The following is a 115343-nucleotide window of genomic DNA, read 5'->3' on the forward strand; positions in this document are numbered from 1 at the left end:
CCCGCGAAGAAGGGGTGAATACCCGCGCGAAGCAAAGGAAAACCCGCGAAGAAGGGGTGAATACCCGCGCGAAGCAAAGGAAAACCCGCGAAGAAGGGGTGAATACCCGCGCGAAGCAAAGGAAAACCCGCGAAGAAGAGGCGAATACGCGCGCTGCAAAGGGATCCCCGCGAAGAAGAGGCGAAAACCCGCGCTGCAAAGGGATACCCGCGAAGCAGGGGTGAATACCCGCGCGCGGCATAGAAATACCCGCGAAGCAGGGGTGAATACCCGCGCGCGGCATAGAAATACCCGCGAAGCAGGGGTAAATACCCGCGAAGCAGGGGTAAATACCCGCGCGCGGCATAGAAAACCCGCGCGAAGCAAAGGAATACCCACGAAGACCATGAGAAGAACCACGAAAGGTGCAAACGCCATATATCCTTTAATGGAAAATTGTATCGGAAACGCTCATAACCAACAATTAATAATTGAAATTGCACTAAATCTTGTAATCTATTGTGACAAAGCGTAGCGAATATTACAGGAATGTTACAAAAAACCCTAATAACCATTATTTAATACCCATAATTTAGCGCTGATATACCACGAAACGTTGGTATATCAGTGTTTTTTTGCGTTTTAAAAACCGTTACACAATTGAAAAGTTAAAATAGCATCTTTTGTGATAGTCTATTTATAGGCAAAAAAGTTCTGAGAGGGGATACCGAATATATGAAAAAGAAATGGTTATTACCGATTTTTGCATCTTTCATGTTATTTACAACAACTCAAATAGATAATGCTGAAGCAGCTACACCAACCGATGTTACTGATACAGCTTCAAAATATTTAGGTGTTCCATATTTATATGGAGGTACAACTACAAAAGGGCTGGATTGCTCAGGATATACATCTAAAGTCTTTGCAGATTTAGGTATTCAACTAAACCGTACATCAGGCTCACAATATCAACAAGGTACTGCGGTTGCAAAGGATGATCTTCAAGTTGGAGATTTACTATTCTTCAATACTAGTGGTAGTGGTGTCTCACATGTAGCTATTTACATAGGTGACGGGAAAATGATTCACTCACAAACAGGTAAAGGTGTTAGTTACTCAAATGTAAATGATCCATATTATTGGGGTTCTCGTTACGTTGGTGCTAAACGCGTAGCAACATTTGATAGTGAACAAGCAGAAGCTGTTAAAGAAGAAGTAAAGGAAGCTGCTATTGATTTTACAGTTTACGCTTCTCGTGCTGAAGTGGCAGAGCAAATTGCTAAAGCGCTTAACTTGGATACATCCGATAAAAATACGAAATTTACAGACGTAAAACCCACATATGCACATGCTGGTGCGGTTGCTGCTGTATCGAAGTTAGGTATCTTTGATGGTGATGGTAGTGGCAAATTTAACCCATCTTCACCGATAACACGTGCTCAAATCGCGAAAGTATTAGTACATGCCTTCGGATTACAGCAACAGGGCGATGTTGTAACATTTGCTGATGCTCCTGCAAATCATTGGGCAAATGAATTTATTTCAATTCTAGCTTCAAATGGTATTACAGAAGGTAAAGGAAATGGTAACTTTGGTTACGACGAAATGCTAAAAATTTCTCAGCTTCAAACATTTATTGAACGTGCACAAAAATTACAATAATAATTAAATTCCGTGTTACTTTGACAAGGGCTACGTTTAAAGTAATACATTGCAAGGAAGTTCTTTTAAATAATGTATAAAATGAGGAGAGCTTGCATTTGCAGGCTCTCTTCTTTTTATGAAATACCAAAAATAGGGGTGGTGTCTAAAAATAGTATAATAGTTACATTCGTCTGATAGTTTTGTCTGTGAAATTTTGCTAAAATGAACACGAGAACAGGAAGGGAGGAAATAAGACAGTGAACTTCAAAAAAATCAGTCTTATATTATGCGTCTTATTCATTTCAGCTTCTATGTTTACAATACATAGTGCCCAAGCAAGTGGTGGGTTTGTAGATGTTCCTAAAGATCATGAAGCTTATGAAGAGATTAATTATTTAGTTAGTTTAGGTGTTATTAAAGGATATACGGAAAATGGCCAAACGTATTATAAACCTTATAATAACGTAACGCGTGGACAAGTTGCCAAAATGGTTGTTGTTGCATCAGGTAACAAGCCACTAGTTGTCAATAAATCAAGCTTCTCAGATGTAGAAGTCGGCACAGAGCTTTCAGGCTATGTAGAACGCGCTATACAGCTTGGCCTTTTTAAAACAAATATTCAAGGCCAATTCCTACCGAACAAGCCTTTAACTCGTGATGAAATGAGTTATGTATTAACGAAAGCGTTTAAACTTGATACAAGTGAATATGAAAATATCGATTCTCCTTTTGTGGACGTAGGCATTACTAATCCGTACGTTACATACGTGAATACGATTTACTATAATGGTATTACAAAGGGAAGCGGTCATAATTATAACCCGAATAGCCAAATGACACGTGCACAGTTTGCGTTATTTGTAGCGCGTGCGAAAAGTGAAAAGTATCGTTTAGAGCTACCAGTAAAAGGTGTAGCTGTACCTGATACATCACAAGTCATTGGGTTAGTTTCTGTAACAACGGACGGATTAAATATTCGTAAATCTAAAGATTCTTCATCTACTGCTAATGTTGTAGGTACAGTGAACAAAGGTGGGAAACTATCAGTCTATGCTGTTGAAGGAGACTGGTTAAAGGTTACTTATAAAGGTGCATTTGCTTATATTTATAAAACATATGCACAGTTTTTAGATGCAGACAGTAACGCATTAGGGAATGTCCAAAAGCAAGTTACTGCTACACAAAATCTAAATCTTTACGCAAAACCAACCTCTTCCTCAAAAGTTATTACAACAATTAATAGCAAAACAAAATTACCAGTTTATAAGACGGCAAGCGGTTACCATCTAACTGTAGTAAACGGTATACCAGGCTATGTCGTGGCGAATAGTACAGAGGATGTTGAAGTAGAAAAACCTACTACTCCTGATCCTACGCCAACACCAGATCCAGACCCAACTCCACCAACAGTTTCTGGTGATTTATTAGGTCGAGTGACGGTTGACAATTTAAATATCCGCAAAGAAGCTAACTCTACTTCTGCGGTAGTAGGTAAGCTGAAAAAGGGCGAATATATTCAAGTAAACAGTATTAACGGTTATTGGGCACAAGTTACTTATCAAGGTCAAAAAGGGTATGTCCATAAATCATACTTAAAGCTACTAAATCAAAGTGGTAATCCGTTGAAAGATCGAATTATCATTCTTGATCCAGGTCATGGTGGTAAGGACCCTGGAACTGTTGTAGGTTCTAATTCCGAAAAAGCTATCACATTAAAGGTCGGCACAATTGTGAAGCAAAAGCTAGAGGCTGCAGGTGCGAAGGTATATATGACTCGTACAGGGGATACGTATCCTTCACTACAAGATCGCGTTGACTTTACAAATGCTAATTACGGTGAAATATTCGTAAGTATCCATGTTAACTCAGCAGCAAATACTTCTGCACAAGGTACTGAAACATATTATGCAATTTCAACGGGTGATATGTATCAAGAGGACATAGATCTTGCGACATTTGTAAATAATCAAATCGTTAATAACTTAAATATGAAAAATCGTGGTGTTAAAGAAGAACAATACTATGTAATTCGCAACACGATTATTCCAGCCATCTTAGTTGAGCTAGGCTTCCTAACAAATGGCGAAGACCGCGGTAAAATGACGGATGACAAATATGCTGAGTTATTTGCTGATTCTATCTACAAAGGGATTTCACAATACTACGCAAAGAAATAAAAAAATGGGCTACATTGTTCAAATTGAACGATGTAGCCTTTTTTGTTTGATAAGAATTCGTTTATCGCTCCAACTGATTTAGTACTTTGCGTTTTAAATATTATTCTTATCATAGAGCGAGAGTTGATTGGAGTCGGAACGGAAATCAATCGCACGTTTTGGTGATAATTTATAATAGTTACATTTATTTGATAGTTTTACCTGTTAAATTCTGTTAAAATCGATATTAGAACAAGAAAGGAGGAAATATGACATTGTATCTTAAAAAAATCAGTCTTATATTATGCGTCTTATTCGTTTCAGCTTCTATCTTTACAATACATAGTGCACAAGCAAGTGGCGGTTTTGTAGATGTTACTAATCAAGATGACGCATATGAAGAGATCAATTATTTAGTGAATTTAGGTGTTATTAAAGGGTATACAGAAAAAGGAAAAACGTTTTATAAACCTAACAACATAGTAACGCGTGGACAAGTTGCTAAAATGGTTGTTGTTGCATCAGGCAACAAACCACTCGTTGTTAATAAATCAAGCTTCTCGGATGTAGCAGACGGCACAGAGCTTTCTGGTTATGTAGAACGCGCTGTACAACTTGGCTTCTTTAAAACAAATACAAAGGGTCAATTCTTACCAAACAAACCTTTAACTCGTGATGAAATGAGTTATGTATTAACAAAAGCGTTTAAACTCGATACAAGTGAGCATGAAAATATCGATTCTCCTTTTGTAGACATAGGTATAACTCATCCGTACGCTACATACGTGAATACGATTTACTACAATGGTATTACAAAGGGAAGTAATCAAAAATATAATCCAAATGAACAAGTAACACGTAAACAGTTTGCGTTATTTATAGCCCGTGCTAAAAATGAAAAATATCGCTTAGATATACCTGTTAAAAGTGTAGCTGCACCCGATTCATCACAAGTCATTGCCTTAGTTTCTATAACAACTGACGGATTAAATATTCGTAAATCTAAAGATTCTTCATCTACTGCTAATGTAGTAGGTAAAGTGAACAAAGGTGGAAAACTATCAGTCTATGCAGTTGAAGGAGACTGGTTAAAAGTTTCCTATAAAGATACATTTGCTTATATTTATAAAACATATGCGCAGTTTTTAGATACTGATGGTAATGCATTAGGAAATGTTCAAAAGCAAGTAACTACAACACAAAATCTAAAGCTTTACGTAAAACCAACCTCTTCATCAAAGGTTATTTCGACTGTAGCTAGTAAAGTGAATTTACCTGTTTATAAGACGGAAAGTGGCTACTACTTAACTGTAGTGAATGGTGTACCAGGGTATATCGAAGCGACTAGTGCAGAGGATGTTGAAGTAGAACAACCTTCTACTCCAGATCCAACACCAACACCAACACCAACACCAACACCAACACCAACTCCAACTCCACCTACAGTTTCTGGGGATCTATTAGGTCGAGTGACAGTTGACAATTTAAATATCCGCCAAGAAGCTAACTCTACTTCTACGGCAGTAAGTAAGCTGAAAAAGGGCGAATATGTTCAAGTAAACAGTATTAACGGTTATTGGGCTCAAGTTACCTATCAAGGTCAAAAAGGGTATGTCCATAAATCTTACTTAAAGCTATTAAATCAAAATGGTAATCCGTTAAAAGATCGAATTATCATTATTGATCCTGGTCATGGCGGCAGTGACCCTGGAACTTCTTTCGATACGATTAAAGAAAAAGACATTACATTAAAGGTTGGTACTCTTGTTAAGGAAAAACTGGAGGTTGCAGGTGCAAAGGTATTGATGCCTCGTACAGGGGATACGTTTCCTACACCACAAGATCGTGTAGACTTTACACATGCTAATTACGGTGAAATATTCGTAAGTATTCATGTAAACTCAGCAGAGAATACTAATGCAAAAGGTACCGAAACATACTTCGCTCAAACATCGGGTGATATGTATAAAGAAGACATTGATCTGGCGACATTTGTAAACAATCAAATTGTTAAAAATGTAAATATGAATAATCGTAATGTTAGAGAAGCAAAATACATTGTAGTTGCTAATACGAATATTCCAGCCATTTTAGTCGAGCTAGGCTTCCTCACAAATAGTGAAGACCGCGCTAAACTGACAGATGATCAATATATTGAGTTATATGCTGAATCTATCTACAATGGGATCTTGGAATATTACTCAAAGCAATAATAATGAAGAGCTACATTGTTCAAAAGTGAACGATGTAGCTCTTTTTGTTTGATTTGTATTATTAAAAGGAACTTTATCAGTGAATCGAGCCCACTTAGCGGCGCAAATCACGAGTTTAGCGGCGAATAGAGCCCATTTAGCGGCGCAAATCACGGGTATACCGGCGATATTCACAAGTTTATCAGCGATGAATGAAAATTTACCTTCTATTAAAGCATCATTCCAGTCATCGCGCTAAAACTTCACCTTAGTTATTTTGAGTTTGTATAAAGCGTTCTATTAACGAATTGAGCAAAGTTTTGACGTGTCACTGTACCATTTGGTTTAAACGTATTATCGGCATAGCCTGTAGTAATGCCAAGTGCATATAAAGCTTGGACATCTTTGTAATATGCATGAGATGTTGGCACATCTGAGAAAGTATTATTTGTGTAGCCCTGTAGCTTGAAGCCGTTGACAAGTGCTCGTGCCATGGCAGCGCGAGTCATTGGCTGATGAGCATTGATTTTGTCATTCTCTAATACAATAATGCCGTAGCGTAAGCCTGTTGCTAAAACGGCATAGCCATAATCACCTGTTTTGATGTCACTCGCATTTAAAGTAGCTGAGCTTGATGCTGGAATTCCTAATGCTCGCAATATCATTTCTGTTGCTTGCAGGCGAGTCAATGTACCCTGTGGATTAAATTTTCCATTAGTTCCTTTAACAATACCTAGCGCATATAAGTTTTTTATATCATAATAGGCACCATTCGATGAAGATACATCTGAGAAGAATGGAGCGGCAGCAATGGTTGCTTTGTTGGAACCTTTTGTGCGTGTGAGCGTTTTAATTTCTGCAATCGTTGCAAATTTTTCATCAGCATTTTTGCGATCATCACGCCCCTCTATAAAGGATGTACGTATCGTATATGTTCCGGCAGCTAAATCACCAGGCATAAAAATCTGATATTTTTCCGAATGGGTACTAATATCTTTTTGATCGGCATTATCTGTTGTGGAATCAGCAGCAAGTCCTGGAATGTAACGTTCATGGTCTTTACCAACAACTTTATCGTTTGCGTCTAGAATTTCTACTTTCAATGTACCGCGTGCAGGCACATTACCATTGTTTTTAACCGTTACAGTGGAGTAGAAAACAAATTTACCAGACGGTGCTACATAACTTTGTACCCCGTCAGAGTAAAGCGAAAGGTTATAACGGCGGGGCACATAGCCATTATGATTTTCGGCTACCCAATTTAAAGCATGCTTCATAAATACTTGTGCATCTTGGTCATCATTAGTTGTTGAATAGGCAGCACCATTTTCATTATCTTGCCAATCCGCTTTATCATTAATATTTATATAATCATAGATTTTGAATCCAATTTGAACAACTCTGCCTTTACCGTATTCGATCGCATGGGCAGCGCCAAATTCATTTTTTTTCATTGTTTTAGGCTTGTCTGTGTAATTGTAATCCGAGAAATATAAAATAGGTGTTGCAGATCCACCTTCCCAAGGCTTAATGATTTCGACCCATTCACGATCTGTTTTTGTTAGAGTAAGTTTGCTTTTGCCAAGTTCTTTTGTTGTATTTTGAATAATTGGATGAACAGTGTTGATATTGCTTATTGTAGAGTTTCCTAACACAATATCGTCAATAAAACGAGAATTGAAGACTTCAGTTAAATTGTCCCACTCCATTACCCAAGAATCGACATCATAGATTAATGGAGAGAGATCCATTTGTCCTGGTTTAGGGAATTTTGTTAATTCATTACGGGCTGTCTGGAAGGCAAAAATCGCACCACCACCATTTCGAACGTACATTTTGACATTTTCGCGTTGCTGATGATTCATCATGACAGTATAGGCAAAGACGATTGCATCATATTGACTTAGATTTTCTAAATTATTTAAGTCGCTCTCATAAATTTTTTCAACTTGGAAGCCTTGTTGCTGATAGAGGAGAAAAGCTTTTAGTTCCTTATTATATGTGGAGCTATAGTCAACCTTTTCAGAAACAAGTTGGCCATTAAACGTTCCACTAGGGTGTGTAGTATTGGCGTATTTTTCACTACTTTCAGAGAAAACGACACCGATTTTCTGAGCAGCTTTAGCTTGTGTTGGTGCTAAAAAAGCTATAAGCATAAAAAAGCTTGCTACGAGCATTGAAATGAATAATTTCTTCATTAAATCCACATCCTAAATTTGTATTTTTCATCAACTACGCAATTGCGTCCTGATTTTGAAATGTGCTTGAACTGTGAAATTCGCACTACTTATTTAGCATACATCTAAATAATGGATAAATCATTAAAAATTGGTTCTTATCTGAGATTTTAGGCTTTTTCTGAAAGAGATTGTCGATTGATGTGAGGATACAATCGTGTGCCCAGCGCGAGAGGAGACAAACATTAGGAAAATTAACTCAGAATAAAATGGGTATTAACTCGTAATTTAGGGAATGAGAGAAATCATTGTATAATTTTATATAAAATCAAGTCATTCCTTTCTATAAGTCTACCTGTATTTATGATATAATAACTCTTGTTTTGCTTAGTAAATAAAAGAATAAACAATTATGATTCGCGATAGAGGAGGGCAATCACATCTTCTGAGATGTATGACATTTATGAATAAATTGAAACAAACTTTTGCAAAGGTCAACAAGATTGATACGTTTTCGCCGTACTTCTTTTTACCTTTTATATTAATGCTCTATTTCTTTACAAGTCTTTTCGATTTCCATCGATTTGAATTATTTAATTTACGTGTATCAATTTGGCCAGCGGTATTTTTAGCAGTAATATGCTACTACATCGGTGTGTACATTATTGATAAGTTACAATGGACAATCCCATCATTTGGTTTATCCTTCTTAGGGAAATATGTTGTTCATTTTATTGTATTTTTAACTATACTTGGTGTAGTTTCATATGTACTAATGATGATTTCCGGTGGTGGATTAGGAATTTCTGATGAATCTAATCGACGTAACCTTAATCCAAAATTAAACTTCTTTGCCCAATTATTATGGTTTGGCGTTTTACTTTTATTATCATATAAAATGATTTTAGAAAAAAACATGACATGGAAAAAAACATTAATCTACGGTTCCATTTATGCTGCTGTAATGTTCTTATTCCTATTGATGGGATACCGTACACCATTAATTATTATGTTATTTACTGGTATTATCATTTTCCATTACGTTGTAAAACGAGTGAAATTAACATGGTTCCTTACAGCTCTGTTTGTTATCGGAGTAGCATTCTCAATGTTTGGCTTCCTTCGTGTTATATCAGAGGATACAACGAAGGAATTTAATAGCCGTGAACAACCAGATGTAGAATTAACTGAATCAGAAAAAGAAAAACTGTTAACAGTAGAGCAGAAGGTTAATTTAACACCAAAATGGATTCGTTCAATAAATGGTGAGAGTGTAACCGGCCATATTGTTTTAAGTAAAATTATTGAATATACGCAAGAGGAAGGCTACTTAAATGGAGAGCTCCATGCTGGTATCTTCAGTACAATTTTACCGGGTGAACAAGTATCACCACGTATGAAAGTAACAGAAGTTGTAAACTCTCTAAGCGAAGCTGAAGGTAAATATATTACACGTCCAAACAGAACAACAACACCAACATTTATCGGTCAATTATTCTTAGATGGTGGTTATCTGCTTGTTGCGATTGGCTTCTTCTTATATGGTGTATTAATCTCATTAATTTACAATAAAGTGAAGCAAGGCGGTATTCGTAGCTTCCATTCAGTTGCTTATGCATTTGTCATTACCGTATTTACAGTGACTATGCATACTGGTTTACTTGATTTAATCTTTATTTTAATGCTCGGCTTTGTCATATTTGCGTCATCGATTATAAAAACGGATAATAAAAAGCTTTCATATTAACATTAAAAGAGATGTCTCATCTGAGGCATCTCTTTTTTCATTAGGTTTCTATCTGTCAGTCCGCTGGTTCAATCCGTCGTTTCGGCACTTCTTTCCGTCGTTCCGGCTCATCTTTCCGTCGCTGACTTTTCCATCCGTCGTTCCGGGGTTTCTTTCCGTCGCTATGACGTTTCCATCCGTCGTTCCGGGTCTTCTTTCCGTCGCTGACTTTTCCATCCCTCGTTTCGGCTCAACAATCCGTCGCTGACTTTCCATCCGTCGTTCCGGGGTTTCTTTCCGTCGCTGACTCTTCCATCTGTCGTTCCAGCTCATCAATCCGTCGCTGACTTTTCCATCCGTCGTTCAGACTCTTCTTTCCGTTGCTTCGACCTTCTGCTTTCCCTTTGCCGTCGCTACGTTTTGCCAAAGAGTCATACCTTATTTAATATGACACCATAATTTCATTGCCATAATAGAACAACAAAAAAGTCGCCCTAACATTATAGGACGACTTCTTTTTTTATTTTACTGTATTGATCACTTGTACATAGTCTTTGCTAACGAAAGCCTGTCCTGTATACAATCTATCAGAAAGGATCTCATACCAGCCGTTTGTAGCAGAGCTTGTTATGATAACGGGCATACCACTTCGTGCATATGTGAATATTGGGCCATTGCTAGTAGATGCGCCTGTACGGACATTTAAGCCTTGTGTTGTTGTTAGACCGATTGTGTATGGATTATTGGCATCCTTAAAGCCTAACGCCTTTTCAGCACGGTAATAGTGTCCGGCAATTTTTGCACCCCAGAATGGATCAGAAGCGTATTTTACGTTAAAGCCAATAGCTTTTGAACCAACTACTGCACCATTTGCAAAGTTTTTACCAGGTGAACCCCCTGGAGTAATGTAGTTTGGCTGTAGGAATTTATCAACAAGCTCATTGATATTGTCAGCTATACTATCAAACTTTTTGTTTAGTGGGTTCGTATCATATACGTACAAACCAAATAGGTTATTTAAGTTTTGTGCGTGTTCACTCATACCATAAGCACTTTCATGCTGAGCAAGTGACAACACAAGCATTGCGTTAATTTGGGATTTAGCTTCCACATCTTTTAATGTTTTCCCTAAACCTATTAATTTACTTTTCTTTGTAGCATCTTTATAGAGGGTGATTCCTGTACTCTCAACCTCTGCTAGCTTATTCATAATATAAGCATCAATTTCTTCTGCTGTATATTGTGTTTGGGCACGGGCAGGTAAAAACTGATAGTAGTTATAGGCCTCACCTTTAGAGGAGCCATTACCATTTGTGAAATAAATACCGTTCCAGCTATAGTATTTCTCGCCAGGTTTCATGAATGATGGAGCTTTTCCGTAAACATAGCTAGAAGAATACTTATTTGTATTGTAATCGTAGAGTGTGTGTTTAATTTCGCCATTTTCATTTGAATAGTAAGAACGACCTTTGCTCATTGAAAATGGAATTAATGTAACATCGGCGTGTTTTAAGTAGCCAACTTGACCAGCTAATCGAACTTTTACTTGTGTTGCATCACTACTGATGTATTCCATTTCTGTATTACCTGCAACAGCAATCGCGTCATTAATCGTTTCAGATTTTAGTGCCACATATTTATTTGTAACAACGTAGCCTGAAGACATTTTCACAATTTTATCACTTTGGACAATAACCTGTGTGTTTTTTGTCAAAGCTTTTTCAGCAGCTTCAAAGGTAGAGAATCCTTGGTTACCAACTAATGTGCCGTTTGAAATTTCCTTAATAGCATATTGAGAGGAGCCAGTATTTGTATCGCCACCGTTAGTATCGCCACCGTTAGTGTTACCACCGTTAGTATCGCCACCGTTAGTATCGCCACCGTTAGTGTTACCACCGTTAGTGTTACCACCGTTAGTATTACCACCGTTAGTGTTACCACCGTTTGAATTACTATCGTTTGAGTTACCGCTGTTTGAATTACCACCGTTCGAATTACCAGTATTTGAATCACCAGCAAGTGTCATTAAGCGGTGAACAAACGTAGCGGCTTGTCCAATAGTTGCATTTTTGGTAGGCATAAATTTACCTTCAGAGCCTTGAATGATTCCTAGTTGCGCACCTATAGCTACTGCTTGGCGGTAGTCTTTAATAATAGATGCATTATCCTTAAAGGTAATAGTAGGAGTACCTTTAGGAATTTTTAAATAATCAATAGCTCTTTCTAGCATAACCGCCATATGCTGTCTTGAAATAGCGGCATTAGGCTTAAATGAACCATCACCGTAGCCTGTAATAATCCCGGCTGAAGCAGCAAGTTTAATATCCTTTGCATGGACATATGTATTTGGGACATCTTTGAAGACTATGTCGCTTGTTGCTTCAAGATTCATAGACTTAGCTAAATAAGAAGCAAACTCTCCGCGTGTCACATTGTCATTTGGACGATAACTTCCTTTTGCATCTTTTACTAATGCATTTTTGGAAATTAAATAACGCAGACCTTTTTCATGCGAATGCCCTGTTAGTTCATCAGCAGATGCTAGTTGGGGTTGCCAAAAGAGCATGCCGATTACTGTCATTAGCAAAGCAATGATTGATAGTTTTTTCATATTTTACCCTCCTAGAACTTCTACATCATTTTAACAAAGTTATAGGGTCACGATAAGGGTCAAATGTTAGAAAAATCATAAAATGAGACTATATAAATAGTTTTCTTGACGATTAATATAAAACTGGAAAATAGCTTAAATGTTCCATAGCTATTTTGGCATATTTTTGCTAATCTTATAGAAGTAAAACATGTGAGGGGAGAGTGAGAGCTCTATATTATTAAGGAGCGCAAAAAAATGAAAAAAATAGCGAAAAATTTACTAGTTTTAGTTGTATTATTGGCAATGGTTATTAGTCCGTTAAATGCTTATGCAGCCCAAACGGTCAAGAAGGATTATCCACTATCGAAAGGTGTGCAGTATAAACAATATACATACAGCAGTACCAATACAAACTCTATTAATCATCTTGCTATTAATGTAGATGACACGACAGAAGTACAATTAGGTATGCCCGCGAATGTCAATGGTCGAGAATCGACAGTAGCAAATGCAAATCGTAATTCGCGTGAGGGGAATCGTGTAGTCGGTGCTATTAATGCAAGTTTCTTCGATATGTCTGCAGGTTTCCCGTTATTTTTACTAGCTAAAAATAATGTTATTTTAAACGGTGGTGCTGTTTCAAACGGCTCCGGTGAATATATGAATGTCCCTACAGCTTTCGGGGTTGCAGCAGATGGCAGTGGTGTCATTGATTATTTTGATTTTAATGTAACACTTTCTCACAATGGTACAGACTATAAAATGTCAGGAATGAATCGTGCACGTAATATATATGAAGCGATTGTTTACACACCACAATTTTATAGTAAAACAACAAATACAAATGAATATGGCTTTGAAATCGTAGTAGATACAGGAGCTCCGATTACTGAAAACAAATTTGGTCAAACATTAACAGGTAAGGTTACACAAATTACACCATATGGATCGAAAGAAAAAATATCCATTCCTTCAACTGGCTTTGTCGTTTCTTTACAAGGTGGAGATTGGCACAGTAAGCTAAGCCAAATTGCACTTGGAGATGAGTTAAGTGTTAACTTCTCGATTGATAAGCTTTGGCAGGATGCAAAATTTATCTTAGCAAGTGGTCCGTATTTAGTAAAAGATAATAAGCCTTACATTATGATGAGCTCATCTAGCGTTCGTGCAAAAGAGGTAACATCACGTACTGTTGTAGCGACAAGTAATAATGGAAAAACAGTACACTTTATTACGGTTGATGGAAAACAGAAACATAGCGCAGGTATGAATATGGTTCAGCTTGCGAACTATTTAGTGTCGCTTGGTGTCGAACAAGCAATTAACTTAGATGGTGGCGGCTCAACAACGATGGGTATTCGAAATTACGGTAATAATAATGTCGTATTAGCGAATCTACCATCTAATGCAGGTAATGCGCAACGTCTTGTGTCCGCAACATTACAAGCTGTTAGTACTGCACCAACTGGCAAAGGAAAATATATTGATTATACAAATAGTACAAACTATGCAACTCTTTTAACAGGTGCTTCGTCTAGTATAGCAGTAAAATATGTTTTAGATGAAAACTATAATACGCTTCCACTAGATGGTCATTTATCGCTAACATCTGAGAATAATACTTTAAAAGTTAACGGCATGAACTATACTGCAACGACAGCTGGCGATGATCGCATTTTCATCAACCACGATGGAACACCTGTTGAATCGTTCCAAGTGAAAGTAGTAGATGCTCCAGCAGCAATGAACATTGCACCAAAATCAAAAACAGTGGGCGCCGGTGAAACGGTCAAATTTACTATGGATGCAAAGGATGAGGGTGGTAAACCTCTAGTTTACAATCCTTCACAAGTTAAATGGTCTGTAGAAGGTAATATCGGTACCATTACTAGTGATGGTAAATTTACAGCTCAAAACCCAGGTGCTACTGGTAAAGTAGTAGCGACTTTAGGAAAAAAACGTGAAGTGGCTACGGTGACTGTAGCAAAAGCTGCGCTGTTTAAAGATATTCCAAGTAATTATGTGTACTATAAAGAAATTGAGTATTTAACAAAAAATAATATCATTACAGGTCAAGCAGATGGCACATTTAGACCAAATGACAAGCTTACACGTGCACATGCAGCAGTTATTATTAGTCGTGCACTTGGTTTAAATACATCAAACGTAAAAAATCCAGGCTTCAAGGATATTCCTGCGAATCACGTTTATTATAAACAAATCGCTGCTGTAGTTGAGTCTGGCATTATGAGTGGTAAAGGCGACAATACCTTTGATCCAAATGGTACTTTAACTCGTGCACAAATGGCAAAGGTTGTAGCATTAGCTTATAATCTAAAAGGAACAAGCAGCATTAACTTTAAAGATGTTTCGAAGGATCATTGGGCATACACATTTGTTCAGCAGTTAGCTGCAAATAAAATAACAACTGGCTATGGTGATAACACCTTTAAGCCAAATGATGCGATTAGTCGCGCTCATTTTGGATTATTCCTTTATAGAGCAATCCAACAATAATAGTAGTTCTTAAAGAAAGACTTAGCATTTGAAAAATAGCAAACTAGTAATTTTCCTAGTTTGCTATTTTTCTCTTTCATTAAAATGAGTGAAGCGGCTCATCGGACGCCCCCAGGAAGCTTTGCTCTGTGCGAAAGCGAAGCGGCAGCGATAAAAGCGCTCAGTCGGAACGGGGATCAACTCTATGTTATGGTGATGAGTTTTTTTTACCATATTATAAATCTACTAGCGATATATGAAGCTCACCTTTTCTTACTATTTTTAAAAAGAAAGAAAATGTGCAATTGTGGTATAATCTCAGTATTAAAAAGTAAAAGGATGTTTTTTAATGAAAATAGGCATTGTGGGGAATTACGGCAATGATAATAATGGTGATGAATCAATATTATTCGGCATTCTTCAACAAGTAAAACAAACATTTTCGGTAACTAGTGATGACATTACCGTTTTTAGTAATAACACACAACAAACATCCGAACGCTATGGGGTACATAGCTATCCATTGTATTACAGAAAGAGTAATTTATTTAAAACGTTTATCCATACTTATAAAAACAATAAACAATTTGTATCCACATTTGACCTCCTCATCATTGGTGGTGGTGGTATTTTAATGGATTTTTATAAACGTGAGGCTCACCTGTATGGTGCGTATGCAATGATGGCAAAACAAAGTAATGTTCCCTACATTATTTACGGATGTGGCGCAGGACCACTGGATACGATTTCTGGAAAAATTAGTATTCGTGCAATGTGTCGTTATGCAGCAAGTATCTCTGTACGTGATCCCCAGTCTAAAAAGCTTTTGCAAAGTATTGGGGTGAAAAAACCAATAGAAATTATAGGCGATCCTGCATTTACATTAAAAGGGGATCGTCAACATTACGCCGAAAAACCAGTCAAAATAGGTGTATCAGCGGTTCCGTACTATAATGCAAACTATTGGCCAGAGGGAAATGTTGAAAAATATGATGCGTACGTTACAGGCATGGCGAAAAATCTAGATGAGGTAATTTCTAAGCATAATGTCAAAATTACATTTTTTGCAACGAAGTATCCGCAAGACGTCACTGTGACAAAGGATATTCAGAAAAAAATGCAACAACGTGCACATACTGAAATTATTGATGAAAATTTGGTGCCGGAGCGATTACTTGATGTGACTGAGGAGCAGGATATTATTATCGGTACTCGTCTACACTCGCTTATTTTGGCAACCAATTCGGAAACTCCTATTATTGCGGTATCCTATCATACAAAAGTACAGGATTTTATGTCCTTTGTGGGCGCATCAGATCGTTGCTTACAAATGCAGGATATAGAGGATGATGAGAAGGCTCTATCCACATTAGTTGGCAAACTAAGTAGTAATTGGGAGCAGTCGATTGCGGAAACGAAACAAATTGCTACCCATATTCATAAAGAGGCCATGCGTGGTCAGGAATTAATGAAAAAGGCAGTGACACGTCTATGAAAAAAATACTCGTCATTAGTAATATGTATCCAACATCTGATCATTTATCATTCGGTATTTTTGTGAAAAATCAAGTCACTGCACTTGAAAAAGCAGGACTAGACGTAGATATATCTGTTAATACTAATCCGGCAACAGGTAAGAAAAACACCATTATGAAATATACAAAATGGGGTTTATCGACATTTGTGAAAGGTTTAAAAAACAGAAAGTCTATTGATGTCACACATGCACATTATGTGTTTCCATCTGGTATGCTGTCGCTACTTTTAAAGAAGATGTTTGGTATACCATTTATCGTTACAGCTCATGGCGGCGATATTGAGCGCATGGCGAAGAAGAACACAAGAATTCGCAATTGGACAGCGAGTATTTTACGTGAAAGTGAACACGTTATCGCAGTAGGTCCTGTCTTAGCTCAACAAATAGAACAAGATTTTGGGATTGAAAAAGGTAAAATCTCTGTCGTTAGCATGGGTGTGAATCGTGAGGTTTTCACAAAAGGAAATCAAGCAGCAGTGTACAAAGAACTGCAATTAGCTTATGAGCCATTCAGATTTTTATTTGTAGGAAATGTTATTAAACAAAAAGGCGTTGAGGAGCTGTTACAAGCTTTCCAAATGCTAAAAACAAAAGTATCTCGTCCTATTGAGTTAAATATTGTAGGTTCTAGAAGAGACCAAGCATTTTTCCAATCCTTGCAACCATTAATCAGTGAAGACGTCAAATTTATAGATCCACTAAAACAACAAGAACTAGTGAAGTGGTTCCAAGCAAGTGATGTCTTTGTATTACCATCCCATTTAGAAGGGTTTGGATTAGTAGCATTAGAGGCATTAGCGACAGATACACCGGTTATTGCTTCAAATGTAGGTGGACTTGTATCTTTGCTTGGAGAAGGCGCAGGGCATTTAGTGGAGCCCGAAAATGCTATGGTTTTATCTGAGGAGATGCTGCGTGCAGTGAACACGCCAAAAGAACAATATATGAATCGTGAAGCGGTCGACAAAGTATTAGCCATTCACGATGAAAAAAATATAACAGATCGCTGTATAGCGATTTACAAGTCGGCCATTGAAGGTAGGGATGGCCTATGAATAAGTTTATAAAAATAGTTGGGGCAGTTGCGATTATTAATGTCGTTGCCCGTGTCTTCGGATTTTTACGTGAGATGATTATTGGATACCAATATGGTAGTAGCCATGTTGCTGATAGTATCTTCACAGCTTACACAATTCCAAATTTTTTATATCTAGTCGTAGGTGGTGCATTTACTACAGCTGTTATCTCAATTTATAATCGGGAAACAACGGATCGTGCGTTATTTGTTAAACAGTCATTTACAATTGTCTTGTTAACGGTTTCAATAATGACAATTTTAATGTTAGCGTTCACTAATCCGATTATGGAGCTTTTTAACCAAAGTAAAGATCCAAAAAATTTTAGTCAAGGTGATTTAGATTTAGCTAAAAATCTATATTATTGGATGATGCCTTCGTCAATCTTACTCGTATTATCCTCTTGGTATAGTGGGTTGCTAAACGTCAATCAAAAATTCCATTTGTCTAGCTTTGCCATTTTAATTTACAATGCAATCTTTTTATTAATTGCTGTAGGTTTATCTAAAATTCCCGCTATCGGTCCAATGGGATATGGAATTAGCGCATTAGTAAGTGCGGTAATAATGGTATACTTCTTAATTATCGGGTATCGTAAAATGGATTCGTTTAAGGTTGGTTTTTCATTTGAACGTAATATTGCATCAAAGCAATTGTGGGTAATGATTTTACCTATAATGCTCGGTGGCGCTACCATTCAACTTTATGCATTATTACAGCGTGTTTTTGCAGGGATGTTATCTGAAGGGGCAGTAGCTGCTGTAAATTACGCCTCAAGGCTTATGCAATTCCCTCAAGCAATTTTAATTACAGCAGTAACGACAGTTATCTTTCCAATTTTGAGTCAAAAAGAAGCAGAGAATGACCTTGCTTCCATTAAAAGCTTATACTCAAAAGGGCTACATTATCTTTTGTTGTTACTTTATCCTGTAACCATCTACTCATATTTTTACGCAGAGAATCTTGTGCAGGTTGTTTATCAACGTGGTAATTTTGATGCAGCTTCAACTGCAATTACAACACCTGTGCTGGCAATTTTTTGTTTATCGATGTATTTTTTAGCTGCAAACGGGTATATAACGCGCTTTTACTATGCAAAGGGTGACTCAATGGCACCTGTTATCTTTAGCGTAATAAATGTATTTGTTGTTAACATTGCCGTTATTATGCTACTTGTCGATAAGTATGGAGCAGAAGCGATTGCATGGGGTACTTTAGTGAGTTCTGTAACAAACTTTATTATGCTGATTATTTATGCGGCCTCTAAATATGACTTAAAAATGGGGATCTTCAGCAAGGAGCTTCAATTTTTCAGATCAGTTCCACCTATGATTATTATCACGATTGTTTTGTATCTTTCAAGCAAGTTCTTAGTATTTGACAACAGATGGATAACTTTCATTGTAGGCCTTGTTATTTTTAGTGCAGTGGTTGTTGGCTCGTACTTATTATTTGGAGTGAAGGAAGTAAAAGAATTTAGTGATAAACTAAAAAAGAAATTTTTAAAATAATATAGAAAAAAGTGGGTATCTTAGGAATAATTTGATACCTGCTTTTTTTTACGTCACCTGAAATAAAACTTAGATTCGTTGGACACTATAAGTACTTTTGGTAAAAAAATTGTCATTATTATAATATTTAATAGTAAAAAAATAGGAGCTGTATTATAATTGATTTTATTCAGCGAATATGGATTTTTTGGCGTTACTTTGTAATGCTTGAAGGGATATGTTTACTACAAAAAAAGATAAGGTGGGAAGTATGGCAAGAGGTAGGAAAGTTAATTCAAATGGTGAACGAAGCAAACAACTATTGCTTGAAAAGGCTTTGGAGCTATTTTCTGAAAAAGGGTATCATGATACTAAAATTAGTGACATTGTAAAAGCTGCTAATGTAACACAGCCAACTTTTTATTTATATTTTGAAAGTAAGGACTCTCTGTACAACGATCTGAATAAACGATTTCAACTCGGATTTGATGAAATTATGCGTAAACAATCAGAAGAAGTTGAAAAGGGAGTAGACGGTTTTGTTAGAGTACTAGAGCAAAAAATACATATGTTATTTGTTTACATAATCGAAAATCAGAAATTAACAAAAATTGGATTATTCGAATCTGAGCAGTCAATTTTAGTTAAATCTCAGCTTACACAGCAGCTTACTCACCTTATACATCGCTATGATTGTGCTCATGTCTTACAATCATCTTGTACAGATATTAACATAATTGTAGATAGTTTTGTAGGATCCTTGGAACGTCTAATATTAACAAATTTACTTGAACAAAAAAAACTGCCATGCGAGCTAGCGAGCGACTTAGTTCATTTATACTTTTTAAGAGAAGTAACAACATATATTTCACAGGCCGAATAAAGGGCTTGGTTAGTTATAAATAAAAAAATTCCTCTCACCACTACTTAATGGTGAGAGGAATTTTTTATTTCTTAGCTGTAATATGAAGATAAACGCCTTTTTGAAGCTTATTGCCTGTTTCTTTTTGAATAGATGGATGAACAAGAAGCATATACTCTTGCCCACTTTTTAACGGCTCTGATGGGGTAACAAGTAATGAATGACCATCAACTTTTGTAGTAATTGGTACCTCGTTACCACCTAAAGCGACAAGCTGTACACTGCCTTCAGCAATCGGCGAAGGGAGTGCTTGTGAGAAATTTACAGTAAATGTTTTAGAGATTGGTACATTTTTCAAGCTTGCAAGTTCTTTATAATTTGTATATTGTGCTTTAAGTGCATCATAATGCGCCTGGAAAATAGGAGCAGTCTTTGTTGGAATGTTTGGTTTTACCCCAACTTCATTAATTGTTTTCCCTAAAGGACCTGTGAAATTACCGATAGTAAGTTTTAAATAGCTACCATCATGTAATTCGAAAAAGCCCTGCATACAGCCTTTTCCATACGTAGTTTCTCCATATAAAATAGCAGATTGCTGGTCTTGTAATGTTGCTGCTAACATTTCAGAGGCGCTAGCACTATAACGGTTTACGAGAATACGTGTATCAGCTGGGAATTTTTCGTTTTGAAGGGCTGCACGTACTTTATATGAGGCGTGTGCTTCTTGCAGTAAATAAGCAATTTTTGCTTTAGGGAATAGCCCTGCAATCTCCTCAGCTGTTGTCACATAACCGCCACCATTGTTTTGCAAATCAAGTATAAATGAGGTTGCACCACGCTGTTTTAATTGAATAAGCGCTTCTTTCACTAGCTTTGCACCGTCTTCTGAGAAGGATGACATAGCAATATATCCAACATTCCCAAATAGTAATCCAGATTCTACATTCGGTAATGTGAATTTTTTACGTGTAATGGTTGTAGTAGAAGTTTTACCATTTGCATGTTGGAGTGTCACTTCTACTTTAGTATCTTCATCACCAATTAATAAGGATGAGGCTTCTTGTGTAGAGCTTCCTGCTAGGGATTGCCCGTTAATGGCAATAATAGTGTCTCCGGCAACTACACCAGCATCAGAGGCACCGCTATTCTCAAACACTTGTAAAATATGAATGCCATCTTCATGTTCTTCGATAATTACACCAATTCCAATTGTTGATAGTTCGATGCTATTGATAAATTCCTCAAATTCCTTTTTCGTAAAATATGTAGAATAAGGGTCTAGCATATCAATGATTTCAGGAATTGTATTAGCCTTTTGCAAATTTCCATGGATAGTTCCAACATAATTTTCCTCAATAATTCCCTTGATTTCCTTTACAAGCTGTTGTTCATTGCTTGCAGCAGAAGCGTTTGTAAATGGAAAGATGAAGAAGCTTAGAACGAATACGAAAGACCACAATACTTTTTTCATAGGGCACACCTCTTTCTAATTATTTTTTATTATACATGAATTTCCATATAACCGTGAATAGGAAAAGAAGGGTATTTACAACAAAAAAAGAATCTGCTAGCCTTTTTGATAAAAGTAAGTTAATGCAAGATTCATAGACAGTCGTCTAAAGAGCTTGAGGCTTACTAGCAAAAAACAAGCAGATTCTACTTAGATTAAATTTCATATTTTTATTAGCTTATGAATGATAAATCCGATAAGCGCACCGATTATTGCAGGTACAAGCCATGCCAGACTTTGTTCGTATAATGGTAAAGATTTTAAAATGTTCACATATGGTGCAATATTGATGTCCATTTGTTTTAAACCATCATTCAGACTAACAAAGAATGTAGGAATTAATGCAAAAATGTAAACAATTTTTCCACCTTTAAAGAAGTTATCGAAAAGCGACAGAACCATTAACACCATCGCTAGCGGATAAATGATTAATAATACAGGTAGTGATGCACTAATAATTGTTTTAAGGCCTACGTTTGTTATTGCTGCACTGAAAATTGTGAAAATTACTAAAAACGTTTTATACGAAACTTTAGGAAATAGCTTATTGAAAAATTGAGCATTGGCAGTCAGTAAACCTACAGCAGTAGATATACACGCTAGTAAAATTGTGGCAGATAATATGATACTTCCAAGTTTACCAAAAAGAGCTTCAGCCGACTTCGCAATAATAGCACCACCATTATCAAAAGTACCGATTGCATCAATACTAGTGTTACCAATTTGTCCAAGTGAGATGTAAACAAATGATAAGCCAAGAGCGGCAACAATTCCCGCGAAAATTGTCGTTTTGACTTGTTTTTTAGTATCTGACATACCCATGTCGCGCAATGCTTGCAAAATAACGATTCCGAAAACGAGTGCACTGAGCACATCCATTGTTAAGTAGCCTTGAACAAAGCCTTCAGTCAACGGTGAATTAGTATATTTTCCTATAGCTGCCCCTGGTTCACCCATTGGAGAAATAAAGCTTTTAACTGCTAGTAGTAAAATAACGGCCAATAGTGCAGGCGTTAAAATTTTCCCTACGCGATCAACAAGCTTTGAAGGGTTAATAGCCAAGAATAGTATAAAGGCAAAAAATAGTATAGAAGTAATGAAAAGCGGTGCCCAATGATCTGCTGCTGCCTCTGGGAGAAATGGGGCAATCCCAATTTCAAAGGATACAGAACCTGTACGCGGCACTGCAAAAAATGGTCCAATCGCTAAATAAACGATTGATGTAAAAATGACACCAAAGGTAGGGCTGACACGATTTGCAAGTAATTGTAGATCGCCACCTGCTTTCGCAATAGCAACTATTGCTAATAGCGGTAATCCTACACCCGTTATTAAGAAACCAATCATTGCTGTCGTTATATGTTCACCAGCTTGTTGACCTAATAATGGGGGGAAGATAATATTTCCGGCGCCTAAAAACAAGGCAAATAATAGTAAACCTACTGCTAAATTTTCTTTGATGAAAAGCAAAATGTTTTTCATAAAAATTAAAACTCCTTTAAGATTGAAAAGATAAAACTTTCTAAAAATTTTAAATACAGAAGTGTATGTTATCATATGAATACTAATCTTGCAATTAATATTCTCTTACAATTTGTCAGAATCTGTCGGAATCAGCAAGATTCATAAATTGTTTGAAAAATAGTCAGTTTTTCCGATATATGATTTTTAGAATATCTAGTATGATAGACACACAAGGAAATATTTTAGCACGAACGGAGGCAAATTGGTATGAAAAAAACAAAAAAATTAAGAATCCTAGCTTTAAGCACTATTGCTACTTCTTTTTTAGCATTACAGACCGCAGAAGCAGCTACATATACCGTACAAAAAGGAGATACTTTAACTAAAATCGCTCAAAACCATAAAGTAACAATACAAGACATAAAAAGTTGGAACAAGTTAACAAATGATATGATTTATGTCGCGCAAAAACTTGAAGTTACAAAACTAGCTACTAATGATGCGGTAAAACCTTCAAATCCATCAACAACAAAACCGACAACACCATCAAAGCCGACAACTACATCCTATACAGTAGTGAAAGGCGATACATTATCCAAAATTGCTAAGGAATATAATGTGACAATAAAGGATATTAAAGACTGGAATGGACTTACGACAGACTCCATTTATATTGGACAGGTGTTAAAATTATCTCCAGTAGCTTCAATACCTGAGAGTGAAACAGTACATAATAACGGATCTTCAGATGCGGGAACATCATCCGTAACGCCTAAGGACCCTACAACTAATGGACAAGCTGTTTATAAGAAAACAGTAGAAGTAGCTAATTCATTAGTAGGAACACCATATGTCTACGGTGGTAACACATCTGAAGGTCTAGACTGTAGTGGCCTTATTTACTATGCCTTTAATCAAGGTGGTTTAAAAATTGGCAGAGACAGTAGCGAAGGATATTTCTCCGGAAATACAACACAAGTTAAAACTCCGATAGCAGGAGATTTAGTATTTTTCCAAAATACGTATAAAGATGGAATATCTCACATGGGTATTTATATTGGCAATAATAAATTTATCCATGCAGGGTCAGACGGTGTTGAAATTTCGGACGTTACATACTCTTACTGGTCTACAAGATTAGTAGCTTATAAACGATTCGACGCAATAAAATAAAGTAAAGGCGATTTTTGCATATACGCAGAAATCGCTTTTTTCATGGAGTTAGATAAAATCGCTCTGTTGAAGTCGACAGTTTTGCTATAAAAAATGTGGCATCGCTGATAAAAGTGTCAGAATCGCTGATAAAACACCGAACATCGCTGATAAAGGTGTCAGAATCGCTGATAAACCAACGAACATCGCTGATAAAAGCCTTAGAATCGCTGATAAACCAACGAACATCGCTGATAAAAGTATCGAAAAGCTGGTAGAACAACGAACAACGCCAGTAAAAGTGCCGGAATCGCCGGTAAAAAACCGACATCGCTGATAAAGGTGTCAGAATCGCTGATAAAAGTCTTAGAATCGCTGATAAACCAACGAACATCGCTGATAAAGGTGTCAGAATCGCTGATAAAACACCAAACATCGCTGATAAACGGTTTTCTTTCTATTAAAAGAAGGGTTTTTAAACACTTTATTGTGTTACACGTGCTGTCCAACGAGTAAGATCGGCATCTTTAGCGTCAACAAGTTCTGCAGGGAAGATAAATGTCCATGGCTTTGTTGAGTTTGGTTGTACAGTTAATATTGGATCCATTTTAAATGAACCGTTAGCAACTTGTTTGCCTGTTGCATCAATAATTTCTAGTGGTAATTGTTCTAGATTAATAGCTTTATTATGTCCGTTACGAATGAAGATAGACACATTTAAATTACCATTGTCAGCAAGTTTCGCTTGTAGGCCAGTGAAGTTTACTTCTGTTTCACCTAACTTAGGTAAAGTTTTTACGATTTTTGCAAGTTCTTCTTTTTGTGCTTCAGGCAGTTGTTTTTCCCATGATGGGTCCAATTCTAATTGGTGACCACGAAGGGAAACGAGGTTGAATGCGATTTTCCAGCCATCTTCTGGTACTTCATCGACTTTGATCGTCGATTTTTCAAAATCAAATACCCATGGACGAGCACTTTCTGCTGGAATTGTGCCAAGTGCTGCAAAATCGAATTTTTTAGATGCTACAAGCTCGTCATTTTTATCCATAATGAAAAGCTCGATTTCACCTAGCTCAATTGCTTGAGGTAATGATGAACGGAAAAATGCACGTACTTGCCATTTTTTAGAACGCTTATCTTCTTCGATACTAATAGAAGAAAGTGATAATTGATTTGGCTTCAATGGTTCTAGCTCGTTAGCAAGGAAATTAAAAATGTACTTTTGCTCTTGTGGAACATCCCATTCTGGATGGAATGATAGCTTAGTCTCGACATCACGATTATCGCTATTATTCGTAGTAACACTTCCTAATAAGTCTTTAGAGTCAATTGTGTTTTCTTGTACAACCTTGTCTGATTTTTTAAAGAATGAGAATAAGCCCATTATTGTACCTCCATTTGTGCTTCAATCATTTTCATGAAGCCTGTAATTTCTATAATAATAGAACGACGCAATTCTTGGAAATTTTTACCGAATAATTCAAGACCTTCACGTTGGTAAATTCGCATCGGGTCTTCTTGTTGGTAATGGCGTAAGCCGATTCCTTCTTTTAAGTGTGCCATGTTTTCTAAATGTTTCACCCAGCCACTATCTAGGTAGCTTAGCATTACTTGTGGAATAATTGCTAATACTTCTTCGTTTTCAGCAAATTTGCCCATACGATCAAGTAGCTCTTGTTCAGAAGGCTGAATATCAGCTAAAATTTGTTTTACTTTGCCCACTTCACGGTCAATTGTGACAGGAGTCATGAATAGTGAGTTGAGAGAACTCTCCATTTGATCGTAATCCCATTCCACTGAAGGGAGATCATCTGAAGCAGCTTCGCGAACAGCGAAATCAACCGCTTCACTTAGCATTTTTTTCAGCTCACCCATTAAATCTTCACCAGTTAAAATTTTATCACGTAGACCGTAAATAACTGTACGCTGGTCATTGATAACATCATCTAATTTTAAGTTGTATTCACGCATACCGTATTGAGAGCCTTCAACAATACGTTGTGTACGGTTAATAAGTTCTTGAGCCTCTTTATTTTGGATAATGCCTTTTTCATCGACAACCATTTTTTCAGAGAATTTTTCAACCTCTTCTTTTGCATAACGGCGGAACATATCATCTTCAATAGAGAGAATGAAGCGGCTTTCACCTACGTCACCTTGGCGACCTGAACGACCGCGCAGCTGGTTATCTACACGGCGGCTTTCATGCTTTTCAGTACCGATGACATATAAGCCTCCGAGCGCGTGAACTGCTTCTTCTAGCACAATATCTGTACCGCGGCCAGCCATATTTGTTGCGACAGTAATACGACCTTTCTGACCAGCTTGTGAAATCAGCTCAACTTCTTGCTCAACTGTTTTAGCGTTCAGCAATTGGAATTTTAAGCCTTCTTTCTTTAAGTGTTCGGCAACTGTTTCAGATTGCAGTATTGACGTTGTTCCAATTAAGACAGGTTGTCCCTTTTCGTGACGACGTTTAGCTTCAGCTGCTACGTACTTATATTTATCTTCTTGTTTGTTGAAAATAATATCAGGCTGATCGACACGTTGACGTGTGCGGTTTGTTGGAATTTGAATAACTTCCATGCCGTACACTTCGCGAATTTCTTTTTCCTGTGTTTTCGCCGTACCCGTCATCCCGGAAAGCTTCGGATACATACGGAAATAGTTCTGAATGGTAATCTGAGCCTGTGCTTTGTTTTCTTCAGTAATCGTTACGCCTTCTTTTGCTTCTATCGCTTGATGTAAGCCATCAGATAGCGAACGACCTTCTAAAATACGACCTGTGAACATATCGACAAGCTCGATTTTGTCATCTTTTACGATGTAATCAACATCACGCTTGAACATCACATGGGCACGAACTGCTTGGATAACGTAATGGTAAAGTGTTTGGTGTTCAAGATCATATAGATTGTCAACATTGAAGGCAGCCTCAACCTTTTCAATGCCTTTATCTGTTAAAGAAGTAGCTTTTGTTTCATCATCAAAATCGTAATCTTCTTCTTCTTTAAAACGTTTAGCTAGCATAGAAGAAATGCGATGTAGTTCATCATTCGCACCCATTTTCCCAGCGATAATAAGTGGTGTTTTTGCCTCATCAATAAGTACACTATCGACTTCATCGATAATGGCGAAATGATAAGGACGCTGTACTTTATCTGCCAAGCTATGTGCCATGTTGTCACGTAAGTAGTCAAATCCGAATTCAGTACCTACACCATATGTTATATCTGCGTTATAGGCTTCTTTTTTTGCATCCGGCTCCATCATTGGTATATTTAAACCAACTGTTAGGCCAAGGAAACGATGGATTTGACCGACAAGCTCGTAGTCACGCTTAGCTAGATAGTCATTAACCGTAATGACGTGAACACCGTTACCTTCTAATGCGCGTACATAGGAAGGAAGGGAAGCGACAAGCGTTTTACCTTCACCTGTAGGCATTTCTGCAATATTGCCTTCAGTTAAAACAAGACCACCGATAAGCTGTACATCAAAATGACGCATACCTAATACACGTTTTGAGGCTTCGCGTACTACAGCAAATGCGTCTGGGATGATAGATGTAATTGGTTCACCTTGTTCTAAACGATCCTTGAAAATAAAAGTCATTTCTTTTAATTCATCATCTGACTTATTGACATAGTTTTCTTCAAGACTATTAATCTGTTCTACTATTTTATAGTAGCGTTTTAATTGACGAGCACTAGTTTGCTCATTGTTGCGTTTAAAAATTGAGAACATGAAATTTACGCTCCTTTTAAGTTGTCTAAATGCTAGACACTACATTATTTTATCAAATTTTACGAATGGTGACTACATTTGACATGAAGCATTCTTCCAAATTGAAAAAGAGGAAAAATATTTGTGAAATAGTGGAAAATAAATAGAAAAAGTATATTTCGGCGCCTGTTCGTGCTATAATCAATTTGGATTTAAATGTAGATTATTTTTTGAGGAGGAGAGACATGCTCTACGTGTCTTTAATAGCAGCATTCGTTGCTTCAATATTGTTAACTCCACTAGTTAAACGATTAGCGTTCAAAATAGGTGCAGTCGATGCACCAAACTATCGAAAAGTACATGCACGAATTATGCCAAGACTTGGCGGATTGGCGATCTTCCTTTCTTTTTTAATAGCTGTAGCTATATTTCAGCCGATTTTGATAATCAATGAAAATGGTAGTAATTTTTTACTTGCAATTATTATTGGTGCTTGCATTATCGTAGCAACAGGTGTCGTAGATGACATGCGTGAAATTTCCGCAAAGGCCAAATTAGTTGGCCAGCTTATTGCGGCACTTATCGTTATTTTTGTAGGTGGCATTCAAATTGATATGATTACCTTGCCATTTGTAGGTGAATTAAATTTTGGATTCCTAAGTATTCCTTTAACAATTCTTTGGATTGTTGGGATTACCAATGCCATTAATTTAATCGATGGCTTAGATGGTTTAGCGGCAGGCGTTTCAACGATTGCCCTCATTACTTTAGCTATCATGGCAATTATTATGGGCAATATGTTCGTGTTAGCAATCGCTGCCATTTTAGCAGCAGCAACATTTGGATTTTTATTTTACAATTTCCACCCAGCGAAAATCTTCATGGGTGATACAGGGGCCTTATTCCTTGGCTTCATGATATCAGTGCTCGCATTGCTTGGATTTAAAAATGTTACGGTCGTTGCATTAATTGTCCCAATTATTATACTAGGTGTGCCAATTTCTGATACATTCTTTGCGATTGTCCGTCGTGTACGGATGAAGAAAAAATGGTCTGATCCAGATAAATCACATTTGCATCACCGTTTACTGGATATGGGCTTCACACATCGCCAAACAGTACTCATTATTTATGGGATTGCCATCATGTTTGGATTAGCAGCCATCATTTTCTCTATGGCAAAAGTATGGGGTGCGATTTTACTCGTAGCTGTCATATTAACTGCAATTGAAGTTTTGGTTGAAGTCATCGGACTCGCGGGTAAAAACTACAAACCACTATTGAATTTTGTGCGGATATTTAATAAATAAAACGTTAAAGCAATCATCCATTTTCATGTATGATTGCTTTTTTTGTATCCCGCTTCATGTAGTTTACTTTGGAAGTATAGAGGAAAGTGAACGTGTTCAGGGTAACATAATTGAAAGAAGTTCGGGGCTACGTGAAAAAACTCGGGTAGAGTGGAGAATCGCTTGGTCAAGGTGAAAGAGTACTCAGGAAGACCGGGAAACTGCTCGGGTAGGGTCGGAAAGTGATCAGGTAGACCGGAAAACTGCTCGGGTAGGGCCGGAAAGTGATCAGGAAGACCGGAAAACTGCTCGGGTACAGTGGAAAATCGCTCAGGTAGACCCTAGAATTGCTCGAATAACATGGTGAAAAGTTCAAATCTATTTGTGTCCCAGACAGTAATTTCCTCGCTAAAAAAACATCACAAAATCATGCCATACAAAAAGCCTTTCCACAAATTTATTTAAAAGTGGAAAGGCTTTTATAGTTACTGAGAGTTATTGTTATTTGTTGTATCATCGCCAACAGCGTTAGCTTTATTAGAATTGTTATTCGTTAAGCTACTAGATGCTTTATTAGTGCCAAGGTGGTTTTTGAGCGTTTCAGATATTTCATCAACCGATTCTTGTTTTAATTTATAGTAGTAAACACCAGTAGACATATCGTCTGCACCATCTAATGTTAAAGAATCAATACGTGGCATCCCTTGTGATAAATAGGATAGGAATGATTTCATTTCACTAAATGTCATATTTGTCTTCATGTTATCACCAAGTGCTTTAATGACATCATCGTATTTTGAAATGGATTCTACAGAAGAAACTTTATTGATAATCGCCGTTAAAATCTCTTGTTGACGCTTGCCGCGTTCAATATCATTGTCTTGCTTACGTGTTCTTGCTAGTGCAAGTGCCTGACTTCCGTTTAAATGCTGCATACCAGGTTCTAAGTTGATGGCATTGCGATCGAATTCGTCTTTTTCGTGTAATTTATACGGCACTTCAGCTTCGATTCCACCTAATGCATCAACAACGTCAATAAACGCATTAAAGTTCATACGAACATAATAATCAATCGGCACATCTAATAGTTTTTCTACTGTATCAATTGTTGAAAGTGTTCCACCATAGGCATGTGCATGAGTAATTTTATCCTTATGTCCTACAGAAGGAATATATACATAAGAATCTCGAGGGATACTCAACATTTTAATTGTTTTTGTTTTATTGTTTAATGTTGCTAAGATTAGTGCGTCGGAACGTGAGTGTTCAGAGCCTTGCCCGCGATTTTCACTATCATCAACACCGACAAATAGGATTGAAACATTATCATGTACTGGTTCTACTTTCTCATCACGAAGTGCAGAAATGTCTCGACCTTTTAATTCTTCATGTGCTGAGTCTGCTGCATGCTTAACTTGCTTCGTAATATAAACACCATAAGCCGTTGCGCAAATTAGTAAACTAGCAACAAGAAGAAGGGAAACTTTTATAATTAGGGAAGCTTTTGAAGACCTCTTTTTGCTTTTTTTAGTTCTATTATTCATATTTGATATATTCTCCTCTGAATTTTGGGAATAATAATGCGATTAAACTATACTTTAGTCATGTACCTTTAAAATATGAGTAAATGATAAAATAGCTCAATATTAAAATTATACTATGGATATTTAGCTTTCGACAATTAAAACTATTTATTTCACAACAAATTCAATAAATTGAACATTCTCCAAAGTAATGTTTGCTTGTCCGTTTGTCATTTCCGTTACCCAGTTTCGGAAATGTTCTTCTTCCTCTTTTAATACAGATACAATAATTTCGACGCCTTCCAAATAGCGAATTTCTTCTAATGTATACGAAGAACCTCGAATTTCATTTTCTACTTTACCAAGCCATGTGTAATCAATGGCAATATTCATAATATGATGAAGCTTGCGTTCAACTACTTGGGCAGCGAGTAAACCTTCTGTTGTCGCTTTTCCATACGCACGAATAAGACCGCCACCGCCAAGCTTAATGCCACCGAAGTAGCGTGTGACGACAACGACCGTATCCTTTAATCCTTGTTTTTTTAGAACCTCTAACATAGGGACGCCAGCTGTACCACTAGGTTCCCCGTCATCATTTGCTTTTTGAATATGATCATGCTCTCCAATTATATAGGCTGAACAATTGTGTGTCGCATTATGATGCATTTTTTTTATGCGTTCAATAAAAGAAATTGCATCCTCTTCCGTTTCTGCACGTTCTATATAAGTAAGAAAGCGAGATTTAGAAATAACAATTTCGCTTTCTCCATATCCTTTTGCTGTTAGATAGTTTTCTCTCATCAGTTTCAATCTCCTTTTAAGTAGAGTTCTATTCTATAATTTTCATAAAGAAAAAGCATTAAATTTTAACATGGTGATGATATAATAGGTGTAGACTATGGAATATATGAAATTGGTCTATTAAAATGGTAAGTAATCATAAGACATTAGACTGGGGAGTATACTATGTTTTCAAATGATACCTTCGATTTAAAGTCGCTTGATGGCATATTTAATCGAATGTTAGAAACAATCATGAGCTCAAAAGATGATATCTTTATTATAAGTGAACAAAGCCGAAGAAGCTTCGAAGATATGAAAATAGAGCTAGAAATTGTTCGAAAACAAGTTTCAATTGTTATTGATGAAGGCGATGCTTTAGAAAAAAGTACACAGCTTGCTAAGCAAAGACTTGTGTTAGTGAGTAAAGCTTTTGATAATTATACCGAAGAACAAGTTAGAGATGCATATGAAACTGCACATGATTTTCAATTGAAGCTCTCCGTTATTAGAACACAAGAAAAGCAGCTACGTGATAAAAGAGATGATCTAGAGAGAAGATTAAGAGCATTACTCGATACGATTGAACGTGCAGATCATATTGTCAATCAAGTAAATGTCGTTTTGAATTACTTAACTTCAGATTTAAAAAATGTTGGTTTAGCACTTGAACAAGCAAAAATGAAACAAGATTTTGGTATACGTATTATTGCAGCACAAGAAGAGGAGCGTAAACGTCTATCTAGGGAAATTCATGATGGACCTGCTCAGATGCTAGCAAATGTACTAATGCGCACTGATTTAATAGACAGAACGTATCGTGAAAAAGGCATTGAATATGCTTTGGCTGAAATTGTTGATTTAAAGAAAACGGTGCGTAATGCATTATCAGAGGTGCGACGTATAATCTATGACTTAAGACCAATGGCACTTGATGATTTGGGAATTGTTCCGACATTAAAAAAATACTTATCGACAGTGACTGAATATAATCCTGGAGTTGAAGTTCATTTCCAATCGAGAAGCACTGAAAAGCGCATACCATCAAACTATGAAGTATCTATTTTCCGATTAGTGCAGGAATGTGTAACAAATGCCATGAAACACGGTAAATGTAAGGATATCTGGGTTAAACTTGAGTGGTTGAGCGATGCCGTAAATATTGTTGTAAAGGACGATGGTATCGGTTTCGATCCGGAGGTAGTTAAAGACCATTCCTTTGGGATTTTAGGTATGAAAGAACGTATCGAAATTTTGGATGGGACAATCTCAATTACAAGTGAGATAAATCGAGGGACGACGGTATTATTTAAAATTCCGTTAAAAGTATAGTAAAACGATTGTTGGAGAAATTTAGGGGGTAAAGACAAATGACGAAGATTATAATTGTAGACGATCACCAGCTATTCCGCGAAGGAGTAAAACGTATTTTAGACTTTGAAGATACGTTTGATGTGGTAGCAGAAGGTGATGATGGTACAGATGTGGTTTCTTTATATGCTGAAAATCAACCAGATGTTGTATTAATGGACATTAATATGCCGGGGAAAAATGGAGTAGAGGCAACGGCAGATTTAATTAATGAATTCCCAGATGCGAAGGTTATTATGTTATCAATCCATGATGATGAAACATACGTAACACACGCGCTAAAATCAGGATCACTTGGCTATATGCTAAAAGAGATGGATGCTGACGAAATCGTTGAGGCCATTAAAGTAGTTGCGAATGGCGGATCTTATCTACATCCAAAAGTAACAAAAAATTTAGTAGCGGAATTCCGTCGTCTTTCTGAGCATGAAAATAAAGGTAACTTCCATCAAACAGAAATTCGTCGCCCATTCCATTTACTAACAAAACGTGAATGTGAAGTATTACAATTATTAACAGATGGACAATCTAACCGTACAATTGGTGAGACACTGTTCATTTCTGAAAAAACTGTTAAAAACCACGTTTCAAGCATTTTACAAAAAATGAATGTAAACGACCGTACACAAGCTGTTGTTACAGCCATCAAAAATGGCTGGGTTGAAGTACGCTAATAGCACATTGAATTTAAAGCTGTTTTTAAAGGCTACTATATTATTTAGTAGTTTTTAAAGCAGTTTTTTTGTGAAAATAAACTGCAGCAATTGTGGCGGAATCATAGCTGCATACCTATTCACTCCGTCCCACCCCTGTGTGTGACGAATCTTTATAAAGTGTAACAATTTATACATAGTGATCACATAAATAGTGCAACATTTTAAAACCATGGGCGTCATAAGGAAGATGTAACGCCTAAATGTTGAAAATGCACAACAAAATTCCTACAACGGGATTTATATGCTACAATATGCGCGGGAGGTTTTTTGATGTTAAAGAAAAGTTTTCTAGCAGTTTTTACCTTATTAATGTTAACTACATTAGTGTTAACTGCCTGTGGTAATAAAAAAGATGATGAAATGAGTGCTGAAGAAAGACAAAAAATCATTGATAATGGAACCGTCGGGTTTGAAATGAATGGTGGGAAAATAACAAAGGCAGAAAATATCCCTGCTGAAGAAAACAAAGCGATATTAGCAGCCTTTAATGAATATATTGCAGCTCTCAATTCAAAAGAAATTGATCGTTATATGCAAACACTCTCAAAGAATCCAAAAGGTTTCAATTATGAAGGAGAAAAGAACTACATTACAGAAGTATTTAAACAGTCAGACGTTAAACGAGATGCTAAAGATACTACGATTATAAAATATAGCGAAAATGAAGCACAGGTCTATTCAAATATAACATCGCATTTTGTACAAACTACAACAAATGTAAAGCATGAAAGTGTAGGACAACAAGTTACAGTGTTCGTCAAAGAAGATGGACAATGGAAGGTCACTAGCGTCTTTTATACTGGAGATGACACGAAAGCAAGTACTGGCAAATAAAATGAGGATATCTTCATTCAAGCTCATCGCTAAGAGTTGAGGTTGGGCGATTTTCGGAGGATTAGCGTCAAAGTAAAGACACTAGTGCGAGCAAGGTAGAGGAACGAAGCGAAAAGCATTACGCCAAACGGCCCTATTTGGAACGGAAATGAACCCATATGGTGATGAGCCTTCATTCACTATAAGAAGGACTAATTGGATGAAGATTAACCTCTGTCGAATTTAGTTTTGCTAAGAGAAGTATACATAGAAAATGAATGTGAAATGGATGCTAAATTTAATAATTTAGCAGATGTCTAGAGTGATGAAAGAGTACTTATTCTTATTCAGCATTCGGACAAGATTACGCAATGTCGTAATTCATTTCACATTCATTTCTTTTTATCTTAATAGATACCTACTGAAATAGGGGAACTCAGTCTAAGAACGCCACGTCTTGTGGCATTACCGAAATGACCGACATCGTGTTGGCCCTCATGCAGGCCTGAGAGCAATTCAAAATCCGGACAACATTTTTAATCTGTAGCGAAAGCAAAGTTACAGCAACAATTGCGCCGAGGCGCAATTGATTGTAAACTATGTAGAATAGGAGAGTGGACATGGATGAGGACAGCAATCGTAACAGATAGTACTGCATATATTTCAGCTGAGGAACGAGCACGCTTAAACATTCATATGATTCCGTTAAGTGTAAATATCTCAGGGCAATTATTTGCAGAAGAAGTAGATATCACGGCATCTGAATTTTATGATAAAGTACGCGGGGCAAAAGAATTTCCAAAAACAACGCAGCCCCCAATTGGCGAATTTGTCGCTCTCTTTGAAGAGCTGGCAAAAGAGTATGATGAGGTAATATCTATTCATTTATCAAGTGGCATCAGTGGAACATATCAAGGTGCAATTCAAGCAGGCGAAATGGTGGAAGGCATTGATATGTACGCTTTTGATAGTGAAATATCCTGTGCGGTGCAGGGTTTTTACGCTCTGCGAGCAGCTGAAATGGCGGCTCAGGGCTTTTCTGCAAAAGAAATTCTCGCAACATTGGCGGACATGAAGCAGACAATCCGTGCTTACTTCATTGTAGACGACTTAGGGCACTTACAACGTGGGGGACGTCTGTCTTCAGCAGCGGCATTAATTGGCGGCTTATTACAAGTAAAGCCGGTACTACATTTTGTGGACAAGGTCATTGTACCTTTTGAAAAAATTCGTACGCGTAAAAAAGCATTAAAGCGTGCGGAGGAGCTACTAGCTGAGGATGTTCAAAAGTATGAAGCACTGGACGCTGTCGTGATCCACGGCAATTGCCAGGCTGAAGCAGAAGAATGGCTAGCACAACTAGCAGCAACTTACCCGAACGTTAACTTTACATTGAGCTATTTCGGTCCCGTAATTGGCACACACTTAGGTGAAGGCTCAATGGGGCTAGGCTGGACAAAAAAATAATCTTAAGTGAGACGGTCTCTACAGCGAAGTGTAGAGGCTGTTTTTTTATTTTTGGGCATACCGTTTTGTCGGGTGAAGCGGTGGATCGCCGGTAATTCTTTAACATCGCTGATAAAAGTAAGAGAATCGCTGATAAACCCGCCAACATCGCTGATAAAAGATCAAAAATCGCTGATAAACTCACGAAAATCGCTGATAAAAATCACCCACATGAAAGGAGCAAAGCAATGAAATACAAAGGTTGGTTATTGCCACCTGCATTACGAGATTTTCATGAAGGACGTATTTGGTTAAAGGAGCACGCCCCATTTTCAACAGTAGATATCGAGAAATCAATCAATCACAAATACTTGCTTATAATAGAAGGAATTCAAAAAGAGCCACATCTAAAATGCAATCGTTGCCATAATATTGATACCCAGCAATTTACAATATTTGATTGTTCAAGGTGCCAGCAGCAATGTATATATTGTAGACATTGCTTGAATATGGGGAGGGTGAGTAGCTGTACGCAATTGATAATCTGGACAGGCCCTCGCCCAATTAGAACAAGAAAGCATTCACTCGAATGGGCAGGGCAATTTACAATGCTTCAACAGCGGGCAGCAAATGAAATGCTAGAAAGTGTGAAAGCTAAACGGTCTCATCTTATCCATGCAGTATGTGGAGCAGGAAAAACAGAGCTGCTTTTTCCGACTGTACATTATGCGTTAGAGCAGGGCTTACGGGTATGTATCGCTACGCCTCGTACAGATGTAGTACTAGAGTTATATCCACGCTTTCAAAATGTTTTCCCGCAAACGATAATCCATGCTTTATATGGTGGATCACCAAAGCAGGAGGGTTACGCACAGCTTGTGTTGGCTACAACTCATCAGCTTTATCGTTTTGAACGGGCGTTTGATGTCATGATTGTTGATGAGGCTGATGCATTTCCGTATACATTTGACGAAACCTTACAAAATGCTGTGCAAAAGGCAAAAACAGAAAACGCACCAATATTGTTGGTCACAGCTACACCTTCGCATAAATTACTTACTCAGTATCAAAATAAAAGCTATTCATTTATCCCGAAGCGCTATCATAATCGTCCATTACCAGTCCCTCGATTTAATTCCCTATGGGGCTATGAAAAAAGCTTAAAACGAGGAAAGATCCCACGAAAGCTAAAACAATGGACAGAGGAGCGCCTTGCACGCAAAGAGCCTTTTCTATTATTTTTCCCGAAAGTAGAGTTAATGAAAATAGCAACGCCTCTTTTCCAGTTATTAAATGCAAGCATTATGGCGGTACATGCCGAAGATCCAGAGCGTAAAGAAAAAGTGCTTAAACTACGTCATGAAGAAGTTCCGGGTTTATTGACAACAACTATTTTAGAAAGAGGAATTACGATAAAGAATGTCCAGGTTGCAGTTATTGGAGCAGAATCAACAATTTTTACTTCAAGTGCACTTATACAAATCGCTGGGCGGGTTGGAAGAAATGCTGATTTTGCAGATGGAGACGTCGTATTTTTTCATCATGGCGTTACAGCTGAAATGGATGATGCACGTACAAAAATTCAATATTATAATAAGAAAGGATTTCCTCAATGAATAAAATTGAAACACTTTGCTTATTATGCGCACAGCCACTGCAATCAGTAATTTTATGGAAAATACTTTTAACAAAACAATTTCAACCAACCATCTGTGATAGGTGTTCAGTTCGATTTGAACTTTCCCAAACAACAACTGCACTTTATCAATATAACGATGCGATGAAGGATTATTTGCATCAATATAAATTTCTTCAGGATGTCGCTCTCGCGAAAGTATTTCGGCAGGAACTACATGCGCGATTCAAACATGAAAAAGCAACCATAATACCAATTCCTATGCACCCCCTCAAACAAAGGGAACGTACCTTTTCGCATATGGAGGAACTATTAAAGGCTGCTAATATTCCTTTTATACAACTTTTAGAAAAGACAACGGCAGAAACACAAAGCTCCAAAAATAGAGAGCAACGAATCCAAGCAACACCCCTTTTCCGTCTGATGACTGAAGCACATGTAGAGCATAAAGAATATCTTCTTTTTGACGATATAAAAACTACAGGAACGACTTTAAGGCATGCTACTGAGGCTTTATTAAATGCAGGTGCCAAAAATGTCAAAAGCTTCACACTAATTAATGGATGAAAATGCTAAAGCATTGTGTATAATAGATTACGTGTAAATAAGATTCGTATTTAGCAGTTATATGTAAGAGGAGGAATAGTAGATGGCTGAGGTTCGTAATTGTCCGAAATGTAATGAGTTTTTTAATTATATAGGGGTCAGAGAAGTATGTCATAAATGTGCTCAATCTGAAGAAGAGTTATATCAAATCGTTTATCGCTTTCTACGTAAACGTGAAAACCGTGCTGCGACAGTAGAACGTATTGTTGAAGCAACTGGAGCTGAAGAGGAGCTATTATATAGATGGGTACGCAAGGGGCGCTTGCAGCCTGCGATGTTCCCTAATCTTGGATATCCATGTGACAACTGTGGTCATCTAACGACAAAAGGCAAACTTTGTACAAAATGTCAGGATGAATTGAAGTCGGATTTACGTACATTTGAAGCAGCGAAGGAGTTCCGTGACAGTGTGGCAGAACGTGATCGTGTAACATATCACGCAGAACGAAAACGCTAACTTCTTTAAGCGAGTGTCCAAACACAAAGCCGATTCAGGACGCAATTATGCCGAGGCATAATTGATAGGTTTAAAGTGTGTTAATTTTAAACAAAATTAGCACACTTTTTTATATTTGAAAACTTAACATTATGTGAGACAATCCGAAATAATAGTAAGAAAGCTTTTTAGTTAGGGGGGATTAAATGAAAATTACATCTTATGGGGTTAATGCAGTGAACGCCTATAAAAATCAGGTGCGCAATGTAAAATCAGGTGCTAACAAGGCATCCTTCGCAGATAAAATCGAAATTTCAAAGACTGCACAGGAGATGCAAGGAGTATCAACATACAGCACAGAGCGTGCAGAACGCGTAAAACAATTAAAAGAAGATATCGCTTCTGGTGAATACAAAGTGAACGCTCGCAAAGTTGCAGAAGATATGCTGAAATATTATCGTTTCTAAGGAATATCAGAAAGGGTGCTTAGCAAAATGTCTACAGAAGCGATCTGTTCTACATTAACAAAGCTAGAAAGAATGCATAAAAGCTTACTTGAAATAGCCATTAAAAAAACAGAAATCATTACAGTTGGGAATATCGAAGCACTGGACCAAATGCTCAAGGATGAGCAGGCGCATGTAGCGGCCATCGATAAGCTCGAGCAACAGCGTCAGAAACAGGTAACGGACTACCTTGAAGCAAAAGGATTTGCTTCAACTGACAAAACAACTGTCGCTGATGTCATCGAGGCTGCTGAACAACAGACTGAAAAAGACACGCTTTCAGCAGTGCGCAATCGATTATTGCAAATCATCAATGACTTAAAAAACCAAAACGATTTAAATCAAAAGCTAGTGTTCCAATCATTACAATTTGTCAACTTAACATTGGACGCTTTACAACCTCGTCCTGAGCAAATCAACTATTCTGGTAAGGAAGTTCGAGGTACAAATACAATGGCAAAAAAATCATATTTTGATTCTCAAGCATAAATTGCTGTAAAACGGTTCTAAGGGAGGAAAAAGAATGCGCTCAACATTTATGGGCTTAGAAGCTAGTAAAAGTGGTTTATTTACACAACAAACAGCTTTATACACAACAGGACATAATATTTCCAATGCAAATACATTAGGGTTCACTCGCCAACGGGCAAATATGCAAGCGACTCCTGGTTTTCCAAGTGCAGGCTTAAATCAGCCTACCTATCCAGGACATCTTGGAACAGGGGTAGAAGTAAGCTCGATTCAACGCCTCCGCGATCAATTTACCGATCGACAATATCGTCAAGAAACGAATAAGTTGGGTTATTGGGATTCAAAGGCAAAATCGATTTCGCAGATGGAAGATATCATGTCAGAGCCTTCAGAGTTTGGTATTAACCAATCATTTACAGATTTTTGGAAGTCAATGGAGGACGTTATTGACAATCCAAAAGATACAGCTGCACGTCAAGTATTAATTTCAAAAGGAATTGCAACTGCTGAGTCATTTAAATATATGGATAGACAGCTAAAACAGATCCAAGGTAATATCGGGAATGAAATTAATGTTTCGACGGATAAAGTGAATTCAATTCTTAAACAAATTGCAGCCCTTAATAAACAAATTCAAGAAGTTGAGCCTAATGGTTATGTGCCAAATGATTTATATGATGCACGTGATGTATTAGTAGATCAGTTAAATGAATATATTCCTGTAACTGTTTCAATGCAAAAATCAGGTGGTTTAGCAAAAGCTGTAGCTGAAGGTTCAATGACGATTACATATGTATCAGCGGATGGTACTCCTATTAAATTAGTGGATGGTGGACAATATGCTGCAATTGCAACTATGGACACAAACAATCAGCGCATTGATGGTGATGTAGATGATCAAGCAACAGGGGGCTATGATAACTTTAAAGAAATTAAAATTGCTGCTGTTGGCGAACCACCAGGGGATCCAGCGAATGGAATTGCAATTGATTACAGTCAAATGGAACCTGGTAAAGGTACATTACGTGCATTAATTGACGCATATGGACATAGCGGTGGACAAGGTACTTATCCAGAAATGCTTGCTAATTTAGATAATCTAGCAAATGAATTTATAACAAAATTTAATGAAGTTCATAGTAAAGGTTTTGGTTTAGATGATAGTACAGGTCAAAACTTTTTCTCTGGAACGACTGCACGTGATTTTAACGTAGTAATTACTGATCCGAAGAAGGTAGCGGTATCTGATACGGCGGGTGAGGAAGGTAATAACTTAAACATGCGCAAGTTAGCAGCGCTACAATTACAGGCTCAAGATAACTTAAAGAAAGGCACATTCCAAAACTATTATAAATCGTTAGTAGGGGATTTAGCAGTAAAGGGACAAGAAGCTGAGCGTCATGCATTTAACTTTGAAACAAGTCATTTGGAAATTTCTAAGCGTCGTGATTCAATGAATTCCGTTTCCTTAGATGAAGAGATGACGAATATGATTACATTCCAGCAAGCATACAATGCCAATGCACGTATGATTACAGTGGTAGATGAAACATTAGATAAAATCATCAATGGTATGGGGAGAGTAGGGCTATAATAGCCACTTAACTGAAAGGAGATAAATTTATGCGCGTTACACAATCAATGCTATCGAGTAATATGCTACGCAATTTAAATACAAGCTATAGTAAAATGTCTAAATATCAAAATATGTTGGACTCAGGTAGTGTAATTACAAGACCATCTGATGACCCAGTTGTAGCGGTAAAGGGAATGGGCTATCGTATAGATCTTGATAAAAACCAACAATACCAACGAAATCTACGTGAAGCAAATACATGGCTAGATACAACAGACGAAGCGCTTGATCAAGTAGGAGGAGCATTAAAACGTGTAAAGGAGCTTATTGTACAAGCTGCTAACGATACAAATACCGCTGATGATCGTCAAAAGATCAATGCGGAAATGCAACAAATTAAAGGGCAATTGCGTGATATCGCCAATACAAAAGTGGGCGAAAACTATATCTTTTCAGGCACGCATACAAATCAGCCGCTTTATACTGATGTAACAGGACCGCAAAACCCAGGAATTACTACTGGAGGACAGAAGCCGATTGAAATCAACGTATTTGATGGTATCTCAATGAATATTAATACTCCGGGTGCAGATTTGTTTGGGAAAATTGATGGATTTATGACTGAAGTAACAACACTTTTACAAAGTGGTGCAACAGGTGAGAAGATTAGCGATGCACTTGGTTTAGAAGTAACAAATGGTACTAAGAAAATTCCTGGTTTAGATAGTATTTATGAAAATACATTGACTTTAAGAGCAGATGTTGGAGCTCGTCAAAATCGTGTAGAGATGATGGAAAATCGACTAAGTCTTCAAGAAGTTAATGTAACAAAACAACTATCTAAAAATGAAGACACAGACTATGCTAAGACGATTACAGATATGGTTACACAGGAATCTATACACCAAGCCGCTCTATCTGTAGGAGCAAAGATCATTCAGCAAACTTTAGTAGATTTTATCCGATAAAATCTACTAAGGTTCTGCCCCGAAAGCGAAGCGTCAGGGGCAAACGCGAAGCGAAAGGTTCTGCCTCGAAAGCGAAGCGTCAAGGGCAAACTTTATAATGAATAACAGAGCGTTTGGACAATATGTTCAGACGCTTTTCTTGAAAGGAGAATTGTAAATGAGACTTCCACAAATTCAAATACAGACAACTGATGCAAAAATAGAACTTGAAATTACCAAGCCACAACAGCATATTGAACAGCCGAGAGCTACTCAATCTATTGAACAACCAGCAGCTATCTTAGAGATTCATACAACCAGAGGCGTTTTACAAATCGACTCTTCTCAAGCAAGACGAGATATAGGAATGATAGGTCCTTTGGAATCAAGTGCAAACTACGCTGAAGAAGGTAGACAAGGGGCACTTGACGGGATGGCACGTAGAGCAAGTGAAGGACGTCAATTAATGGAGAATGCAGGTAAAGGACAAGGACGTGCGACTATTCAAAATATCACAAAACAAAACCATGGTCCTCATCGTGTGCCATTCAATATCAAATTTGTACCTTCAGTAGGCTCTGTTAAAATCGATTACACACCAGGTACTACAGACATCAATATTGAGAAAAGAGCCCCAATTATTGACGTAAAGGTGAACAAACCTATTCACGACTACACACCTGGTAAAGTAACTAGTACAATGGTACAAAGACCAGATGTTAACATCGACGTCGTCATTTAAAGGAGCGCATGAAAGAATGAAAATAGCTACTAAATTTTTAGGTGAAATCGAAATTGTAGAACAAGATATCCTTACATTTGAGCAAGGTTTATTAGGTTTGGAAGATTACAAAAAGTTTGTGTTACTACCTATAGATGCAAACCTTCCATTATTATTACTCCAATCAGTTGATCAAATAGAAATAGGCTTTATAATAGCCTATCCATTTGCCTTCAAAAAAGATTATAGCTTTGATATTAGTGACGAGGATCGTGAACAACTACAAATTGAAAAAGAAGAGAATGTTCTTACATACACTATCGTTACGATGAAGGAAACATTGCAGGATTCTACTATTAATTTGCTAGCACCTATAATTATTAACATGGATAAAAAACTAGGTAAACAAATTGTCCTCCAAGATAATAAGTCCTATCCACTACGCTACCCAATGCAAACATTGGAAGGAAGTGCGGAATAATGCTAGTGCTCTCACGTAAAAAAGATGAATCTATTATGATAGGTGATCAAATAGAAATTAAAATATTAGCAGTGGATGGCGAACAAATTAAAATCGGCATTGTTGCACCAAAAACAGTGAAAGTACATCGCTCCGAAGTTTTTGAAGCTATCCAAGCACAAAATAAGGAAGCTTTATCAGCCTCATCAAGCTTCTTAGAACAGCTAAAGAAAAAATAAAGACTATGTGTTTTAGTTTTAATTTTAAACAAGTAATCAATTACATAAAAAAATTAAAAAATTTTTTAAAAAACTATTAAACATTTCCAACTACTAACGATATATATAGTGTAGGACGCAGGAAGTACATACATACTACCTAATCCGAAATTCCACACGGATGTGGAATAACAAAACAAACATTCAAGGAGGAATTCCAAATGAGAATTCAACACAACATTTCAGCTTTAAACACACACCGTAACCTTGCTTTCAACAACACAGAGGCTTCTAAAAACCTTGAGAAGTTATCTTCAGGTTACAAAATCAACCGTGCTGGCGATGACGCTGCTGGTTTAGCAATTTCTGAGAAAATGCGCGGACAAATCCGTGGTCTTGATATGGCGACTAAAAACTCTCAAGACTCAATCTCTTTAATCCAAACAGCTGAGGGTGCACTAAACGAAACACATGCAATCCTACAACGTATGCGTGAATTAGCAGTACAATCTCGTAACGATACAAACGATGAAGCAACATTTGACCGTTCTAATTTAAATGATGAGCTTACTCAATTAAAAGCAGAAATTACACGTATTGCTGGCCAAACAGAGTTTAACAATAAGAACTTATTAAATGGTAGCTTATCTGGTGCTGGTAAAGGATTAGTATTCCAAGTTGGAGCCAACAAAGGTCAAACAGTAAGCTTACAAATTGCCAATATGGATGCAAAAGCATTAAAAGTAGATGGCGTTAAAATTGACACTGGAAAAGCTGCATCAGATGCAATTGCAACAATCAATACTGCTATAAATGAAGTATCGAAGACACGCTCTGGTCTAGGTGCAATGCAAAACCGTTTAGAACATACAATCAATAACTTAGGTGCAGCTTCAGAAAACTTGACAGCAGCTGAATCACGTATTCGCGATACAGATATGGCGAAAGAAATGATGGGCTTCACAAAGAATAACATCTTAATGCAAGCAGCACAATCGATGCTAGCACAAGCAAACCAACAGCCACAAGGTGTACTTCAGTTATTACGTTAATTTGAAGTAATTGAGACTTATCTCAAGAATCATAAAGATGGATTCTTTGAGATAAGTCTTTTTTATTAAGGTATCTAAAAGAAATATAAAAAAGACCTAACTTACACTAGAGGTGAAAAAGGATAATGTTTGAATTAGAATATGAAAATACAAAGAGTAATTTACCTACTCTAAAAGTTAATAATGTTTACTTACATAGTAAGTATAACCCAGTGCGAGAAGCAGAAACATATATATTAAAAAATTTCAAACCTGCACGTTTACAAATATTAATAGGTTATGGAAATGGATATATATTTGAAGCACTCAAAAGCAAAATATCAACAGATGATAAAATTTTAGTCATTGAACCAATAGATGCTATAAAAAATTTAAATATTGATATACACTATACTACCCAAGATGAATTGAAAAAATATTTTGATAAAAATATAACTGTAGTAGATCGAATTAATATGATCGTTTCAAATAATTATGATGTAGTTGTTCCCCAACAAGTAATGGAAATTTTAGAAGTGTTAAATGAAAAAATAAAAAGCAATCAAATTATTGAAAACACATTAAAAAGATTTTCGTTATCTTGGGATGAAAATTATGTGAAAAGTTTAAAGTATGGTAGAGTAGATTATTCAATTGAAAAACTTATAAATAAATATAATCAGCCAGTAGTAGTTGCTTCAAGTGGCCCATCTTTAATGAAACAACTCCCTTTATTAAAGGAATTTAAAGATAAAATTATTATTATTGCATCTGGATCGACAATTAATTCATTATTAGCACATGATATAGAGCCAGATTATGTTGTATCTATAGATGGAGTTAAAGAGAATTTTAACCATTATAAAAACATAAAAGAGAATAATATTACTTTAATTTATTGTCCATTGAATTATTTTGCAATTCGAGAAAAATTTCAAAAAGCGTACTACTTTATTCAATATGCTGAACATCAGATAATAGATCACTATTCAAAATATACAGGGGATAATATAGGGATTTTACAAGGTGGAGGTTCAGTCGCGAACGCAGCATTAAATCTTGCATTTTTTATGACTGATGCTCCAGTTGCATTAATAGGACAGGATTTGGCGTATACAGGAGGTTACTCACATTCTACACATAACTTAAATAATAAAAAATTGGATGAAGAGTCCATGAATAAAGAAATTATAAAAAGAGAAGGGTATTATGGTGATGAAGTATTAACCAATTTTGCTTTTCTTCAAATGAAAGATAGCTTTAACAGTATTATACAAAATTATCAAGTGAAAGATAGAGTATATAACTGTACTGAAGGTGGGTTAAAGATCGAAGAAATAAACCAGCTTTCGTTCTACGAATTTTTAAAAAAATATACAAATACTCAAATCGAACGCGAAGAAGAGAGATGTCAAATTAAGTATTCTATGGATAAGTTGTCTTCTTTATTAAACGAAGATATATTAAATATAAAAGAGTTAATAGCATTACTAGAACAATCGATCAAAACTTTATATAAAGATAAATCTAGTAAAAGGTATAGTGAAAAAGTATTGAAAAAATTGGTGAAAATGGATAATAAAACAGAAGTGTTAATAAAAAAACTAGGATTAGAAAGGGCTTTTAGTTTTATTAATCTTAATGCTGTTAAATACTATGCTGTTGATGAAAAAGAAAATGAAGAAGTTCAATTCCAAAAATCGTTCAAACAAAGTAGCTATTTATATGAAGAAATGTTAGAAGCTACGAAACGAACATTATTTTATTATGAAGAAGAAGTAAAGGAGTTAAGCAAATGAATAAAGAAAACATGGAATTAATGGAAAGCTATAATAACTATTTGTCAAAATTACAACCTGGAGTTATAGCTGTTATTAAAAGCATTCGTAATGAGAACTTTAATAAAGCAGTGGACAATCTATTAAATTTAGTAGAAGGGCTAACTTGGTTAGCAGCAGTCAATAATCATTTGCAAAATTTGGGTCTAGTAAAGTCAATTGATATAAACAAATTGAATGAAATCAATCAAGAATTGGTAAATTCTATTACAGATAAAGATTCGTACTTATGTGCTGATATTTTGGAATATGGATTATTAGACTTTTTATTAGAAATAGAAGAAAAGGTCACAGATAGTAATTAAGATAAATATATATTATTTTAGATTAAAAAGGATAGTATGAAAATGAGGGTAAGACTGAAATGAGACTTATCTTAATACTCGAATATTTAACGGAATATAAAAGAAAAGAAGGAGAATGTGAAAATACGTGTTGTGCTTGGTGGATGTAAGTTACAGTAGATAAAAATACTTGTAAAAATTACCGTTAAAATCCGTAAAAATATTAGCAGTGTCAACAATCATATTTATAGAGAGAGTGAATAAGATTATGAACTATATTTCTATTGGTAATCGTAAAATTGGGTATGATTTCCCCCCTGTGGTCATTGCTGAAATTGGAATTAACCATGAAGGCTCTTTAGAAGTAGCAAAAAAAATGGTGGATGCAGCATGTGAGGCAGGAGCAGAAATTATTAAGCACCAAACTCACATTATAGAAGACGAGATGAGTAAAGAAGCAAAACATATAATCCCAGGAAATGCTGATGTATCAATATATGAAATAATGGAACGTTGTGCTTTAAATGAAGAAGATGAGGTGGAATTAAAAAATTATGTTGAGGAAAAAGGAATGATTTTTATTAGTACACCTTTTTCTCGAGCAGCAGCAGATCGTCTTGAAAAAATGGGAGTGATTGGTTACAAAATTGGTTCTGGTGAATGTAATAATTATCCTCTAATTGAACATATTGCCTCATTTAGAAAGCCAATCATTGTATCAACAGGAATGAATGATATTGAAAGTATACATAGAACAGTAAAAATATTAGAAAGTAATAATGTACCATATGCTCTTTTACACTGTACAAATGTTTACCCAACTCCACCTGAATTAGTTAGATTAGGTGGAATGCAACAACTTCAAAAGGAATTTCCAAATGCTGTTATAGGTTTATCAGATCACACTCTTAATAATAATGCATGCTTGGCTGCTACTGCTTTAGGTGCATGTATACTAGAGAGACATTTTACTGATAGTAAGGACAGATCTGGTCCAGATATCGAATGTTCAATGGCACCGAATGAACTAAGGGATTTAATTAGTGGAAGCAAGGAAATTGCTAAAATGCGTGGAGGGACAAAGGTAGCGATACCAGAGGAAAAAGTCACAATTGATTTTGCATTTGCTACCGTTGTTTCTACTAAACCGATAGTAAAAGGTGAACGGTTTACAAAGGATAATATATGGGTGAAAAGACCTGGAACTGGTGAAATTAAAGCGGAAAAATATGGTGAGATAATTGGAAAAGTAGCTACGATAGATATTTCAGAAGATACTCATATTGATTGGAGTATGATTGAATGAAAAGAATTGTCTTTCTAACAGGTACTCGTGCTGATTATGGGAAAATAAAAGCCTTAATGCAAGCTCTGGAAAAAAATAGTATGTTTGAATTGCAAGTTTTTGTAACAGGTATGCATATGCTTTCTAAATATGGCTCTACTTATAAGGAAATTGTAAAGGATGGATTTCCTCATATATATCAATTTGTAAATACCCGTGATAATCAAAGCATGGATATAACTTTAAGTAACACAATAATAGGGTTTAGTAATTATATAGAGGAATTTAAACCTGATTTAATTGTTGTACATGGTGATCGAGTTGAAGCATTAGCTGGAGCGATAGTTGGAGCTTTTAATAACATTCGAGTAGCGCATATAGAAGGTGGCGAAATATCTGGAACAATTGATGAATCAATTCGTCATGCTATTACAAAATTCGCTCATTTCCATTTTGTGGCAAATGAACAGGCCGCCAAGCATGTGTTTCAATTGGGTGAAAATCCAAATACTATATTTGAGGTAGGGTCTCCAGATGTTGATGTAATGCATGCCGATAACTTGCCTTCAATTATATTAGCGAAGTCACGATATGAAATTAATTTTGAAAAGTATCATATAGTAATGTTTCATCCTGTTACAACTGAAATGGAGTCTATCCAAATACAAGCTGAGGAATTAGTATCGGCTATAAAAAAATGTAAAGATAATTTTATAGTAATTTATCCGAATAATGATGAAGGAAGTAGCAAGATATTTGATGCATATGAAAAATTAAAGGATTGTAATTATGTGAAAATTTTCCCTTCTATTCGATTTGAGTATTTTTTAACACTGTTAAAAAATGCTGAAAGTATTATAGGAAACTCAAGTGCAGGTATTCGAGAAGCAGGAGTTTTTGCAACACCTGCAATTGATATTGGTAATCGACAAAAAGGGCGATATTCTTTAAGTACAATGCCACATATTGTACATGTTGAAGCTAAATCTGAGAAAATTATAGAGGCAATAAATATTGTAAGAAATATGAAACTCGATCCACAATCATTATTTGGGGACGGAAAAAGTGTGGAAAAAATTATGCGAACGCTAAGCGATTACAGATTATGGGAAACATCTGTTCAAAAGCAATTTATCCCCATTATAGAGGTGTAAAATGTATAAGGGAAAGACAGTTCTAGGTATTATTCCTGCTAGAGGAGGAAGTAAAGGTATACCTTACAAAAATATACTAGAAATAATAGATAAACCTTTAATTGCCTATACGATAGAAAGTGCATTAGCATCAAAGTATTTGGATGAGGTTATAGTGTCGACAGATTGCAAAAAAATTGCTGAAGTAAGTATCCGGTATGGTGCTAAAATTCCTTTTTTGAGACCAAAGCATTTAGCTACCGATAAAGCAAAAACTATTGATGCGATCTTACATACAATAAATAAATTAGAAGAAAACTTTGATTATATTGTGCTTTTACAGCCGACGCAACCTCTACGAAAAACAAGGCATATTGATGAAGCTATAGAAATAATAATTGATAATTCGTATAAAAGTCTATTAAGTGTTACAAAAGTTAATGAACATCCGATATTAATGAGAACAATTGAAGAAGACAATAAACTAGTACCTATAATTAATGTAAACAGTACTGTTCGTCGTCAAGATTTTAAAGATGTATTTATTGTGGATGGCTCAATTTATATTAATGATTCAAAGACTTTGTCTCCCACGACTAGTTTAAATGATAATGAATATGCTTATGTAATGGATGAGATAGTAATAGATATTGACGATTATAGTGATGTTCAAAAACTCAAAGAAATTTTAAAAAAGGAAAATAATAAAAAAAAGTGATCAATTATTAAAAGGAGTAGGATCTGAAAATATATTGATGGGAAAATTTCTATAATCTTACCATGAAAACAGATTTAATATAATATGTTAGGATTCTGGTTGAATCCAAAGATCCTGAAATGCAGATATTTAGCTACTTGCTTGAATGTATTAACTATGAATAGATTATCACTATATTCTAAGAATAGACTGTAATAAATTTGATAAGGAAAGTATGTGTTGGAATGGAATTATTGGTAATTGGTATTGATGCAGTATCTCCTAATTTAGTTTTCGAAAACTTAGATGATTATCCAAATATTAGGGATTTGGTTAGCGATGGAGTATCAGGTGAGTATAATGGATATGTTTATGGTTATGGTTCACATGATAATTGGATTAGTATGTATACTGGTGTTTCACCACATACACATAAAGTCATCAAAGGAAGATATTCGGTGACTGAAGAATACCCTATGCCAAAACATTACGAAAAGTTTTCCCCTCTTTGGAAAATACTTAATGAAAATGGATATAAAGTTGGATTTTGGAAAGGTCTTGCAACAACTCCTCCTGTAGAAATAGATGGGTATATGGTTAGTGGAGAACCATTATTAGAAAAAGTTAATGAATTACCTGATTATGCTAGTATATTACCAGTAGTTTGTTCTAAAGATAAATTTATTAAAGATGACTTCTTTGGAGACTTAACAAATTTCCCTAGTCCGAAGACACCTGAAAGATTTGGAGAAACATGGGGAAGTATAGAGGAGAATCCTGAGAAATTAGAAGAGTTATTAATTGATGGATACTTTAAAGAAGGATTAGAGTATCATAAAAAAACATTAGAGCAGGCATATATTAATATTGAAAGAGTTTATAAAAAGAAAGAAGTAGATGTATTTTGGTTCTATAATTCTGTATTTGATTATGTTGGACACTTTCAGACTCATGATAAAGATGGAACATTAATGCGAGAATGTATTAAACATGTAGATATTTTCATTGGGAAAATGAAAAATTTAATGAAACCCAAAAATATTATTTTTTTATCAGATCATGGACAAAAAGCTATAGTGGATTTTTTCCCTAATTGCTCCATTGATACAAGAAAACGAGCATTTGGATTAAGTGATAATTGTATTTTTAGTAAAAATCATATTGTAATGAAAGGAAGAAATCCTGGTTTATTGACGGGGTTACATTCACTTAAAGCTACAGCTATTTTTAAAGGAGAAAATATTAAGAAAAATGAATCATTAGCTGAAATGAGAACTTTAGATATTTATCCTACAATTTTAGATATTTTAGGGATAGAAATTCCAAAGGAAAAAGAAGGATATATTCTCCCGATTGTTAAAAATGGTAATGAAAAAAATATTTCTTATAAGTTTCCTAATGAAATAAAGAAAAGAATAGTATTACTATTGCAAACTTGTGAAGTAAGTGTATTTAATTCATTTATCAATGAATATTCAATAAAAAATAGATTCAACGAAATTCATGTTATGATTTTGCCAGAATATAAAGAAGTTTTTAAAATAAATAAACAAGTAAAAAAGGTCCTCTTATTAGGCGAGGAAATTAATAAAAACAATTATGATGAGATATTAATAGCATATAATGATAATCAAAATAAGGAGAAAAAAATTCTCCCTATAAAAATGAAAGATGAATAATAATAAAGAAAATTAGCAATGGTATGATTTGTAGAAAATAGTTAGGAGTTAGTTATTAAATGTATAAAAATGAAGCTTATTGGAATGATTTTTATTCTGAAAATAAGGAATTAAGAAATGCATCTAAGTTTTGTCAAAGTAACTATCTTTCGATTTATAATCCAGAAGATTATTTGGTGTTAGAATTAGGGTGTGGTAATGGAGCAGATAGTTTTTTCTTTGCAAATAAGGGATTTGAAGTCATCGCTGTGGATGGTTCTAATACTGCAATCACAAATAACAAAGCATTGTCTAATAACTTTGTGAATTTCATATGGGAAAATCTTAGTGATGAAAAAGCAGTGAAGAATTTGTTTTCTTTCGTAAATGAGAAAGCGATTCAAGATAAAAAAAAGGTATTAATTTATACTCGTTTTTTCTTACATGCTATTCCTGATGAAGTAGAGGATTTATTATTTTCTACAATTATTAATGAATTAAAAGTACCTTTTAATTTCGTCAGTGAGTTTAGAGTAAAGGAAGATAAAGATTTATATAAAATTTATGACAACCATTATAGAAGATATGTTGACACAAATAAGTTAATAAAAAAAATTATTCAAATTGGATATGAAATAGTTAAATTTGAGAAAAGTAGAGGGTTGTCACCATATAAAAATGAAGATCCATTTATTGCAAGATTTACTCTGCAAAAATATGAAGGTTAATTTATTAGGAAGTTAATGGGAATGAAAAAATACTAAAAGTTGAAAATTTCATGAAGACTATTAAAAGGCGGAGAAGATACATGATTGCTTTAGGTTCAATGGAAGATTTTCAAAAGCTTCCCGTAAAAATAGAATTATGTAATACAAAATGTTTTTTAGTGCGTGTAGATGATGAATATAAACTGCTTTCTTCAATTTGCCCGCATCAATCAGGTGAAATAAAATTATTAGATGATGAGCACTGCTTTAAATGTGAAGTGCATCATTGGACGTTTGATCTAAATGGAAAATCAAAAAATATAAAGTCAATGCAAATGCTGGAATATCCAGTAATAGTTCAGGATGGACAATTATATGTAGACTTACATATTCATAATACAAGTGAAAAGGTTCAAAGAAAAACAAATAAATTACCAATTATCAAGCTACATGCACATGCATGTATAGAAGTGAAATTAGATGATTTTACACTAATTTGTGATCCATGGATAGAAGGAAATGCTTTTTTAGGCGCATGGATACATTATCCAGAACCGATTGTGAAAGTAACTGATCTACAGCCAAATGCAATTTGGATTTCTCACGAACATTCTGATCATTTTCATGAACCAACATTAAAAAAATTTGATAAAACAATTCCAGTATATGTCCCTCATTTCCCTAATTGTAGAATGGAACAAAAGTTAGAGGAGTTAGGATTTGAAAACATTATTTCAGTTCGCTTTGGAGAGCCAGTACAACTTGCAGAGCATTTTAAAATTACTACATATGAACCAGCAAGCCTTTGGAATGATGCACTTGTTTTAATCGAAGCTGGAGATTTTCGAATTTTAAATTTAAATGATACGGGTATTAATCGAACAATTGCAAAGGAAATTGGTACAGTAGATATGGTTGCTTCTAGCTTCTCACCAGGTGCTTCTGGCTACCCGTTAACATGGTCACATTTGAGTGATGAAGAAAAACGAACAAAAATGAAAAGTGCCAAAATCGGTATATTAAAAATGATTGAGCAGAGTATAGAAATATATAAAGCAAAGTATTTTTTGCCATTCGCTAGTTATTTTTCATTATGGTATAAGGAGCATTTGAAATATATTGATTTACTTGAAAAAAACACAGTGCTGAATGTGTGCGATTACTTTGAAAATTCTGATGTGAAAGTAATTGATTTGTTGCCTGGTGATGAATGGCATATCGCGTCTAATCAGCTTGTTAAGCAACAAAGGGATGCAAAAATTTTTGATAAACAGTATATATTAAATTATATTAAGTCACAAGATTTTTCATATGCTTTTAATGAGGTAGCACCTATTGCAACCGAAGTAACACATGAGATGATGGAAAAATACTTTTTAAATCTTAATAATATACCTGAAATGATTTTTTGCGAGGATGTCACGGTACAGGTGAATGCATACGGAGCTAAGATAAAAACAGTTTGTTTTGAGGTGAAAAGCGGTCATCTCAGTATTGTAGAGAAGTTAGAACAGCCAAATATTACATTTAATGTGCCGGAGCATATTTTACATTATGTTATTGCCGAAAATGAATCTTGGGATGAACCAATTATTGGTTATTGGTGTAATTTTAGTAGAAGTCCAGACGTGTATCATGCTGATTTTTGGCGATTACTACAAGCTCCCTACTATAAAAAGCAAGTAGATATGACATCAGATTCTAATTCATACAATATTACATTAGAAAGTAATGTAGCAAGTTTACTTGAAGTATACGGAGAAGAGGCAGAGAGAATTTTAGGACGTTATGGTCTTTATTGTATAGCATGTCTGTATGCGCCTTATGAAAATATTAAAAATGCAGCTCAAATTCATGGATTATCTGAAGAAAAGCAACAAAGATTAGTGAAGGAGTTAAATCGTTGTTTAGTAGAGTAATGAATGGATGAATGATGATAGAATATCAAAACAGTAATTCTGTAGTTGTTGTGGGATTGCTGTTTTTTTATTGAAACTAAAAACATTATTTTTACAATTCAATACAAACTAACCTAGAATTTTATTTTTTCTATCCGATATTATTAATAATGGTATTTGTATTAGATTCAAGGAGGATGAAAATATGCGTATTTCAGGAAATGCAGATTTAGGTGTAACAACTTTTAATAAATCAATTTCTCCAAACATACAAGCTGTAGAACAAGTGGTGAAGCAAGGAAGCGATACTACAATGAAAAGTGCTACACCTGATATCGAACAAATGCAGCAACTAAACAATGATGAGGAAGTAAAAGTAAAGGTACAAGAAGTTGTTGAAAAAATGAATAAAATGTTCGAAGTGAATAATAGTGCTGCAAAGTTTAAGTACCATGAAGGCTTAAAGACCTACTATGTAACCGTAGTTAATCGTGACACAGAAGAGGTAATTAAAGAGATTCCGCCAAAAAAGCTACTAGATGCTTTTTATGAAATGCAAAAGTTATTTGGGATGATTGTAGACGAAAAAATATAAGTATACTTAGGAGGAAGAAGATATGGTAACGCGAATTGGCGGTTTAGCCTCAGGAATGGATATTGATGCATTAGTAAATAAATTAATGACTGCTGAAAGATCACCGTTAAATAAGTTATTACAAAATAAACAAAGATACGAATGGCAGCGTGATGCATATCGTGATGTAAATAAAAAGTTAAAAGCATTTGATACTTATATAGCAGATAATTTTGTAGTAAAAAACTTAAATTCAAAAACTGCTTCTAGCTCAAATTCAGACCTAGTGTCAGCTGTTGCCACAAGTAAAGCAGGTGGTACGCTTTCAATAGAAGGTGTTTCACAATTAGCTGAGGCTGCTCGTATTACAGGTGGACAAATTAATGCTACTGGTTCAACGCAAATGAGCAAGTTAGCTAGTGGTCCAATTACATTAAAAGCTCCTAATGGTAAAGAGATAGAAATCGATATTACACCTGATATGACAGTTAATGATTTTGTAGAGCAAGTAAATAAAAAGAATGCTGGTGTAACGGCAGTATTTGAAAATGGACGATTCTCCTTCACAGCTAAAGATACTGGTAAAGGAAAAATTGAAATAACTGGGAATGTAGCAGATATGAATATCTCTGGCCAAGACATGTCCAAGGAGGGTAAAAATGCTATTTTCCAAATAAATGGTATCGCAACAGAACGTTCATCAAATACCTTCTCATTTAATGGATATAATATTACATTAAAATCTAAATTTAATGAATCAACAACCCAAATTGGATTTAATGAGGCTGCTCAGGAAAATTTAACAAATGCAAAGACAAACTTAGAGGATCTATATAATAAACTTGCGACTAAATATCGTGTAACTTTTAATATTGGTGATAATTATGATACGCAATTTAACGCAATTATGAATGAAATTGAAACAGAGACTACAAGTCGTCAGGCAAAGGTAGATAGTGCTAAGTCAGCGTTGGATACTTCTAGAAATGTACCAAGTGCGGCAGTTCAAGCATTATCTGATGATGCGAAAAAATTTATTAATTCATTAAGCGAAAAGCAAAAAGTTGCACTAGCAGCGAAGGATTTCTCGAAGGATAGTTTAGAGGACTTAGGCTTAACACAGGAGCAAATGGATACATTCCAAGCTTTATCTAAAGATGATAAAGCTGCAATTGATGCATTAAGTAAAGAGGAGTTAACGCAAACAGCAGGAAAAGTGTACGATGCTTTATCGGCTGATACGAAAAAAGCTTTATTAAGCAGTAAATCGTTAGCAGAATTAAAGGCTGATACAACACTCTCTCAAGCAGATCAAGATATTCTCGCTCATTTGACAGAGGAGGATTATAAGGCAATTAAGGATGTTGGTACAAAGACGGGGGAATTAGCTTTAGCTAATACTGAATTGGCTGATGCTAACAGTGATAAAGCAAATTTAACTGGAATGAAAAACACGTATGATGATGCAAAGAACACGGTTGATAATGCTGCTCAACCACCAGCAGATACTGTAACAACTACCCCTGTTAAATTAACATCTACTACAAACGTAGATGAAATGATGGATAAAATTAAAGAATTTGTAAATACGTACAACGGTTTGATTAAAGATTTTAAAGATCAAACAACTCAAACAAAGTATCGTGACTATGCACCTTTAACACCAGAGCAAAAAGAATCTATGAAAGAAAATGAAATTAAGCTTTGGGAAGAAAAAGCAAAGAGTGGTTTACTTCGTAGCGATTCACTTCTTCGTAACGGACTTTCTAAAATGCGCTCGCTCGTTTATGAACCAGTTCCAGGGCTTGAAGACTCGAAGTTCAACACTTTATTCAGCATTGGAATTACGACAACGAAAAATTACAATGATGGTGGTACGTTAGAAATCGACGAGAAAAAATTGCGTAAAGCGTTAGAGGAAGATCCAGATGCAGTAGCGAACCTATTTAGAAACGATAGTGGTAAAGAAAAAGATGTTACAAAAGATGGTAAAGTTGTTGATACACGCGGCTATCTTGCAAATCTGCGTAGCTCAATGAAAGAGTTTGAAGTCTCGATTGAGCAAAAAGCTGGTCGTTCCTCAATGACAGACTCTCAGTATACACTAGGAAAAAATCTACGAGATGTAGATACACGCATTTCTACATGGCAAGACAAGCTGAAAAACGTAGAAGCACGTTATTGGAAACAATTCACAGCAATGGAGCAAGCAATCAATAAAGCAAACCAGCAATCTAGTCAGTTAATGAAAGGATAACGTTTTTGTGATGTTTCTAATTAGCAAAGTAGGAGAATATTATGCAACTAATAGATCAACTATTACAGGTATCAGCTAATTTCTTTAAGCTTTTAAGCGATATTCCAAATGGTGAAGAGCGTGATGAATACATTGACAAAATTAATAGGATGTTGGACAAGCGTGGAACTATTATTGAAGGTTTGGCTCAAGAAGGCTTTCAATTCGACGAACAGAATCGCATTCATCAAACGTTACTTGAATTAGATAATGGGATAAAGGAACGAATGGCTGCTGTCATGAGCGCCGTAAAGCAAGATATGGCAAACCTACAAAAAACGAAAAAAAGTGAAGGACAATACTTCAATCCATATTCGAATGTTCGTGTGATGGATGGCATGTATTATGACAAAAAGAATTAATAATTACCTATTAGCTTTTCTTCGTAAAATGGTTTAAACTAGTAAAAAAGTAACCTTTCAAAGGAGTTGTCCTTTATTGGCAGCAAATTTAACAGCACAAAATGCATATAAACAAAATAGTGTTACCACTGCTTCCCCTGGCGAGCTTACTTTAATGCTTTATAATGGATGTTTAAAGTTCTTGCATAAAGCAAAACATGCGATTCAAGAAAAAAATGTCGAGGAAAAAAATACAAATCTAATAAAAGCTCAGGCGATTATTAGTGAGCTTATGGCGACATTAAATATGGATATCGAAATATCAAAAAATATGTTTGCTCTCTATGAATATATGAATCGTCATTTAGTCGAGGCAAATATTCAAAATGATATCGCTATTATTGAAGAAGTTGAGGGATTAGTGACGGAATTCCGTGATACATGGAAGGAAGTTATTCGCATCAATCGACAGCAACAATTCGGTCAGGGAAACACTGGACAAATTTAGACAAAATAAGAGGCCATCTATGATGGTCTCTTTTCTTTGCGAGATAAATGAGACATGCCATTTATATCATACAAAAGGGCACCATTTAAATAGTTAAAAAATAGGTCTTTAATCGGTGGGATATGTTACTTATTCCCTCTAGATGAAAAACATTCATCGTGTCATAATCAACTAAATAGATGTTTAGAATAGTATTGGGGTGGGTAGATGAAATTTAAACGCCAAGAAGGCTTTCGATTTAAATTCGATGAGCCTGTTAAAATGACTTTTGCAATATATGAGGATGGTAGAGTCAATCAATCACAAACGGCAATGGCTGTCTTGCTTGATATTAGTCCACGAGGTATAAAGATGTTTACTGAAGTGGATTTAGGTGTCAATCCTCCTCCTTTGGATTTACGCTTTGTTCTTGATACAAGAGAGGTACGAGCTTATGGTGAAATCATTTGGAGTCGTTCTTTTGGCAATGGCAAGCAGTATGGCGTAAATTTCAATGATCAAGAAGCCGTTGAAGATTTGATTGTTGAAGAGTTGAAATTGCGCCGAAGAAAAGAAGCTGATGAGGCAAAACTAAATAACATTCATTTATAAAGTGAAACATTCATCAGTGGGGGATTTTGTTCATCCCTGTTTTCGCTGATACTGCCCATTTAATGAGGAAAAAATTTTTTTGTGAAAAAAAGAATTATTTTAGAGGAATTTCGCACACTTGTGTAGAAATATAAAGTATAGCAGTTATAAAGGAGGAGTTTACATGTTAAACTTTAACATTCGTGGTGAAAATATTGAGGTAACTCCAGCTATTCGAGAGTATGTTGAGAACAAAATCGAGAAAGTTGAGCGCTATTTTAACGAAGATGTTAACGCCAACGCTAACGTAAATTTAAAGGTTTATAATGACAAGCAAACTAAAGTGGAAGTTACAATTCCAATGAAGAACTTAACTCTTCGTGCAGAAGAGCGTCATAATGATATGTATGCTGCGATTGACTTAATTGTTGATAAATTAGAACGTCAAATTCGTAAGCATAAAACAAAAGTAAACCGTAAATTCCGTGAGCGCGAAGGTACTGGCCTTTATTTTGCTACCTCTCAAGCAGCAGCTGATGCAGTAACAGAGGAAGAAGAATATTCAATTGTTCGTACAAAGCAATTTGATTTAAAACCGATGGATCAAGAAGAAGCTGTCTTACAAATGAATATGCTAGGACATGATTTCTATATCTTTACAGATGCAGAATCAAACGGCACAAATATTGTCTACAAACGCAAAGACGGTAAATACGGCTTAATTGAAACAACTTAACATTTTAGATAGTGAAAAGAACTCTCGCATTTGCGAGGGTTCTTTTATGATGTAGAAATCAGAAAAAAATTAGGAAGTGTTTTAAATGAAACGAGAAGTATTATTCCCGGAATATTACAAAAAATTTTCTTGTATAGGTGCAGCTTGTGAAGATACTTGTTGTGCAGGGTGGAATGTGAATGTAGATAAAGCGACATTCCAAAAATACCGTAATATTAGGAAGTCTGAATTAAAAGAAGAGTTAAAACAAAATATAACTCGTGAGCGCTCAAATCCTTCAGATTATAGTTATGGAAAAATCAAAATGGACGAAAAAAATAGATGTACAATGTTGACGGAAGATGGTTGGTGTAAAATCCATGCGGAGCTAGGTGAAGAGTATTTATGTCATACTTGTTCAGTATATCCAAGAGCCTATAATGCAGTTGAATCACGGATAGAGAAAAGTTTGACAATCTCTTGTCCAGAGGCTGCACGATTAATTTTACTCGATGAAGAAGGTATAGGATTTATAATTGATGAAGAGCAGTTTAATACAAGTGGATTGATTATCGGAAATGTACCATCAAATGAGCAAAAATATTTTTGGGATTTACGATTATTTACAATCGACATTTTGCAAAATCGAAAGCAATACTTGGAAGATCGATTGATTGTTTTGGGGATGTTTATTCATAAATTATGTGAAATACCAAAGGAAGAGTGGTCAACTCAATTACAGCCATTGATGCATCGTTATAAGAATATTTTAGAGGATAATGGCCAAATAGAATTAGTAAAGAATTTACCACAGAATCTTGCCTTTCAAATGAATATGGCAAAAGATCTTATAAAATATAGATTAACAGGTGGAGTTTCAAGCCAACGATATTTAGAATGTTTAAATGATATGCAAATGGCCTTGAATTTGAACGATAAATCGAATATTGATGAATCAAAAGAATTATATAAAAAACATTACGATAATTATTATTCACCGTTTATGAAAAATCATGAATACATACTTGAGAACTATACAGTGAACTATGTGTTTAGAAATTTATTCCCTTCTAATCAGCCTAATATGTTTGAAAGTTATGTGATGCTAATATTAAATATTTCAATGATTAAGTTACATTTAATAGGTATGGCAGGACAACATAAAGAGTTAACAATTGAACAGGTTATAAAATTAATTCAATCTTATTCCAAAACAATTGAGCACCATTCTGATTATCTTCAAAATGTTCGTAAGATGCTTCAAGAGAGTGGATACTCAACGATGGCTCACATGATTGTATTATTAAAAAGTTAATTTTTGTTAGAATGATTTTCTGATTTTTGAGAAGGTCATTCTTTTTAGGTATGACAATTTGCACCATGTCTATACACAATGGTAAAATGAAAGTTGAGACTATATAGGAAGTGAAAAAATTCATGGTAAACCTATTAAATAAATTATTTGATTTCAATAAACGTGAACTAAAAAAATTAGAAAAAATCGCTGACCAGGTTGAGGGATTCGCTTCTCAAATGGAACAGCTTTCAGATGATCAATTACAAGCGAAAACAGAAGAGTTTAAAAAACGTTATGCCGACGGAGAGCATTTAGATTCGATTCGTGCGGAAGCTTTTGCCGTTTGTCGAGAAGGGTCAAAGCGTGTGTTAGAGATGTACCCATTCCGTGTACAAATTATGGGTGCTGCGGCATTAGATGAAGGTAATATTGCGGAAATGAAAACCGGTGAAGGTAAAACGTTAACGGCTACGATGGCTGTTTACTTAAATGCCATTACTTGTAAAGGCGTACATGTTGTGACAGTCAACGAGTACTTAGCGAGTCGTGATGCTGAGGAAATGGGGCATTTGTATAATTTCTTAGGCTTAACGGTTGGTTTAAACTTAAACAGCCTGTCAAAAGAAGAAAAACGTGCAGCTTATGAAGCTGATATAACGTATAGTACAAACAATGAGCTAGGCTTTGACTATTTACGTGACAATATGGTGCTATATAAAGAGGAACGTGTACAACGTCCGCTACATTATGCGGTAATCGATGAGGTTGACTCGATTTTAATTGATGAAGCGCGTACGCCATTAATTATTTCGGGTCAGGCTGGGAAATCAGCGCAGCTTTATAAACAGTCTAATGCGTTTGTTCGTATGTTAAGTTCAGAAACGGATTACACATATGAAGAGTCGACAAAAGGTGTTACGTTAACAGATGCTGGTGTTGAAAAAGCAGAGAAAGCATTTGGCATTGATAACCTATTTGATTTAACACATGTGCGTTTAAACCATGCGATTAACCAATCGTTAAAGGCGCATGTAAGTATGCATAATGATGTTGATTATGTTGTACAAGAGGGCGAAATCATTATCGTTGACGGCTTTACAGGTCGTTTAATGAAAGGTCGCCGCTACTCAGATGGACTCCATCAGGCAATCGAGGCTAAAGAGGGCGTAGAGATTCAAAATGAATCGATGACGATGGCGACAATTACGTTCCAAAACTACTTCCGTATGTATCAAAAGCTTTCAGGTATGACAGGTACAGCGAAAACAGAGGAAGAGGAATTCCGTAATATTTATAATATGAGTGTTGTGGCGATTCCTACGAATAAGCCAATCGCTCGTGATGACCGTCCAGACTTAATTTTTGCTTCGATGGAAGGGAAATATAAAGCGGTGGCGGCAGATATAGCAGAGCGCCATAAAGCTGGACAACCAGTTCTTGTTGGTACTGTTGCAATTGAAACATCTGAAATTATTTCGAATTTATTGGATAAACATAAAATCCCACATAACGTATTAAACGCGAAAAACCATGAGCGTGAAGCTGAAATTATTGCGAATGCTGGTATGCAGGGTGCAGTAACAATCGCTACGAACATGGCTGGTCGTGGTACGGACATTAAACCTGGAGAAGGTGTAATGGAGCTTGGTGGTTTAGCTGTAATTGGTACGGAGCGTCATGAATCTCGTCGTATCGATAATCAGCTACGTGGTCGTTCTGGTCGTCAAGGGAACCCAGGGATTACTCAATTCTATCTGTCACTAGAAGATGAATTAATGCGTCGTTTTGGCTCTGATAATATGAAGAACATGATGATGAAATTAGGGATGGATGATTCACAGCCACTACAATCTAAAGTTGTTTCAAGAGCAGTAGAATCAGCTCAAAAACGTGTTGAAGGAAATAACTTCGATGCCCGTAAACGTTTATTACAATATGATGATGTTTTACGTCAGCAACGTGAGATTATTTATAAAGAGCGTTACGACGTATTAGAAACAGACAATATGCGTATGCTTGTCGAGTCTATGATTCAAGAAACGATCGACAACGTTGTCGCATTATATACGCAAGGTGAACAAAAAGATTGGCACTTAAAAGCAATCGATGACTATGTCGCAGCAAACCTATTAGATGAAGGCGTTCTGAAGGTGGAAGATTTCCAAGGTAAATCTGTAGAAGAGATTAATCAGCTAATTTCTAACGCTGTCCAAGCACGTTATGATGAAAAAGAAGAACAGCTTACACCAGATCGTATGCGTGAATTTGAAAAGGTTATCTTATTACGTTCAATTGATACGAAGTGGATTGATCATATCGATGCTATGGATCAGCTACGTCAAGGTATCCATCTTCGAGCATATGGTCAAAATGACCCGCTTCGTGAGTATCAACAAGAAGGCTTTGCTATGTTTGAGGATATGGTCGCTTCCATTCGCGAAGATGTAGCAAAATATGCGATGAAGGCAGAAATCCATAATAATTTAGAGCGTGAAGAAGTTGCAAAAGGTCAAGCTGTGAATCCTAAAGAGGATGGCGGTTCAGCTCCAAAAAAGCAACCTGTCCGTAAGGCTGAAAATGTAGGACGTAATGATTTATGTCCATGTGGAAGCGGTAAGAAATTTAAAAACTGCCATGGTGCAGCTCAATAAGTTAACTTCTTTCGGCGGATGTTCAAACATCCGCTGAAAGAAGTTAAAGCCTCCGGCGGATTCGAAAAAGATCATTTTAACTGTATGTTAAAATGGTCTTTTTTTCTATGTTTTAGGATATCTTCACAATTAAAATGGACGATACTCCTGCTGAGAGAAGGCGAACCCTCACACGAAATGAAGAGGAAGGATGTTTCGATCTATAGATCTTCAATCTAAAAATTATTAGATAATTCAGAAAAAAGTATATAATACTACAACAATAGGTAAATAGTTCAATAAAAAGGGTAATGTTTATAACTTTTTTCTGGTTTATTATGAGTATATACGAATAGTTCGAAAGTTTTGAAAACTAAAAGCTGTTTTCTTTGAATAAAGGGGGTGATTCATGTGTAGATATAAAAATCCTCGAGAAAAGTAGTCCTTGCCAGACCTTCTCGAGGAAATACATTGGAGTATACCAATATATTAATTAGTATACTCCTCTTTACTAGAAAAAATAAATACATTTTAAGGAGGATTGACATGCATAGTGATGACATTATGAGTAGTGAAACGATGCTGTATATACCGGAGTATGATGCCCATGGAAACTTGTGTACACGTGTAATAGAAAGGCATTACGAATATATATCAAAATTAGCACCGACAAAATTAATGGATTATAATCTACGTTATTTTGGTTCAAGCTTAAGAGGGGCTTTCGATGGCTCGAAAATGATACTCGGAAAGCTGAATAAAAATCCAATAGTTGTTCATGAACGAAGTAATATTGTATGGTTTCCAAGCAAGTCTTATTTACGACCTGAATGTAAATGGTTTGCTGTCCATCATATTAAGGACTATCAAGCCATGGATAAAAAGAGTACACAAGTAATTTTTATGAACGGCTATGAAATTAATGTGGATCTAAGTGTTAGAGCATTTGAAAACAGAATTCAAAGAGCGTTTTTACTAAAATATAAACTGGAGAAACGAACAAAGAATTTACTAGTACAATATGATCAAGGTAAAGTACAACGTATGGCCAACAACGTTATCTTTGAAGATGAATCTGAAAATGATTGAAATACTATCGTAATTCATACTGTGTTGTAAAAAAGTATGTTTTCCGCCGTAAAAACGTTATAATAAAGAGATACGGGGCTTAAAAAGATGAGGTATAAGTATTTTAAAATCTTTTCTTATAACTGATTTTTGAACTTCTATTATAGATGTTTTTACAAGATTACCCCATTAATAATGTTCGGAGGATTTAATAATGATTGAATTAGCAGATGTACGTAACGCGTTAGACACTTCAGCCAAAAAATTGGCGGATTTCAGGGGGTCTCTTTGACTTAGAAAACAAAGAGGCACGCATTCAGGAATTAGATGAAATGATGCTTGAGCCAGGCTTTTGGGATGATCAGCAAGGCGCACAGGTAATCATTAATGAGGGTAATGGCTTAAAGGCAATTGTTAATGAATATAAAGATTTAGTGGAAACACATGAGAATCTTGATATGACGCTTGAGTTATTGCAAGAAGAGCCAGATGAAGAATTGCAAGAGGAGCTAGGCAATGAATTAGTAGAATTCCAGCAAAAAATGAGCGATTTTGAGCTGCAATTACTATTAAGTGGCCCATATGATCAAAACAATGCGATTTTAGAGCTACACCCAGGAGCAGGTGGTACGGAGTCTCAGGATTGGGGCTCAATGCTGCTTCGTATGTACACACGCTGGGCAGAAAAACGTGGCTTTAAAGTCGAAACAGTTGATTATCTTCCGGGCGATGAAGCAGGTATTAAATCCGTTACATTGTCTATTAAGGGTCATAATGCTTACGGCTATTTGCAAGCAGAAAAAGGTGTCCATCGTTTAGTACGTATTTCACCGTTTGACTCTTCTGGTCGTCGTCATACATCTTTCGTTTCTTGTGATGTTATGCCCGAATTCGATGATAATATTGAAATTGATATTCGTACAGAGGATTTAAAAATTGATACGTATCGTGCAACAGGTGCAGGTGGTCAGCATATTAATACGACAGATTCAGCTGTTCGTATTACGCACATTCCAACTGGTACTGTCGTACAATGTCAGGCAGAACGTTCACAAATTAAAAACCGTGAAAAAGCAATGACGATGTTAAAAGGGAAGCTTTATCAATTAGAGATCGAAAAGCAGCAGGCACAGCTAGATGAAATCCGTGGTGAACAGAAGGAAATCGGCTGGGGCTCACAAATTCGTTCATATGTATTCCATCCATATTCAATGGTGAAAGATCACCGTACAAATGAAGAAACAGGTAATGTAGGAGCAGTGATGGATGGCGATGTAGATCCATTCATTAATGCATATTTACGTTCAAAAATCGGGTAATGAAAGCCCCTCAGAGGCACAGTGATATTGTGCTTTTGAGGGGGTTTTTTAGTTCTGCGAAAAAAACTATTAAAAAGGTGGATGAAACGGGGTGTCTTGGCTAATCTGTTTACGCTCATTCATGTAATGCTTATAGAGCATCGATGCATTGACAAATTGCTTGCTCATCGAAGCATATTGAATAGGCAGTTCAATCTGTTTATTGTTTTTCAGTGTGACGATACAGCCCATTTTACTAGGAACTATATTTGAAATGGCGTGAAGACCAATCCAAATATTGTGGATAGAGTTTGGTGAGTATGTCGGTAGAAAAATACATGGATAACCATAATCATAAGCAACAACGATTGGAAGCTTATGCTGATTACCGAAGAAGCGTTTGGCTGAATGTTTTGCTGCTTCATAGGTTGTCCCTAGTGAAATACAAGATTTTCGTAATATATGCATTGGCTTCCGTGTGACGGTCAGTTCATTATGTTTGTCGATTACCCGTGTGAAAATTTTAGAGTCATACTGAATTGGCTGAAGTAAATAGGTGTTGAAAGACATTAAATATCCATTGACGTAGTTTGCTGACATATATGTAAGCCTCCTTTTTTCTATTTATTATTGAAGTGTAAAACACAAAATTAAATTCAGAAAATATAGATAACGGAGGAAAGCTATTGATATATCAAGCGATTGCTTTGAGGAATTGCTTGAAATAGCACAAGATTAATAGTGAATCGAAGTGATTTTCAGTTCTTTAGCATTGCATTTTAATTTCAATTTTCATATAATTTAGAAAAGGATCGAGGTGAGATCGTTGGATAAATATTATTCGTATACAGATTTTCTAAAAGCCGTTGGTCAGTCAAAAAAAGTTGATGAGGCAGAGAAATTATTAAACGAGATTTATTTAGATTTATTTTTAAATCATATCCAGCGTATGCATCGTGAAGAGCAGCTCATGGTTCTGATAGATAGAGCACTCGATGAAAAAGATGAAAAGGCATTTCATCTATACGCAGCCGAACTAGAAGCTTTACACCAAGTTGCAAGTGAATAATATGACGAACCCGCTCTCCGTTTATTAGAGGGCGGGATTTTTTTGCTAGTTTATTTGCAAGATTGGTGATTGAATATCTTGATATTGTTTAGGTTCTGAGCGGATATGGAGAGAGGTGGAAATCAAAACTTCATGGGATCTGAGCAGTTTTGAGCCTACCTGAGTAGTTCTATCGGCCACCGGATCAGTTTTACATTTAACCAGAGCAGATCTAGGGCCAACCCGATCAGTTTTTCAACCAACCAGAGCAGATCTAGGGCCAACCCAATCAGTTTTTCAACCAACCTGAGCAGATCTAGGGTCAACCCGATTAAATTCTTCATCCCACCTGAGCGTTTCTCCCCTCTAAAGTAATGCATTTACATCGTCCCACCTCGATTAGCTAACATTTGGAAAGGGTAATCTATTTATAGATAGGCTGTTAATCAATTATGCCTCGGCATAATTTTTCGGTACATACGTTCTGTTGAGGTCATCTTAAATATAGCAAACGAAAAAATATTTACAAACATTCGTTCGTTAAATGTTCGAAATTTTAATAGTGCTATGCTAAAATATATGTATCAAATTGGTAGGAAAGGACGGGGACATGTGTGCAAACATTTGATTTACAAGCGCCATATACACCTGGTGGAGATCAGCCACAGGCAATTGCGGAATTAGTGGAGGGTGTACGTGCCGGTAAACGTCATCAAACGTTGCTCGGTGCAACAGGAACAGGAAAAACGTTTACGATTTCTAATGTCATTAAACAGGTAAAAAAACCGACACTTATTATGGCACACAATAAAACATTAGCGGGTCAATTATATAGTGAGTTTAAAGAGTTCTTCCCTAATAATGCTGTTGAATACTTTGTCAGCTACTATGACTACTTTCAGCCAGAGGCATATGTACCGCAGACGGATACATATATCGAGAAAGATTCAAGCATTAATGATGAAATTGATAAGTTACGTCACTCTGCAACATCTGCATTATTCGAGCGTGATGATGTCATTATTATTGCATCCGTGTCCTGTATATATGGTCTAGGTTCTCCAGAAGAATATAGTGAAATGGTCGTGTCAGTGCGGACTGGAATGGAAATTGAACGTAATCAGTTGCTTCGAAAACTGGTCGATGTACAGTATGAGCGTAATGATGTGAGTTTTACACGTGGGACGTTTCGGGTACGTGGCGATGTAGTGGAAATATTCCCTGCATCTCGTGATGAGCATTGTATCCGCGTGGAGTTTTTCGGGGACGAGATCGATCGAATTCGCGAGGTGGATGCGTTAACTGGTGAAATATTAGCGGATCGTGATCATGTAGCTATTTTCCCAGCATCCCACTTCGTTACACGAGAAGAAAAAATGCTAAAGGCCATTGAAAATATTGAAAAAGAGTTGGATGAGCGTTTAGCTCTATTACGTGCAGAGGATAAATTATTAGAGGCACAGCGTTTAGAGCAACGTACTCGATACGATTTAGAAATGATGCGTGAAATGGGCTTTTGCTCTGGTATCGAAAACTACTCGCGTCATTTAACATTGCGTGAAGCGGGGGCAACTCCATATACGCTACTTGACTATTTCCCTGAGGATTTTTTACTTGTTGTCGATGAAAGTCACGTTACTTTACCACAAGTTCGAGGGATGTATAACGGTGACCAAGCACGTAAAGGTGTGCTAGTTGAGCATGGATTCCGTTTGCCATCAGCACTAGATAACCGCCCTTTACGTTTTGAAGAATTTGAGAAACATATACATCAAGCTATTTATGTATCAGCAACACCAGGCCCGTATGAGCTTGAGCATACTCCGGAAATGGTGCAGCAAATTATTCGTCCAACAGGGCTGCTTGATCCACAAATTGACGTACGTCCTATTGAAGGGCAAATTGATGATTTAATCGATGAGATTCAAGGTCGTATTGACCGTAATGAACGAGTCCTAGTTACAACATTGACGAAAAAAATGTCAGAGGATTTATCGGCTTATTTGAAAGAAATGGGCTTAAAGGTGGAGTACTTGCATTCAGAGATTAAGACGCTAGAGCGAATTGAAATTATTCGCGAGCTGCGTAAAGGTACTTACGATGTTCTAATCGGCATTAACTTATTGCGAGAAGGGCTAGATATTCCTGAGGTTTCTCTTGTGGCGATTTTAGATGCTGACAAGGAAGGATTTTTACGTTCAGAGCGTTCATTAATACAAACGATTGGACGTGCTGCTCGTAATGCTAATGGTCATGTCATTATGTACGCAGATAATATGACGGATTCGATGAAAAAGGCGATTGAAGAAACAAAGCGTCGTCGAACACTGCAAATGGCGTATAACGAAGAGCATGGTATTACACCGAAAACGATTGTTAAGAAAATTCCTGATGTTATTCGTGCGACACAGGTGGCAGAGGAAGAAGAGTCTTATGTAACAAAGGCAACAAAAGCAACAAAAGGCAAGAAGCTGACAAAGGCAGAAAGAGAGCAGTTACTTGCTACTCTAGAAGTAGAAATGAAGGAAGCAGCAAAAGCACTCGATTTCGAACGTGCTGCTGAGCTGCGCGATACAATATTTGAATTGAAGTTAGAAGGGTGAATGGCTTGTGAAAAATACTGAAATAGTCGTGCAAGGCGCACGAGCTCATAATTTAAAAAATATCAATGTCACAATTCCACGCGATCAATTAGTCGTGCTAACGGGTTTATCGGGCTCTGGGAAATCATCATTAGCGTTCGATACGATTTATGCCGAGGGGCAGCGTCGTTATGTAGAATCCCTTTCAGCCTATGCCCGTCAATTCCTTGGTCAAATGGATAAACCAGATGTCGATGCAATAGAGGGATTATCTCCTGCAATTTCAATCGATCAAAAAACGACGAGCCGTAACCCGCGTTCTACAGTTGGGACAGTAACGGAAATCTATGATTATTTACGTTTGCTCTATGCGCGTATTGGTAAGCCTATTTGTCCGAATCATGGTGTTGAAATTACTTCCCAAACGATTGAGCAGATGGTCGATCGTTTATTAACTTATCCAGAAAGAACGAAAATGCAGTTACTTGCTCCGATGGTATCAGGGCGTAAAGGAACGCACGTAAAGTTACTGGAAGATTTAAAAAAGCAGGGCTTCGTTCGAGTACGTATTGACGATGAGCTACGTGATTTAGATGATGCGATTGAACTTGATAAAAACAAAAAGCATTCAATAGAAGTAGTCATCGATCGTGTTGTAATGAAGGAAGGTGTCGCGGCACGTCTTAGTGATTCTTTAGAAACAGCATTACGTTTGGCAGATGGGCGTGTACTTGTCGATGTGATGGAGCATGAGGAATTATTATTTAGTGAGCATCATGCTTGTCCATTATGTGGATTTTCAATCGGTGAGCTAGAGCCTCGCATGTTTTCATTTAATAGCCCATTTGGAGCTTGTCCGAGCTGTGATGGTTTAGGCTCGACACAAGAGGTAGATCTTGATTTAGTAGTGCCTGATTGGGATCGTAGTTTATTAGAGCATGCTATAGCACCATGGGAACCAACAAGCTCTCAATATTATCCACAGTTATTAAAGGCAGTATGTGATCATTATGATATCCCGATGGACGTCCCAGTAAAGGATCTTCCGAAAGAAAAGATGGATAAAATTTTATATGGTTCTGGTAAAGATAAAATCCACTTCCATTATGAAAATGAGTTTGGCAATGTGCGAGATCAAATGATTGAATTCGAAGGTGTTGTACGTAATGTGGAGCGCCGTTTTAAGGAGACAACGTCTGATTACGTACGTGAACAAATGGAGAAATATATGGCGCAGCAAGCATGTCCATCTTGTAAAGGTTATCGCTTAAAGCCTGAAACTTTAGCTGTGAAACTAGCAGATAAGCATATTGGTGAGGTCACACAGTATTCGATTCAGGAAGCAGATACATTTTTCAAAGAGCTGGATTTATCAGAAAAAGATATGAAAATTGCTCGACTTGTTTTACGTGAAATTGAAGAACGACTTGGCTTCCTTGTCAATGTAGGGTTAGATTATTTAACGTTAAGTCGAGCAGCGGGAACACTTTCAGGGGGAGAAGCTCAACGAATTCGCCTTGCGACACAAATTGGCTCACGTTTAACGGGTGTCCTCTATATTTTAGACGAGCCATCAATCGGCTTGCATCAACGTGATAATGATCGTCTTATTAGTACACTGCAAAATATGCGTGATATTGGCAATACGCTTATTGTTGTTGAGCACGATGAAGATACAATGCTGGCGGCGGATTATCTTATTGATGTTGGTCCTGGTGCGGGTGTGCATGGTGGTCAAATTGTGGCGGCAGGAACACCGCAGGAAGTGATGGAAGATGAAAAGTCTTTGACGGGGCAATATTTAAGTGGCAAGAAGTTTATTCCACTGCCAATTGAGCGACGCAAACCGAATGGGCGCAAATTATCGATTAAAGGTGCCAAGGAAAATAATCTTAGAAATGTGAAGGTTGATGTACCACTTGGCTTATTCGTTGCCGTAACAGGGGTTTCAGGATCAGGTAAATCAACGCTTATTAATGAAATTTTATATAAGTCACTAGCTCAAAAGCTTAATCGTTCAAAGGTGAAGCCGGGCGAACATAAAGAAGTAACGGGGATTGATGAGCTAGAAAAGGTTATTGATATTGACCAATCGCCAATCGGTCGTACACCTCGCTCTAATCCTGCTACGTATACAGGTGTTTTTGATGATATTCGAGATGTTTTTGCAACAACAAATGAAGCGAAGGTACGTGGCTATAAAAAAGGCCGCTTTAGCTTCAACGTTAAGGGAGGTCGCTGTGAGGCTTGTCGTGGTGACGGAATTATAAAAATTGAAATGCATTTCCTACCAGATGTTTACGTGCCATGTGAAGTCTGTCATGGGAAGCGTTATAACCGTGAAACACTTGAAGTGAAATATAAAGATAAGAGCATTGCGGATATTTTAGATATGACGATTGAAAACGCAGTAGTATTCTTCGAAAATATTCCGAAAATCCAGCGTAAACTACAAACGATCGTGGATGTAGGGTTAGGCTATATGAAATTAGGGCAACCTGCAACAACTTTATCTGGTGGTGAGGCACAGCGTGTAAAATTAGCCTCTGAATTACACCGTCGTTCAACAGGTAAATCATTCTATATTTTAGATGAGCCAACAACGGGCTTACATGCGGATGATATTGCACGCTTACTCGTTGTTTTACAGCGTCTAGTTGAAAATGGTGATTCAGTACTAGTAATCGAACATAATTTAGATGTCATCAAAACAGCAGACTACATTATCGATTTAGGGCCTGAAGGTGGCGACAAAGGTGGTACTATTGTGGCGACAGGTACACCTGAAGAGGTCGTAGAGGTAAGTGGCTCTTATACAGGAAAATACTTAAAGCCAATATTGACACGAGATCGTATGCGTATGGAAGCTGCATTAGCAAAGGCTTCTCAATAAAGTGAAACTTAATCAGTGGGTTCTTTTCCCCACTGATTTTTTGTGCGCTCGGCATACATGAACTATAGGGGGCGGGTGTCGATAAAAGATAAAAGTTGGGTGATAAAAGATAAAAGTTGGGTGATAAAACATAAAAGTTTATCGATAAAATTCAAAAGTTGGGGAATAAAACATAAAAGTGTTCCGATAAAAATCAAAAGATGATGACATTACGTTAAAACGAACGTTATGTGGATAAGTTGATTGTAGTGGAGGCTGGGCGACTCCTTGGGGATTAGCGTCACAGATGAGACCCTGGAGCGAGCTACGCGAGTGAAGCGGCTCATCGGACGCCCCCAGGAAGCTCTGTTCTGCGCGAAAGCGAAGCGTCAGCGGCAAATGTTTTCTGTAGCGAAAGCAAAGCGACAGCTACAAATGTTTTCTGCGCTAAAGCGAAGCGGCAGCGATAAAAGCGCCCAGCTGGAACGGAAATCAACCCCACGTTAAATGAAAAAAAGATATATACCCAATATTTTCATTATTATGGTGAAACTTTTCACAAAATGAATCGTATAAATAATATAACGAACTGAGGGAGGCTATTTTAATTATGCAAAATGAACGTCAACGAATTTTAGAACTTGTGGAAAAAGGAACAATTTCAGCGCAAGAGGCGATTACTTTATTAGAAGCATTAGAGCAACCTAGCAAGTCCACTCAAAATGTTATGAATGATGTGTCGAATGAGGACCAGCATTCCTCAGCAGAAAAAGAGTCAGTATTTAAAGATGACAGTCACAAGGATGAACAACCACAAAAAGATGAAGATTTCTCTAAATATTTCCAAGAAGAAATGCGAGATTTTCGTAAAGATTTAACACAAATTGGTTCACTCTTTATGGATATGATGAATACGGCAGTAAAAAAGGTAAAAGAATTTGATGTAACTTCTCCATTTGGTGATAAAGTTGAATTTACACATACTGAAGAAGTTGCAGCTGAACATGTAGAAAAAATAATTGCTGAAATACCGAATGGCAATTTTTCATTAGAATCTACTGAAGGAGATAGCCTCCAAGTCATTTGCAAAGTAAAGGCACCTCTTGTTAATGATAGTGAAGAAGAAACGCGTGCTAATTTCCTAGAGCAATTCGTTCTCAAGGAAGATGGAGATTCACTACGAATATTAAGTCAACTTAAGCTTGTACAGGTAAATGTTAAAGTACTTGTTCCAAAGGATAAATTGGAAAAATTATCAGTTCGTTTAATGAACGGTAGTGTTACTTTACAAGATACGGATTTCGAGCATTTAAAATTAAAGACATTAAACGGTGCGATTAAAGGCTCAAAGTTTAACTTTGGAAAAGCAGAAGTGGATTCTTCTAATGGCTCGATTGAATTAACAAATATTCGAGGTAAAGATTTAGAAGCTGAAACATTGAATGGTCGTGTATATTTAGATGGCGCATTAGATGAGGTTGAAGCAAAATCGGTCAATGGACATGTTGTTGTCACAACTTGCTCTACTAATTCATCGAAAATCAAAGCACAAACAGTCGCAGGAGCTGTTGAATTGTATGTGCCACGTACAATATCGTTAAGCGGTAAAATTGTTACGAATTTTGGTAAAGTAGATGTTGGTATTCAAGATGTCTCAAAAATTGAATCACAGGATCAATTTTTATCAAAAGTAGTACGTTTTGATAAAGAAATAGAGAATTCTAATCGTTTATTTATCGAAGGAGAGTCTAAAACAGGTTCAGTTTTAGTACGCTATACAACAACTGACGAGCAGCATGTTTAAGTAAAAAGAGCATTCAGGCTATGCGAAACAACATAGCTTGGATGCTTTTTTACTGCTTGAAGATTTTAGAGAAACAGAAATCGACTTTTCTCTATTGGGCTCGATTTCTGTTTTTTTGTATGTCGAGTTTTATGATAATTTTATGGCAATGAAATAACGAAATAACAGGAACTACCACGGAATGAAATGAAACTGTAATAAAAAAGGGAGAAATAGAGTGTTATAATAGAGAATGAAATACCTCTTACAAGGTAAGAGATTTAGGTGGTCTAAATATGATAGAAATGAAAAATGTGACAAAGAAGTACCCAAATGGTGTTGTTGCGACAAATGGGATTTCCGTTAACATAAAGCAAGGTGAATTTGTCTATGTTGTAGGTCCAAGTGGTGCAGGTAAATCAACTTTCATTAAATTAATGTACCGCGAGGAGAAAGCTACTTCTGGAGAAATCACTGTTAATGGCATAAATTTAGCAGAATTAAAAAATAAAAAAGTACCTTTTCTACGTCGTCAAATCGGTGTTGTTTTCCAAGACTTCAAACTATTACCCCGATTAAGTGTTTATGAAAACGTAGCGTTTGCACTAGAGGTAATCGAGGAAGATCCAATAGAAATTCGCCGTCGGGTTATGGAGGTTTTAGAGCTCGTGGGGCTGAAGCAAAAAGCAAGAATGTTTCCTAATGAACTTTCAGGTGGCGAACAGCAGCGTGTCTCGATTGCACGATCTATTGTGAATGTTCCGAAGGTCGTTATTGCTGATGAACCTACTGGGAATCTTGATCCTGAGACATCTTGGGATATTATGAATTTATTTGAGGAAATTAATGCAAGAGGTACAACTATTGTAATGGCAACCCATAACCGTGAAATCGTAAATACGATTCGTCGTCGGGTAATTGCGATTGAAGGCGGACTGATTGTTCGTGATGAGCACGGAGGTGATTACGGCTATGAAATTTAATACGGTAAAACGTCACTTCCGAGAAAGTATAAAGTCTCTTGGCCGTAATAGCTGGATGACTATTGCCTCAGTAAGTGCAGTTACAGTTACATTAATATTAGTAGGTGTATTCGCACTTATTATGATGAATTTAAATAAAGTAGCATCGGATTTAGAGAACGATGTTGAAATTAAAGTGTTGATTGATGAAACAGCAGATAAAGCTGCTGAAAAAACGCTTATGGAAAAAATAAAAAAATTGCCAGATGTCGCAGAGATGAAATATTCGACAAAGGAAAATGAATTAACCAAATTAGTAAAAGATTTTGGGGACGATTTTAAACTATTTGAGCAAAGTAATCCATTACGTAATGTTATTTATGTGAAGGCTTCAGATCCTCAGCAAACAGCTACTGTTGCTAAAAAAATTGATAAATTTGAGTATACATACAACGTTAAGTATGGTGAAGGCAAAGTAGAAAAACTCTTTAACTTCTTAAATATTAGCCGTAACGTAGGGGTAGTTCTCATTTTAGGATTATTATTTACAGCTATTTTCTTAATTTCTAATACGATTCGAATTACCATTATTGCACGTGGTGATGAAATAGAAATTATGAAACTTGTTGGAGCAACGAATTCATTCGTGCGTATCCCATTTTTATTAGAAGGAATGTGGCTTGGAATATTAGGGTCTATTATTCCGATTGCGGTCATCGCAACCCTTTACCACAATGTATATAAAATTATTGCGCCTCGATTAAAAGGCGAAATTGTTCAAGTACTTGATTTCTCACCTCTTGTGTATCAAGTAAGCGGTCTACTATTACTCATTGGTGTACTTATTGGTATTTGGGGAAGTTTCATGTCAGTACGTAAGTTTTTAAAAATTTAGCTTTCGTTTTAAGCTTCACACCAAGTTGTGTTGCTGGAACGAAAATCAATCAAAATAATAGTCGAAAAGGAGTTCAATCGGTGAAAAGTATGGCGAAAAACACAATGAAAACACTTGCTACAGCATCTGCACTATTTCTTTTTATCCAAACTCCATCAGCGTATGCAACTAGTTTATCGGATTTAAAGGATGAAAAAAGACAAATTGAATCAAAGAAAGATGGCTTAAATTCATCCATCAAAAATAAAACAAATGCTATTTCTACAAATGAAAACAAGCAACAAAAATTATTAGATCAAATTCAAACATTAAATGCTGAAATCGACAAAACTAATAGTAATATCAAAAATGTATTGTCGGAAATTCAATCTGCAAATGAAGAAATAAAAACTTTAGAAGGTTCTATTGCAGAGCTACTGCACAAAATTGAAGAGCGTGATTTATTGTTAGAGGATCGTGCTCGTGCCATTCAGGCGGGTGGTTCCGTTAGCTATTTAGATGTACTACTTAGTTCTAATAGTTTCGTAGATTTTATCGATCGATTCTCTGCTGTCAATGCATTACTTGAAGCGGATAGACAAATTATCCAGGATCAAAAAGAGGACAAGCAAAAATTAGAGGAACAAAAGCAAGTCTTAGAAGGCAAACGCCAAAAGCTCGAAGATAAAAGAGCTGAGCTTAATCGTTTAAAAGCATCATTGGATGGACAAAAAACTGAGAAAAATAAATTGATTGATCAATTAGAAAAAGAACAAGAAAAGCTAAAGTCTGAAAAAGTATTACTTGAGAAAGAATATTCCGAGGCCCTTGATATTAGTAAGGAATTACAACAAAAAATCATTGATGAGCAAGATCGATTAGCTGAAGTTGCTCGTCAACAAGAAGCGAAACGTAAGGCAGCCGCAGCTGCCGCAGCCAAGGCTTCACATTCGGGCAATAATGGCGGTGGGTCTTCAACAGTCAATGCGCCACAATCAAATGGTACATGGATTAAACCAACAAATGGTCGTTTAACATCGACTTATGGCTGGCGTGAATTTGGCGGTTCAGAGTTCCATTATGGAGTCGATCTTGCAAATAGTATAGGTACTCCAATTTGGGCACCTGCTGACGGTGTTGTTTCTTACGCTGCGCCGCTTAGCACGTATGGTAATGCTGTCATCATTACACATTCTATCAACGGACAAATTTATACGACAGTGTACGCACACTTAAGTTCCTTTAACGTTAGTGTTGGCACAGAAGTAACCCAAGGTCAACAAATTGCTGCCATGGGTAATACAGGACGTGTAACAGGACCACACTTGCACTTTGAAGTGCATATCGGCCCTTGGCGAGGACAAGCAGTCGGAAGTGACAACCCATTGAAATATGTTCCAATTTAAAAATAATGAAAGCTATACATTAGGATTCTTCTAATGTATAGCTTTTTAAATTTTTTACTTAGAGTTCTTCATTAAAATATAGGCTAATCACCATAACGTGGGGGTGATTTCCGTTCCTACAAGGCGCTTTTATCGCTGCCGCTTCGCTTTCGCATAGATAAAACATTTTGTTGCTGCCGCTACGTTAGCACTACGCTTTCGCCCAGAGCAAAGCTTCCTGGGGCATCCGATGAGCCGCTTCTCTTCCGACGAAAAACCTTGCTAGTCAAGACCTCACAGTATCAACAATCTGAGGAGGCTTAGCAGTCAGTCGGTGAGAACGTTGTGGAAACTTCACATTATGCCTGTAGAAATAACAGAGATGGATTGACATGAAGGGAGGGGCAGTCTCAGTAAAGCTATGGGAAAGCTTGAACTTAATATTTCGAAGATTTTTCCTGATTGTGTCATTATTTTTGTAAAAGGGCATGAATACCTTGAAGGGTATTTCATTAGATTTGCTCATAAAGAGTCTATTCTATTCATGTTTTAGGGAGATTTTTTGAACACAGTGTGAAATGACAGTTCATATAAAGATTGTATGCTATGCTAAAGCTATCTTTTCTCATGGAGGATTGATTAAGTGAATAATACAGAATGGTTCTCTATTCGGGCACTAACGTTACCAGCAACAGCTGTCGCTCTTCTTGCGGCATTTTTCATTGTATGGCTAGTTTTACGGGTACAATTTCCGAAGAAATGGGCGGGGGTATATGGAGACGCTTTCTTTACCTTTATTCTTGTTTGGAAATTTAGTATCATTATCACTGATTTTAAAGATGTTATCGCTCAACCTTATGTGCTCCTTTATTTTAATGGTGGGACAATTGGTGTTATTTTAGGAACAATGACAGTATCACTACAGATTTGGTGGAAGCGACGAACATTTCAGTTTGATTCAACTGGAATTACAGCCTGTACCTGGGCAATCATTCTAACGCAATCGATCTATCAATGGCTTGTGGTGTTACTAAATGATAATCAAGCCACTAGCGAAGTGATTACTTTAATTGTGCTAAGTACACTAACAATCCTCATATTATGGAAAATAACAGCTATCAATCGTGCATTATTTATATATACGATTGGTTTTATGATTGTTGCCTTCTTTCAGCCGCATGGTTTATGGCAACCAGCTGTAGGTGTGAGCGTCATATTATTTATATTAGGTATAGAAGTTCGGCGTTTTGCTGGCGTTACTAAATTATTTGGAGGTAAGGGATGAAAAAAAATATTGGGCTACTTATCGTCGTGTTATTAGTAGTCGCGATGATTGGTACATATGTTAAACAGCAGATTGATAAGGATCGTGAAATTGAAACCGCTTCTCTTGGAAAAGAAATTGATAAACGAAAGATTGGTTTAAACAATGGAGATACGCCACCGGATTTTACTTTAACAAGTTTGGATGGCAAAAATGTGACATTGAGTGAGTTTCGTGGAAAAAAAGTCGTGTTAAACTTTTGGGCAACATTTTGTCCACCATGTAAGGCAGAAATGCCACATATGCAAAATTATTACGAACAATATGCTAAAAAAGATAATGTAGAAATAATAGCTGTCAATTTAACAAAGGCTGAACGAGATGTTACAGATGACGCAAAAGTAGATGCTGTGATGACATTTAGAGATAGCTTCAATTTAACATTCCCTATTTTACTCGACCCGAAAAACTCTGCCGGCTCAGCTTATCAAATATTAACGATTCCTACAACCTATTTTATTGATTCTAAAGGATATATTCAACGTGCTATTACAGGGCCAATGAATGCGGAGATGTTAAAAAATTATATAGATGAATTAGACTAAACAAAAAAATAAAACCAAAGAATCTGCTCGTTTTTCGTAGAAACGAAGCAGATTTTTTATTTGTTTATAATACGCACGAGATTGGCGAGAATACCCGCGGAGGAAAGGGAAATACCCGCGAATGAGGATAGAATACCCGCGGAAGGAAGGGAAATACCCGCGATTGGAGAGGATACCCGCGGAGGAAAGGGAAATACCCGCGAATGAGGATAGAATACCCGCGGAAGGAAGGCAAATACTCGCGATTGTTGATAGAATATCCGCGCAAGGAAGATAAATACTTTCGACACGCAATAGAATACTCGCAAAACAAAAATCATAGTATTCAACAAATTATTTTGAAGCTTAATCTTGTATGTTTGAAAAATAAGATTCATACAGTAAAAGAGACGGAGGAGGGAAGGTTTGCGCAAAATAATGGCGGGTGTCGGCGTACTTGCTAGTAGTCTATTGCTAGGTAGTGGATTTTATTTTGACTGGTTTAATTTGGGGGATAAAAAGGAACCGGTCGTCGCTGAGGTTGATTCGATTAATGAAGCGTTGAATTTAATTGAGAAAAAATCTGTATACAGCACGGAAAAAGATGCGTTGGTGGAGGGAGCACTGCGTGGTATGGCAGATGCTATTAAGGACCCTTACAGCACCTATTATTCGAAAGAAGAGGCAGAACAACACCGACAAATGTTAGCCGAGGAAAGAGTAGGCATTGGGATTGAGCTAACTGAAAATAACGGGAAATTTATTGTTGTGTCTCCTGTCCGTTCGTCCCCAGCAGATAAAGCAGGAATGCGCTCTCTCGATGAAATTGTACAAGTTGATGGCGTTCGAGTAGATGGTAAAAAGATGAGTGAATTAATGCAATTAATTCAAGGAGACAAGGGAACGAAAGTAACGATTGTCGTCTATCGTCCAAGTGAAGATAAACATATTAAGATGACGATGGAACGAGCAGCAATTTCCAATAAAACAGTAACGAGCGAAGTAGTGAATGTAGAAAATACTCCGATAGGTTATGTGGAAATCTCACTTTTTGGTGAGAAAACGGCAAATGAGTGGGTTGCCGAAACGAGTAAATTGCTTCGAAAAGATATAAAAGGGTTAGTTATCGATGTGCGGGATAATCCAGGAGGTTATTTACATAGCGTCGCAGCGCTACTGAGCACAGTATTGGAGAATGGCAAAGTATTTGCCTATATGCAAAATGCTGAAGGTGCTATGGAACCGTTAAAAACGGAATCAAAAAGCTTTGATGAAAAATATTTGCAAACAATGTACAAAATACCGATTGTTGTTTTACAGAATGCAGGTAGTGCATCAGCTAGTGAAGTACTTAGTGGTGCTTTAAAAGGCTGGGGACGTGCCTCCCTTGTTGGCGTTAAGAGTTTTGGAAAGGGAACAGTACAGGAATCTTGGTCTCTTAAAAATGGTGGGGAGCTTAAACTGTCCACAAATAAATGGCTGACACCAAAGCGCGAATGGATTCATGGGCAAGGTATTGAGGCTAATTTAGTTATTGAACAAAATGAATTATTCGCTTTCCAAATGCACCCACTATCAGGAAAGTTTAAAATGGGCGACATGAGTGAGGAAATTGCTTATACGCAAAATGCTTTAAAAAAGCTAGGCTATAAAATTGCTCGTTTAGACGGTTATTTGGATGAATCGACAGAAGAGGCTGTTAAGCTTTATCGGGAGGATAAGAAATTGAATAAGGCAGAAGGTGATATTTATATAGACACTACCTTCTTTAACAGCTTAAACGAAACGTTGAAAAAATACAAAGCGGATCGTCAAAATGATTTACAGTTCCAAATGGCGACAAGCTTTTTATTGCACAATATTGAAGAGAATAAATAATATTAGGTATGTTGATTTGGGGCAATACAGACCGGTTAAAGGATTTTTTTATTGATATTTTGTTTCTTAGTGCTCCTGTCGCTTTGTAATTAAGTTTGATCTTGATATGGGAACGCATCTAAAGAGCATGTTTTGAAAAAAATTGATCAAAGCATGCTCTTATTTAATGTGACAGATTAAGTTATTTATAAAAGTTTGATTAAACCCTTGTGCATTAAAGCCCTGCGTTAGTTAGTTCAATATTACTAATGATACGGTATTTTCACTTATCCAAACTACCTTAACCAAGTTATATCGATGGTTAAGGTTTTAACCGCATTAACTTATGCTACGGTCCAGTGTAATATTTCAAAATGTAGCTTGAATTAAACTAAAAATTGGTAGTCCTTTGCTCGTATCTATAATAAATTCTAAATCCCCTATTTCAATATTTTTTCTTTTATTCATTACTTCACAACTAACTTTATTTTCAAACTCCAATGCATATGAAAATAACTCTAAAAAGTCTGAATCTAATCCATGTCTATTTGATTTATACTTAATATTATCAACATCTGATTCAGTTACTAATATATATTCAGTATTACTAATATTATTAATTAATCTTTTCTTTTCTTGATAATTTACTAAGTTATCATCTGTACCTTGGAATGATAAAATTTGTGTTTTATTATCAAATCCTCTATACACTTCAAATAAATTCAAATTTCTCTTATTTTCAATAACTTTTTTAGCGATGTAATCAAATTCAATTACTAATTGTGATTTTCCAACATTATTAAATAAAAACCTATCACTATGTAAATATACTGGTTCAATCCAAGAACAGATATCAATAATAAAAGAAAATGGTTCAAACATTTTATTACATAAATGCAATAAGTATGCTCCGTGGGAATGTCCATATCCAATTAATCTTTTCATATCAAATTCAATATTATTATTAACTAAGATAATTTTTAAAGCTTCAATCGCTGTTATAATATCTATAGCTTGCATATAGCCCATATCATTAAATTCATCTAAATCTTCTTGTATATTCGCAGTAACATGAAAGATTTGCTCTTTACCTGCTATTAACTCTGCTATTGAAGCTTTATTTTCAGCTAGCAACTTTAACTCATTGCTGCTAAATAAATCATTTACTGATTCTTTAAAAGAAATATTCTCTGCCTCCTGCATATGCCTACTCCCAAAATAATCACATTGCATTGTAATTAAATTATATTGATCAGCAAATGTTTCCCGCATCTTTTTATACACTTTAGAATCAATGTTCCCTCCGAATCCAGGAACAAAAACTACAATACCAGTTTCATTATTTGTACCTTCTGTAGGTAAAGAAAAATCTATCCTTAATTCTCTTCCGCTTTTTCCATTATAAAGATTAGGATGAGCAGAAATTTTAATACTTTCAGAATACGCCATAATTTACCTCCTTTAAACTAAATTCAATTATACATAACCTTACTTACTTAGGATACGGTTGACAGAATCTAATGTTAAGTTGTTTTACTTATTTTCCCCATATGTCTTATCTTTAAATTAAAAGACTAATATCTTCTTAAACTAACCTACTCTGTAGTTTAAGTGCATTTCTCTACACCCTAAATACCCGATAAAAAAATCATCTCAACTAATTCAAAACCTGTGGCTGAATACGATAAAAAATAAGAATAGAAAGCTTTCTATTAGTTTGTACTACGCAAGAGTGTAGTGGTTTGATACAATAAATTTATAGCATTTAAGATAGAAACGGCGGGTGTTCGTATGGTTAGTGATATATTAATAGAAATTGTAACAGCGATTGGCCGCTTTTTAATCAACCCATTAATGTATATCGCAATTTTATTTGCGATTTTATTAGGTTATAGTCGTGTAAAGCAGGAGCGTAAATTTTTTAATAGACGCATTATTTGGGGTTGGACAGAGCTAATTGGGCAATGGAAATATGGTTGGCTACATGCCCTCCTCATTTCACTTATAAGTGTTGGTTTAGGTTTAACAGTGCCTAAAGCTTTTTTAATAATAATAATTGTTATTTCTGCGTTGGCAATATTATTGTTCTTCATTAATGCACTTTCACCTATCTATACGATGGGGCTTGCGACGTTAACTATATGGCTGATGTATCAATACAATTGGACATTTTCTTGGTGGAAAATCTCTTTAGAAGGTGTAAATTTATTAGATGGTTCCATTATAACGATTACGATTTTAGCAGGTCTAAGTGTGATTGCTGAGGGTATGTTAATTCGTCGAACAGCAATGAGGGTAACGACACCGCGAGTTGAAAAGACGAAGCGAGGTATGCAGGCAATTGTCTATCGTTCAAGAAATGTATGGGTATTGCCAATTTTCTTTGTAATACCTGGTGATATTATTCCGGTAGATTTCCCATATTGGCCGCAATTTACATTAGGAGAGAGTTCCTTTGCACTCGTACTATTTCCACTTGTTATAGGCTTTTCAAAGCTTACTAGAAAAGAATTACCGGCTTTGCAATTACCTAAAATTGGCCGGGCAGTGCTAATACTAGGGCAGTTAATTTTAATAGGTGGACTCGCTGCAGCCTTGGAGCCATTCATCGGCTTTATCACGTTGGTAATTGGTGCGGTGATTCGTATCGTTATTTCAATTTTCTATGCGCTGCAAGATAAAACGGACATTTATGCGGTTGCACCAAGTTCCAAGGGCGCTATTATTGCGGCAGTCTTGCCTGATTCACCAGCTGAAAAAATGGGCTTATTGGCAGGGGAATGTATTCGTAAAGTAAACGGTCAGGCTATTTTTACTGAAAATGATTTATATGAGGCTTTGCAATTAAATGCTGCACATTGTCGTCTAGAAGTAGTAGATCGTAACAATGAGATACGCTTAACACAACATGTTATATACAGCAATGATCATTATCGTATTGGATTATTACTAGCTGAGCCGAGGGATATATGATGGATGTTTTCGGGAAAATGATGTTAGCGTTATTTTTACCAGCATTACTTGTATTATTGTTTACTAGAATTACGTTTAATCGTTATGTTGCATTAATATTGGCAATTGCGCTTATTGCGGCATCTGTTTATGCAGGTCATACTTCGCCGCCTATTATATTCGTAATCGATGCATTTTCGTTAACAGTAGGCTTTTGGCTAGCAAGTAAAATGAAAAAAAATAAAAATTAATATAAAAGGTCAGTCAAAAGTGATTGCTTTCTCACTTTTAAGACTGACCTTTTTACATGAAAAATCTTACGGCTGCCATAATGATAACTCCTGCTACAACTGTAATAGATAAGCTTTTGGTAACAAGTGCAATAATAAGCGTTGGCACAAATGTAATAAATACTGGCCAATTGAGTGTGACGATTTTTCCATTTTCTGTATCTAATAAGTTTTCGATGACAAGAGCACTCAAAATACAAACTGGGATAAAGCTTAGCCATTTTAATACAACCTTTGGTAGCTTCACATTTCGAACGAATATAAATGGAATAATACGTGGTAGCCAAGTTACAAGTGCACAACCAATGATGAGCCATACCATAGTAGCAGTAGTCGTCATTTATCGGTCACCACCCCTATAGTAGCTACAACCACCGTCGCTAGAAGAACAGCCACATGCGAAGGCACAATATAAGAAAGACCGTACATAATGACAAACATATAGCCAATTAGCATAAGATAATGCATGATTTTATTTTTACCTACACTGCTAAGCTGGAGTACAAGAAGTGCAACAAACATCGCAATCAATGCGAAATCTAAGCCCCATTTCTCAGGATTCGCCACCCACTGACCTAAAAATGCGCCAGCCACGCATGAAAGAATCCAGAATGAGTAAGCAGTTATGTTTAGCCCATCCATCCATTTACCATACAACTTACCAGTTTGCATTTGCTTTGTAACAGCTACACCAAATGTTTCATCCGTTAATAATGTGCCGAAACCAACATTTCTTAGCATGGAATAGCGTGTAAAATGAGGAGCTAATGTTAAACTCATTAATAAATGGCGTAGATTTACGACAAAAATGGTTACAATAATAGCGGAAGCAGGGCTATTTGTTATAAGAAGAGCACAAAAAATAAACTGTGCGGAACCTGCATAGATAAGTATAGTTAAAAGTGCAATTTCGAATACCGATAATCCAGAAGCGGAACCTATAACACCAAAAGCGAGTCCTATGCTAATATAACCGAGTAAAGTGGGGACACAATCTTTAACGCCTTGTAAAAAGCTATCGTCTGGCGTGTTGACTGTTTCATTATGAAAATCTGTTGTACTTGTCATAAATAGATCGTCCTTTCTAAAATATTTCCATGTATACTAAAAATGATGGAATAGTTTGATAGTTCTTAATGTTTATTAAAGTATACATATGTCTGATAAAATAAACAATAGAAAGTGGTGAATAAAATGGAGCAGATGAGTCGAAATTTAGCATTTCAATTAAAGAAGATTCGGCAGCAACGTCATTTAAGCTTAGACGATGTTGCCAAAGCTACAGGGGTAAGTAAAGCGCAACTTGCACAAATTGAAAAAGGAGAGGCAAATCCTACAGTATCAACGATTTGGAAAATTGCTGCGGGACTGCGTATTTCATTTTCTTCGTTATTACAATCACCAACAGCACACTTCATGAAATATAGTAGTAAGGATGCGCCACATGTAGATGAAGATGAGGGGCGATATCGTGTGTACTCCATTATTCCTTATAATCCAGAACGTGGCTGGGAGCTTTATAGGGTTGAAATGGAGCCCGGTGCCTTGAGTAGAAGTGAAGCACATACAGAAGGGGTAGAGGAAACTGTAACTGTTATCCAAGGGCAAGCCATTATTTCTGCTGGAGAGATGCATGAAATACTAGAAGAAGGGGATACACTAGTATTCTCAGGACATCAGCCACATGAGTATAAAAATACTTCCGAAAAGTTAACGATTTTACATTTAATTTTGCAATATAAATAGAGGTGTCGAGTTTTGAGTGAATGGTTTACTGTAGATAATATTGAGCATATTGCGGCACAATATCGAACGCTTGGCCCGGTCATTGGTTTATTTTTAACGTTTATAGAGGCGTTTTTTCCTTTTTTACCTTTGGTCGTGTTCGTTGTCGCCAATGCGAGCGCATTTGGTTTATGGTTAGGTTTTTTATTATCCTGGATAGGGTCTGCAGCTGGTTCATATGCTGTATTTTTACTTGTCCGACATTTTGGCAAGCATCCAAAGTTTCGGTTTGTAACAGGCAGTAAAAAAGTAGAGAAGCTAATAAAATGGGTAGATATGAATGGTATTAGTCCTCTGTTCGTATTACTTTGTTTTCCTTTTACACCCTCAGTCATTGTAAACATTGTAGCGGGGCTATCTCATATTCATAAAAAGTTTTATTTAGTGGTGTTATTGGCTGGGAAGTTCGTGATGATTTTAGGAATGAGCGTGCTTGGTTACGATTTAAAGGCGCTTCTAACAAGCCCTGTAAGACTGATTATTGCGGCTGTTGCGATTGTCGTGCTTTGGTGGATTGGTAAGTTTATGGAGAAACGACTAAATGCGCGTGTAGAGAAAGATTTAAAACAAGCACGAAAATTGACGAAAAATCATTAACGATGAAAGTTGAATATGCACATCATACCCCTTATTTCATGTAAAATGAAAGAAGGGGTTTTTTATCTTCATTCATAAAGGTAAGGCAATGCTCAGGTAACATGGAGTAGCGCTTAGATAAAACATTAAAATGCACAGTTAGAGTAGCGAAACGCTCGGGTCAATAGGAAAACTGCTTAGGTGGAATCGCAAAGTGATCGGGTAGATGAGAAAACCGCTCAGGTAGGGTCGCAAAGTGATCGGGTCGAAGCGAAAACCGCTCAGGTAGCCCAGCAAAGTGATCAGGTCAATGCAAAAATCGCTTACCTTGAGTAGCTAAGCCCAAGATATTTACGAGACTAACATTTTTTAAAATAGATTATTAACAGGAGGAGAAAAGTACATGACATTGCGTATTGTATCAGGACGTTCAGGAACAGGTAAATCAACGTTTATTCATCAAGAGATTGTCGAGCAACTAAAATCAGATCCGTTAGGGCATCCAATTTTTGTGATTGTACCTGACCAGATGTCTTACTCAACGGAGTATGAGCTAACGAATAAGCATGGCTTACAAGGCTTAATTCGTGCGCAGGTCATGACATTTAAACGATTAGCATGGCTAGTATTACAGGAAACGGGTGGTATTGCTCGAAAAGAAGTAAATGGCTATGGCTATCGAATGCTTATCCGCAAACTTTTAGAGGAACAAAAAAGTGAGTTTTCGTTATTTCGACAAGCAGCTGGGAAACGAGGCTTTACGGAGGAAATTGAAACGCTATTACGAGAGTTTAGTCGTTATAGTGTAAATAGTTCGGTGCTAGCTGAAGTGTCAGCGTCTTTACAGGCCATTGATGCGCCTAATACATTGCAAGCGAAGACGAATGATTTACAAGTAGTTTTACAAGCTTTAGAGGAACGACTTGGCACGACATATGTCGATAGTGAGGGGTATTATCCGATTTTAACTGAGCAACTAAAATACTCTGAGACGATGAAGCAGGCGTCCATTTATATAGATGGTTTTACAGCATTTACTGTAAGAGAATTAGAGCTTGTAAAAGAGTTATTAAAGGTGACGAAACAGGTGACGGTAGTTCTCCCCTTTGATCATATCGAGGAAGTTTATGATGAGCAGTCTCTATTCTATGAAGCCGCTTCAACGAATCAACATATACATGATATTGCAAATGAAGAAGGCATTGAAGTTGATGCACCATTGCATTTCTACAATACGCATCGTTTTCAATCTGGTGATTTACAACATATGGAAAAATCTTTTACGGATATGGTGCCTCAAGCGAAAGAAACTTCAGGTGATGTAATGGTACTTGAAGCCTCTAATCGACGTGCGGAGATACATGCCATTGCCCGGGAAATAACAAAGCTGACAAGAGAGAAGGGGTATCGTTATCAAGATATAGTACTTCTTTATAGACAAGCAGAAGTCTATGACCCGCTCATTACAACAATTTTCCAGCAATATGAAATTCCTATTTTTACAAATTCAAAAAAGACGATGCTGCATCACCCTTTAATTGAGCTTAGTCGATCTGTTTTAGAGGTTATTACTTCTAATTGGAAGTATGAACCAGTTTTTCGAAGTGTGAAAACAGATCTATTTTTCCCGTTACATGCTGAGTTAAATGTTTGGCGAGAGCGTGCGGATCGTTTAGAAAACTACTGTTTAGCACAGGGCGTCTATGGTGAGCGCTGGTTTGAGGAAGCTCGATGGTTTTTCAAAAAGTATCGTGGACTTGAATTCCATTCACGCGTACAAACTGACGAAGAACGTGCCATGCAGGCAGAAATCGAGGCCATTCGCGATGAAATTCGTCAGCCGCTCAAATTATTACAGGACAAGCTGGAAGTAGCGACAACAGGCAGAGATGTAGCGACAGCTTTATTTGAGTTGATTGAGAGTCTAAATGTTTATGAAAAGATTCAAGCAATGAAAGACCGTGAACTTGATCGAGGTGATGCATTAGCTGCAAGTGAGCATGATCAAGCGTGGAAAGAATGGATTGCAGTACTCGATCAATTTGTTTATATGTTTGGTGAGCAGGAGATGACCGTGGAGGAAGCAGCGAAAATTTTAGATGAGGGCTTTGACACATTAGAATTTTCGCGTATCCCTCCTACATTAGATGAGGTTATGGTAGCGACGGTTGATTTAGCTCGTTTATCGAATATAAAAGTCGCTTTTGTCTTAGGAATGAATGATGGGGTTTATCCAACTCGTATGGATTATGAGGGATTGCTGTCAGATACCGAACGTGAATGGTTTAGTCAAATTGGTTATGAGCTTGCACCAACATCTAAAAATCGTTTACTGCAGGAAAATTTCTTGCTATATCGTGCTTTAACGACGCCATCCGATAAATTATATATGTCCTACCCAACGGCAGATGAAGAGGGCAAGGCGCTATTGTCATCACTCTATATAAAGAAAATAATCGGCAATGATAAAACGGCAGGCCTTTTGAGTGGAGTCAAAGTTGAGCGAGTTGTCATTGATCCAATTGAATTACTTGAAGAAAGTGCTTTACCGTATATACGTCATCCTCGTACTGCTTTAGCACATTTAATGGTGCAGAAACGCCAAGCTGAGCACAGCCGCGAGCTTGCGCCAGAGTGGCTTGCTTTACAAAAATTTTATAAACAGGATCCTTATTGGACACTAATTTATGAACGAGTTTTACATCCAATTACTCATAAAAATGAAGCAGAGCCATTAGAAAATTACATCACTCAGGAATTATATGGTCAAAAGCTAACTTCTAGTGTGTCTCGTATTGAGAAATACTTCCGTTGCCCATTTTCGCATTTTACAACTTATGGGCTGCGTCTAGAAGAGCGGGCAGAGTACAGACTAGAAACATTTGCAATGGGTGATTTATTTCATGAGGCATTGAAATGGATTACTGAAGAGACACACCGTCTGCAACTATCATGGATACGTTTAACAAAGCAGCAAATTAAACAATTAGCACGACAAGCCGTTGAGCAAATTGTGCCGGTGTTTTCACATCAAATCTTACTGTCAAGCGCACGTTATCGCTACATTCAACGCAAGCTTATTCGGATTGTCGAGCGAACAATGACGGCACTTACACAGCATGCGAATGTATCTCACTTTAAACCAATTGCCATTGAGGCATCGTTTGGACCAGGGCAAAATGAACAGCTTCCTCCACTTGAAATTGATTTAACAGGTGGAAAGAAAATGTTTATGCGAGGCCGTATAGATAGGGTGGATAGTGCGTCTATTGATGACCGCTCTTATTTACGGATCGTCGATTATAAATCATCAGCTCGTGATTTAGATTTGAATGAGGTCTACTATGGATTGTCTTTACAGGTACTAACGTATTTAGATGTGGCGATGGAAAATTCCTCTTATTGGCTACCAGGTGAAGCGGAGCCAGCCGGGGTTCTTTATGTCCATGTCCACAATCCAATGTTAAAGCTTGATAAGGATTTAAGCGACAGTGAAATTGAGGAAGACCGATTAAAGCAATACAAAATGAAAGGTCTTTTGTCAGAAAATGCAGAGGCCATTTTATCAATGGACGAGCAATTAGAGGAATCGAGTGGACATTCAAAAATTATTCCTGTCTATATGAAGAAAGATGGGACACCATCCGAATCTCAGTCACGTATTGTACCTGTTAATGATATGAAAAATCTACAGCATTTTGTACGGCGCAAGCATCAAGAGGCGGGTAATGGAATATTAGCAGGGGATACCTCAATTAGTCCTTATAAACTTAAAACAAAAACAGCATGTGACCATTGTCAATTTACAGCTGTTTGTCAATTTGACCCATCTGATGGTAAGCAAAGCTATCGTCAGTTACAGCAAGCAAAACCGAATGATATCGTAGAGATAATTCGGAAGGAGATGAAGTAAGTTGGTACAAAAAATACCTGAAAAACCAGCGGAAGTAACATGGACTGACGACCAGTGGAAGGCAATCTATGCAAGTGGTCAGGATACGCTTGTATCGGCTGCGGCAGGTTCTGGTAAAACGGCAGTATTAATTAATCGCATGATTGAAAAGGTAGTTGCGACAGAGAATCCCATTAATGTGGACGAGTTACTTGTTGTAACATTTACAAATGCATCTGCTGCTGAGATGCGTCACCGTATGGCGGAGGCACTTGAAAAGGCTATTGCAGAAAATCCAACTTCCAACCATTTGCGACGCCAGCTAAGCCTTGTCAATAAAGCACAAATCTCAACTCTGCATTCCTTCTGCTTAGCCATTGTCAAGCAGTACGCCTATATGTTGGATATTGACCCAGGCTTTCGTATAGCGAATGAGGCGGAGGTTGCCTTGTTAAGGGACGATATATTAGCAGATGTACTTGAAGAAGCTTACGATTCTGAGGATGAGGCACAGGTTCAAGCAATCTATCGTCTTGTTGATAGCTTCACATCGGATCGTGATGATCAGGCTATTGAAACATTAATAAGCAAGCTTTATGATACGTCTCGTGTTCATGCAGAGCCTCAAAAATGGCTGCGTAGTCTACCAGAGACATATGACTTAGCAGCAGACGTGACCATTGATGATTTAGAACTGTCGAAATATGTGAAATTAACAGTCAAACATAGTCTTGAGGAGGCATTCGTCTTAATTTCTGAAATGCGTGCCATTACGCTAAAGCCAGAGGGACCTGCGCCATATGCTGAAACTGCAGAAATGGATTTTGCCATGATTCAGGAAGGCATTCGCATTAGTCGTGAAGGAACGTGGCAGGAACTCTTTGATTATTTTGGTACTGTGAAATGGTCAACGTTAAAGCGTGTATCAAAGGATGCTTTAGTGGATGTAGAGCTACAGGAGCTTGCTAAGAAAAAACGTGAAGCAGCTAAAAAAATTGTGAACAAGCTGAAAGAGACTTTTTTCGTTCGGACTCCTACACGCTTGCTTGAAGAAATTCGATTAATGGAACCGACGATAGGAACATTAGTCGAATTGACAAATGTTTTTAGTGAACTGTTCCGCATGGCAAAATTAGAACGAGGAATTATTGATTTCTCGGATTTAGAGCATTTCGCCTTGCAAATTTTAACTGTAGAAGTCGAAAGTGAATTACAGCCTTCACCTGTTGCATTAGATTTGAAACAACGTTTTAAAGAAGTACTTGTTGACGAATACCAAGATACAAATATGCTACAAGAAACAATATTACAGCTTGTGAAAACAGGTAATGAGCAAGATGGAAATCTTTTTATGGTTGGGGACGTAAAACAAAGCATCTACCGTTTCCGTTTAGCAGAACCAAAGCTTTTTATGCGCAAGTACAGTGAGTTTCTAGAGGCCCCAGATTTAACGGGAATGCGTATAGATTTAAATGCTAACTTCCGTAGTCGAAAAGAAGTGTTGAACGCTACAAACTATGTATTTGCACAAATTATGGGTGAGCGTGTTGGAGAAATTCTTTATGATGAAAATGCTTCATTAAAACCGGCAGCACCGTATGATGACAAAGAAGTTCCGGTAGAGCTAGTCATCATGCATCCTCCAGAAGAAGAGGAGCTGGACGAAGAGGCAGAAGATATTGCAAGCGAAGCCTCTGAACTAGCGGAATTAAAAAAATCACAGTATGAGGCACGTTTTATCATTGAGCGTATTCGGCAGATGATGGAGGATGGGACAACTGTATTCGATACTAAAACGAAGACAGAACGTCCATTAAAATATAGTGATATTGTGATTTTAATGCGTTCAATGACATGGTCAACAGATTTAGTAGAGGAATTTAAGCTTGCGGGAATCCCTCTCTATGCGGAGTCTTCCAAAGGATATTTTGATGCGCTTGAGGTTATGATTATGCTGAATGTACTAAAGGTTGTCGATAATCCATATCAGGATATTCCTTTAGCTTCAGTGCTACGCGCTCCATTTGTTGGCTTAACAGAAAATGAGCTAGCAAAAATACGGCTAGCAGATACAAAAGCGCCATTTTATGAAGCATTAAGACAATTTATTCGAAGTGATGGACATGGTGTGCATTCTGACACTTTTGTGAAGCTTCAACGATTTATGCTAGCATTTGAAAATTGGCGGGATCTAGCGCGACGTGGTTCACTGTCAGATTTAATTTGGAAGATTTATTTAGACACGCATTATTATGAGATGGTCGGAGCGATGCCAAATGGTAAACAGCGTCAGGCCAACTTACGCATATTACATGATCGTGCTTTAATGTATGAGAAAACAGCCTTTCGAGGACTATTTCGTTTTTTACGTTTTATTGATCGCATGCGTACGCGTGGAGATGATTTAGGAGCAGCGAAATCAATTGGAGAAAAGGATGACGTCGTCCGTCTAGTAACCATTCACTCTTCAAAAGGGTTAGAGTACCCTGTTGTCTTTGTTGCAGGGATGGGGAGACCGTTTAATAAAATGGATTTCCACAATCCGTATTTATTCGATCAAGATTTTGGTCTTGCAGTGAAGGCAATTGATCCAGAAAACCGTATTACGTATACATCCCTGCCATTTTTAGCTCTGAAGGAGAAAAAGGAGCTTGAAATGCGTGCAGAGGAAATGCGTGTATTATACGTAGCGATGACACGTGCGAAGGAGCGACTTATTTTAGTAGGCTCCGTGAAAAATTGGAGTAAAACGCTCGACAACTGGCAGGATGCACAAAGTTTGCCGTTGGATGCCCCGCTACAGGAGTATTTACGTGCACGGGCTAATAGCTATTTTGATTGGCTTGGACCTGCAGTTGCAAGACACGCAGATTTTGCTTCACTTGCTAATTCCTTGTATAAGGCACCTGAAGATGTATCGCATTGGTGGGTACGTGCAGTTGAAACGAGCCATTATGCGTATGACATACAGGCGCTAGAGGATGAGGTACAGCAATTGCTAGAAACATCAGAAGACGAAGCTCTATTGTCGGAAATTACGATGCGCTTTCAAGCACAGTACCCATTTCAAAAATCAACACAAAAACGCTCAAAAACATCAGTTAGTGAAATTAAGCGTTTAGAAAATCTACAGCGACAGGAGGAGCCTGAATATTACTTTTCAGTACCTTCTAAGCAAAAATCAACAGCCATTGCAGCCCGTCCAACCTTTTTACAGGACAAACAGCTTACAGGTGCAGAAATAGGAACAGCTGTCCATACAGTCATGCAGCATGTACCTCAAAACGGCTTTATGAATGTACAGGAGGTTAAGGAGTTTGTCACTGAATTAGTGGCAAGACAGCTTCTGACTGAGGCTGAAGGGAAGGTTGTTCCATGGAAGAAAATATATAATTTCTTTACGACAGACATTGGACAACGCTTTAAAAAAGCAAAAACAGTCCGGAGAGAACTGCCATTTACGATTAGTAGGGTAGATGAAGATGGCGACGCTCAAATTGTACAGGGGATTATTGATTGCTTATTTGAAGATGAAAACGGTGAATGGATCTTGCTTGATTATAAGACAGATCGTATCCAATCACATTTTGCTGAGGAGCCGGCGCTAACGAAGGAACTCTTAGAACGATATGGTGTCCAGCTCAGAGTTTATAGTGAGGCGATTGAATCTATCCTTCAAATCAAAGTGAGTGATAAAGTTCTATATTTATTCGATATTGAACGGGCTTTACATGCATAAGTGAACGCGGTGTAAACAGGGCTATCTGAGGTAGTTTCATATAAGGGAATGAGTGTTAGGGAGCCCTGTTTACGCCATATACATAGAGGAGGCTTTTTCGTGGAGTTAAAACCGACAATGTTGCAGGAACGCATCGCAACATTAGATATTTTACGTGGTATTAGCTTATTAGGCATTTTACTTGTTAATATATTTGCCTTTTATTTACCAATGCCTTATGTTGATTTGGCATCATGGTTTACAACACCGTCAGATATAGTGTGGCAGCAAAATTTAGATATTTATGTCCAAAGTAGTTTTTATCCACTGTTTGCCATGTTATTTGGCTATGGACTTGCTATGCAATGGCAGAAAGCGCAAAGCCGTGAACAAAATTTTTATTCGATAGGGCTTCGAAGACTTTCTGTATTATTTGTATTTGGTCTGATCCATGCTGTGCTCATTTGGTGGGGCGACATTTTGATGATGTATGCATTTTGCGGCGTTTTTTTATTGTTATTACTACGTCTACAACCTATTTGGTTATTGTCAATCGGTATTATGATTAACGGTGTTATGCAAGCTTTTATGTTATTTATTGTAGGATATATTAATTTTAATACAGTGGTTGATGAGTATTTAGATATTACTTCGGTAGAGCAGGCAATAACTGCTTATGGAACGGGGAATTGGGTAGATGCATTTATGCAACGTTTAACTGATTTATCTGTTCAGGCAGGGATTGGCATGTGGTTTGTGGCTTTATTTACAATTCTACCATTTATGTTAATTGGTGCTGCAGCCTCTAAATGGCGTTTAGTGGAACGAGCAAAGGAGTTAAAATGGCTATGGCTGACTTTAGCAATAGCTGGGTTAACAATTGGTATTTTTATTAAGAGCTTACCGATTATGTTTCCGCGTACGTATTTATTAGACTATTTGAAAGTATACATAGGTGGTCCAATTTTATCCGTTGGCTATATCGGGCTCATTGTTTTGCTTTGTTTACTTCCAATTGTACCAAAGTTGCTTAGTCCTTTTGCCAAAATGGGGCGCATGTCGTTAACGATGTACATACTTCAATCGATAATTGGCACTTGTTTATTTTATCAATTTGGATTTGGCTTGTATGGAAAAGTGAGCGTCGCAACAGGCGTGATAATTGCAGTCAGTATTATTATCGTACAAATGATTGTGGCAGAGATGTGGCTAGCGAAATGGCAACAAGGTCCGATAGAGGCTTTATGGCGTAAATTAACATATAAGGCGAATGCTAAAGTAGGTTAATGTTTTATCAATATAAGGTATTCGATTCTCGTGCAATCTAGCAATCGGGCGGAAATCAGCCTTCATCTTCAATGTGGTGGAAACATATAGTTAATAATCACGTCTTGTATTATAAGAATAATTTATTGCGATTTGGCTTATCATAAAAAGTTGGTGATGACATTTGTTAAAACATATGTCATGTATATAAGTTGATTGGAGTGGAGGCTGGGCGACTCCTTGGGGATTAGCAATAGAGGAACGAAGGCTAAGACCATCACATCCTGTGATAACGCCTTCGTGACAAACATCCTGTTGCCCCAAGCGGCTCATCGGACGCCCCTAGGAAAGCGCCCAGCTGGAACGGAAATCAACCCTACGTTATGGTGAATGGCCCCGCGGTTGATTGGGAATAAAAATTATTGTCGCAAAAGTAAGGCAATTTCTATTATTTTGTTGTATCATGTAGAAAAAAGAAGGAGCTCTGAAAATCATGAAAATTTTATCGTTTAAATTAGGTGGACATGTAAGCTTTGGACCAAAAGTAAAAAAAGAAGAAGCGGTATGGGATGTACTCGCTATTCAAAATGAACTTCAAGTTCTCCCTTCTTTTTCAAGTTCAATTGTAGATGGTATTGCTCTAGGCTTTGATTTTGTTGAACAGATTCGTAAATTAGTAGAAGCCGCTGAAAAATCAGATCGTGCTGATAGCTTCAAACGTGAATTTACAGCGATCGAGTGGTTATCACCGATTCCACGTACACCAAAAAATATTATGTGTATTGGGAAAAACTATGATGAGCATGCTAAAGAAATGGGTGCAGAGGCAGCTCCAATAGATTTAATGGTATTTACAAAATCTCCGACTGCTATTGCTGCAGATGGGCAAACAATTTCTATCCATGCTGATCTTTCATCGAAAATGGATTATGAAGGCGAATTAGCAGTTGTCATTGGTAAACGTGGTAAAAATATTCCGAAAAACTTAGCGTACGATTATGTATTTGGCTACACGATTGCCAATGATATTACAGCTCGTGATTTACAAGAAAAACATAAGCAATTCTTCTTAGGAAAAAGCTTGGAAGGAACTTGTCCACTTGGACCTTACCTTGTAACAAAAGATGAAATTCCGAATCCACAAGATTTAACAATCGTAACAAAAGTGAACGACGAAGTACGTCAAAACGGCTCAACGAAAGATATGATGTTCTCTGTAGAATCATTAGTATCGATTTTGTCTCAACATGTAACATTAGAGCCAGGTGATGTTATTTTAACGGGTACTCCAGCGGGGGTTGGTAAAGGCATGAATCCGCCACAATTCTTAAAAGCTGGTGATACTGTGAAAGTTTCTATCCAAGGTATCGGTACTTTAGTAAATCATTTTGAATAATTTTTCAAATCCGCGTGAGTTTATCTCCGCGGATTTTTAACTTCTTTCAGCGAGTGTTTTGATAGCGAAAGCGAAGCGTCAACCTAAGCACAAAGCCGATTCCAGACCCAATCATGCCGAGGCATAATTGATGTTTATTATGTGAACACTGTTGTAATGTTTGAAACCATTTCCATCACATGGTAGGATAGAATTTGATAGAAAAAAGAATATGAGGTGGGACAATAATGAATTTCTTAACTAGCCAAACGCATTTGCATGTAACTACTTGGGTAGTTGCAATCGTAATCTTTTTAATTGCAGCGTTAATGGGCAAGCAGTCAAAAGGCTTACATATGACATTACGTTTATTTTACGTTTTAATTATTATTACAGGTGGGGCACTATTCATTAAAGGCATGGATTTTAATATGGGTATGCTCTACGGCTTTAAATTCCTAGGCGGTATTTTAGTTATTGGCATGATGGAAATGGTATTAGTACGTCAAAAGAAAAATAAACCAACAGGCATGTTTTGGATTTTATTTGCAGTATTCTTATTGATTACAATGTTCCTAGGCTTCAAATTACCAATGGGTCAAAATTTCTTAGCATAATCTTGTAAAAGCCGTGAAGTTTCCGCTTCACGGCTTTTTTTTGGGGGGAATATACAATCACTTAGGTAGCTTGAAAAACTGATTGGATATGCCGGGGGAAGCGCTCAGGTAGCCCAGAAAACTGATCGGGTAAGCCGAAGAAGTGATCAGGTAGCCCAGAAAACTGATCGGGTAAGCCGAAGAAATGATCAGGTAGCCCAGAAAACTGATCGGGTAAGCCGGGGAAGTGCTCGGGTAGTTCGGAAAACTGATCGGGTATGTCGAGAAAGTGATCAGGTAGCCCAGAAAACTGATCGGGTAAGCCGAAGAAGTGCTTAGGTCTCCATAAAAACTAATCGGGACCCCGACCAAGCCGATGAATATATTTAAAGGAGAAGTTGACACCTTTTTGCCGTAATTCATTTTGCATTTTCAGAAAATATTTTGAAATGATAGCGATGGGACTCTTTTATTTGGTAAAATGACGATGGATTGGTTTGAAAGAGAGGGAATAAAAGTGAAATTCAAGAAGTGGATAAGTGCAACAGCTGCATCGCTTTTACTAGTAACTTCATTAGTAAGTGCTACACCAGTTGCACATGCTGATGAAGCGTCGACAAAAATGATTGCAGAAGAAAGCATCTATGATTTACTCGTTGACCGTTTCTTTAATGGTTCGGGCACTAACGATTTTGATACAAATACGCAAGACCCTACTAAATTTGCAGGAGGCGATTTTGCAGGTTTACAGGATAAACTAAAATTTATCGGAGAGATGGGCTTTACAATCGTTTCCATTGGTCCGGTTTTTGCCACTGAAAAATATGATGGATCGATGCCGACGAGCTACTCTACAATTGAGCGTCATTTTGGGACATCTGAGGAGTTTCAAAGTGTCATAGAGGCTTATAAAGCTAAAAATTTATCGATCATGGTTGATTTTCCATTAAATAATGTAAGTCCGAATCATGAGTGGGCAAAAGATCCAGCGAAAAAGAACTGGATTGCTTCAACAAATAATGGACAAGTACAGTGGGATTTAACAAACAAAGATGTACAAGAAGCACTTATTAAATCAGCTACAGACTTTGTCACTACATATGATGTTGGTGGGATTCGTTTAACTAATATTGCTGGTGCTGATACAGAATTTATCAATGCAGTGATTAAAGCATTAAAAGATAAGAAAAAATCGCTCTATGTGATTTCAAATGAAGAAAGCGATGGAAACTTTGATGCAAGCTTTTCACCGGCAACAGCTGATATTTACCGTAATATATTTAAAAATGTTGATATGGATTCTTCTAAGTTAATGGAGCCTTTAACAGATAAGAAACCAACTCAAATTATGGTTGATTCCCTAGAAACGCGCCGTTTTACATTTGATTCTGCAGCAGAAAATATGTTCCCACCAACGCGTCTGAAAATGGCGATGGGTGCTTTATTTATGATGCCAGGAATTCCAGTTGTGCAATATGGTACAGAAATTGCGATGAACGGGGAAACAAAGCCAGATACGCACCAAATATACAACTTTAAAACAGATGATGAATTAATCAAATATATTAAAAATGTTCAATCGTTACGTAATAAATCTGAGGCATTACGCAACGGTGATTTTGAAGTTATTACAAATAAAAATGGCCTACTTGTATTTACACGTACATCCGATAAAGAGAAATGGGTCATTATGGTTAACAACACTAGTAAAACACAACGCGTTGATTTAACACCTGCTCAGCTTGGGAAAGGTAAAATGCTAAATGGTATTTTACATGAAGAGAAAGTACGTATTAATGAAAAAGATGTTTACCCGGTTATTTTAGATCGTGAAATGGTAGAGATTTATCAAGTTAGAAATGATGAAGGCTTAAATGTACCTTATATGGTAGCCCTAGGATTAGTATGGGTTATATTCATCGGATTTGTAGTGGTTATTATTAGACGAGGTAAAGTACGACGTAAGGAGCAAGATGCTCAATAATAAAGGGGTGCTTCATCCCTCATTGATTTTACAGGCGTTAATACAAGATAAAATGCTAACCCCCCTCAACACTTTTTAGTGCGGAGGGGGGGTTTTTGTTAAGCTTGATAGCTTTTATTCGTAAAGAAGATGGCAATTGTACCTGGTCCTACATGTGAGCCGATAGCTGAACCGATCATTGTTACTTGAATGGCTTTTGGTGAAAATCTTTCTTGGATAGAAGCCTTTACTTGGTTGGCAAAGTCCACATCATCACTATGGCTAATACCAATAATTTTCTCAGAAAAATTATCACCGCGCTCCTGCATTAAATCTAACATGCGAGCGATGGCTTTTTTGCGTCCGCGAGATTTTTCAATCGGCACAAGCTTACCGTCCTCTACATTTAAAATAGGTTTAATGCTTAGAAGTCCTCCAAGAAATGCGCTTGCCTTTGAAACACGTCCACCTTTTGCGAGGTAATCTAAATCCTCCACTGTAAATAAGTGTTCCATTTGAGGGGTAAGGGTTGTAATTTTTGCTTCGAGTTCCTCCAATGAAGCACCTTTATTTCGGAGTCGAACGGCTTCTTCTACTACTAGGCCAAAACCTAGCGAAGCACATTTAGAATCGATGATTGCTAATTTAAGGGATGGATATTGCTCCTGTACTTGATTACGAATCATGACAGCCGTATTATAGGTACCTGATAATTCCGATGAAAAAGCAATATAGATTCCTTCTTCTTCATTTTTTGCTAGATTTTCAAAATGCTTTAGAAAAAGTTCTGGTGATACTTGGGATGTTTTTGGGCGAGCACCTTGACGAATAGCATCGTAAATTTCTTTGGAATCAATTGAAATGACATCATCATATTCATTATTGTTCAATTGCACTCGTAGTGGAAGAAGTTCAACATTGTTTTCTTCATAATAAGACTTTGGTAAATCACATCCACTATCAGTAAAAATTTTCATCATTTGTCCCCCTAATTTAATATTCTATATGAGAAGTTTTCAAATACCTATACTACATAACAGGTGAACAAGTGTCGAGCTCTCACTTTCCACTCTATGTTTCTCTAAACTATTTCTAATGAAATGTTATATAGATATATTATCATATCGAGTTTCAGTATAATTGCAACTTAGGAATAGTGATGTAATTATAACTTTATTCAGTAAGTACTTGTTGAATAAAGGGTACTCCTGAATAAAGTTAAATTGAAAAAAATGAGCTCAGCACCCCAATGAGCCGCCAAGTCTCCACTCCAATCAACTCAGGGTATACGTTTTAACAAATGTCCTCCACAACTTTGGTGATGAGCCAAAAAATAGGATATTACTACTTAACTAGGATAATTTCAAGCGTTCGATGAGTATTTTAGCGATTCCATCATCATTATTGGTTGTGGTAATTTCGTTGGCAATATTTTTTAGAGCAGGAATACCATTGCCCATTGCTACACCAAGTCCGGCATAATCAATCATTTCTAAATCATTATCTTCATCACCGAATGCAATAATACGCTCGCGTGGTATACCTAAATCTTTTGCTACATGAGCGATTCCTACTGCTTTATTTAAGCCACGGCGAACAATCTCAATAATGTGAAGTGGCGCACCCCAGCGACGATGTTCAATGACCTCTGCATGAACTGCCTGTAAATGATCACGAATAATCATAGAATTTACTTCATTAGCTTGAATCAGTAAACTAGTTGGGTTATCAAGTAAATGGGTATATAGATCTCCAAGAGTAATTTTTGGATTCCCCATGTTAAAAATATTTAATATCCGTTCATCCTCTGTATGCACATAAATATCGTCCTTAACCTCTGCAATAATATTTTCGTATTCATAACTATTAATGGAGTCGACGACATTATGCACTACGCCTAAATCAATAGGAGTATGCATTGTCTGCCAAGCAGCATTTTTGGGATGGTGGACGTAAGCACCATTAAAATTCACGATGGGCGTTGTAAGGCCAAGCTCGTGATAATATATATCACTCGCGCGATAAGGACGGCCTGTAGCAATCATAACTTGATGGCCTTGTTCCTTTGCCTGCAATAATGTTTTTTTAGTTTTTGCTGAAATTTGTTGTTGGTCCGTTAATAACGTACCATCTAAGTCTAAAACGATTAAATGCTGTTTCATAGCTCATTGCCCCTTTCCTATAATTTGAATAGTATCTCTTTGTAAACCATTCGTCAAAATTTTGTCACATCGAGAAAAGTTTGCTAACATAAAGATTAGACAAAAGTTGGGAGTGACAAAGATGATTGTTGAGAAAGAAATGTGGGGAAATATTCCTTTATTACATATACATACAGAAAATATGAATGAAGAAACCCCAGTAGTGATTTTCTTACATGGCTTTATGAGTGCAAAAGAACATAACTTACATTATGCATATCAATTAGTAGGCAGAGGTGTGCGTGTCCTATTACCTGATGCAAAATTACATGGCGACCGTAGTGAAAGCCTATCTGAAATGCAAATGAGCTTACATTTTTGGGATATTGTTTTAAATTCTATTCATGAAGTTGAACAATTATATAATGAATTAAAGAATAAAAAATTATTAGCGAATGATAAAATTGGCGTTGCTGGTACATCGATGGGTGGAATTGTGACATCAGGCTGTTTAAAGCAATATGATTGGATCAAAACAGCAGCAGTATGTATGGGTGCACCAGGTTTTCTTAAATTAGCGGAGTATCAATTACAGCAATTCGCTAAAAGCGGTGTGGATTGGCCAATGTCCGAAGAAGAAGTACAACAAACGAATGAGCTTCTTGCTAAATACGATGTCAGCCTAACACCAGAAAAATTTGCAGGACGACCTGTGTTTTTCTGGCATGGGGAATTAGATAAAACTGTACCTTTCAATGATACGTATAATTTTTATTTAACTTTACAAAAATATTATGAAACAAATCCAGAAGACTTAAAATTCTTAGATAATAAAAGAGCAGGTCATGCTGTGTCGCGAGACGGTATGTTAGCAGCAACTGAATGGCTTGCACAGCATTTGGCATAATAAGATGCATCTGCTATGATTAAGTTAACACTGTGACGGAAGGAGAAATACAGATGGATCAAGATATGAAAGACAGCATGTTCGGTGCATTAGAAAATGTAATTGACCCTGAGCTTGGTATTGATATCGTCAACTTAGGTTTAGTATATGATGTAGATTTAGATGAAGAAGGTGTAGCAACCGTTACAATGACGCTAACTTCTATGGGCTGCCCACTTGGACCTGTGATTGTTGACCAAGTGAATACAGCATTAGGTGAACTTCCAGAAGTGAAAAGTACAAATGTCAACATTGTATGGAATCCACCTTGGTCAAAAGATAAAATGTCACGCTATGCGAAAATGGCATTAGGTGTACGCTAAATCCACTTAATGCATGATAAGAAATCCCCGCTTGCAACAGTAAGCGGGGATTTTGCAGTTTTGAAATACGAAATAGTCGAATTTTTGTGATTGTTGCGGGCTATAAAATGAGGGGGATCCGGGTCCGGGGCACTCAGTTTCCAGTGGGGGCGATTCTTGATGCTATCGGCGTTTCTCGAAATTTTATCTGTGATCGACATTCTGGAACATTGTGCCGCTTCCTCCTCTGTTGCTTTGCTTTCGTACAAAACACACATTGCTGAAATTTTGTTTTATCACTATAAATTAGAGTGTCATGCCAGAAGGCTCATACTTAGTGAAATGGTTGATTGGAGTGGAGACTGGGCGACTCCTTGGGGATCAGCGAATAGAGGAACGAAGGCTAAAACCATCACATCCTGTGATAACGCCTTCGTGACCAACATCGTGTTGGCCCGAGACCCTGGAGCGAGCAAAGCAAGTGAAGCGGCTCATCGGACGCCCCCAGGAAGCTTTGCTCTGTGCGAAAGCGTAGTGCTAACGTAGCGGCAGCAACAAAGCGCCCAGTCGGAACGGAAATCAACCCCTCGCTTTGCCAGACAGGCCTAATTTAATGGTATATTTGCATAAAGCTTGACTATTATATGAAATCCCCGCTTAACTCGTAAGCGGGGATTTTGCGTGTAACGAATTAATCGATACGACATATTTGTAACGGACAATTTTCACAAGCGATTTCATCTTTTAAAAATTGGACATCATGAATTGTTATATAACTCTTTTCAAAGGAAATAATATTGTGTTTCTTTAAATCATTAAGCATGCGATTGATCATTTCTCTACTCGTCGCACATAAATTAGCGATTTCTGTATTTGTTAATGGGAAATTGATAAAAATAGTACCATTTTCTAAAGGCTTACCATAAGTATTCGAAAGACGGATGAGCGTTGAAAATAAAGCGCCCTTTTTACCATTTAAAACTAAATCGCGCAAACGACTTTGATGCTTTAAATTTTCTGTCTGCAACAACTTCATATATTCCACCATTAAAGCAGGTTGTTCCACTAGTAAAAGTTCCAGTGATTTAAGGCTTAGTACATATAAACTAGAGGGCTCTAATACTTTAGCAGTCATGGAATTGTGCGTATAGTTACAAAATAATGAGCCTTCTCCAATGATACTATCTGGACCACAGATACGAATGGTTAATTCCTTCCCGTTCTCCGTTTCCTGATTGATCGAGATAGCTCCTGTTTTTATATAATATATTTCTTTCGCACGTTCGCCCTCTAAAAAAATTTTGCTATCCTTATTCACTTTGATAAAAACACCGTGCTTTTGAAAAAGATCATGAAATTTCTCTCGCATATTGTCCATTATAACCATATCTCCAACACATCGCTTTCTTTTTGTAATAAGTGGCTGTTTATTACAAAAGGATGGTGAATAATTTCGATACTAAATTCAAGAAACATACTTTTATTATATCGTAATTTTCCAGTTGTAAGGGGAGAAATTTTAGGGCTATTTCTTTGCTAAGGTTTGTCGTATGTTGTAAAATAAAGTTAGTCAAAAAAGGTCAAACATTTTTTTTTGAAACAGAATGGCAAACGGGATTCCGCTAACATTATTGAAAAGGAGTGCTAAACATGCAATTTCAACAAACAGATAATAAGAAACCATTAGAACAATTTGGACGTAATTTAATAGAAGAAGTAAAAAACGGTAAAATGGACCCGGTTATCGGTCGTGACGAAGAAATTCGTAATGTTATTCGTATTTTAACGCGTAAAACGAAAAATAACCCTGTACTAATAGGGGAGCCAGGTGTTGGTAAAACAGCAATCGTAGAAGGGTTAGCTCAACGTATTGTAAAAGGTGATGTACCCGAGGGATTAAAAGATTGCGTTTTGTACGAGCTTGATATGAGTGCGTTAATAGCAGGTGCTAGTTATCGAGGCCAATTTGAAGAACGCTTAAAAGGCGTACTTAAAGAAGTGAAGGAATCTGAAGGGCGCATCATTTTATTTATTGATGAAATTCATACTATTGTTGGTGCAGGTAAAACGGATGGTGCAATGGACGCCGGGAATATGTTAAAGCCAATGCTTGCACGAGGTGAGCTACATTGTATTGGGGCTACAACATTAGACGAATACCGTATGTATATTGAAAAAGATCCTGCTTTAGAGCGTCGTTTCCAACAAGTGCTTGTACGTGAGCCATCTATTGAGGATACAGTTTCTATTTTACGAGGCTTAAAAGAGCGCTTTGAGTTACATCATGCGGTGCGTATTCATGACCGTGCGATTGTAGCGGCAGCAGAGCTTTCAAATCGCTATATTACAGAGCGTTTCCTGCCAGATAAAGCTATCGATTTAATCGATGAAGCATGTGCGATGATTCGAACAGAAATTGATTCCATGCCACAAGAATTGGATGCAGTAACGCGCCGTATTATGCAGCTCGAAATTGAGGAGCAAGCATTGCGTAAGGAAAAGGACGAGGCAAGTAAAAAGCGTCTAGAGCAACTACGTGAGGAATTAACAAACCTCAAGGAATCCTCTGAGGGCATGCGTAAACAATGGGAAACCGAAAAAGAAGCGTTACAAGGCATTCAGAAAAAACGTGAAAAACTGGATAAATACCGCCGTGACTTAGATGAAGCAGAAAGTAAATATGATTTAAATAAAGCTGCTGAATTACGTCATGGTAAAATTCCTACTCTTGAAAAGGAAATTCAAGAGATGGAAAAACAATTAGAGAATGGTACGGAATCACGTATTTTACGTGAAGAGGTAACAGCTGATGAAATCGCATCTATTGTCTCACGCTGGACGGGAATACCAGTGACGAAATTAGTAGAAGGTGAGCGTGAAAAATTATTGCGCTTAAAAGATACATTGCATGAGCGTGTTGTCGGACAAGATAATGCTGTACAGCTTGTCACAGAAGCGGTATGGCGTGCTCGAGCTGGTATCAAAGACCCGCATCGACCAATTGGTAGCTTTTTATTCCTAGGGCCAACAGGTGTTGGTAAAACAGAGCTTGCGAAGGCACTAGCGGCTCAGCTGTTTGATTCTGAGGATCATTTTATTCGCATTGATATGAGTGAATATATGGAGAAACATAGCGTATCACGTCTTGTAGGGGCACCTCCAGGTTATGTTGGCTACGAGGAAGGTGGACAATTAACAGAAGCTGTTCGCCGAAATCCATATTCAGTTGTATTATTAGATGAAATTGAAAAAGCCCACCCAGACGTTGCGAATATTTTACTGCAAATTTTAGATGATGGACGCATTACTGATAGCCAAGGCCGTATGGTCAACTTTACGAACACAGTGGTCATTTTAACATCTAACATTGGCTCAAGCTATTTAATGGAAGCAAAGGAAGACGATACAGCAGTTGAGGATTTAGTGATGGTTGCACTGCGTCAACACTTTAAACCAGAGCTGTTAAATCGTATGGATGATATTATTATGTTCCATGCACTATCAGATGAGCACTTTACAGCGATTGCTTGGAAATATGTCGAACAGCTTGTCAAACGAGTGGCAGAGCAAGATATTTCTTTACAAGTAGAGCAAAATGTAATTGATTGGATTGTAGAACAAGGAGCAGATGCTCAGTTTGGCGCAAGACCACTTAAACGCTTCGTGCAGCGTTATATTGAAACGGCGGTTGCAAAAGAATTGCTTCGAGGTGAAGTCTTACCAGGAGAAACATTGCACATTCGAATGCATGATGGTCAATGTATCGTTGAAAAATAACAAAAAAACCTGTTCCGCATCGAGCGAAACAGGTTTTTTCTAGTTAAATTAATGATTGTCTGCAGCTTCTGGAGTCGACTCGTTTGGAATAACTGCACCGATGATGAAAACAAGAATTGTAAATACAACTGATGTGACAACAGCAGTTTGGAAATCAAAATCTGCACCCAGTACAGAGCTTACTACGTAGTTTAACATTGAAACTAGTAGGAATGACCATATGAATGTTACGATGTATTGCATTAATTTCACCTCAACCGAACTTTTTTATATCATAAAGTTTTTACTACATATTCATTATAATATCATAACATAAATTGAAAAAAAAAGAACCTTTTCTGTTAAACATGGCGAATTTGTCACAACAAGAACAATACTTATTTTATTTTAATGCAATTTCAATAGAAGCACCGATATTCGAAACCGTCGTTAATAATTGGGCAGGGGATTGTCGTGGTCACTCAATTCGTGGTCGCAGAATAGGACAAAAAGCATTAATTTTAATTCAGCTTGCACCTGTTCTTTATTATGAGTTTGAAGAGTTATTTTAGGCAATTATGTCCTTTAATAAATGCATAGTCTGTTATTTCCTGTATATCACAGTTTAAGACCAAGATATGTTTATTAGTTCGATATAGATTTAGATAGGAAATTACTAGCACTTTTATTGTAAAGTCTAGTATAGTTATATCGTTATTAAAATTAATGAATATAGTTACTTAATGCGACAAGAGAGAGTCTTATATACATTTAAAAGTGGTGAATTATATTTTGAATGAGAAGTATTATAAAATAATCGGATTACTTGTTTATGGCTTAATTTTAAGTGGGATAATCGGTTTTATTTCTTCTGTTTTTTTAATATTAGTTAATAGCTCGACAGATTTTTTATGGACTGACGTATCCAATAATTTTAAAGTACCGTCCATCTATACATTATTTTTATGTATACTAGGTGGTTTTTTAGTAGGTGTTAGCAGGTATAAGTATGGAACTACTCTACCTAAAACAGCTTCTGATGCTATTGTTGAATTAAAAACAACTCAAAGAATGGACTATTCAAATCTAAGTCTCAATTTTTTTATTGCTTTTTTAATTTTAATCTTTGGTGCAAGTGTAGGTCCTGCAGCAGCCGTTTTAAGTTCTGTTATTGCGTTATCGGTATGGCAGGCAGATAAAATGCGTTACTTTTATTTTTCCTACAACGAGTGGAAAAAGGAATCTTGGTTAATTAGACTAAAAAAATTAGCTTTACCTCATAAGTACCTTATCCCTTATAATCCTGATCGGGCTCCTCAAGAGAAAAAAATGCTTTTATTTAAGAAATTAGTTTATATGTTATTTATCGTAAACGGTATTGTGACCTTTATGTTTATCATTAAAATATCAGAACAACCTCCTTTTGTGACAAAGTTAGGGGAAACAAGTTGGGGTTTTAATGAATTGCTTCTTTTTATTCCTTTTGTTTTGTTTGGAATTTTGTTCAGTAAGCTGTATGAACTAATGGAAATAGGAATGAATAAATTCTTTTCTAAAATGAACAATAAAATTATTTTAAGTGGTGTTATCGGTGGTATTGGTATTGGCTTGATGTCTTTAGTCGCCCCTAACCTACTGTTTTCTGGCCAACTTTCTATGCAAGAATTACCTAGTGTAGTACCAACACTTTCAATTGCTACTTTAATTTTGGGTTCTATTCTAAAACTGATTTTTATGGAGTTTTGTTTAAAGTCAGGCTGGGTTGGTGGAAATGTCTTACCGGTTATATTTGCATGTATTTTACAAGGCTACGCGATCGCGACTTTTTTTCCACAACTAGATATGCTCTTTATCGTTGCTGTTATAGGTGGTAGTGCTTCGATCGCTATTTTAAAGACACCTTTACTAGTAGGAGTTGCTCTAATGCTATTTTTCCCGATAGAGTTAGCCCCAGTAATATTAATGATTGTAGTTTTATTTATTTTGTTAAGTAAATTGAGAAAAAAATCCCCACAAAACATAACTGCTTAATTTTAGGAGAAGACTTTGATTCGAACCACGAAAACTTGGATAGACGTGGAGTAGTATTTAGTTAAATAAGCTATAATAAGACCACTCCATCATGGGTGGTCTTAATGAAAGATGTTGCCTTTCTCACACATTTTTGTACATTTCTCGCTTATTTACCCCCCCAAAAAATTCTTCTTACATTTCTTGAAAAGTATGCCATGTATATAAGTCAGAACAGAAATCAACCCCACGTTATGGTTTAGAATCATTATCTCCTATTATATAGGAAAAAGTATATATTACTAAAACCCTTAATACTGCTAGCTTTAAGGCATTGATATTAAATCATCTTGCGCCATTCCGTCATTATGAGTTATAATTATGACCAGTTACTAATAATTGATAGTAAGAAAGCAGAGGGGTTGCTAAATGAACGCTGGTATTATAGGAATTGGCAAATACGTTCCGGAGAAGGTCGTTACAAATTTTGATTTAGAAAAAATTATGGACACTTCGGATGAATGGATTCGAACTCGTACAGGGATTGAAGAACGTCATTTTGCTGCTGATGATCAAGAAACTTCGGATTTAGCAGTAGCTGCTGCAAAAGAAGCTATTGCAAAAGCAGGTATTACACCAGAGGAAATAGGCTTAATCCTTGTAGCAACTGTAACACAAGATCAAACATTTCCAAGTGTAGCATGTATGGTTCAGGAGCAAATTGGAGCAGTTAATGCAGCTGCGATGGACCAAGCGGCTGCTTGTGCAGGATTTATATATAGTTTAGTGACAGCAAAGCAATTTGTTGAATCAAGTGCTTATAAATATGTCTTAGTAGTAGGTGTTGAAAAGCTGTCGAAAGTACTTGATTGGGAAGATCGCAATACCGCTGTGTTATTCGGTGACGGTGCAAGTGCAGCAATAGTTGGTCCAGTATCAGAAGGTAGAGGTATTCTATCATTTGAGCTTGGCGCTGATGGTACAGGTGGAAAGAATTTGTACTTAACACAGCAGGACACAATCGCTATGAATGGCCGTGAAGTATTTAAGTTTGCAGTTCGTCAAATGGGTGAATCTGCAATAAATGTATTAGAAAAAGCAGGTTTAACAAAAGAAGACGTAGATTTTTTAGTGCCGCATCAGGCGAATATACGAATTATGGAGTCTGCTCGTGAGCGTCTAGATCTACCACCAGAAAAAATGTCAAAAACGATTCACAAATATGGGAATACATCGGCAGCTTCTATTGGTATTTCTTTGGTAGATGAGCTTGAAGCAGGTAAGATAAAAGATGATGATATATTAGTACTTGTTGGATTTGGCGGTGGCTTAACATGGGGTGCCGTTACAATAAGATGGGGAAAATAAAAACGAAAAATGCTTGAGGGGAGTAATACAATGAGTAAACGACGAGTAGTAATTACAGGAATTGGCGCAGTTACACCACTAGGAAATAGCATCGAAGAAACATGGACTAACATTAAAGCTGGAAAATCTGGCGTTGGTGAGTTAACACGTTTAAATAAAGATCTTTTTGCAGCAAAAATTGCCGCTGAAGTGAAAGACTTTGATATTGAAAAATATATCGAACGTAAAGAAGCTCGTAAAATGGATCGCTTTACACATTATGCCTTAGCAGCGTCCATCATGGCGATGGAAGATGCACAATTAACAATTGATGAAGAGCTAGCACCACGTGCAGGTGTCTGGATTGGCTCTGGAATCGGTGGAATGGAAACTTACGAACAACAATTTTTAACATTCCAAGAGCGTGGAGCAAGACGAGTAAGTCCATTCTTTATTCCAATGATGATTCCAGATATGGCTTCAGGACAAGTGTCGATTCACTTTGGTGCAAAGGGCATTAACTCTTGTTCAGTAACTGCTTGTGCTTCAGGTACAAACTCTATTGGGGATGCTTTTAAAGTAATTGAACGTGGTGATGCAGACGTTATGATTACTGGTGGTGCTGAATCACCAATCGTAACAATGGCAGTAGCAGGCTTCTGCGCAAATACTGCATTATCATTAAATACGGATCCACAAACAGCTTGCCGTCCATTCGATAAAAATCGCGATGGTTTCATTATCGGTGAAGGTGCGGGTATTGTTATTTTGGAAGAGTATGAGCATGCAAAAGCACGTGGTGCAAAAATCTACGCGGAAGTTCTTGGCTATGGTGCAACAGGAGACGCTCATCATATTACAGCTCCAGCTCCAGAAGGAGAAGGTGCTTCTCGTGCCATGATGCAAGCTTTAGCAGATGGCGGCGTAGATGCTTCACAAATTGACTATATTAACGCACATGGAACAAGTACACCATATAATGATTTATTTGAAACACAGGCAGTAAAAACTGTCTTTGGTGAACATGCCTATAAGCTTGCAATGAGTTCTACAAAATCAATGACAGGTCACTTATTAGGTGCAGCTGGTGGTGTTGAAGCTATTTTCACAGCGTTAGCTCTTAAAGAAGGCATTCTACCACCGACAATTAATTTAACAGATCCAGATCCAGATTGTGATTTAGATTATGTACCGAATGAGGCTCGAAAAGCAGATATTAAATATGCTATGAGTAACTCACTTGGGTTTGGTGGACATAACGCTAGTCTACTATTCAAAAAAATCGAGGAATAATAAAGTAAAACTATAATCAGTGGGAGGTTCTTCATCTTCCACTGATTTTTTGTATTCACCAAAAGGGCTGTTTTATCACTATAAATTAGATTTACATGCCAGAAGATACACGCTATGAGAAGTGGTTGATTGGAGTGGAGGCTGGGCGACTCCTTGGGGATTAGCGCCACAGATGAGACCCTGCAGCGAAGCGAAGCGGCTCATCGGACGCCCCCAGGAAAGCGCCCAGTCGGAACGGAAATCAACCCCTTGTTTTACAGAAGAGCCTTACTTTATTTAATATGATCAATAAAAAACGTCAGCCCAATTTTACGTGGCTGACGTCTTTTTTTATAGTTTTGTGAATAGATGATAATTAAGAAGAAATAGAAAGGATGCTCTTATCTTGTTCCGACTCTTTTTATTTTTATTGAGCTACGGCTTATTGATTCTCTCCGTAGGGAATCTCATATTGTATTTGAATTATCGGACACTCGGATATTCCTGGATAGTTGTTTTTAAATTCATGGCACATACTACAGCATTTTATATGGCAATTGGATCAGCCATCGTGTTATGTGCTGTTGTGCTTGATCTTGGTTATGATAAAACTTTAAACGAAAAAGATAAGATGTAACTGTTAATCTACTCTCTTTTTGGCCAAGCTCTTACGATAAATTTCACCAAAGCTACAACATTTCTTCATATCATAGAAGGATTTCGATCCCAGGATGATAAAGTTTTCTTTTATCTACGTGCACGACCAAGGCCCATTGCTTCTTCCATGCGTTTTAAAGTAGCGCTTGCAATTGCATTTGCCTTTTCAGCACCTGCATCTAAAATAATATCTAATTCTGAGGATTCTACCAAATTATAGAACTTCTCTTGAATTGGAGTCAGGTGATCAATAACCGCTGCTGCCACACCTTGTTTGAAACCACCATAGCCAACGCCTTCGTATTTTTTTACAAGATCGTCAATAGATACACCTGAAATGGCAGATTCGATTGTTAGTAAATTAGAAACACCAGGTTTATTTTCCACATCAAATGCCACAATACCATCAGAGTCAGTAACAGCCGACTTAATTTTTTTCTCAATATCTTTCGCTGAATCTAAAAGTTTGATTGTCGCTTTTGTATTTGGATCTGATTTACTCATTTTCTTTGTAGGTTCTTGAAGTGATTTGATACGAGCCCCTGCTTTTGGTAATTGAATTTCAGGAATCGTTAAAACGTCACCATAACGTTTGTTAAAGCGTTCCGCTAAATCACGAGTAAGCTCAATATGTTGCTTCTGATCATCACCGACAGGAACAATGTTTGTGTTATACAAAAGGATGTCTGCTGCCATTAATGGTGGATATGTTAGAAGAGCTGCAGATACGCTTTCTTTACCGTGTGATTTATCCTTGAACTGTGTCATACGTTCAAGTTCACCAATCGAAGCGACACATTGTAGCATCCAACCTGCCTGTGCATGAGCTGGCACTTCTGATTGAATAAATAATGTAGATTTTTTAGGATCAATACCAGTAGCGATATACGTAGCTGCTAAATTACGAATATTTTGACGCAATTCTTTTGGATCTTGTGCCACAGTTATTGCATGCTGATCAACGATACAATAAACAGCATCTCCTTCATCTTGTAATGCAGGGAATTGCTTGAATGCACCTAAATAGTTACCTAAAGTTACAATACCTGTTGGTTGTACGCCTGAAAAAATAGTTGTCATTGTCATTTCCTCCTTGAATTTCGTCCCTTAGATTGTAAGTACCAAATAAAAAACATCATGCGTCCTCATTAGTAATCTAATGAAGGGACGAATGATGTTTGAATCCGCGGTACCACCCAGCTTGCCTAAAACGGCCACTTTACTTCGTAACGTGAAGGGACGAGCTTTGCTAATAGGCTTAAGTAAGAAACTAAGACGTTCACAAAGCTAACTCGGAAGTCCATTCCAAATGCTTACACGATCTGTTTGCAGCAACCACAGACTCTCTAAACGTGTAAAGGGCAAATGTACTACTCTTCGTCAGCGTTTTTTATTTAGTTCAATCAGTCTTGCACCTGTATAGATAGCAAGGTGAATTCACCAAAGACATAATTGAATTATTGCAAAGAATTATATTATAAAGTTTCCGTAAAATGCAAGTGTAAAAAGTCAGACTTTTGGCGGTGTTCTTTCTCGAAAAAAAATTATATGCTAATTTTGCTGCTTTTTTTTCACCATGCTACAAATATTTTTTGTGCGAAAGCGAAGAACTAACGTAGCGGCATCATAAATTGCTAAGGCGTTATTTATTTATAAATGCAACCAATATTAGTAAATATACGTCTATATTGTACACACTGAATCGACAATATTCTCGTTTAAACTTTTTAAATGAGAACAAGAACAATCAAAAAATGAATGTTTAAAATACTCTACGAGTGGGAATATTATTAGTAGTGCATTAGACATGCAAAGAAGTAAGTACTACTTTGAAAGTTATATAAATAGACGAAATATTTAGTGACAAGGCTATTCTTTTTTTTATTGGAACTATATTCAAACATCACAGAGTACTGTATAATGGTTATGAAGATTTACATTACATTAATTCTAATTTAACACACTGGTTTATAGATAATGATTAAAAGGAAAGGATGTGTCAGTATGATAGTAACTTTATTTACATCACCAAGTTGTACGTCTTGCCGAAAAGCGAAAGCATGGTTAGAGGAGCATGAAATCCCATATACAGAACGTAATATATTTTCCGAACCATTAAGCATTAGTGAAATAAAAGAAATTTTGCGTATGACAGAGGATGGTACGGATGAAATTATTTCAACTCGATCAAAGATTTTCCAAAAATTAAATGTTGATGTTGAAAGCTTACCATTACAACGTTTATATGAATTAATTCAAGAGTATCCAGGTTTATTGCGTCGCCCAATCATTTTAGATGAGAAACGTTTACAGGTCGGCTATAACGAGGATGAAATTCGTCGTTTCTTACCTCGTAAGGTTCGTGCTTATCAATTGCAAGAAGCACAGCGCATGGTGAACTAATATCTCCGTATTCAGCATAGAATAAGTATTAGATGTTACATATGCAACAGGCATATTGTGACATCTATTTTTTTGTGTTTTACTTATGTAAAACATTCTATATAAAGTATAATAAATAATAGGGGAAAGTCATATATTTCCGTAAAGTATGTTAAACTTGATTTAAGCTTAATAGTTTACTACAATTTCAATAATTCAAATATCTTCTGTGAAACGGTGTATATCCTTTTCATTTTATGACAGAACAGCATACAATATTATTAGAGACAACTGTGGACAGTTAATTTTTTAATTTCGGTTGCTCAACGGGTTTACTGTAGTGTGGTCAAAGGTTGAAAAACAAAAATGGAGTATGAGGTTAAAAACAATGAATAAAAGCATACTAATGAAACAAAACTGTTTTTCGACAAATGACAGTGAAGGGAGATGAGGTCTAGTGGACATCGAACGTGTAAACGAAAATACACTCAAGCTCTTTATTACGTACAATGATATAGAGGATCGCGGCTATAGTCGTGAAGAAATTTGGTACAATCGAGCAAAGGGTGAACAACTTTTTTGGGATATGATTGATGAAGTAAACACTGAGGATTATTTTGATGTGGAAGGTCCAATTTGGATTCATATCAATGCTTCTGAAGTAGGCTTAGAAATCATTGTCACACGTGCACATATTTTAAAAGACGGTGAAACCTTAGATGGTTCTTCGCATTTTGATGAACACAAAGATATGTTTGCCCCATTCGAGGACGTTGGAGAGGATCTTCTCAGTCAACTAACTCAATTTGGTGACATGGATGATTCAGAGTTATTTATGGATACAGACATTTATGTTTATAAATTTAAAGATATTGATGAGTTAATCCCTGTAGCAAAACGTATAACAGATGAATTAGTGGATTCCTCATTATTTAAATATGAAAATTGGTACTATCTAGTTGTTGACTTCACGAATGCAGATGATGATTTAAATCATCACGATAGAAATGCGGTTATCAAAGAATTTTTAATACCATCGAATTTCACAATCCATCGCTTAGAGGAATATGGCGAAAAAATTATGGAATTTAATTGCTTTGAAACAGTACGAAAATATTTTATTTAAAGAAATGAGTACTTGATTCAGTGGTTTAGACTGTAAACAAACTTGGTGATTATCAGTTTGTTTACAGTCTTTTTAATTTGAAAAGAGATTGAGGGGCATTTTTAAAATTTCAAGAAAAAGCCGTTATTTATTTGTGCTATAAAAATACTCCTTTACAATTAGTCAAAAAGGAGATGATTTTATGCTTATGGCCTATAACGAGCAGCAGCGGATTTTTCTCCCATACCAATATTCAAGGGAAGATTTACAACGATATAGGCGGCAGATGAAATTTTATTGTCCCCAATGCCGACAGCCTGTCCAATTAAAGATAGGTAAATATAATATTCCTCATTTCGCTCATATTGCTAATAATAGCTGTGTACAGTTATTTGCAGAAGGTGAATCAAAACTTCATTTACAAGGGAAAGTCCAACTATTTGAATGGCTGAGAAAACTCGGGCATACAGTAAAGTTGGAACCTTATTTACCAAAGCTTTCACAGAGGCCAGATATACTTTTGATAAAGAAGCAAAAGCAAATTGCCATTGAATTTCAATGTAGTACAATTTCTCATGAAAAGTGGTTAATGCGTACATCTGGATATAAGAAAAATTCTATACAGCCATTGTGGCTTTTTCAAACACCTCAAAAACAATCTACACAAGGTAT

General features: G+C 36.7%; 95 protein-coding genes and 1 other annotated feature (1 of these 96 cut by a window edge). Of the genes, 76 read left to right on the plus strand and 19 right to left on the minus strand.

The genetic code is table 11. The features are described 5' to 3' along the window. The 4 genes from ACQKMV_RS00915 to ACQKMV_RS00930 form a co-directional block, all read left to right on the plus strand. Positions 1-224: hypothetical protein (locus ACQKMV_RS00915; protein WP_427501966.1), on the plus strand; the 224-nt coding region annotated here is incomplete at its 5' end. A gap of 490 nt (positions 225-714) precedes the next feature. Further along, positions 715-1644: an NlpC/P60 family protein gene (locus ACQKMV_RS00920; protein ID WP_427501967.1), complete on the plus strand. Its 930-nt coding sequence runs from the start codon at positions 715-717 to the stop codon at positions 1642-1644. Positions 1645-1883: 239 nt separating this feature from the next. Further along, the gene (locus ACQKMV_RS00925) at positions 1884-3803 is read left to right on the plus strand and encodes an N-acetylmuramoyl-L-alanine amidase (RefSeq protein WP_427501968.1); all 1920 of its coding nucleotides are present in this window, start codon (positions 1884-1886) and stop codon (positions 3801-3803) included. A gap of 248 nt (positions 3804-4051) precedes the next feature. Beyond that, on the plus strand, positions 4052-5995 hold the full coding sequence (locus ACQKMV_RS00930) for an N-acetylmuramoyl-L-alanine amidase (RefSeq protein WP_427501969.1): 1944 nt from the start codon (positions 4052-4054) through the stop codon (positions 5993-5995). A gap of 251 nt (positions 5996-6246) precedes the next feature. Here the strand turns inward: ACQKMV_RS00930 and ACQKMV_RS00935 are convergent, their stop codons facing one another. Next, positions 6247-8172: an S-layer homology domain-containing protein gene (locus ACQKMV_RS00935; protein ID WP_427501970.1), complete on the minus strand. Its 1926-nt coding sequence runs from the start codon at positions 8170-8172 to the stop codon at positions 6247-6249. Between the two features lie 442 nt (positions 8173-8614). Between ACQKMV_RS00935 and ACQKMV_RS00940 the strand changes: the two genes are divergently transcribed. Then, complete coding sequence (locus tag ACQKMV_RS00940; RefSeq protein WP_427501971.1) at positions 8615-9898, plus strand: oligosaccharide repeat unit polymerase; 1284 nt, start codon at positions 8615-8617, stop codon at positions 9896-9898. 499 nt (positions 9899-10397) lie between these two features. On the opposite strand, the gene ACQKMV_RS00945 is transcribed toward ACQKMV_RS00940, so the two are convergent. After that, a complete protein-coding gene (locus ACQKMV_RS00945) occupies positions 10398-12488 on the minus strand; it encodes an S-layer homology domain-containing protein (RefSeq protein ID WP_427501972.1) in 2091 nt (696 codons plus the stop codon). A 237-nt stretch (positions 12489-12725) separates the two neighbouring features. On the opposite strand from ACQKMV_RS00945, the gene ACQKMV_RS00950 reads away from it, so the two are divergent. The 5 genes from ACQKMV_RS00950 to ACQKMV_RS00970 all read left to right on the plus strand — a co-directional run bounded on the left by ACQKMV_RS00950 (position 12726) and on the right by ACQKMV_RS00970 (position 19952). Beyond that, positions 12726-14987, plus strand: a complete 2262-nt coding sequence (locus ACQKMV_RS00950; protein ID WP_427501973.1) for an S-layer homology domain-containing protein — start codon at positions 12726-12728, stop codon at positions 14985-14987. Positions 14988-15315: 328 nt separating this feature from the next. Continuing rightward, positions 15316-16461: a polysaccharide pyruvyl transferase family protein gene (locus ACQKMV_RS00955; RefSeq protein WP_427501974.1), complete on the plus strand. Its 1146-nt coding sequence runs from the start codon at positions 15316-15318 to the stop codon at positions 16459-16461. Continuing rightward, a complete protein-coding gene (locus ACQKMV_RS00960; protein ID WP_427501975.1) occupies positions 16458-17558 on the plus strand; it encodes a glycosyltransferase in 1101 nt (366 codons plus the stop codon). The genes ACQKMV_RS00955 and ACQKMV_RS00960 overlap by 4 nt, the downstream gene beginning before the upstream one ends. Then, positions 17555-19090: a murein biosynthesis integral membrane protein MurJ gene (gene murJ / locus ACQKMV_RS00965; protein ID WP_427501976.1), complete on the plus strand. Its 1536-nt coding sequence runs from the start codon at positions 17555-17557 to the stop codon at positions 19088-19090. The genes ACQKMV_RS00960 and murJ overlap by 4 nt, the downstream gene beginning before the upstream one ends. A gap of 250 nt (positions 19091-19340) precedes the next feature. Continuing rightward, the gene (locus tag ACQKMV_RS00970) at positions 19341-19952 is read left to right on the plus strand and encodes a TetR/AcrR family transcriptional regulator (protein WP_427501977.1); all 612 of its coding nucleotides are present in this window, start codon (positions 19341-19343) and stop codon (positions 19950-19952) included. Between the two features lie 64 nt (positions 19953-20016). Here ACQKMV_RS00970 and ACQKMV_RS00975 read toward each other — a convergent pair whose 3' ends face one another. Together ACQKMV_RS00975 and brnQ are read right to left on the minus strand one after the other, a co-directional pair. Continuing rightward, a complete protein-coding gene (locus ACQKMV_RS00975) occupies positions 20017-21402 on the minus strand; it encodes a S41 family peptidase (RefSeq protein ID WP_427501978.1) in 1386 nt (461 codons plus the stop codon). A gap of 201 nt (positions 21403-21603) precedes the next feature. Next, positions 21604-22923 (minus strand): branched-chain amino acid transport system II carrier protein, encoded by a 1320-nt coding sequence (brnQ, locus tag ACQKMV_RS00980; protein WP_427501979.1) that lies wholly within the window; start codon positions 22921-22923, stop codon positions 21604-21606. Between the two features lie 249 nt (positions 22924-23172). On the opposite strand from brnQ, the gene ACQKMV_RS00985 reads away from it, so the two are divergent. Next, complete coding sequence (locus ACQKMV_RS00985) at positions 23173-24078, plus strand: LysM peptidoglycan-binding domain-containing protein (RefSeq protein ID WP_427501980.1); 906 nt, start codon at positions 23173-23175, stop codon at positions 24076-24078. Positions 24079-24118: 40 nt separating this feature from the next. On the opposite strand, the gene ACQKMV_RS00990 is transcribed toward ACQKMV_RS00985, so the two are convergent. The 3 genes from ACQKMV_RS00990 to secA2 are packed head-to-tail and all read right to left on the minus strand — an operon-like array spanning position 24119 to position 27804. Further along, positions 24119-24493, minus strand: a complete 375-nt coding sequence (locus ACQKMV_RS00990; protein WP_427501981.1) for a hypothetical protein — start codon at positions 24491-24493, stop codon at positions 24119-24121. Positions 24494-24541: 48 nt separating this feature from the next. Then, positions 24542-25441, minus strand: a complete 900-nt coding sequence (locus ACQKMV_RS00995; RefSeq protein WP_427501982.1) for an accessory Sec system S-layer assembly protein — start codon at positions 25439-25441, stop codon at positions 24542-24544. Continuing rightward, the gene (gene secA2 / locus ACQKMV_RS01000) at positions 25441-27804 is read right to left on the minus strand and encodes an accessory Sec system translocase SecA2 (RefSeq protein WP_427501983.1); all 2364 of its coding nucleotides are present in this window, start codon (positions 27802-27804) and stop codon (positions 25441-25443) included. The genes ACQKMV_RS00995 and secA2 overlap by 1 nt, the downstream gene beginning before the upstream one ends. 224 nt (positions 27805-28028) lie before the next feature. Here secA2 and ACQKMV_RS01005 point away from each other — a divergent pair, with 224 nt between their 5' ends. Next, on the plus strand, positions 28029-29093 hold the full coding sequence (locus ACQKMV_RS01005; RefSeq protein ID WP_427501984.1) for a glycosyltransferase family 4 protein: 1065 nt from the start codon (positions 28029-28031) through the stop codon (positions 29091-29093). A 464-nt stretch (positions 29094-29557) separates the two neighbouring features. Here ACQKMV_RS01005 and ACQKMV_RS01010 read toward each other — a convergent pair whose 3' ends face one another. Together ACQKMV_RS01010 and ACQKMV_RS01015 are read right to left on the minus strand one after the other, a co-directional pair. Further along, positions 29558-30616 (minus strand): LCP family protein, encoded by a 1059-nt coding sequence (locus tag ACQKMV_RS01010; protein ID WP_427501985.1) that lies wholly within the window; start codon positions 30614-30616, stop codon positions 29558-29560. A gap of 147 nt (positions 30617-30763) precedes the next feature. Continuing rightward, positions 30764-31399: a YigZ family protein gene (locus tag ACQKMV_RS01015; protein ID WP_427501986.1), complete on the minus strand. Its 636-nt coding sequence runs from the start codon at positions 31397-31399 to the stop codon at positions 30764-30766. A gap of 165 nt (positions 31400-31564) precedes the next feature. On the opposite strand from ACQKMV_RS01015, the gene ACQKMV_RS01020 reads away from it, so the two are divergent. The 33 genes from ACQKMV_RS01020 to prfB all read left to right on the plus strand — a co-directional run bounded on the left by ACQKMV_RS01020 (position 31565) and on the right by prfB (position 65150). Continuing rightward, the gene (locus ACQKMV_RS01020; RefSeq protein ID WP_427501987.1) at positions 31565-32710 is read left to right on the plus strand and encodes a sensor histidine kinase; all 1146 of its coding nucleotides are present in this window, start codon (positions 31565-31567) and stop codon (positions 32708-32710) included. Between the two features lie 38 nt (positions 32711-32748). Beyond that, positions 32749-33423 (plus strand): response regulator, encoded by a 675-nt coding sequence (locus tag ACQKMV_RS01025; RefSeq protein WP_249073460.1) that lies wholly within the window; start codon positions 32749-32751, stop codon positions 33421-33423. Between the two features lie 312 nt (positions 33424-33735). Then, the gene (locus ACQKMV_RS01030) at positions 33736-34299 is read left to right on the plus strand and encodes a nuclear transport factor 2 family protein (RefSeq protein WP_427501988.1); all 564 of its coding nucleotides are present in this window, start codon (positions 33736-33738) and stop codon (positions 34297-34299) included. Positions 34300-34902: 603 nt separating this feature from the next. Then, positions 34903-35745 (plus strand): DegV family protein, encoded by an 843-nt coding sequence (locus tag ACQKMV_RS01035; protein ID WP_427501989.1) that lies wholly within the window; start codon positions 34903-34905, stop codon positions 35743-35745. A 227-nt stretch (positions 35746-35972) separates the two neighbouring features. Beyond that, the gene (locus tag ACQKMV_RS01040) at positions 35973-37340 is read left to right on the plus strand and encodes a DEAD/DEAH box helicase (RefSeq protein WP_427501990.1); all 1368 of its coding nucleotides are present in this window, start codon (positions 35973-35975) and stop codon (positions 37338-37340) included. After that, positions 37337-37927: a ComF family protein gene (locus ACQKMV_RS01045; RefSeq protein WP_427501991.1), complete on the plus strand. Its 591-nt coding sequence runs from the start codon at positions 37337-37339 to the stop codon at positions 37925-37927. The genes ACQKMV_RS01040 and ACQKMV_RS01045 overlap by 4 nt, the downstream gene beginning before the upstream one ends. An 82-nt stretch (positions 37928-38009) precedes the next feature. After that, on the plus strand, positions 38010-38423 hold the full coding sequence (locus ACQKMV_RS01050; protein ID WP_427501992.1) for a TIGR03826 family flagellar region protein: 414 nt from the start codon (positions 38010-38012) through the stop codon (positions 38421-38423). A gap of 185 nt (positions 38424-38608) precedes the next feature. Further along, positions 38609-38869 (plus strand): flagellar biosynthesis anti-sigma factor FlgM, encoded by a 261-nt coding sequence (gene flgM, locus ACQKMV_RS01055; protein WP_427501993.1) that lies wholly within the window; start codon positions 38609-38611, stop codon positions 38867-38869. A gap of 27 nt (positions 38870-38896) precedes the next feature. Next, positions 38897-39397: a flagellar protein FlgN gene (locus tag ACQKMV_RS01060; RefSeq protein ID WP_427501994.1), complete on the plus strand. Its 501-nt coding sequence runs from the start codon at positions 38897-38899 to the stop codon at positions 39395-39397. A 34-nt stretch (positions 39398-39431) separates the two neighbouring features. Continuing rightward, positions 39432-40973, plus strand: coding sequence for a flagellar hook-associated protein FlgK (gene flgK / locus ACQKMV_RS01065; protein WP_427501995.1), 1542 nt, complete (start codon positions 39432-39434; stop codon positions 40971-40973). Between the two features lie 29 nt (positions 40974-41002). Next, positions 41003-41923, plus strand: coding sequence for a flagellar hook-associated protein FlgL (gene flgL, locus ACQKMV_RS01070; protein ID WP_427501996.1), 921 nt, complete (start codon positions 41003-41005; stop codon positions 41921-41923). Positions 41924-42080: 157 nt separating this feature from the next. Beyond that, positions 42081-42644, plus strand: coding sequence for a DUF6470 family protein (locus tag ACQKMV_RS01075; RefSeq protein WP_427501997.1), 564 nt, complete (start codon positions 42081-42083; stop codon positions 42642-42644). 16 nt (positions 42645-42660) lie between these two features. Next, positions 42661-43104: a flagellar assembly protein FliW gene (fliW, locus tag ACQKMV_RS01080; protein ID WP_427501998.1), complete on the plus strand. Its 444-nt coding sequence runs from the start codon at positions 42661-42663 to the stop codon at positions 43102-43104. After that, entirely contained in the window at positions 43104-43322 is a 219-nt protein-coding gene (csrA, locus tag ACQKMV_RS01085) for a carbon storage regulator CsrA (RefSeq protein WP_197149126.1), read from the plus strand. The genes fliW and csrA overlap by 1 nt, the downstream gene beginning before the upstream one ends. A gap of 200 nt (positions 43323-43522) precedes the next feature. Beyond that, positions 43523-44353: a flagellin gene (locus tag ACQKMV_RS01090; RefSeq protein WP_427501999.1), complete on the plus strand. Its 831-nt coding sequence runs from the start codon at positions 43523-43525 to the stop codon at positions 44351-44353. A 125-nt stretch (positions 44354-44478) separates the two neighbouring features. Then, positions 44479-46131 carry a motility associated factor glycosyltransferase family protein gene (locus ACQKMV_RS01095; protein ID WP_427502000.1) on the plus strand — a complete coding sequence of 551 codons (1653 nt, stop codon included), beginning with the start codon at positions 44479-44481 and terminating at the stop codon, positions 46129-46131. Further along, entirely contained in the window at positions 46128-46475 is a 348-nt protein-coding gene (locus ACQKMV_RS01100; RefSeq protein WP_427502001.1) for a hypothetical protein, read from the plus strand. Before ACQKMV_RS01095 ends, ACQKMV_RS01100 begins: the two co-directional genes overlap by 4 nt. A 247-nt stretch (positions 46476-46722) precedes the next feature. Continuing rightward, positions 46723-47760 (plus strand): N-acetylneuraminate synthase, encoded by a 1038-nt coding sequence (gene neuB / locus ACQKMV_RS01105; protein WP_427502002.1) that lies wholly within the window; start codon positions 46723-46725, stop codon positions 47758-47760. Next, complete coding sequence (neuC, locus tag ACQKMV_RS01110) at positions 47757-48893, plus strand: UDP-N-acetylglucosamine 2-epimerase (protein ID WP_427502003.1); 1137 nt, start codon at positions 47757-47759, stop codon at positions 48891-48893. Before neuB ends, neuC begins: the two co-directional genes overlap by 4 nt. A 1-nt stretch (position 48894) precedes the next feature. Beyond that, complete coding sequence (locus tag ACQKMV_RS01115) at positions 48895-49590, plus strand: cytidylyltransferase domain-containing protein (RefSeq protein WP_427502004.1); 696 nt, start codon at positions 48895-48897, stop codon at positions 49588-49590. A gap of 224 nt (positions 49591-49814) precedes the next feature. Further along, complete coding sequence (locus tag ACQKMV_RS01120) at positions 49815-51248, plus strand: alkaline phosphatase family protein (RefSeq protein WP_427502005.1); 1434 nt, start codon at positions 49815-49817, stop codon at positions 51246-51248. 59 nt (positions 51249-51307) lie between these two features. Next, positions 51308-51955 (plus strand): class I SAM-dependent methyltransferase, encoded by a 648-nt coding sequence (locus ACQKMV_RS01125; RefSeq protein WP_427502006.1) that lies wholly within the window; start codon positions 51308-51310, stop codon positions 51953-51955. 80 nt (positions 51956-52035) lie between these two features. Then, positions 52036-53853 carry a Rieske 2Fe-2S domain-containing protein gene (locus ACQKMV_RS01130; protein WP_427502007.1) on the plus strand — a complete coding sequence of 606 codons (1818 nt, stop codon included), beginning with the start codon at positions 52036-52038 and terminating at the stop codon, positions 53851-53853. Positions 53854-54037: 184 nt separating this feature from the next. Further along, positions 54038-54427: a flagellar protein FlaG gene (locus tag ACQKMV_RS01135; RefSeq protein WP_427502008.1), complete on the plus strand. Its 390-nt coding sequence runs from the start codon at positions 54038-54040 to the stop codon at positions 54425-54427. A 22-nt stretch (positions 54428-54449) separates the two neighbouring features. Continuing rightward, on the plus strand, positions 54450-56663 hold the full coding sequence (gene fliD, locus ACQKMV_RS01140; protein ID WP_427502009.1) for a flagellar filament capping protein FliD: 2214 nt from the start codon (positions 54450-54452) through the stop codon (positions 56661-56663). Positions 56664-56704: 41 nt separating this feature from the next. Then, the gene (locus ACQKMV_RS01145) at positions 56705-57064 is read left to right on the plus strand and encodes a flagellar protein FliT (protein ID WP_427502010.1); all 360 of its coding nucleotides are present in this window, start codon (positions 56705-56707) and stop codon (positions 57062-57064) included. A gap of 76 nt (positions 57065-57140) precedes the next feature. Next, positions 57141-57551: a flagellar export chaperone FliS gene (fliS, locus tag ACQKMV_RS01150; RefSeq protein ID WP_427502011.1), complete on the plus strand. Its 411-nt coding sequence runs from the start codon at positions 57141-57143 to the stop codon at positions 57549-57551. Between the two features lie 207 nt (positions 57552-57758). Next, entirely contained in the window at positions 57759-58142 is a 384-nt protein-coding gene (locus ACQKMV_RS01155; RefSeq protein ID WP_427502012.1) for a PilZ domain-containing protein, read from the plus strand. Positions 58143-58305: 163 nt separating this feature from the next. After that, positions 58306-58857 carry a ribosome hibernation-promoting factor, HPF/YfiA family gene (gene hpf / locus ACQKMV_RS01160; protein ID WP_427502013.1) on the plus strand — a complete coding sequence of 184 codons (552 nt, stop codon included), beginning with the start codon at positions 58306-58308 and terminating at the stop codon, positions 58855-58857. A gap of 85 nt (positions 58858-58942) precedes the next feature. Beyond that, positions 58943-60151: a flagellin lysine-N-methylase gene (gene fliB / locus ACQKMV_RS01165; protein WP_427502014.1), complete on the plus strand. Its 1209-nt coding sequence runs from the start codon at positions 58943-58945 to the stop codon at positions 60149-60151. Positions 60152-60273: 122 nt separating this feature from the next. Beyond that, positions 60274-62784, plus strand: coding sequence for a preprotein translocase subunit SecA (secA, locus tag ACQKMV_RS01170; RefSeq protein ID WP_427502015.1), 2511 nt, complete (start codon positions 60274-60276; stop codon positions 62782-62784). 525 nt (positions 62785-63309) lie between these two features. Next, on the plus strand, positions 63310-63852 hold the full coding sequence (locus tag ACQKMV_RS01175; protein WP_427502016.1) for a competence protein ComK: 543 nt from the start codon (positions 63310-63312) through the stop codon (positions 63850-63852). Positions 63853-64045: 193 nt separating this feature from the next. After that, positions 64046-65150 (plus strand): peptide chain release factor 2 gene (prfB, locus tag ACQKMV_RS01180; RefSeq protein WP_427502017.1). Its coding sequence is split into 2 segments (ribosomal slippage): positions 64046-64120 and positions 64122-65150, totalling 1104 coding nucleotides; the frame shifts between segments, so codons are not numbered across the junction. Positions 65151-65219: 69 nt separating this feature from the next. Here prfB and ACQKMV_RS01185 read toward each other — a convergent pair. Then, positions 65220-65729: a competence protein ComK gene (locus ACQKMV_RS01185; protein ID WP_427502018.1), complete on the minus strand. Its 510-nt coding sequence runs from the start codon at positions 65727-65729 to the stop codon at positions 65220-65222. 226 nt (positions 65730-65955) lie between these two features. On the opposite strand from ACQKMV_RS01185, the gene ACQKMV_RS01190 reads away from it, so the two are divergent. The 10 genes from ACQKMV_RS01190 to ACQKMV_RS01235 all read left to right on the plus strand — a co-directional run bounded on the left by ACQKMV_RS01190 (position 65956) and on the right by ACQKMV_RS01235 (position 80361). Further along, positions 65956-66198 (plus strand): IDEAL domain-containing protein, encoded by a 243-nt coding sequence (locus ACQKMV_RS01190; RefSeq protein WP_402782535.1) that lies wholly within the window; start codon positions 65956-65958, stop codon positions 66196-66198. A 593-nt stretch (positions 66199-66791) separates the two neighbouring features. After that, positions 66792-68780: an excinuclease ABC subunit UvrB gene (uvrB, locus tag ACQKMV_RS01195; protein ID WP_427502019.1), complete on the plus strand. Its 1989-nt coding sequence runs from the start codon at positions 66792-66794 to the stop codon at positions 68778-68780. 7 nt (positions 68781-68787) lie between these two features. Then, positions 68788-71652, plus strand: a complete 2865-nt coding sequence (gene uvrA / locus ACQKMV_RS01200) for an excinuclease ABC subunit UvrA (protein ID WP_427502020.1) — start codon at positions 68788-68790, stop codon at positions 71650-71652. Between the two features lie 589 nt (positions 71653-72241). Further along, entirely contained in the window at positions 72242-73435 is a 1194-nt protein-coding gene (locus ACQKMV_RS01205; protein WP_427502021.1) for a DUF4097 family beta strand repeat-containing protein, read from the plus strand. A 275-nt stretch (positions 73436-73710) separates the two neighbouring features. Next, the gene (gene ftsE / locus ACQKMV_RS01210; protein WP_427502022.1) at positions 73711-74397 is read left to right on the plus strand and encodes a cell division ATP-binding protein FtsE; all 687 of its coding nucleotides are present in this window, start codon (positions 73711-73713) and stop codon (positions 74395-74397) included. Further along, entirely contained in the window at positions 74387-75271 is an 885-nt protein-coding gene (gene ftsX, locus ACQKMV_RS01215; RefSeq protein WP_427502023.1) for a permease-like cell division protein FtsX, read from the plus strand. The genes ftsE and ftsX overlap by 11 nt, the downstream gene beginning before the upstream one ends. 80 nt (positions 75272-75351) lie before the next feature. Next, the gene (locus tag ACQKMV_RS01220; protein WP_427502024.1) at positions 75352-76656 is read left to right on the plus strand and encodes a murein hydrolase activator EnvC family protein; all 1305 of its coding nucleotides are present in this window, start codon (positions 75352-75354) and stop codon (positions 76654-76656) included. A gap of 622 nt (positions 76657-77278) precedes the next feature. Then, positions 77279-77920, plus strand: coding sequence for a hypothetical protein (locus ACQKMV_RS01225; protein ID WP_427502025.1), 642 nt, complete (start codon positions 77279-77281; stop codon positions 77918-77920). Beyond that, positions 77917-78504: a redoxin domain-containing protein gene (locus ACQKMV_RS01230; protein ID WP_427502026.1), complete on the plus strand. Its 588-nt coding sequence runs from the start codon at positions 77917-77919 to the stop codon at positions 78502-78504. The genes ACQKMV_RS01225 and ACQKMV_RS01230 overlap by 4 nt, the downstream gene beginning before the upstream one ends. A 405-nt stretch (positions 78505-78909) precedes the next feature. Further along, entirely contained in the window at positions 78910-80361 is a 1452-nt protein-coding gene (locus ACQKMV_RS01235) for a S41 family peptidase (RefSeq protein ID WP_427502027.1), read from the plus strand. Between the two features lie 348 nt (positions 80362-80709). On the opposite strand, the gene ACQKMV_RS01240 is transcribed toward ACQKMV_RS01235, so the two are convergent. Further along, positions 80710-81789, minus strand: coding sequence for a DUF2920 family protein (locus ACQKMV_RS01240; protein ID WP_427502028.1), 1080 nt, complete (start codon positions 81787-81789; stop codon positions 80710-80712). Between the two features lie 342 nt (positions 81790-82131). Here ACQKMV_RS01240 and ACQKMV_RS01245 point away from each other — a divergent pair, with 342 nt between their 5' ends. Continuing rightward, the gene (locus ACQKMV_RS01245; RefSeq protein ID WP_427502029.1) at positions 82132-83313 is read left to right on the plus strand and encodes a PDZ domain-containing protein; all 1182 of its coding nucleotides are present in this window, start codon (positions 82132-82134) and stop codon (positions 83311-83313) included. Continuing rightward, positions 83313-83543, plus strand: a complete 231-nt coding sequence (locus tag ACQKMV_RS01250; protein WP_049668124.1) for a DUF2198 family protein — start codon at positions 83313-83315, stop codon at positions 83541-83543. Before ACQKMV_RS01245 ends, ACQKMV_RS01250 begins: the two co-directional genes overlap by 1 nt. A 52-nt stretch (positions 83544-83595) precedes the next feature. Here ACQKMV_RS01250 and ACQKMV_RS01255 read toward each other — a convergent pair whose 3' ends face one another. Both ACQKMV_RS01255 and ACQKMV_RS01260 read right to left on the minus strand, forming a co-directional pair. Further along, a complete protein-coding gene (locus tag ACQKMV_RS01255; protein WP_427502030.1) occupies positions 83596-83922 on the minus strand; it encodes an AzlD domain-containing protein in 327 nt (108 codons plus the stop codon). After that, a complete protein-coding gene (locus tag ACQKMV_RS01260; protein ID WP_427502031.1) occupies positions 83919-84650 on the minus strand; it encodes an AzlC family ABC transporter permease in 732 nt (243 codons plus the stop codon). The genes ACQKMV_RS01255 and ACQKMV_RS01260 overlap by 4 nt, the downstream gene beginning before the upstream one ends. Before the next feature lie 126 nt (positions 84651-84776). Between ACQKMV_RS01260 and ACQKMV_RS01265 the strand changes: the two genes are divergently transcribed. From ACQKMV_RS01265 to ACQKMV_RS01295, 7 genes are all read left to right on the plus strand, one after another. Next, positions 84777-85328: a helix-turn-helix domain-containing protein gene (locus tag ACQKMV_RS01265; RefSeq protein ID WP_427502032.1), complete on the plus strand. Its 552-nt coding sequence runs from the start codon at positions 84777-84779 to the stop codon at positions 85326-85328. A gap of 12 nt (positions 85329-85340) precedes the next feature. Then, complete coding sequence (locus ACQKMV_RS01270) at positions 85341-85964, plus strand: TVP38/TMEM64 family protein (protein WP_427502033.1); 624 nt, start codon at positions 85341-85343, stop codon at positions 85962-85964. Between the two features lie 382 nt (positions 85965-86346). Then, positions 86347-89856, plus strand: a complete 3510-nt coding sequence (addB, locus tag ACQKMV_RS01275) for a helicase-exonuclease AddAB subunit AddB (protein WP_427502034.1) — start codon at positions 86347-86349, stop codon at positions 89854-89856. A 1-nt stretch (position 89857) separates the two neighbouring features. Beyond that, positions 89858-93574: a helicase-exonuclease AddAB subunit AddA gene (gene addA, locus ACQKMV_RS01280; RefSeq protein WP_427502035.1), complete on the plus strand. Its 3717-nt coding sequence runs from the start codon at positions 89858-89860 to the stop codon at positions 93572-93574. Positions 93575-93673: 99 nt separating this feature from the next. After that, a complete protein-coding gene (locus ACQKMV_RS01285) occupies positions 93674-94840 on the plus strand; it encodes a DUF418 domain-containing protein (RefSeq protein ID WP_427502036.1) in 1167 nt (388 codons plus the stop codon). A gap of 472 nt (positions 94841-95312) precedes the next feature. Beyond that, the gene (locus tag ACQKMV_RS01290; protein ID WP_427502037.1) at positions 95313-96215 is read left to right on the plus strand and encodes a fumarylacetoacetate hydrolase family protein; all 903 of its coding nucleotides are present in this window, start codon (positions 95313-95315) and stop codon (positions 96213-96215) included. A gap of 227 nt (positions 96216-96442) precedes the next feature. Beyond that, entirely contained in the window at positions 96443-96811 is a 369-nt protein-coding gene (locus tag ACQKMV_RS01295) for a YisL family protein (RefSeq protein ID WP_427423517.1), read from the plus strand. Positions 96812-96868: 57 nt separating this feature from the next. Here ACQKMV_RS01295 and ACQKMV_RS01300 read toward each other — a convergent pair whose 3' ends face one another. Continuing rightward, positions 96869-97213, minus strand: coding sequence for a hypothetical protein (locus ACQKMV_RS01300; RefSeq protein WP_427502038.1), 345 nt, complete (start codon positions 97211-97213; stop codon positions 96869-96871). Between the two features lie 94 nt (positions 97214-97307). Between ACQKMV_RS01300 and ACQKMV_RS01305 the strand changes: the two genes are divergently transcribed. After that, positions 97308-98774 (plus strand): alpha-amylase family glycosyl hydrolase, encoded by a 1467-nt coding sequence (locus ACQKMV_RS01305; protein WP_427502039.1) that lies wholly within the window; start codon positions 97308-97310, stop codon positions 98772-98774. Positions 98775-98872: 98 nt separating this feature from the next. On the opposite strand, the gene ACQKMV_RS01310 is transcribed toward ACQKMV_RS01305, so the two are convergent. After that, positions 98873-99730 (minus strand): DegV family protein, encoded by an 858-nt coding sequence (locus tag ACQKMV_RS01310; protein ID WP_427502040.1) that lies wholly within the window; start codon positions 99728-99730, stop codon positions 98873-98875. A 375-nt stretch (positions 99731-100105) separates the two neighbouring features. Beyond that, positions 100106-100915, minus strand: a complete 810-nt coding sequence (locus ACQKMV_RS01315) for a Cof-type HAD-IIB family hydrolase (RefSeq protein WP_427502041.1) — start codon at positions 100913-100915, stop codon at positions 100106-100108. A 121-nt stretch (positions 100916-101036) separates the two neighbouring features. On the opposite strand from ACQKMV_RS01315, the gene ACQKMV_RS01320 reads away from it, so the two are divergent. The 3 genes from ACQKMV_RS01320 to ACQKMV_RS01330 all read left to right on the plus strand — a co-directional run bounded on the left by ACQKMV_RS01320 (position 101037) and on the right by ACQKMV_RS01330 (position 102688). Next, positions 101037-101801: a prolyl oligopeptidase family serine peptidase gene (locus ACQKMV_RS01320; RefSeq protein ID WP_427502042.1), complete on the plus strand. Its 765-nt coding sequence runs from the start codon at positions 101037-101039 to the stop codon at positions 101799-101801. A 53-nt stretch (positions 101802-101854) separates the two neighbouring features. Next, the gene (locus tag ACQKMV_RS01325; RefSeq protein WP_427502043.1) at positions 101855-102163 is read left to right on the plus strand and encodes a metal-sulfur cluster assembly factor; all 309 of its coding nucleotides are present in this window, start codon (positions 101855-101857) and stop codon (positions 102161-102163) included. Between the two features lie 159 nt (positions 102164-102322). Beyond that, positions 102323-102688, plus strand: coding sequence for a hypothetical protein (locus ACQKMV_RS01330; RefSeq protein WP_427502044.1), 366 nt, complete (start codon positions 102323-102325; stop codon positions 102686-102688). A gap of 145 nt (positions 102689-102833) precedes the next feature. Here the strand turns inward: ACQKMV_RS01330 and ACQKMV_RS01335 are convergent, their stop codons facing one another. After that, a complete protein-coding gene (locus ACQKMV_RS01335) occupies positions 102834-103520 on the minus strand; it encodes a Crp/Fnr family transcriptional regulator (protein WP_427502045.1) in 687 nt (228 codons plus the stop codon). Between the two features lie 272 nt (positions 103521-103792). On the opposite strand from ACQKMV_RS01335, the gene ACQKMV_RS01340 reads away from it, so the two are divergent. After that, positions 103793-105919 (plus strand): ATP-dependent Clp protease ATP-binding subunit, encoded by a 2127-nt coding sequence (locus ACQKMV_RS01340; RefSeq protein ID WP_427502046.1) that lies wholly within the window; start codon positions 103793-103795, stop codon positions 105917-105919. Between the two features lie 48 nt (positions 105920-105967). Here ACQKMV_RS01340 and ACQKMV_RS01345 read toward each other — a convergent pair whose 3' ends face one another. Continuing rightward, positions 105968-106162, minus strand: a complete 195-nt coding sequence (locus tag ACQKMV_RS01345) for a YjzD family protein (RefSeq protein WP_427502047.1) — start codon at positions 106160-106162, stop codon at positions 105968-105970. 113 nt (positions 106163-106275) lie between these two features. Between ACQKMV_RS01345 and ACQKMV_RS01350 the strand changes: the two genes are divergently transcribed. From ACQKMV_RS01350 to fabF, 4 genes are all read left to right on the plus strand, one after another. After that, positions 106276-106470 (plus strand): hypothetical protein, encoded by a 195-nt coding sequence (locus ACQKMV_RS01350; protein WP_427502048.1) that lies wholly within the window; start codon positions 106276-106278, stop codon positions 106468-106470. Positions 106471-106690: 220 nt separating this feature from the next. Further along, a complete protein-coding gene (locus ACQKMV_RS01355) occupies positions 106691-107929 on the plus strand; it encodes a chloride channel protein (protein ID WP_427502049.1) in 1239 nt (412 codons plus the stop codon). A 408-nt stretch (positions 107930-108337) separates the two neighbouring features. Continuing rightward, positions 108338-109276, plus strand: coding sequence for a beta-ketoacyl-ACP synthase III (locus ACQKMV_RS01360; protein ID WP_427502050.1), 939 nt, complete (start codon positions 108338-108340; stop codon positions 109274-109276). Between the two features lie 30 nt (positions 109277-109306). Further along, positions 109307-110548 (plus strand): beta-ketoacyl-ACP synthase II, encoded by a 1242-nt coding sequence (gene fabF, locus ACQKMV_RS01365; RefSeq protein ID WP_427502051.1) that lies wholly within the window; start codon positions 109307-109309, stop codon positions 110546-110548. Between the two features lie 726 nt (positions 110549-111274). Here the strand turns inward: fabF and trpS are convergent. Continuing rightward, positions 111275-112264 (minus strand): tryptophan--tRNA ligase, encoded by a 990-nt coding sequence (trpS, locus tag ACQKMV_RS01370; protein WP_427502052.1) that lies wholly within the window; start codon positions 112262-112264, stop codon positions 111275-111277. An 80-nt stretch (positions 112265-112344) separates the two neighbouring features. Further along, positions 112345-112577, minus strand: a binding site (T-box leader). Positions 112578-113191: 614 nt separating this feature from the next. Here trpS and spxA point away from each other — a divergent pair. The 3 genes from spxA to ACQKMV_RS01385 all read left to right on the plus strand — a co-directional run. Further along, complete coding sequence (gene spxA, locus ACQKMV_RS01375; protein ID WP_024362527.1) at positions 113192-113587, plus strand: transcriptional regulator SpxA; 396 nt, start codon at positions 113192-113194, stop codon at positions 113585-113587. A gap of 436 nt (positions 113588-114023) precedes the next feature. Then, entirely contained in the window at positions 114024-114692 is a 669-nt protein-coding gene (mecA, locus tag ACQKMV_RS01380; protein ID WP_427502053.1) for an adaptor protein MecA, read from the plus strand. A 181-nt stretch (positions 114693-114873) separates the two neighbouring features. Continuing rightward, positions 114874-115343, plus strand: the 5' portion of a protein-coding gene (locus tag ACQKMV_RS01385) for a competence protein CoiA (RefSeq protein ID WP_427502054.1). It continues 652 nt past the right edge of the window; the window shows 470 of its 1122 coding nt (coding positions 1-470); it begins with the start codon at positions 114874-114876; its stop codon lies beyond the right edge, outside the window.

The organism is Lysinibacillus sp. NPDC094403 (genome assembly GCF_050278745.1).
Taxonomy (GTDB): domain Bacteria; phylum Bacillota; class Bacilli; order Bacillales_A; family Planococcaceae; genus Lysinibacillus.

Excerpts from the sequence above, each read along its gene's own strand:
- neuC (WP_427502003.1), top strand. The coding sequence starts at position 47,757 with ATGAAAAGAATTGTCTTTCTAACAGGTACTCGTGCTGATTATGGGAAA.
- ACQKMV_RS01050 (WP_427501992.1), top strand. The coding sequence starts at position 38,010 with ATGGCTGAGGTTCGTAATTGTCCGAAATGTAATGAGTTTTTTAATTAT.
- ACQKMV_RS01125 (WP_427502006.1), top strand. The coding sequence starts at position 51,308 with ATGTATAAAAATGAAGCTTATTGGAATGATTTTTATTCTGAAAATAAG.
- ACQKMV_RS01345 (WP_427502047.1), bottom strand. The coding sequence starts at position 106,162 with ATGCAATACATCGTAACATTCATATGGTCATTCCTACTAGTTTCAATG.
- ACQKMV_RS00970 (WP_427501977.1), top strand. The coding sequence starts at position 19,341 with ATGGCAAGAGGTAGGAAAGTTAATTCAAATGGTGAACGAAGCAAACAA.
- flgM (WP_427501993.1), top strand. The coding sequence starts at position 38,609 with ATGAAAATTACATCTTATGGGGTTAATGCAGTGAACGCCTATAAAAAT.
- ACQKMV_RS01115 (WP_427502004.1), top strand. The coding sequence starts at position 48,895 with ATGTATAAGGGAAAGACAGTTCTAGGTATTATTCCTGCTAGAGGAGGA.
- ACQKMV_RS01260 (WP_427502031.1), bottom strand. The coding sequence starts at position 84,650 with ATGACAAGTACAACAGATTTTCATAATGAAACAGTCAACACGCCAGAC.
- ACQKMV_RS01005 (WP_427501984.1), top strand. The coding sequence starts at position 28,029 with ATGCTCTACGTGTCTTTAATAGCAGCATTCGTTGCTTCAATATTGTTA.
- ACQKMV_RS01090 (WP_427501999.1), top strand. The coding sequence starts at position 43,523 with ATGAGAATTCAACACAACATTTCAGCTTTAAACACACACCGTAACCTT.
- ACQKMV_RS01060 (WP_427501994.1), top strand. The coding sequence starts at position 38,897 with ATGTCTACAGAAGCGATCTGTTCTACATTAACAAAGCTAGAAAGAATG.
- ACQKMV_RS01095 (WP_427502000.1), top strand. The coding sequence starts at position 44,479 with ATGTTTGAATTAGAATATGAAAATACAAAGAGTAATTTACCTACTCTA.
- ACQKMV_RS00990 (WP_427501981.1), bottom strand. The coding sequence starts at position 24,493 with ATGTTTGGTGTTTTATCAGCGATTCTGACACCTTTATCAGCGATGTTC.
- ACQKMV_RS01135 (WP_427502008.1), top strand. The coding sequence starts at position 54,038 with ATGCGTATTTCAGGAAATGCAGATTTAGGTGTAACAACTTTTAATAAA.
- ACQKMV_RS01245 (WP_427502029.1), top strand. The coding sequence starts at position 82,132 with ATGGTTAGTGATATATTAATAGAAATTGTAACAGCGATTGGCCGCTTT.
- fliW (WP_427501998.1), top strand. The coding sequence starts at position 42,661 with ATGAAAATAGCTACTAAATTTTTAGGTGAAATCGAAATTGTAGAACAA.
- ACQKMV_RS00945 (WP_427501972.1), bottom strand. The coding sequence starts at position 12,488 with ATGAAAAAACTATCAATCATTGCTTTGCTAATGACAGTAATCGGCATG.
- ACQKMV_RS01295 (WP_427423517.1), top strand. The coding sequence starts at position 96,443 with ATGAATTTCTTAACTAGCCAAACGCATTTGCATGTAACTACTTGGGTA.
- ACQKMV_RS01340 (WP_427502046.1), top strand. The coding sequence starts at position 103,793 with ATGCAATTTCAACAAACAGATAATAAGAAACCATTAGAACAATTTGGA.
- ACQKMV_RS00995 (WP_427501982.1), bottom strand. The coding sequence starts at position 25,441 with ATGGGCTTATTCTCATTCTTTAAAAAATCAGACAAGGTTGTACAAGAA.
- ACQKMV_RS01255 (WP_427502030.1), bottom strand. The coding sequence starts at position 83,922 with ATGACGACTACTGCTACTATGGTATGGCTCATCATTGGTTGTGCACTT.
- ACQKMV_RS01015 (WP_427501986.1), bottom strand. The coding sequence starts at position 31,399 with ATGAGAGAAAACTATCTAACAGCAAAAGGATATGGAGAAAGCGAAATT.
- ACQKMV_RS01020 (WP_427501987.1), top strand. The coding sequence starts at position 31,565 with ATGTTTTCAAATGATACCTTCGATTTAAAGTCGCTTGATGGCATATTT.
- ACQKMV_RS01335 (WP_427502045.1), bottom strand. The coding sequence starts at position 103,520 with ATGGACAATATGCGAGAGAAATTTCATGATCTTTTTCAAAAGCACGGT.
- ACQKMV_RS00985 (WP_427501980.1), top strand. The coding sequence starts at position 23,173 with ATGAAAAAAACAAAAAAATTAAGAATCCTAGCTTTAAGCACTATTGCT.
- ACQKMV_RS00935 (WP_427501970.1), bottom strand. The coding sequence starts at position 8,172 with ATGAAGAAATTATTCATTTCAATGCTCGTAGCAAGCTTTTTTATGCTT.
- ACQKMV_RS01310 (WP_427502040.1), bottom strand. The coding sequence starts at position 99,730 with ATGAAAATTTTTACTGATAGTGGATGTGATTTACCAAAGTCTTATTAT.
- ACQKMV_RS00940 (WP_427501971.1), top strand. The coding sequence starts at position 8,615 with ATGAATAAATTGAAACAAACTTTTGCAAAGGTCAACAAGATTGATACG.
- ACQKMV_RS01185 (WP_427502018.1), bottom strand. The coding sequence starts at position 65,729 with ATGTCAGCAAACTACGTCAATGGATATTTAATGTCTTTCAACACCTAT.
- addB (WP_427502034.1), top strand. The coding sequence starts at position 86,347 with ATGACATTGCGTATTGTATCAGGACGTTCAGGAACAGGTAAATCAACG.
- neuB (WP_427502002.1), top strand. The coding sequence starts at position 46,723 with ATGAACTATATTTCTATTGGTAATCGTAAAATTGGGTATGATTTCCCC.
- ACQKMV_RS01240 (WP_427502028.1), bottom strand. The coding sequence starts at position 81,789 with ATGGCGTATTCTGAAAGTATTAAAATTTCTGCTCATCCTAATCTTTAT.
- ACQKMV_RS01045 (WP_427501991.1), top strand. The coding sequence starts at position 37,337 with ATGAATAAAATTGAAACACTTTGCTTATTATGCGCACAGCCACTGCAA.
- ACQKMV_RS01010 (WP_427501985.1), bottom strand. The coding sequence starts at position 30,616 with ATGAATAATAGAACTAAAAAAAGCAAAAAGAGGTCTTCAAAAGCTTCC.
- csrA (WP_197149126.1), top strand. The coding sequence starts at position 43,104 with ATGCTAGTGCTCTCACGTAAAAAAGATGAATCTATTATGATAGGTGAT.
- flgL (WP_427501996.1), top strand. The coding sequence starts at position 41,003 with ATGCGCGTTACACAATCAATGCTATCGAGTAATATGCTACGCAATTTA.
- ftsE (WP_427502022.1), top strand. The coding sequence starts at position 73,711 with ATGATAGAAATGAAAAATGTGACAAAGAAGTACCCAAATGGTGTTGTT.
- ACQKMV_RS01100 (WP_427502001.1), top strand. The coding sequence starts at position 46,128 with ATGAATAAAGAAAACATGGAATTAATGGAAAGCTATAATAACTATTTG.
- fabF (WP_427502051.1), top strand. The coding sequence starts at position 109,307 with ATGAGTAAACGACGAGTAGTAATTACAGGAATTGGCGCAGTTACACCA.
- ftsX (WP_427502023.1), top strand. The coding sequence starts at position 74,387 with ATGAAATTTAATACGGTAAAACGTCACTTCCGAGAAAGTATAAAGTCT.
- ACQKMV_RS00930 (WP_427501969.1), top strand. The coding sequence starts at position 4,052 with ATGACATTGTATCTTAAAAAAATCAGTCTTATATTATGCGTCTTATTC.
- ACQKMV_RS00955 (WP_427501974.1), top strand. The coding sequence starts at position 15,316 with ATGAAAATAGGCATTGTGGGGAATTACGGCAATGATAATAATGGTGAT.
- secA (WP_427502015.1), top strand. The coding sequence starts at position 60,274 with ATGGTAAACCTATTAAATAAATTATTTGATTTCAATAAACGTGAACTA.
- ACQKMV_RS01205 (WP_427502021.1), top strand. The coding sequence starts at position 72,242 with ATGCAAAATGAACGTCAACGAATTTTAGAACTTGTGGAAAAAGGAACA.
- ACQKMV_RS01175 (WP_427502016.1), top strand. The coding sequence starts at position 63,310 with ATGCATAGTGATGACATTATGAGTAGTGAAACGATGCTGTATATACCG.
- fliD (WP_427502009.1), top strand. The coding sequence starts at position 54,450 with ATGGTAACGCGAATTGGCGGTTTAGCCTCAGGAATGGATATTGATGCA.
- ACQKMV_RS01230 (WP_427502026.1), top strand. The coding sequence starts at position 77,917 with ATGAAAAAAAATATTGGGCTACTTATCGTCGTGTTATTAGTAGTCGCG.
- ACQKMV_RS00960 (WP_427501975.1), top strand. The coding sequence starts at position 16,458 with ATGAAAAAAATACTCGTCATTAGTAATATGTATCCAACATCTGATCAT.
- ACQKMV_RS01120 (WP_427502005.1), top strand. The coding sequence starts at position 49,815 with ATGGAATTATTGGTAATTGGTATTGATGCAGTATCTCCTAATTTAGTT.
- ACQKMV_RS00975 (WP_427501978.1), bottom strand. The coding sequence starts at position 21,402 with ATGAAAAAAGTATTGTGGTCTTTCGTATTCGTTCTAAGCTTCTTCATC.
- secA2 (WP_427501983.1), bottom strand. The coding sequence starts at position 27,804 with ATGTTCTCAATTTTTAAACGCAACAATGAGCAAACTAGTGCTCGTCAA.
- ACQKMV_RS01145 (WP_427502010.1), top strand. The coding sequence starts at position 56,705 with ATGCAACTAATAGATCAACTATTACAGGTATCAGCTAATTTCTTTAAG.
- ACQKMV_RS01325 (WP_427502043.1), top strand. The coding sequence starts at position 101,855 with ATGGATCAAGATATGAAAGACAGCATGTTCGGTGCATTAGAAAATGTA.
- ACQKMV_RS01300 (WP_427502038.1), bottom strand. The coding sequence starts at position 97,213 with ATGAATTACGGCAAAAAGGTGTCAACTTCTCCTTTAAATATATTCATC.
- ACQKMV_RS01290 (WP_427502037.1), top strand. The coding sequence starts at position 95,313 with ATGAAAATTTTATCGTTTAAATTAGGTGGACATGTAAGCTTTGGACCA.
- ACQKMV_RS01030 (WP_427501988.1), top strand. The coding sequence starts at position 33,736 with ATGTTAAAGAAAAGTTTTCTAGCAGTTTTTACCTTATTAATGTTAACT.
- flgK (WP_427501995.1), top strand. The coding sequence starts at position 39,432 with ATGCGCTCAACATTTATGGGCTTAGAAGCTAGTAAAAGTGGTTTATTT.
- ACQKMV_RS01075 (WP_427501997.1), top strand. The coding sequence starts at position 42,081 with ATGAGACTTCCACAAATTCAAATACAGACAACTGATGCAAAAATAGAA.
- ACQKMV_RS01360 (WP_427502050.1), top strand. The coding sequence starts at position 108,338 with ATGAACGCTGGTATTATAGGAATTGGCAAATACGTTCCGGAGAAGGTC.
- ACQKMV_RS01265 (WP_427502032.1), top strand. The coding sequence starts at position 84,777 with ATGGAGCAGATGAGTCGAAATTTAGCATTTCAATTAAAGAAGATTCGG.
- hpf (WP_427502013.1), top strand. The coding sequence starts at position 58,306 with ATGTTAAACTTTAACATTCGTGGTGAAAATATTGAGGTAACTCCAGCT.
- ACQKMV_RS01130 (WP_427502007.1), top strand. The coding sequence starts at position 52,036 with ATGATTGCTTTAGGTTCAATGGAAGATTTTCAAAAGCTTCCCGTAAAA.
- ACQKMV_RS01035 (WP_427501989.1), top strand. The coding sequence starts at position 34,903 with ATGAGGACAGCAATCGTAACAGATAGTACTGCATATATTTCAGCTGAG.
- ACQKMV_RS00920 (WP_427501967.1), top strand. The coding sequence starts at position 715 with ATGAAAAAGAAATGGTTATTACCGATTTTTGCATCTTTCATGTTATTT.
- fliB (WP_427502014.1), top strand. The coding sequence starts at position 58,943 with ATGAAACGAGAAGTATTATTCCCGGAATATTACAAAAAATTTTCTTGT.
- murJ (WP_427501976.1), top strand. The coding sequence starts at position 17,555 with ATGAATAAGTTTATAAAAATAGTTGGGGCAGTTGCGATTATTAATGTC.
- ACQKMV_RS01330 (WP_427502044.1), top strand. The coding sequence starts at position 102,323 with ATGCTATCGGCGTTTCTCGAAATTTTATCTGTGATCGACATTCTGGAA.
- ACQKMV_RS01155 (WP_427502012.1), top strand. The coding sequence starts at position 57,759 with ATGAAATTTAAACGCCAAGAAGGCTTTCGATTTAAATTCGATGAGCCT.
- ACQKMV_RS01250 (WP_049668124.1), top strand. The coding sequence starts at position 83,313 with ATGGATGTTTTCGGGAAAATGATGTTAGCGTTATTTTTACCAGCATTA.
- ACQKMV_RS01315 (WP_427502041.1), bottom strand. The coding sequence starts at position 100,915 with ATGAAACAGCATTTAATCGTTTTAGACTTAGATGGTACGTTATTAACG.
- brnQ (WP_427501979.1), bottom strand. The coding sequence starts at position 22,923 with ATGAAAAACATTTTGCTTTTCATCAAAGAAAATTTAGCAGTAGGTTTA.
- ACQKMV_RS01320 (WP_427502042.1), top strand. The coding sequence starts at position 101,037 with ATGATTGTTGAGAAAGAAATGTGGGGAAATATTCCTTTATTACATATA.
- ACQKMV_RS00950 (WP_427501973.1), top strand. The coding sequence starts at position 12,726 with ATGAAAAAAATAGCGAAAAATTTACTAGTTTTAGTTGTATTATTGGCA.
- ACQKMV_RS01040 (WP_427501990.1), top strand. The coding sequence starts at position 35,973 with ATGAAATACAAAGGTTGGTTATTGCCACCTGCATTACGAGATTTTCAT.
- trpS (WP_427502052.1), bottom strand. The coding sequence starts at position 112,264 with ATGACAACTATTTTTTCAGGCGTACAACCAACAGGTATTGTAACTTTA.
- ACQKMV_RS01025 (WP_249073460.1), top strand. The coding sequence starts at position 32,749 with ATGACGAAGATTATAATTGTAGACGATCACCAGCTATTCCGCGAAGGA.